The sequence below is a fragment of the Micromonospora xinjiangensis genome (genome assembly GCF_056150165.1).
The window spans coordinates 358388-468588 of sequence record NZ_JAXCFO010000003.1 but is presented as its reverse complement, the minus strand read 5'-3'; the positions used below and the strand labels follow the sequence as shown (position 1 = coordinate 468588).

Annotated in this window: 112 protein-coding genes, 4 tRNA genes, 1 pseudogene and 1 riboswitch (2 of these 118 running past the window's edge); of the genes and pseudogenes, 57 read left to right on the top strand and 60 right to left on the bottom strand. The window is 73.0% G+C overall.

Annotation, left to right across the window (positions count from 1 at the left end; all coding sequences use genetic code 11):
• Window positions 1-855, bottom strand: partial view of an MFS transporter gene (locus SM573_RS14115; RefSeq protein ID WP_474616254.1) — the 5' portion only. Its footprint begins 435 nt before the window's first position; the window shows 855 of its 1290 coding nt (coding positions 1-855); its start codon is at window positions 853-855; its stop codon lies off the left edge, out of view.
• 50 nt (window positions 856-905) lie between these two features.
• Between SM573_RS14115 and SM573_RS14110 the strand changes: the two genes are divergently transcribed.
• From SM573_RS14110 to SM573_RS14095, 4 genes are all read left to right on the top strand, one after another.
• Window positions 906-1586, top strand: a complete 681-nt coding sequence (locus SM573_RS14110; protein WP_474612623.1) for a FadR/GntR family transcriptional regulator — start codon at window positions 906-908, stop codon at window positions 1584-1586.
• A gap of 39 nt (window positions 1587-1625) precedes the next feature.
• Complete coding sequence (mscL, locus tag SM573_RS14105; protein WP_474616253.1) at window positions 1626-2084, top strand: large conductance mechanosensitive channel protein MscL; 459 nt, start codon at window positions 1626-1628, stop codon at window positions 2082-2084.
• Between the two features lie 81 nt (window positions 2085-2165).
• Complete coding sequence (locus SM573_RS14100) at window positions 2166-2417, top strand: hypothetical protein (RefSeq protein WP_474612621.1); 252 nt, start codon at window positions 2166-2168, stop codon at window positions 2415-2417.
• Between the two features lie 202 nt (window positions 2418-2619).
• Window positions 2620-2988 (top strand): hypothetical protein, encoded by a 369-nt coding sequence (locus tag SM573_RS14095; protein ID WP_474612620.1) that lies wholly within the window; start codon window positions 2620-2622, stop codon window positions 2986-2988.
• 436 nt (window positions 2989-3424) lie between these two features.
• Here SM573_RS14095 and SM573_RS14090 read toward each other — a convergent pair whose 3' ends face one another.
• Window positions 3425-4747, bottom strand: a complete 1323-nt coding sequence (locus SM573_RS14090; RefSeq protein WP_474616252.1) for a benzoate/H(+) symporter BenE family transporter — start codon at window positions 4745-4747, stop codon at window positions 3425-3427.
• Window positions 4748-4804: 57 nt separating this feature from the next.
• Here SM573_RS14090 and SM573_RS14085 point away from each other — a divergent pair, with 57 nt between their 5' ends.
• Window positions 4805-5362, top strand: coding sequence for a helix-turn-helix domain-containing protein (locus SM573_RS14085; protein WP_474612618.1), 558 nt, complete (start codon window positions 4805-4807; stop codon window positions 5360-5362).
• Window positions 5363-5434: 72 nt separating this feature from the next.
• Here SM573_RS14085 and SM573_RS14080 read toward each other — a convergent pair whose 3' ends face one another.
• Complete coding sequence (locus SM573_RS14080) at window positions 5435-6514, bottom strand: response regulator transcription factor (protein ID WP_474612617.1); 1080 nt, start codon at window positions 6512-6514, stop codon at window positions 5435-5437.
• A 62-nt stretch (window positions 6515-6576) separates the two neighbouring features.
• Between SM573_RS14080 and SM573_RS14075 the strand changes: the two genes are divergently transcribed.
• From SM573_RS14075 to SM573_RS14065, 3 genes are read left to right on the top strand one after another with little or no spacing between them, the layout of a single operon-like run.
• Window positions 6577-7299, top strand: coding sequence for a PP2C family protein-serine/threonine phosphatase (locus SM573_RS14075; RefSeq protein ID WP_474612616.1), 723 nt, complete (start codon window positions 6577-6579; stop codon window positions 7297-7299).
• Window positions 7299-8495, top strand: a complete 1197-nt coding sequence (locus tag SM573_RS14070; RefSeq protein ID WP_474616251.1) for a GNAT family N-acetyltransferase — start codon at window positions 7299-7301, stop codon at window positions 8493-8495. Before SM573_RS14075 ends, SM573_RS14070 begins: the two co-directional genes overlap by 1 nt.
• Window positions 8496-8513: 18 nt before the next feature.
• Window positions 8514-9692: a hypothetical protein gene (locus SM573_RS14065; protein WP_474616250.1), complete on the top strand. Its 1179-nt coding sequence runs from the start codon at window positions 8514-8516 to the stop codon at window positions 9690-9692.
• Window positions 9693-9706: 14 nt separating this feature from the next.
• Here SM573_RS14065 and SM573_RS14060 read toward each other — a convergent pair whose 3' ends face one another.
• Window positions 9707-10789 carry an NAD-dependent epimerase/dehydratase family protein gene (locus tag SM573_RS14060; RefSeq protein ID WP_474612613.1) on the bottom strand — a complete coding sequence of 361 codons (1083 nt, stop codon included), beginning with the start codon at window positions 10787-10789 and terminating at the stop codon, window positions 9707-9709.
• Window positions 10790-10879: 90 nt separating this feature from the next.
• Window positions 10880-11182 (bottom strand): hypothetical protein, encoded by a 303-nt coding sequence (locus SM573_RS14055; RefSeq protein ID WP_474616249.1) that lies wholly within the window; start codon window positions 11180-11182, stop codon window positions 10880-10882.
• 140 nt (window positions 11183-11322) lie between these two features.
• On the opposite strand from SM573_RS14055, the gene SM573_RS14050 reads away from it, so the two are divergent.
• The 3 genes from SM573_RS14050 to SM573_RS14040 all read left to right on the top strand — a co-directional run bounded on the left by SM573_RS14050 (window position 11323) and on the right by SM573_RS14040 (window position 12125).
• Entirely contained in the window at window positions 11323-11610 is a 288-nt protein-coding gene (locus SM573_RS14050) for a Scr1 family TA system antitoxin-like transcriptional regulator (protein WP_474616248.1), read from the top strand.
• A 133-nt stretch (window positions 11611-11743) separates the two neighbouring features.
• Window positions 11744-11935, top strand: coding sequence for a DUF397 domain-containing protein (locus tag SM573_RS14045; RefSeq protein WP_474616247.1), 192 nt, complete (start codon window positions 11744-11746; stop codon window positions 11933-11935).
• A gap of 118 nt (window positions 11936-12053) precedes the next feature.
• Window positions 12054-12125, top strand: a tRNA-Lys gene (locus SM573_RS14040).
• A 217-nt stretch (window positions 12126-12342) separates the two neighbouring features.
• Here SM573_RS14040 and SM573_RS14035 read toward each other — a convergent pair.
• The gene (locus SM573_RS14035) at window positions 12343-12711 is read right to left on the bottom strand and encodes a hypothetical protein (protein WP_474612602.1); all 369 of its coding nucleotides are present in this window, start codon (window positions 12709-12711) and stop codon (window positions 12343-12345) included.
• On the opposite strand from SM573_RS14035, the gene SM573_RS14030 reads away from it, so the two are divergent.
• Window positions 12712-13137: a DUF6924 domain-containing protein gene (locus SM573_RS14030; RefSeq protein ID WP_474616246.1), complete on the top strand. Its 426-nt coding sequence runs from the start codon at window positions 12712-12714 to the stop codon at window positions 13135-13137.
• A 477-nt stretch (window positions 13138-13614) separates the two neighbouring features.
• Entirely contained in the window at window positions 13615-13773 is a 159-nt protein-coding gene (locus SM573_RS14025; RefSeq protein ID WP_474616245.1) for a hypothetical protein, read from the top strand.
• Between the two features lie 271 nt (window positions 13774-14044).
• Here SM573_RS14025 and SM573_RS14020 read toward each other — a convergent pair whose 3' ends face one another.
• Window positions 14045-14668, bottom strand: a complete 624-nt coding sequence (locus tag SM573_RS14020) for a phosphotransferase family protein (RefSeq protein WP_474616244.1) — start codon at window positions 14666-14668, stop codon at window positions 14045-14047.
• A gap of 91 nt (window positions 14669-14759) precedes the next feature.
• Between SM573_RS14020 and SM573_RS14015 the strand changes: the two genes are divergently transcribed.
• Window positions 14760-15596: an SCO4651 family lipoprotein gene (locus SM573_RS14015; protein ID WP_474616243.1), complete on the top strand. Its 837-nt coding sequence runs from the start codon at window positions 14760-14762 to the stop codon at window positions 15594-15596.
• Window positions 15597-15663: 67 nt separating this feature from the next.
• On the opposite strand, the gene SM573_RS14010 is transcribed toward SM573_RS14015, so the two are convergent.
• From SM573_RS14010 to SM573_RS13940, 15 genes are all read right to left on the bottom strand, one after another.
• Complete coding sequence (locus tag SM573_RS14010; protein ID WP_474616242.1) at window positions 15664-16257, bottom strand: hypothetical protein; 594 nt, start codon at window positions 16255-16257, stop codon at window positions 15664-15666.
• A gap of 5 nt (window positions 16258-16262) precedes the next feature.
• A complete protein-coding gene (locus tag SM573_RS14005) occupies window positions 16263-17042 on the bottom strand; it encodes an EndoU domain-containing protein (protein ID WP_474612597.1) in 780 nt (259 codons plus the stop codon).
• Window positions 17043-17049: 7 nt separating this feature from the next.
• Window positions 17050-17751, bottom strand: a complete 702-nt coding sequence (locus tag SM573_RS14000) for a WXG100 family type VII secretion target (protein WP_474612596.1) — start codon at window positions 17749-17751, stop codon at window positions 17050-17052.
• Complete coding sequence (locus tag SM573_RS13995; protein ID WP_474612595.1) at window positions 17748-18077, bottom strand: type VII secretion target; 330 nt, start codon at window positions 18075-18077, stop codon at window positions 17748-17750. Before SM573_RS13995 ends, SM573_RS14000 begins: the two co-directional genes overlap by 4 nt.
• A 5-nt stretch (window positions 18078-18082) precedes the next feature.
• Window positions 18083-18520 (bottom strand): YbaB/EbfC family nucleoid-associated protein, encoded by a 438-nt coding sequence (locus SM573_RS13990; protein ID WP_474612594.1) that lies wholly within the window; start codon window positions 18518-18520, stop codon window positions 18083-18085.
• A gap of 68 nt (window positions 18521-18588) precedes the next feature.
• On the bottom strand, window positions 18589-19878 hold the full coding sequence (locus SM573_RS13985) for a low temperature requirement protein A (RefSeq protein WP_474616241.1): 1290 nt from the start codon (window positions 19876-19878) through the stop codon (window positions 18589-18591).
• Between the two features lie 131 nt (window positions 19879-20009).
• Window positions 20010-22079, bottom strand: coding sequence for an amylo-alpha-1,6-glucosidase (locus SM573_RS13980; RefSeq protein ID WP_474616240.1), 2070 nt, complete (start codon window positions 22077-22079; stop codon window positions 20010-20012).
• Window positions 22067-22465 carry an SCP2 sterol-binding domain-containing protein gene (locus SM573_RS13975; RefSeq protein ID WP_474616239.1) on the bottom strand — a complete coding sequence of 133 codons (399 nt, stop codon included), beginning with the start codon at window positions 22463-22465 and terminating at the stop codon, window positions 22067-22069. The genes SM573_RS13980 and SM573_RS13975 overlap by 13 nt, the downstream gene beginning before the upstream one ends.
• A gap of 55 nt (window positions 22466-22520) precedes the next feature.
• On the bottom strand, window positions 22521-23105 hold the full coding sequence (locus tag SM573_RS13970) for a hypothetical protein (RefSeq protein WP_474616238.1): 585 nt from the start codon (window positions 23103-23105) through the stop codon (window positions 22521-22523).
• A 63-nt stretch (window positions 23106-23168) separates the two neighbouring features.
• Entirely contained in the window at window positions 23169-24008 is an 840-nt protein-coding gene (locus tag SM573_RS13965) for an alpha/beta fold hydrolase (protein ID WP_474616237.1), read from the bottom strand.
• 92 nt (window positions 24009-24100) lie between these two features.
• Complete coding sequence (locus tag SM573_RS13960; RefSeq protein WP_474616236.1) at window positions 24101-24307, bottom strand: hypothetical protein; 207 nt, start codon at window positions 24305-24307, stop codon at window positions 24101-24103.
• 58 nt (window positions 24308-24365) lie between these two features.
• A complete protein-coding gene (locus tag SM573_RS13955; RefSeq protein WP_474612587.1) occupies window positions 24366-24530 on the bottom strand; it encodes a hypothetical protein in 165 nt (54 codons plus the stop codon).
• A 34-nt stretch (window positions 24531-24564) separates the two neighbouring features.
• Window positions 24565-24771, bottom strand: a complete 207-nt coding sequence (locus SM573_RS13950; protein WP_026874506.1) for a helix-turn-helix domain-containing protein — start codon at window positions 24769-24771, stop codon at window positions 24565-24567.
• A complete protein-coding gene (locus tag SM573_RS13945; RefSeq protein WP_474612586.1) occupies window positions 24771-25250 on the bottom strand; it encodes a DUF2975 domain-containing protein in 480 nt (159 codons plus the stop codon). The genes SM573_RS13950 and SM573_RS13945 overlap by 1 nt, the downstream gene beginning before the upstream one ends.
• 74 nt (window positions 25251-25324) lie before the next feature.
• Window positions 25325-25996, bottom strand: coding sequence for a type 1 periplasmic-binding domain-containing protein (locus SM573_RS13940; protein ID WP_474612585.1), 672 nt, complete (start codon window positions 25994-25996; stop codon window positions 25325-25327).
• A gap of 176 nt (window positions 25997-26172) precedes the next feature.
• Here SM573_RS13940 and SM573_RS13935 point away from each other — a divergent pair, with 176 nt between their 5' ends.
• From SM573_RS13935 to SM573_RS13925, 3 genes are all read left to right on the top strand, one after another.
• Complete coding sequence (locus tag SM573_RS13935) at window positions 26173-27390, top strand: HupE/UreJ family protein (protein ID WP_474612584.1); 1218 nt, start codon at window positions 26173-26175, stop codon at window positions 27388-27390.
• Window positions 27391-27514: 124 nt separating this feature from the next.
• Window positions 27515-29491, top strand: a complete 1977-nt coding sequence (locus SM573_RS13930; protein ID WP_474616235.1) for a purple acid phosphatase family protein — start codon at window positions 27515-27517, stop codon at window positions 29489-29491.
• Between the two features lie 91 nt (window positions 29492-29582).
• Entirely contained in the window at window positions 29583-30653 is a 1071-nt protein-coding gene (locus SM573_RS13925) for a WxL protein peptidoglycan domain-containing protein (protein WP_474616234.1), read from the top strand.
• A gap of 9 nt (window positions 30654-30662) precedes the next feature.
• Here SM573_RS13925 and SM573_RS13920 read toward each other — a convergent pair whose 3' ends face one another.
• A complete protein-coding gene (locus SM573_RS13920) occupies window positions 30663-31811 on the bottom strand; it encodes a low temperature requirement protein A (RefSeq protein ID WP_474612581.1) in 1149 nt (382 codons plus the stop codon).
• Window positions 31812-32127: 316 nt separating this feature from the next.
• On the opposite strand from SM573_RS13920, the gene SM573_RS13915 reads away from it, so the two are divergent.
• The gene (locus tag SM573_RS13915; protein ID WP_474612580.1) at window positions 32128-32592 is read left to right on the top strand and encodes a hypothetical protein; all 465 of its coding nucleotides are present in this window, start codon (window positions 32128-32130) and stop codon (window positions 32590-32592) included.
• A 3-nt stretch (window positions 32593-32595) separates the two neighbouring features.
• Here the strand turns inward: SM573_RS13915 and SM573_RS13910 are convergent, their stop codons facing one another.
• Entirely contained in the window at window positions 32596-34995 is a 2400-nt protein-coding gene (locus SM573_RS13910) for a glycoside hydrolase family 65 protein (RefSeq protein WP_474616233.1), read from the bottom strand.
• 168 nt (window positions 34996-35163) lie between these two features.
• Between SM573_RS13910 and SM573_RS13905 the strand changes: the two genes are divergently transcribed.
• Window positions 35164-35793 carry a phosphatase PAP2 family protein gene (locus SM573_RS13905; RefSeq protein ID WP_474612578.1) on the top strand — a complete coding sequence of 210 codons (630 nt, stop codon included), beginning with the start codon at window positions 35164-35166 and terminating at the stop codon, window positions 35791-35793.
• Window positions 35794-35817: 24 nt separating this feature from the next.
• Here SM573_RS13905 and SM573_RS13900 read toward each other — a convergent pair whose 3' ends face one another.
• A complete protein-coding gene (locus SM573_RS13900; RefSeq protein ID WP_474616232.1) occupies window positions 35818-36648 on the bottom strand; it encodes a prepilin peptidase in 831 nt (276 codons plus the stop codon).
• A gap of 590 nt (window positions 36649-37238) precedes the next feature.
• Here SM573_RS13900 and SM573_RS13895 point away from each other — a divergent pair.
• Genes SM573_RS13895 through SM573_RS13840 form a run of 12 tightly spaced genes read left to right on the top strand, consistent with a single transcriptional unit; the run spans window position 37239 to window position 46536 of the window.
• Window positions 37239-37805: a hypothetical protein gene (locus tag SM573_RS13895; RefSeq protein ID WP_474612576.1), complete on the top strand. Its 567-nt coding sequence runs from the start codon at window positions 37239-37241 to the stop codon at window positions 37803-37805.
• On the top strand, window positions 37799-38812 hold the full coding sequence (locus tag SM573_RS13890) for a hypothetical protein (protein WP_474616231.1): 1014 nt from the start codon (window positions 37799-37801) through the stop codon (window positions 38810-38812). Before SM573_RS13895 ends, SM573_RS13890 begins: the two co-directional genes overlap by 7 nt.
• 37 nt (window positions 38813-38849) lie before the next feature.
• Window positions 38850-39509 carry an SAF domain-containing protein gene (locus SM573_RS13885; protein ID WP_474616230.1) on the top strand — a complete coding sequence of 220 codons (660 nt, stop codon included), beginning with the start codon at window positions 38850-38852 and terminating at the stop codon, window positions 39507-39509.
• The gene (locus SM573_RS13880; RefSeq protein ID WP_474616229.1) at window positions 39509-40309 is read left to right on the top strand and encodes a CpaE/TadZ family protein; all 801 of its coding nucleotides are present in this window, start codon (window positions 39509-39511) and stop codon (window positions 40307-40309) included. The genes SM573_RS13885 and SM573_RS13880 overlap by 1 nt, the downstream gene beginning before the upstream one ends.
• Window positions 40299-41828, top strand: a complete 1530-nt coding sequence (locus SM573_RS13875) for a CpaF family protein (protein WP_474616228.1) — start codon at window positions 40299-40301, stop codon at window positions 41826-41828. Before SM573_RS13880 ends, SM573_RS13875 begins: the two co-directional genes overlap by 11 nt.
• 4 nt (window positions 41829-41832) lie before the next feature.
• On the top strand, window positions 41833-42735 hold the full coding sequence (locus SM573_RS13870) for a type II secretion system F family protein (protein ID WP_474612571.1): 903 nt from the start codon (window positions 41833-41835) through the stop codon (window positions 42733-42735).
• Window positions 42736-42781: 46 nt separating this feature from the next.
• Entirely contained in the window at window positions 42782-43657 is an 876-nt protein-coding gene (locus tag SM573_RS13865) for a type II secretion system F family protein (protein ID WP_474612892.1), read from the top strand.
• A 24-nt stretch (window positions 43658-43681) separates the two neighbouring features.
• On the top strand, window positions 43682-43885 hold the full coding sequence (locus tag SM573_RS13860) for a hypothetical protein (RefSeq protein ID WP_474616227.1): 204 nt from the start codon (window positions 43682-43684) through the stop codon (window positions 43883-43885).
• Window positions 43886-43889: 4 nt separating this feature from the next.
• The gene (locus tag SM573_RS13855) at window positions 43890-44447 is read left to right on the top strand and encodes a TadE/TadG family type IV pilus assembly protein (RefSeq protein WP_474616226.1); all 558 of its coding nucleotides are present in this window, start codon (window positions 43890-43892) and stop codon (window positions 44445-44447) included.
• Complete coding sequence (locus SM573_RS13850) at window positions 44432-44905, top strand: TadE/TadG family type IV pilus assembly protein (RefSeq protein WP_474612568.1); 474 nt, start codon at window positions 44432-44434, stop codon at window positions 44903-44905. The genes SM573_RS13855 and SM573_RS13850 overlap by 16 nt, the downstream gene beginning before the upstream one ends.
• Window positions 44902-45330 carry a pilus assembly protein TadG-related protein gene (locus SM573_RS13845; protein WP_474616225.1) on the top strand — a complete coding sequence of 143 codons (429 nt, stop codon included), beginning with the start codon at window positions 44902-44904 and terminating at the stop codon, window positions 45328-45330. The genes SM573_RS13850 and SM573_RS13845 overlap by 4 nt, the downstream gene beginning before the upstream one ends.
• Window positions 45331-45345: 15 nt before the next feature.
• Entirely contained in the window at window positions 45346-46536 is a 1191-nt protein-coding gene (locus tag SM573_RS13840; RefSeq protein WP_474616224.1) for a LysM peptidoglycan-binding domain-containing protein, read from the top strand.
• 6 nt (window positions 46537-46542) lie between these two features.
• On the opposite strand, the gene SM573_RS13835 is transcribed toward SM573_RS13840, so the two are convergent.
• Together SM573_RS13835 and bluB are read right to left on the bottom strand one after the other, a co-directional pair.
• Window positions 46543-47394, bottom strand: a complete 852-nt coding sequence (locus tag SM573_RS13835) for a Rieske (2Fe-2S) protein (RefSeq protein WP_474616223.1) — start codon at window positions 47392-47394, stop codon at window positions 46543-46545.
• Between the two features lie 100 nt (window positions 47395-47494).
• Window positions 47495-48130 (bottom strand): 5,6-dimethylbenzimidazole synthase, encoded by a 636-nt coding sequence (gene bluB / locus SM573_RS13830; protein WP_474616361.1) that lies wholly within the window; start codon window positions 48128-48130, stop codon window positions 47495-47497.
• Window positions 48131-48178: 48 nt separating this feature from the next.
• Window positions 48179-48345: riboswitch (cobalamin riboswitch) on the bottom strand.
• 64 nt (window positions 48346-48409) lie between these two features.
• On the opposite strand from bluB, the gene SM573_RS13825 reads away from it, so the two are divergent.
• Window positions 48410-49174, top strand: a complete 765-nt coding sequence (locus SM573_RS13825; RefSeq protein WP_474616222.1) for a crotonase/enoyl-CoA hydratase family protein — start codon at window positions 48410-48412, stop codon at window positions 49172-49174.
• Between the two features lie 75 nt (window positions 49175-49249).
• Here the strand turns inward: SM573_RS13825 and SM573_RS13820 are convergent, their stop codons facing one another.
• The 8 genes from SM573_RS13820 to SM573_RS13785 form a co-directional block, all read right to left on the bottom strand.
• Window positions 49250-53536: a galactose-binding domain-containing protein gene (locus SM573_RS13820; RefSeq protein WP_474616221.1), complete on the bottom strand. Its 4287-nt coding sequence runs from the start codon at window positions 53534-53536 to the stop codon at window positions 49250-49252.
• Between the two features lie 123 nt (window positions 53537-53659).
• Window positions 53660-56488 carry a discoidin domain-containing protein gene (locus SM573_RS13815; RefSeq protein ID WP_474616220.1) on the bottom strand — a complete coding sequence of 943 codons (2829 nt, stop codon included), beginning with the start codon at window positions 56486-56488 and terminating at the stop codon, window positions 53660-53662.
• Window positions 56489-56695: 207 nt separating this feature from the next.
• On the bottom strand, window positions 56696-58348 hold the full coding sequence (locus SM573_RS13810; protein ID WP_474612561.1) for a glycoside hydrolase family 13 protein: 1653 nt from the start codon (window positions 58346-58348) through the stop codon (window positions 56696-56698).
• 159 nt (window positions 58349-58507) lie between these two features.
• Window positions 58508-59395 carry a carbohydrate ABC transporter permease gene (locus tag SM573_RS13805; protein WP_474612560.1) on the bottom strand — a complete coding sequence of 296 codons (888 nt, stop codon included), beginning with the start codon at window positions 59393-59395 and terminating at the stop codon, window positions 58508-58510.
• Between the two features lie 12 nt (window positions 59396-59407).
• Window positions 59408-60358, bottom strand: coding sequence for a carbohydrate ABC transporter permease (locus SM573_RS13800; protein ID WP_474612559.1), 951 nt, complete (start codon window positions 60356-60358; stop codon window positions 59408-59410).
• Between the two features lie 79 nt (window positions 60359-60437).
• On the bottom strand, window positions 60438-61817 hold the full coding sequence (locus tag SM573_RS13795; protein ID WP_474616219.1) for an ABC transporter substrate-binding protein: 1380 nt from the start codon (window positions 61815-61817) through the stop codon (window positions 60438-60440).
• A 461-nt stretch (window positions 61818-62278) separates the two neighbouring features.
• The gene (locus tag SM573_RS13790) at window positions 62279-63280 is read right to left on the bottom strand and encodes a LacI family DNA-binding transcriptional regulator (protein WP_474612557.1); all 1002 of its coding nucleotides are present in this window, start codon (window positions 63278-63280) and stop codon (window positions 62279-62281) included.
• A gap of 71 nt (window positions 63281-63351) precedes the next feature.
• Window positions 63352-64827 (bottom strand): dihydrolipoyl dehydrogenase family protein, encoded by a 1476-nt coding sequence (locus SM573_RS13785; protein WP_474616218.1) that lies wholly within the window; start codon window positions 64825-64827, stop codon window positions 63352-63354.
• Between the two features lie 107 nt (window positions 64828-64934).
• Here SM573_RS13785 and SM573_RS13780 point away from each other — a divergent pair, with 107 nt between their 5' ends.
• Window positions 64935-66002, top strand: a complete 1068-nt coding sequence (locus SM573_RS13780; RefSeq protein ID WP_474616217.1) for a serine hydrolase domain-containing protein — start codon at window positions 64935-64937, stop codon at window positions 66000-66002.
• A 70-nt stretch (window positions 66003-66072) separates the two neighbouring features.
• Here the strand turns inward: SM573_RS13780 and SM573_RS13775 are convergent, their stop codons facing one another.
• Complete coding sequence (locus SM573_RS13775; protein ID WP_474616216.1) at window positions 66073-67029, bottom strand: phytoene/squalene synthase family protein; 957 nt, start codon at window positions 67027-67029, stop codon at window positions 66073-66075.
• 169 nt (window positions 67030-67198) lie between these two features.
• Between SM573_RS13775 and crtI the strand changes: the two genes are divergently transcribed.
• The 7 genes from crtI to SM573_RS13740 all read left to right on the top strand — a co-directional run bounded on the left by crtI (window position 67199) and on the right by SM573_RS13740 (window position 71796).
• The gene (gene crtI, locus SM573_RS13770; protein WP_474616215.1) at window positions 67199-68680 is read left to right on the top strand and encodes a phytoene desaturase family protein; all 1482 of its coding nucleotides are present in this window, start codon (window positions 67199-67201) and stop codon (window positions 68678-68680) included.
• A gap of 200 nt (window positions 68681-68880) precedes the next feature.
• Complete coding sequence (gene idi, locus SM573_RS13765; protein WP_474616214.1) at window positions 68881-69489, top strand: isopentenyl-diphosphate Delta-isomerase; 609 nt, start codon at window positions 68881-68883, stop codon at window positions 69487-69489.
• Window positions 69479-70420 carry a MerR family transcriptional regulator gene (locus tag SM573_RS13760; protein ID WP_474616213.1) on the top strand — a complete coding sequence of 314 codons (942 nt, stop codon included), beginning with the start codon at window positions 69479-69481 and terminating at the stop codon, window positions 70418-70420. The genes idi and SM573_RS13760 overlap by 11 nt, the downstream gene beginning before the upstream one ends.
• 77 nt (window positions 70421-70497) lie before the next feature.
• The gene (locus SM573_RS13755; protein ID WP_474612550.1) at window positions 70498-71289 is read left to right on the top strand and encodes a polysaccharide deacetylase family protein; all 792 of its coding nucleotides are present in this window, start codon (window positions 70498-70500) and stop codon (window positions 71287-71289) included.
• A 154-nt stretch (window positions 71290-71443) separates the two neighbouring features.
• Window positions 71444-71516: transfer RNA gene (locus tag SM573_RS13750), tRNA-Glu, on the top strand.
• Window positions 71517-71546: 30 nt separating this feature from the next.
• A tRNA-Asp gene (locus SM573_RS13745) sits at window positions 71547-71620 on the top strand.
• Between the two features lie 102 nt (window positions 71621-71722).
• Window positions 71723-71796: transfer RNA gene (locus SM573_RS13740), tRNA-Phe, on the top strand.
• A 179-nt stretch (window positions 71797-71975) separates the two neighbouring features.
• On the opposite strand, the gene SM573_RS13735 is transcribed toward SM573_RS13740, so the two are convergent.
• On the bottom strand, window positions 71976-72434 hold the full coding sequence (locus tag SM573_RS13735) for an ArsI/CadI family heavy metal resistance metalloenzyme (RefSeq protein WP_474612549.1): 459 nt from the start codon (window positions 72432-72434) through the stop codon (window positions 71976-71978).
• 20 nt (window positions 72435-72454) lie between these two features.
• Window positions 72455-72604, bottom strand: coding sequence for a hypothetical protein (locus SM573_RS13730; RefSeq protein ID WP_474616212.1), 150 nt, complete (start codon window positions 72602-72604; stop codon window positions 72455-72457).
• A 77-nt stretch (window positions 72605-72681) separates the two neighbouring features.
• On the opposite strand from SM573_RS13730, the gene SM573_RS13725 reads away from it, so the two are divergent.
• The 3 genes from SM573_RS13725 (at window position 72682) to SM573_RS13715 (ending at window position 74392) form a co-directional block, all read left to right on the top strand.
• Window positions 72682-73056, top strand: coding sequence for an ArsR/SmtB family transcription factor (locus SM573_RS13725; RefSeq protein WP_474612547.1), 375 nt, complete (start codon window positions 72682-72684; stop codon window positions 73054-73056).
• The gene (locus SM573_RS13720; protein WP_474616211.1) at window positions 73053-73784 is read left to right on the top strand and encodes an aquaporin; all 732 of its coding nucleotides are present in this window, start codon (window positions 73053-73055) and stop codon (window positions 73782-73784) included. The genes SM573_RS13725 and SM573_RS13720 overlap by 4 nt, the downstream gene beginning before the upstream one ends.
• A 200-nt stretch (window positions 73785-73984) precedes the next feature.
• A complete protein-coding gene (locus SM573_RS13715; RefSeq protein ID WP_474612890.1) occupies window positions 73985-74392 on the top strand; it encodes an arsenate reductase ArsC in 408 nt (135 codons plus the stop codon).
• A gap of 166 nt (window positions 74393-74558) precedes the next feature.
• Here the strand turns inward: SM573_RS13715 and SM573_RS13710 are convergent, their stop codons facing one another.
• A complete protein-coding gene (locus SM573_RS13710; RefSeq protein ID WP_474616210.1) occupies window positions 74559-74972 on the bottom strand; it encodes a VOC family protein in 414 nt (137 codons plus the stop codon).
• Window positions 74973-75128: 156 nt separating this feature from the next.
• Here SM573_RS13710 and SM573_RS13705 point away from each other — a divergent pair, with 156 nt between their 5' ends.
• Entirely contained in the window at window positions 75129-75791 is a 663-nt protein-coding gene (locus tag SM573_RS13705) for a LysE family translocator (protein ID WP_474616209.1), read from the top strand.
• A 70-nt stretch (window positions 75792-75861) separates the two neighbouring features.
• Here SM573_RS13705 and SM573_RS13700 read toward each other — a convergent pair whose 3' ends face one another.
• Entirely contained in the window at window positions 75862-76854 is a 993-nt protein-coding gene (locus SM573_RS13700; protein ID WP_474616208.1) for a hypothetical protein, read from the bottom strand.
• 239 nt (window positions 76855-77093) lie between these two features.
• Here SM573_RS13700 and SM573_RS13695 point away from each other — a divergent pair, with 239 nt between their 5' ends.
• On the top strand, window positions 77094-77615 hold the full coding sequence (locus tag SM573_RS13695; RefSeq protein ID WP_474616207.1) for an SRPBCC family protein: 522 nt from the start codon (window positions 77094-77096) through the stop codon (window positions 77613-77615).
• A gap of 95 nt (window positions 77616-77710) precedes the next feature.
• On the opposite strand, the gene SM573_RS13690 is transcribed toward SM573_RS13695, so the two are convergent.
• Window positions 77711-78418 (bottom strand): DUF2786 domain-containing protein, encoded by a 708-nt coding sequence (locus SM573_RS13690; protein WP_474612541.1) that lies wholly within the window; start codon window positions 78416-78418, stop codon window positions 77711-77713.
• 38 nt (window positions 78419-78456) lie between these two features.
• Entirely contained in the window at window positions 78457-78846 is a 390-nt protein-coding gene (locus SM573_RS13685; protein ID WP_474612540.1) for a hypothetical protein, read from the bottom strand.
• 166 nt (window positions 78847-79012) lie between these two features.
• On the opposite strand from SM573_RS13685, the gene SM573_RS13680 reads away from it, so the two are divergent.
• Window positions 79013-80347 carry an ABC transporter substrate-binding protein gene (locus tag SM573_RS13680; protein WP_474612539.1) on the top strand — a complete coding sequence of 445 codons (1335 nt, stop codon included), beginning with the start codon at window positions 79013-79015 and terminating at the stop codon, window positions 80345-80347.
• 94 nt (window positions 80348-80441) lie between these two features.
• On the opposite strand, the gene SM573_RS13675 is transcribed toward SM573_RS13680, so the two are convergent.
• Complete coding sequence (locus SM573_RS13675; protein WP_474612538.1) at window positions 80442-81185, bottom strand: enoyl-CoA hydratase/isomerase family protein; 744 nt, start codon at window positions 81183-81185, stop codon at window positions 80442-80444.
• A gap of 52 nt (window positions 81186-81237) precedes the next feature.
• Complete coding sequence (locus tag SM573_RS13670; RefSeq protein ID WP_474612537.1) at window positions 81238-82095, bottom strand: 3-hydroxyacyl-CoA dehydrogenase family protein; 858 nt, start codon at window positions 82093-82095, stop codon at window positions 81238-81240.
• Between the two features lie 166 nt (window positions 82096-82261).
• On the opposite strand from SM573_RS13670, the gene SM573_RS13665 reads away from it, so the two are divergent.
• The gene (locus SM573_RS13665; RefSeq protein WP_474612536.1) at window positions 82262-82558 is read left to right on the top strand and encodes a hypothetical protein; all 297 of its coding nucleotides are present in this window, start codon (window positions 82262-82264) and stop codon (window positions 82556-82558) included.
• 157 nt (window positions 82559-82715) lie between these two features.
• Complete coding sequence (locus tag SM573_RS13660) at window positions 82716-83099, top strand: PPOX class F420-dependent oxidoreductase (RefSeq protein ID WP_474616206.1); 384 nt, start codon at window positions 82716-82718, stop codon at window positions 83097-83099.
• A gap of 59 nt (window positions 83100-83158) precedes the next feature.
• Here SM573_RS13660 and SM573_RS13655 read toward each other — a convergent pair whose 3' ends face one another.
• Window positions 83159-83368: a BldC family transcriptional regulator gene (locus SM573_RS13655; protein WP_007073996.1), complete on the bottom strand. Its 210-nt coding sequence runs from the start codon at window positions 83366-83368 to the stop codon at window positions 83159-83161.
• A 251-nt stretch (window positions 83369-83619) separates the two neighbouring features.
• Complete coding sequence (locus tag SM573_RS13650) at window positions 83620-84459, bottom strand: DUF8083 family protein (protein WP_474612534.1); 840 nt, start codon at window positions 84457-84459, stop codon at window positions 83620-83622.
• Window positions 84460-84631: 172 nt separating this feature from the next.
• Here SM573_RS13650 and SM573_RS13645 point away from each other — a divergent pair, with 172 nt between their 5' ends.
• Window positions 84632-85714 carry a Glu/Leu/Phe/Val family dehydrogenase gene (locus SM573_RS13645; RefSeq protein ID WP_474612533.1) on the top strand — a complete coding sequence of 361 codons (1083 nt, stop codon included), beginning with the start codon at window positions 84632-84634 and terminating at the stop codon, window positions 85712-85714.
• A gap of 305 nt (window positions 85715-86019) precedes the next feature.
• A complete protein-coding gene (locus SM573_RS13640) occupies window positions 86020-86235 on the top strand; it encodes a DUF3073 domain-containing protein (RefSeq protein WP_474612532.1) in 216 nt (71 codons plus the stop codon).
• A 135-nt stretch (window positions 86236-86370) separates the two neighbouring features.
• Here SM573_RS13640 and amcA read toward each other — a convergent pair whose 3' ends face one another.
• The 5 genes from amcA to SM573_RS13615 form a co-directional block, all read right to left on the bottom strand.
• Window positions 86371-86607, bottom strand: a complete 237-nt coding sequence (gene amcA / locus SM573_RS13635) for a multiple cyclophane-containing RiPP AmcA (RefSeq protein ID WP_474612531.1) — start codon at window positions 86605-86607, stop codon at window positions 86371-86373.
• Window positions 86576-87679, bottom strand: coding sequence for a cyclophane-forming radical SAM peptide maturase AmcB (amcB, locus tag SM573_RS13630; protein ID WP_474612889.1), 1104 nt, complete (start codon window positions 87677-87679; stop codon window positions 86576-86578). Before amcB ends, amcA begins: the two co-directional genes overlap by 32 nt.
• 130 nt (window positions 87680-87809) lie before the next feature.
• On the bottom strand, window positions 87810-88964 hold the full coding sequence (purM, locus tag SM573_RS13625; protein ID WP_474612530.1) for a phosphoribosylformylglycinamidine cyclo-ligase: 1155 nt from the start codon (window positions 88962-88964) through the stop codon (window positions 87810-87812).
• A gap of 62 nt (window positions 88965-89026) precedes the next feature.
• The gene (gene purF, locus SM573_RS13620) at window positions 89027-90568 is read right to left on the bottom strand and encodes an amidophosphoribosyltransferase (RefSeq protein ID WP_474612888.1); all 1542 of its coding nucleotides are present in this window, start codon (window positions 90566-90568) and stop codon (window positions 89027-89029) included.
• Window positions 90569-90738: 170 nt separating this feature from the next.
• Window positions 90739-91062, bottom strand: a complete 324-nt coding sequence (locus tag SM573_RS13615; RefSeq protein ID WP_474616360.1) for a sterol carrier family protein — start codon at window positions 91060-91062, stop codon at window positions 90739-90741.
• Window positions 91063-91194: 132 nt separating this feature from the next.
• Here SM573_RS13615 and SM573_RS13610 point away from each other — a divergent pair.
• Window positions 91195-93202, top strand: a pseudogene (locus SM573_RS13610) (carboxypeptidase-like regulatory domain-containing protein).
• An 83-nt stretch (window positions 93203-93285) separates the two neighbouring features.
• Here the strand turns inward: SM573_RS13610 and SM573_RS13605 are convergent.
• The 4 genes from SM573_RS13605 to purS all read right to left on the bottom strand — a co-directional run bounded on the left by SM573_RS13605 (window position 93286) and on the right by purS (window position 97768).
• The gene (locus tag SM573_RS13605; RefSeq protein WP_474612529.1) at window positions 93286-94041 is read right to left on the bottom strand and encodes a 2-phosphosulfolactate phosphatase; all 756 of its coding nucleotides are present in this window, start codon (window positions 94039-94041) and stop codon (window positions 93286-93288) included.
• Window positions 94042-94045: 4 nt separating this feature from the next.
• On the bottom strand, window positions 94046-96754 hold the full coding sequence (gene purL / locus SM573_RS13600) for a phosphoribosylformylglycinamidine synthase subunit PurL (protein WP_474616205.1): 2709 nt from the start codon (window positions 96752-96754) through the stop codon (window positions 94046-94048).
• A gap of 70 nt (window positions 96755-96824) precedes the next feature.
• Window positions 96825-97508: a phosphoribosylformylglycinamidine synthase subunit PurQ gene (gene purQ, locus SM573_RS13595; RefSeq protein ID WP_474612527.1), complete on the bottom strand. Its 684-nt coding sequence runs from the start codon at window positions 97506-97508 to the stop codon at window positions 96825-96827.
• On the bottom strand, window positions 97505-97768 hold the full coding sequence (gene purS, locus SM573_RS13590; RefSeq protein ID WP_120779088.1) for a phosphoribosylformylglycinamidine synthase subunit PurS: 264 nt from the start codon (window positions 97766-97768) through the stop codon (window positions 97505-97507). Before purS ends, purQ begins: the two co-directional genes overlap by 4 nt.
• Before the next feature lie 367 nt (window positions 97769-98135).
• On the opposite strand from purS, the gene SM573_RS13585 reads away from it, so the two are divergent.
• Together SM573_RS13585 and SM573_RS13580 are read left to right on the top strand one after the other, a co-directional pair.
• Window positions 98136-98819, top strand: a complete 684-nt coding sequence (locus SM573_RS13585; protein ID WP_474612526.1) for a S1 family peptidase — start codon at window positions 98136-98138, stop codon at window positions 98817-98819.
• A gap of 24 nt (window positions 98820-98843) precedes the next feature.
• Window positions 98844-99410: a YbjQ family protein gene (locus SM573_RS13580; RefSeq protein WP_474612525.1), complete on the top strand. Its 567-nt coding sequence runs from the start codon at window positions 98844-98846 to the stop codon at window positions 99408-99410.
• 110 nt (window positions 99411-99520) lie between these two features.
• Here the strand turns inward: SM573_RS13580 and purB are convergent, their stop codons facing one another.
• Window positions 99521-100951 carry an adenylosuccinate lyase gene (purB, locus tag SM573_RS13575; RefSeq protein ID WP_474612524.1) on the bottom strand — a complete coding sequence of 477 codons (1431 nt, stop codon included), beginning with the start codon at window positions 100949-100951 and terminating at the stop codon, window positions 99521-99523.
• A 140-nt stretch (window positions 100952-101091) separates the two neighbouring features.
• Between purB and SM573_RS13570 the strand changes: the two genes are divergently transcribed.
• The gene (locus SM573_RS13570) at window positions 101092-103395 is read left to right on the top strand and encodes a right-handed parallel beta-helix repeat-containing protein (RefSeq protein WP_474612523.1); all 2304 of its coding nucleotides are present in this window, start codon (window positions 101092-101094) and stop codon (window positions 103393-103395) included.
• Window positions 103396-103987: 592 nt separating this feature from the next.
• On the opposite strand, the gene SM573_RS13565 is transcribed toward SM573_RS13570, so the two are convergent.
• Both SM573_RS13565 and SM573_RS13560 read right to left on the bottom strand, forming a co-directional pair.
• On the bottom strand, window positions 103988-104878 hold the full coding sequence (locus SM573_RS13565; protein ID WP_474612522.1) for an META domain-containing protein: 891 nt from the start codon (window positions 104876-104878) through the stop codon (window positions 103988-103990).
• Between the two features lie 88 nt (window positions 104879-104966).
• A complete protein-coding gene (locus SM573_RS13560) occupies window positions 104967-106259 on the bottom strand; it encodes an acetyl-CoA C-acetyltransferase (protein ID WP_474612521.1) in 1293 nt (430 codons plus the stop codon).
• Window positions 106260-106313: 54 nt separating this feature from the next.
• Here SM573_RS13560 and SM573_RS13555 point away from each other — a divergent pair, with 54 nt between their 5' ends.
• The 3 genes from SM573_RS13555 (at window position 106314) to SM573_RS13545 (ending at window position 109259) form a co-directional block, all read left to right on the top strand.
• Window positions 106314-107678 carry a 3-oxoacyl-ACP reductase gene (locus SM573_RS13555; RefSeq protein WP_474612520.1) on the top strand — a complete coding sequence of 455 codons (1365 nt, stop codon included), beginning with the start codon at window positions 106314-106316 and terminating at the stop codon, window positions 107676-107678.
• Window positions 107678-108586 carry a MaoC/PaaZ C-terminal domain-containing protein gene (locus SM573_RS13550; protein WP_474612519.1) on the top strand — a complete coding sequence of 303 codons (909 nt, stop codon included), beginning with the start codon at window positions 107678-107680 and terminating at the stop codon, window positions 108584-108586. The genes SM573_RS13555 and SM573_RS13550 overlap by 1 nt, the downstream gene beginning before the upstream one ends.
• Before the next feature lie 64 nt (window positions 108587-108650).
• The gene (locus SM573_RS13545) at window positions 108651-109259 is read left to right on the top strand and encodes a DedA family protein (RefSeq protein WP_474612518.1); all 609 of its coding nucleotides are present in this window, start codon (window positions 108651-108653) and stop codon (window positions 109257-109259) included.
• Between the two features lie 6 nt (window positions 109260-109265).
• Here SM573_RS13545 and SM573_RS13540 read toward each other — a convergent pair whose 3' ends face one another.
• The gene (locus tag SM573_RS13540; RefSeq protein ID WP_474612517.1) at window positions 109266-109907 is read right to left on the bottom strand and encodes a response regulator; all 642 of its coding nucleotides are present in this window, start codon (window positions 109905-109907) and stop codon (window positions 109266-109268) included.
• Window positions 109904-110201: the end of a sensor histidine kinase gene (locus SM573_RS13535; protein WP_474612516.1), read on the bottom strand. It continues 884 nt past the right edge of the window; 298 of the gene's 1182 nt are visible here — the last part of the coding sequence; the start codon falls outside the window, past its right edge — the gene reads right to left on this strand; it ends in the stop codon at window positions 109904-109906. The genes SM573_RS13540 and SM573_RS13535 overlap by 4 nt, the downstream gene beginning before the upstream one ends.

Genomic DNA, 110201 nt, shown 5'->3' with positions numbered 1-110201 from the left:
GAGCAGCAGCCCGGCCTCCTGCGGGTGGAAGCCGGCGTCGCGGAAGAGCTGGGCCAGCCAGCCCATGATCGCGTACGCGCTCAGCGACTGGGTGCCGAAGTAGATCGCCATGGCCCAGCCGAGCCGCGTGCGCCCCGGACGGATCCGCGCCCCGGCGGCTCCGGTCGCCGCCGCAGTCGTGGTGGCGGCCCGCCGGGCCGCGCGGTCCCGCAGTGCCAGCGGCAGCCACGGGAGTACGGCCAGCGCGGCCAGCCCGGCCCAGACGGCGAGCCCGGCCCGCCAGGAGCCGAGCAGGTGGGCGATCGGCACGGTCGTCGCGGCGGCGGTCGCCGCACCGGTGGTGAGCGTCATCGAGTACGCGCCGGTGACCAGCCCGATCCGGTGCGGGAAGTACTGCTTCACGAGCAGCGGCAGCAGCACGTTCGCCACCGCGACCCCGGCCAGGGCGAGGGCGCTGCCGATGAGGAAGACCGCCGTGGAGGCGGTGCCGACCCGGACCAGTTGCCCGGCGGCGAGCAGGCCCATCGCGGCGACGAGGAGCCGGGCGGGCGGGTGTCGCCGGACCAGCCGGGGGGTGAGCGCGCCGAAGACGCCGAAGGCGACGGCGGGCAGGGTGGTGACGACGCCGGCCATCGCCCCGGAGAGCCCCATGCCGTCGCGGACCTCGTCGAGCAGGGCGCCGAGGCTGGTGATCGCGGCGCGCAGGTTGAGCGCCACGAGCAGCATCCCGACCAGCACCAGGGCGGCGCCGGCGACCGGGCGGGTCGGGGCGGCCGGAGCCTCGCCGGGGCCGATCGCCGGGCTGGCGGCGGGAGCGAGGGTCGGGCCAGCGGTGCCCGTCGGTGGCGGAGTCATGCCCTCGAACCTACAATCATGGGATGAATTCTGGACCGGTGTTGTAACCAGTGCCACGGTCAGCAGATTCCCCGGCCGTGCCCCCGCGCGGGCAGCGGATCCGGGAGACGATCACCCAGCTCAGGGGGCGGATCCTCGCGGGTGAGTGGCCGGTCGGCAGCCGGATCCCCACCGAGCCGCAACTGGTCGCGGCGCTCGGCGTCGGCCGCAACACGGTCCGGGAGGCGGTCCGGGCGCTGCAGCACGCCGGGGTGCTGGAGTGCCGGCAGGGCTCCGGGACGTACGTGATCTCCACCGACGAGCTCGCCCCCGTGGTGGCCCGCCGGCTCACCGACGACCGCATGGCCGAGGTGATCGAGGTGCGCCGCGCCTTCGAGGTGGAGGCGGCCCGGCTCGCCGCGTTGAGGCGTACGCCCGCGGACCTGACGGCCCTCGACGGCGCGCTCGCCGACCGCGAGGCGGCGTGGCGGGGTGGCCGGTCCGAGGAGTTCGTGGAGGCCGACGCGGCGCTCCACACGACGATCGTGGCGGCGGCGCACAACGCGATGCTCGCCGAGCTGTACGCCTCGGTGGGCACCGCGATGCGCAGCGCCCTCGCGCAGGCGACGGAGGGGATGGCGCCGGAGCGCTACATCGACCACTCCCGACTCGTGGACGCGATCCGGGCAGGTGATCCGGAGCGGGCGGCCCGCGAGGCCGGGGCTTTTCTGGAGCTCCAGCCCGGGGCATAGGTTGTCCCGGACGGAAAACCGGACAGCACGGGAGTGCGAATGCTCAAGGGCTTCAAAGACTTCATCATGCGCGGCAACGTCGTCGACCTGGCGGTCGGCGTCGTCATCGGTGCCGCGTTCACGGGCGTGGTCACCGCTTTCACGAACTCGTTCCTCCAGCCGCTGATCAAGCTGGTCGGCGCAAGCCCGGCGGGCCCCGGCGCCCGGGTGAAGCTGGGCACGCAGAACTACATCGAGTGGGGGCAGTTCCTCAACGCCCTGATCACGTTCCTGCTGACTGCTGCGGTCCTCTACTTCCTCGTCGTCTACCCGATGAACAAGCTGGCCGAGCGGCGGCGCCGGGGCGAGGAGCCGCCGCCAGCGGCGCCCAGCGAGGAGGTCAAGCTGCTCACCGAGATCCGCGACGCGCTCGTGGCGGCGGGTCACCGGACGCCGGCGCAGCAGCGCGGCGCGCTCAACGACGTGCTCGGCCGGAACGAACCGCCCACCGCGCGCTGAACCCGGCACCGGCACATCGGCCCCTGTGGGAATCCCGCAGGGGCCGCACATTCTCGTACGTGTGTTCGATAGAGTCCGCGCATGGAGCAGCGGAAGCACTGGTGGAACGGGAAATGGGGGCGGCTTGCGCGGCGGGACGTGTTCCTCCGCGTGGACGGCGACCGGTGGCACGTCGAGCAGCGGGCCGGTGGCGCCGAGGGAATCTCCCGTTTCTACGAGTACGACAGTGTCGACGAGGCCGAGGACACGGTCCGGGCGCTGCTCGAGGGCACGGAGCGCTGGCGCGAGCTGTCGCCGCGACCGCCGAGCGCCTGGCGCCCGTCGGGCGAGTGACCATGCGCCTGGCGCCCCCGCCCGGCGAGTGACCGTGCCGCGGGCGCCCGCTGGGAGAGTGGCCGTGCGCGCGGCGCCCGCTGGGCGAGTGACCGTGCGGCGGGCGCCCGCCGGACGAGTGACCGTGCGGCGGGCGCCCGCTGGACGGGTGGTCCGGGGCGGGAGGCGTTTAGCGGCGCGCCGCCCCGGGAACCGCGACGGAATGAGTCACCAGGGCGGCCAGCAGACCATTTCGCGGATCACCACGGGGATGCCGGTGTTCGACGCCGACGGCATCGAGGTCGGCACGGTGGATCTCGTCCAGCGGGGTGACCCGAACGCCGTCACGGTCGAGGCGCCCAACGCCGATCCGGGCAGCAGCCTGGACGAGCTGATCGAGTCGACCGCCGTCGAGGAGCCGGACGTCCCGGCCGACCTGGCGGCCCGCCTGCTCCACTCCGGCTACCTGAAGGTCAGCACGGAGCTCACCGCCACCGGCGCGGTCTACGTGCCCGCCGACTGGATCGCCACCGTCACCGACGGCCGGGTACGCCTCGACGTGCCCGCCGCCGACCTGCCCTCGGAGGAGTAGGAGCGGCGCCGCACCCGTGTCGCGGAGGCCGTCGACCTGGCACTCAAAGGGCGGCGCCACACCCCTGTCCCGGATGCCGCCGACCTGCCCTCGGAGGAGTAGGAGCGGCACCGCACCCGTGTCGCGGAGACCGTCGACCGACCTGGCCCGCAAAGGGCGGCGCCACACCCTGTCGCAGAGGCCGTCGACCTGGCCCTCAGAAAGCGGCGCCACAGCCCTGGCGCGGAGGCTGTCGAGCTGCCCCAGAAATGGGGCGCTGCGACTCGCGGGACAGGCCGACTCGCGGGACAGGCCGCCGGGCGACCCGCACGCCCGCCCGGCACCGCAGGTCGGCGGATCAGCCCGCCCCAGATCTGGGGCAGCTCGACAGGGCCCACAGCACCATCCCAGACCGGCGCGGATGCCGGCGCAGCGCGGCGCCTGGGCCCCGGCCTCTTCACCGCGCCGGGTGCCGGACTGCGGCCGGCTCACGCCCAGGCTCGCGCGCCGGCCCGGGTTCCGGCTCGCGCGCCGGCTCGGGTTCCGGCTCGGGCTCCGGCTCACGCCCCGGCTCGCGCGCTGACGCGCCCAGAGGCCCCGAGTCCGGCGTCGGGGCGGGTGTGCCGCGCCGGCGCTGGCGCAGGAGCAGCAGCATCAGGCAGCCGGCGACCAGGCCCCAGAAGGCGCCGCCCACGCCCACCAGGGTGACGCCGGAGGCGGTGACCACGAACGTGACCACGGCGGCCTCACGGCCCTCGGGCTCGGCCACCGCCGAGCTGAGCGCCGTGGCCAGCGCGCCGAGCAACGCGAGCCCGGCGACCGCCTCGATCAGCACCGGCGGCGCGATCGCCACCAGCGCGGTGGCCGCTCCGGCGCCCAGCCCGAGCAGGGCGAGCCCCGCCCCGGCGGTCACCGAGGCGATCCACCGGCGCTCCGGATCGGGGTGGGCGTCCGGGCCGGCGGCCAGCGCCGCGGTGATCGCGGCGAGGTTCACCGCGTGCCCACCCGCCGGGGCGGCCAGCAGGCCGGCCATGCCGGTGGCCCGCAGCGCCGCGGTGAACGGCGGCCGGTAGCCGTAGCCGACGAGCACCGCCATCCCGGGCACGTTCTGCGCGGCCATGGTGACCAGGAAGAGGGGCAGCGCGAGTCCGATCAGGACCGACGCGTTCCAGCTCGGCGGCGTCAGCTCGAACACCGGACGCAGCCCCACCGTCCCGAGCCCGGCGCCGGCGGAGGTCGACGCGAGCGCCACCACCGCGACCACCAGCGCACCGGGCACCGCCCACGCGCGGGCGAACCGGTACAGCAGCAGCCAGGCGACCACCACCGGCCCGGCCAGCCGGGGCACCTCGACCAGGGCGCGCACCGGCGCGACGCAGAGCGGCAGCAGCACACCCGCGAGCATCGCGCCGGCGACCGGCTTCGGGATGGCCGCCACCGCCCGCCCCAGCGGCGGGACCAGACCGGCCGCCACGATCAGCAGCCCGGAGACGAGGAACGCGCCCACGGCCGCGGGCCAGCCTCCCGGCACCGGCCCCGTCGCCACCAGCAGCGCCGCCCCCGGGGTCGACCAGGCGACGCTCATCGGCAGCCGGTACCGCAACCCCAGCCAGGCGGCGGCGAGGCCCGACGCCACGCAGAGCGCGAGCAGCCCGGAGGCCGCCTGCGTCGGGTCGGCGCCGACCGCCCGCAGGCCGGCCAGCACCACCGTGAACGAACTGGCGAAGCCGACGAGCGCGGTCACCACACCCGCCAGCACCGGTTGGAGCCGTCCCGCCATGCCGAGCCTCCCGAGGTGTTCCGTTTACGGAACGATGGTCTGTAGCACCATAGCGGGGTGTCCCAGCCATCACCAGGCCGCCGCCCCCTCGACGCCGACCCGAGCGTGATCGGCGCCCGCGTCCGCGCGCTGCGCGAGGAGCGGGGCATCTCGCTCTCCGCCCTGGCCCGGCTCGCGAACGTCGGCAAGGCGACCCTCTCCGGCCTGGAGAACGGCACCCGCAACCCGACGCTGGAGACGCTCTACGCCGTCACCGCCCACCTCGGCGTGCCGCTGACCGCCGTGCTCGCCGAGCCGGCCGCGTCGCCCACCGTGCGCGGTGCCGCGGTGCGCGCCACCGTGCTCGAGGTGTTCACCGACTCCGACGCGACCTACGAGCTGTACCGGATGCGGGTCAGTCCCGGTCCGGGGCAGCTCTCACCGGCTCACCAGCCCGGCGTCACCGAGCACGTCACGGTCTTCTCGGGAGTGCTGCGCGCCGGCCCGGTGGACGCGCCGCTCACCGCCGCGGCCGGCGGTTACCTGCGCTGGGTCTCCGACGTGCCGCACAGCTACGCGGCGGTCGGCGACGAGGAGGTGACCGCCAGCCTGCTGCTGCGCTACCCGCGTCGCTGACCGACCCCATCAACCACCCGCACACGGCGCACCGCCCGGCGAACACACCCCGCGCGGCCGGACGCAGCCGTGTCAGCCCTCGACGGGGGCGGGCACGGGGAGCCGCTGCTGCACGGCCCAGAGCGCGACCTCGGTCCGGGACGCCGCCCCGGTCTTCCGCAGCAGGTTGGACACGTGCACGGTGACCGTACGCACCGAGATGCCGAGCGCCTTCGCGACCTGCTTGTTCGACATCCCCGCGACGAGGCAGCCGAGCACCTCGATCTCCCGGGCGGTCAGCTCCGCCTCGTCGGTGTTCGGCGGGCCCGCCGGGCGGGGTGCGCGGGAGGGACGACGGGACGCCGTGGCACGGGCCGGCAGGCGCGCACCGGGAGGCGCCGGCACCGGCCGCACCAGTGCCTCCGGCGGTTGGCCGGTGTGCGCGGCGAGCAGCTCGGTGAGCGCGAACGGGTTGCCGCCCGTACGCCGCCAGACGGCGGTCACGAGGCGGCCCGAAGGGCGCGACCCGGCGTACACCTGGGTCAGCACCTCGGCGACCTCGGCCGGCCGCAGCGGCCCGAGGTGCTGGCGGACCGCGCCGCGTACGCCGCAGAGCCGGGACAGCGCGCGGACCGCGAGGTCCGGCGCCAGCGCCTCCTCGGCGGGGCGGGTGGCCACCACCAGCAGGACGGGCAGCTCGGCGGCGGTGGCCAGCTCGCCGACCAGATTGAGGCTCGCCGGGTCGAGCGCGTGCAGGTCCTCCACCACGAGCACGGCGGGGCCGCCGCCGACCAGGAGGCGGACCGTCCGCACGGCGAGGCGCAGCAGGGCACCCGGCGCGTACCGCTCGCGCGGCGCGGTGGGGTGCTGGGCCAACCAGGCCAGCGCGTCGGGCGGCAGGTCGAGGTGGCTGGTGTCCCGATCGCTGAGCACCGCGGCGAGCCAGTCGTAGGGAGCGGGGCTGTGCACCCGGGCCGTGCCGGAGAGGACCACCGCCGGGCGCGGCGTGAAGGCGTCCAGGGCGGCGGAGACCAGCAGGCTCTTGCCCACGCCGGCGCCGCCGCTGATCACCACGACGCTCGGCGCCGCCCGCCGACCGCTCACCACGGTGGACCACGCCCGGTCGAGCTCCGCCAGCTCAGGGGCGCGCCCGACCATGGACACCGGCATCATTCTCCAACCCTACGCAGTAGTGCGTAGAGACGCGGGTGGGGTCTTCTTGGCAAGCTAAGGTCATGACGCTGATCCTCCGCTCGGCCATCCTCAACGACATCGGTCTGGTCCGGACCAACAACGAGGACTCCGCCCTCGCCGGTGACCGGCTCGTCGCCGTCGCGGACGGCATGGGCGGCCTGCCCGCGGGGGAGGTGGCGAGCGAGATCGTCATCCGGATCCTGGACGAGCTGGTGCCGCCGACCGAGCCGGAGGCCGCCGCGGACGCGCTGCGGGCCGTGGTGAGCACCGCCAACCAGCGCATCCACGCCGCCATCACCGTCGACCCGGCCCGCGACGGCATGGGTACGACGCTGACCGCCGCGCTGCTGGCCGGCGAGACGCTGGTGCTGGCCCAGGTCGGTGACTCACGCTGCTACCTGCTGCGCGACAACAAGCTGATGCAGCTCACCCGGGACGACACGTTCGTGCAGGCGCTGGTCGACCAGGGGGCGCTCTCCGCCGAGCAGGCCCGGCACCACCCGCAGCGGTCCCTGGTGACCCGGGCGGTGCAGGGCGGTGACAGCCAGCCGACGATCGGCACCCTCACCGTCCGCGCGGGCGACCGGCTGCTGTTGTGCAGCGACGGGCTCTCCGACTACGTGGAGGACGAGGCGATCGCGGTGGCGCTCGGCGCGTACGGCGATCGTCAGCTCTGCGGCGAGCAGCTCGTGAAGCTCGCCCACCAGGCCGGCGCCCCGGACAACGTGACCGTGGTGGTCTCCGACGTCACCCTGGTCGCCTGATGGCGACCGTCCGCCGGGTCAGCTCGGAGGAGCGCCTGACGACGAGCTTCGCGCTGGGTGCGTACGCCTTCGAGGCGTCGCCGCGCAGCGCGCGCCGGGCCGAGGAGTTCCGCGGCTACCTGCCGTACCACGAGGGCAACCGCACCCTGATCGTCGAGGAGGACGGTGAAGCCCTCGCCGCCGCCACGGCCATCCCGATGCAGCAGAACCTGCGGGGCCGGGTGCTGCCGATGGCCGGCGTGGCCGGGGTGTCCAGCCATCCGCTGGCCCGCCGGCAGGGGTACGTCCGGACGCTGCTGCACCAGCTCCTCGACGAGATGCGCGACGAGGGGCACCCGCTGACCGCGCTCTACCCGTTCCGGCCCAGCTTCTACGAGCGGTTCGGCTACGTGGGGCTACCGAAGCCGCGGACGGCCACCTTCTCCCCCGCCGACCTGCACGCGCTGCTCCGCGCCGAGCTGCCCGGGGAGGTGCGCTGGGAGCGCATCGGCGCCGGCTACCCGGCCTGGCGCGGGTTCACCGAGCGCTGCCTGCGCGAGCGGCACGGGTTCGCGATCTTCCCCGACTACCGGGACGTCGGGCTGCGCGACCGGGACGAGCGGTGGCTGCTCACCGCCCGGGTCGACGGGGTGGTGACCGGCGCGGTGACGTACCGGATCGACGACCACGGCGGCGAGCTGGCCGCCGACGACCTGCTGGTCACCGACCCGCACGCCCGGGCGCTGCTGTTGCAGTTCTTCGCCCGGCACGTCGACCAGGTGGAGCGGGTGAGCGTCCAGCTGGCCGCCGACGAGCTGCCCGAGCTGTGGCTCACCGACCTGGCCGTGCACGTCGAGGCGCGGGTGGCCCGGCCGGGCGCGTCGGCGCCGATGGCCCGCCTGCTCACGCTGGACGCGCTGGCGGGGCTGCCCGCCGGTCCGGGGCGCGTACGGGTCGAGCTGACCGGTGACCGCTGGCTGGCGGGGGCGCACCTGCTCGACGGCACGACCGGCTCGCTGGAGCTGCTGGACGGCGCGACCGCCGCACCGGTGCCGGCGGCCACCCTCACGGCGGCGGGGCTGTCCGCGCTGGCGTACGGGGTGCTGGACCCGGTGGAGGTGCAGCTGCGCGGGCTCGGGGAGGTGCCGGCGGACGCGGCGGCCGAGCTGCGGCGGATCTTCCCGCGGCGGGTGCCGTACCTCTTCGCGGACTTCTAGGGCGCCTAGCATGCGGGGGTGCGCGCCAAGCCTGCCCTCGTGCTCCTCGCCGCCTGCCTCGTCGCCCTGCCCGGCTGCGGCTCGTCCGAGCCGGGCACGGCGGCCTCCGCACCCGCGTCCGCGTCGGCGCTGCCCAGCGGGGCGGACCAGCCGGCACCGACGGCCCGGGCCGGGCTCGGTGGCCCGGGTGCGAGCCCGTCGCCGTCCCGCCGGCCGGTGACGCTGCGGGCCGGCAACCCGAAGGGTGACGCGCCGGTGCCCGCCGAGGCGCGGGCGGTCGACACCTCCCGGCCGACCCGCACGATCGGCACCGGCACCCCGGCGAGCTGCACGTCGGCCGCGGTGGTGAAGGCGGTGGCGGCGGGCGGTGTCATCACGTTCGACTGCGGGCCGGAGCCGGTGACGATCCGGATGGCCGCCACGGCGAAGGTGCGCAACGCGAACGGGCCGAAGGTGGTGCTGGACGGCGGCGGCAAGGTCACCCTGAGCGGGCAGGGCCGGCGGCGGATCCTCTACATGAACACGTGTGACGCCGCGCAGGGCTGGACGACCTCGCACTGCCAGAACCAGGACCACCCGCAGCTCACCGTCCAGAACATCACCTTCGCCGACGGCAACTCGACGGGTGAGGAGGCCGAGGGGGGCGGCGGTGGGGCGATCTTCGTACGGGGTGGGCGGGTGAAGGTGGTCAACGCCCGCTTCGTGGGCAACCGCTGCGACCGGACCGGCCCCGACCTGGGTGGCGCCGCGCTGCGGGTGCTGAGCCAGTACGAGAACAGGCCGGTGTACGTGGTGAACAGCACCTTCGAGAGCGGCTCCTGCGCGAACGGCGGCGCGTTGAGCAGCATCGGCGTGTCGTGGACGGTGCTCAACAGTGTCTTCACCGGCAACTCGGCGGTCGGCAGGGGCGCCAACCCGGCGAAGGCCGGCACGCCGGGCGGCGGCAGCGGCGGGGCGATCTACTGCGACGGCAACACGTTCACCGTCCGGATCGCGGGCACGGTGATCGAGGGGAACCGGGCCAACGAGGGCGGCGGAGCGATCTTCTTCGTCAGCAACGACCGGACGGGCACGATGACGATCGAGGATTCGACGCTGCGCCGCAACCCGAGCGGCCAGTTCGAGACGCGCGGCTTTCCGGGGATCTTCTTCCTCGGCGCCCGTGACCCGTCCACTCCCGGCTCCCGCCTGAGCTGACCGCCCGGTCGTGGTCAGTAGGGGTTGGGGTGGCCGGTGAGGCGGCCCTTGAGCAGGCCGGCGGGGCGGCCGGGGAGGTCGGCGGCGCCGGACAGGGGCGGGCTGTCGGTGTGGGCGCGCGCGGCCATCCCCTCGAACAGCTCCCGCAGCGCCGTGACGGCGTCCACCTTCGGCTGCCAGCCCAGCTCCGTCTCGGCGCGTTCACTCGACAGCAGCGGCACGCTCAGCGCCAGCTGCACCCATCCGGCGTCGACGGGTTGCAGGCGCGCGTACCAGGTGAGTTTCGCCGCGACGCGCAGCAGCGGGGCGGCGACGGGCACGGTCCAGCCGTGGAAGTGCCGGGCCACCAGCTCCGGGGTCAGCACCGGGTCCGCGGCCAGGTTGAAGGCGCCGCGCGCGTCGCCCAGGACCGCCCGGGCGTACGCCTCGGCGACGTCGTCGGTGTGCACGGCCTGCATCCGCAGCCGGGGGTGGGTGGGCACGAGCGGGATCCGGCCGTAGCGGAGGAGTTGGACGGGCACCAGCGGCCCGAGGAAGTAGCGGCTGATCTCGGTGGCGGCGGCGCGCTGGAAGTTCAGGCCGGGCCGCATCCGCACCACCCGCAGCTGCGGGTGTTCGCGTTCGGCCCGGTCGAGCAGCTCCTCCACCTCGGCCTTGTCCCGGCTGTACGACGACTCGGGCACCCCGGTCGCCGGCCAGCGCTCGCTCACGGGGTGGTCCTTGGGGCCGGCCGCGTACGTGCCGACGGACGACGCGTACACCAGGGCCGGCACCTTGGCCCGGACCACCGCGTCGATCACGGCGCGGCTGCCGCCGACGTTGGTGCGGTGCAGGACCCGCTGGTCGTGGCTGGGCTGGATCTGCCAGGCCAGGTGCACGACCGCCCCGGCGCCGGCGAAGACCTCGGCGAGCTGGTCGGCCGCGCCCGGCAGGCCGACGTCGCAGGAGTGCCACTCCACCTGGTCGTACGGCTCCCCCGCGTCCGGGCCGGGCAGCCGGCGGGCCACCCCGGCCAGCTCCACGCCCCGCTCGCGCCGCAGCCGGCGCAACAGGGCCGTTCCGGCGTTGCCGCTCGCCCCGACCACCACGATCCGCATGCCGTGCCCGTACCCGCCCAGACCGCCCCTATACGTGCCGCCGCGTCCGGGGCGCGTGGCGTGCGAGGGGGGCCGGTCGGGTGATCCGGGTCAGGGCCGCGGGGCGTGCCGCACCCAGCCGTGCTTCTCGTCGCGGCGCCGGCCCTGGGTGGCGGCGAGGCAGCGCGGGCAGATCCACCGGACCGGGTCGGCCTCGGTGAGCACGTCGGTCGAGGAGTAGTCGAACCGTACGTGCGGGAAGCGGCGCAGCCGGGTGCGGCTCAGTTGCAGCCCGCACACGGTCTGGTTCTGCCCGGGCAGCCAGGCGTGCACCTCGCCGCCGGGCTCCCGTACGCCGTCGGGGCCGGTCTCCTCGCCGGAGGCCGCGACCGCCGGTGTGCTGCTCGCCCGCATGCCGGACCAGTTCCCCGGGCCGGTCGGTCCATGCCTGGCCGTGGGACGGGGCCCGCCCCGGCGGCCACGGGGGAAGCCGGTCCGGGGCGGGCGGCCAGGGGCGACCGGCGCGGGCGTCACGGGTCGCTGGTCCGGGCGGGGTGGCCCCCCGCGCCCGGATCACGAGCGCACGCCTTGAACGTCAGAGGATCCTCGACGGCGAGCACCGGCCGCAGGTGGTGGCGGTCCTCGATGAACCGGCGCTCCGGCGAACGGGTGGCGGATTCAGCGGCATCACGGCCGAACAGGTCGGGCATCTGATCGCGATGGCGGAGCTGCCCACCGTTCACGTGCATGTGAATCCCGAGGCGACCGGGCTGCACATCGGCCTGTCCGGCACCTTCGCGCTGGCTCGCTCACCGACGGCGGATGCGTCGGGCACCTGGTGAATCAGCTGGGCGGAGTTGTCGTCGACAGCAAGGATGATGTGGCTAGTCTGCTCCCGAAGTGGGGAGGGTGTGGGGAACTAAGCGCTCCCGCGTCGGCAGTCCGTCGACCTGATGAAGGAAGTGCAGAGCCAGCATGGACCTCAGTAACGCCACGTGGCGCAAGTCGAGCCGCAGCGGGTCGAGCGGTGGCAACTGCGTCGAGGTGGCCGACAGCCTGCCCGGAATCGTGGCCGTACGCGACTCGAAGGACCCGTCCGGCCCGGCCCTCACCTTCCCCGCCGCGGCCTGGCGCGCGTTCGTGGCCCAGGTCGCCGACCGGCCGTAGCCCCTCGCTCGTCCCGCCCGATGCTCCGCCGCCGGCCGCTCGTCGGCGGGGCCGAGGACGGAGGGCGACGCGGAAGCCAGGAGCCGCGCCGGGGCGAGGTCCGGTAACCTGGGCGCGCGGGCCGCTAGCTCAATGGCAGAGCTGTGGACTTTTAATCCATAGGTTCAGGGTTCGAGTCCCTGGCGGCCCACTCTCACCGCCGATGAGCTGCGGCAACGCCGAGAAAAGGTCAACGGGCACAACCAGGGCACAAACTAGCGCTGAACTTCGCTCGCGGGAGTGCCGTGCCGCTTGTTGTCGGCCTGCCGGAGAAGGGCGCCCACCACGCCGCGCGTCCGGTCCTTCGTGGGCAATTAGTGGACGTAAATCTCCAGGGTGATCCACAGCTAGGCGTGCCGCAGCGCCTTCTACACGTCCCGGGGCTCGAAGCCGTTGCTCATGAGCGTCGTGGCGAAGAAGCGGCGCAGGGAGTGGAAGGTGCCTTCCTTCGGCCAGCCGGTGGCCTCGCGCCAGCCTGCCCACAGTTCCGCCCAGTAGCGATCGTTAAGCAGCTTCCCCGGCTGCGAGGTGACCAGGACCGCCACGGCACGGATCATCCGCTCGCCGGCGGTGATGTCCGGCAGCTCGAACTCGACGGGTCCGATGTCGTCGAGGTGGGCGGCCAGCTTGTCGGCGACGACCTGATCCAGGTCGACGGTGCCACCCGACCCGCTTTTCCGGGAACAATGCGCCCCTGTCGCGGTCGGAGTAACGTCAGGTCTCGCTACGCTGCGCACGTGGCTGATTTGCCAGAGACGTGGTGCGTTCCGGTCGTACGTGCGGACTTCAGCGATGACGGTGTGTGGGAGCAGCTCAAGGACGAGATTGTCAGCCCCACGGAAGAGGGCTTCGTGGCCGGTGTCGAGTTCGTCGAGGACCGAGCACTGGTTGGAATCAGCGAGACGGCAATCGCAGCTGGCTATCCTCGCGCCTACCCCCGTCGGTACCGGCACCCGGTCGTGTTCGTCGTCGACACCGCCGCAGTCTCGCTGCCGGAGCATCCCGTGCTCGTCGTCAATCTGAACGAAAGGGACGAGACAGGTCCGTTCAGGACCCTGCCACGGCAGGTCCAGGCGATCGAGAACAACCTGTCGATCGCGAATATGGACTTCTTTGAGTTCGCGCGGTCGGCAGGTCCGGACGGCGTCTTCCGGGGCTTCTAAGCGCAACGCAGGCCGGCATATCGCCCGCGCTCAAGAGCACTGATCTATCGCGAGTCGCGTGGTTGCCGGCTCGCGGGCATGTCTAGCGCCTTCCGAGGCCACGACGTCAAGCATCACCCGCCGCAGGACCCCGGCCGGCAGCCGGCGTGCCTGGTCTGAGTACCTGCGTGACACATCAGTCTCGGGACGTGGGTGACACTTCCGGCTAGACGATCTTGATTCTCTGCCCCTGTTGTTCGGTCTGACTCGTATAGATGCTGCTCAAGGTCGTGGAGATGTCGTAGAACTCGGTCTTTGGCCGGGTGGTGTTTCGGGTGCGCCTTTCCAGGTGACGTGGATGAGTGCCCACCGCCCGCCTGGAAGTTCGACGACGATGTCGTCCGAGGCCTCGGACTGCGATGCGACGGCGCCCAGCGTCGGGCGATCTCCGCGAGACGGGCGACCCCGCGGGGCTCACGCGGCGACTAATGTATCGACATGAACGAAGCGTCCGGGAGCGACGGGTACGAGGCCGAGGACAGGCCGGTGCGGCCCTGGCCGGAGGCGACCGTCGCGGGAGACTGGTCCGTCCTCGCCGCGATCGCGGCCGCTGTCGCAGGTCTGCTCATCTGGCGTCGACGGAGGCGACGCGGCTAGCAGCGGGACGGCGGCTTCCTTCCGAGAGGCCACCTGTCGGCCCCGATGTTGCGTACGCCGGCCCGTCACGGCGGGCGGGGAGAAGAGAAACCGTCCGCCCGGCCATGCCGCTTTCGCTGGAGAACCGGTATCCGCCTCGCGATGAGGACGCGCCCGTCCGGCTCGACCATCGGCCGTCGTCGGAGATGCCACGGGTCGACGACGCGTACCGGTGTTGACACCGACAGCCGAAGGCCGGGGTCGGCAGCGCCGGCGGCCGGAGTAACGGAGATCAGGGTGTGTAGCCGGGCGCGGCGACGGTCTCGGCGATGCGGGTCAGCCAGTGCAGGTCGTTGGCGCGGGATTCCGGACTGGCCTCGGGGTCGAGGATGCCGCCCAGGAACGCGGCCACGTCGTCGAGGTGCCACTCGCTGCGGTAGTAGCTCAGCAGGGCCTGGTCCGGTTCCGGCGGCCCGTAGCCGCGACGGAAGAGCGCGGCGCGGTGCGCGTCGATCGGGTGGTCGCCGAAGTCACGGCTGTAGACGAACATCAGGTCCCGCTCGCGCGGCGCGAGGATCGGCGCGTCCCAATCCACGACGTGCAGGGGGCCGTCGCCGTCGGCGATCAGGTTGCCGGGGTGGATGTCGGCGTGGCAGATGACGTGGGGCGCCTGCGTCACGCGGGAGGCGAGGTCGTCGACCGTCTCCGACAGCCGGTGCAGGGCGGCTCCGTACCTGCTCCAGAACGCGCCGAGCACGTCGCTCACCGCGGCCTGTCCGCCGAGGGTACGCAGCCGCGCGCCCGCGTTCGACCGGTAGGTCTCGAACCTGTGGCCGGCTCCCCCGTCCGGCGGGTCGATGGGCGCCCCCGGCGGGCCACGCGCGGGCCCGGCGGCGACGGGGCCTGGGGCGTGCACATCGCGTCCCCCTCGATTGCTCCTTTGGGATAGCGTGTCGTCCGCCTGTCTGGGGGCGGTCCCAGAGTCCTTCATGGAAAGAAGCTGTCGCGTGTCAGTTTGGAAGAGGACCACGATCGTGGCGGTCGGCGCGCTCACCGCGATCACGGTGAGCGCCTGCGGCTCCCAGCCCGGGTCGTCGCAGGAGCCGAAGCAGCCCACGGTGCTGGAGCTGCTCGCCAGCGACCTGAAGGGCTCGCTGCAGAAGACGGTCGACGCCACCGCCAGGAGCGAATCGGCGACCGTGGCGGTGCAGGGCACGACGGCCGGCCAGAAGCTCTCGATGCAGGGTGTGCTGGACCTGGGTGACCCGTTCAAGGCCGAGATGGCGGGCACCGGCCCAGGCGGCACCCCGATCACCATGCGGATCGTCGGCAGCGCCGTCTACGCGGAGATCCCGGAGGCGGACCGCGCCGGCGTCGGCGGCAAGCGCTGGATGAAGCTCGACCTGTCCACCGTCGGCGCGGCGGCGGGGATGGACTTCTCCAAGCAGTTCGAGGACGTCGACCCTGCCAAGCAGGTCAAGATGCTGCTCGACACCGAGGGGGTCCGGGTCGTCGGCGAGGAGACGGTCAACGGGGCGCCGACCGTGCACTACACGCTGACCACGCCCGTGCAGACCTACCTCGGGCAGGTCGACGCCGAGATGCGGGCCCAGGTCGAGCAGCAGCTGGCGAAGCAGGGCGTCACGGAGGTCACGATCGACCTGTGGGTCGACGAGCAGTACCGCCCGCGCCGCATGCACATGGTCATGGGCACGATGAGCGACCTGACGGTCGACTACACCGACTACGGCAAGGCGGTGACCATCGAGACCCCGCCCGCCGCGGAGACCGCCGACCTGGGCGAGATGTTGCAGGGCCTGGGGGATCTGACGGCAGGCGTCTGATCGGGGCCGTTCCCGCCCGGCCGGTGGCGCCCGCCGCCGGCCGGGCCGGGCTCCGGCGCACCCGCGGTCAGGCGGTCCACACCGGCTGGGCGGCGGCGAGCGCGGCGGCCTGGTAGGGCGTCAGCTCGGCGCCGTCGGCGACCACTTCCACCTGCCACTTCTCCCGCAGCGTGCTCCACAGCTTGGCGGTCAGGCCCGAGTGCGTCTTCAGCTCGTCCGCGCCCTCGGCGACGCGTACCACATACACCCAGGTCGGCCCGTCCGGCGCCCAGTCGAGCGGGCTTCGCCAGGCGCGGTGCAGGCGGTGGCCGCCGTGGCGCGGCGCCTCGCCGGCGAGCAGGCTGTCCGCCCGGCCGGGGTCGGGGGCGTCCGCCGGGCCGGTCCGGCTGAACTGGTACGCCGTGGCCGGCACCTCGTCGATGATGGGCACGTCGAGCAGGTCCGGGTTGTCCGGGTCGCTGAGGAAGGAGCGGATCAGCTCCTGCTCCTCGCGGGTGATGCCGACGTGCTGGAACGCCAGGCTGAGCAGGAGCGTGTCGTCGCCGATGGCCCACTCACCCGCGGCGTACTGGTCCCGCAGGGCGCTCAGCGGGTCGTCGGGCAGCCGCCCCGCGAGCCGGGCGCACACCTCGGTGATCGCCGCGTAGGTCTTCGCATCCATGACGCTCACTTCTTCTTGTAGTCGCCCAGCTCGGTCACCGTGACGTGCCCGTGCGCGTCCTGGACCACTCTGACGATCTTATTGCCCTTCGGACCCTCCCACGTCCAGCTGCCGTCGCCGCCGACGTCCGGGTGGCTGTAGCGGGGGGCGACGCCCACCGGCGTGCCCTTCGGGGCCGGGTTCGGCGCGGTCGGGTTGCTGATGACTCCCGGGTCGGACGGGTCGTTGGGGAAGGCGGTGCGGATCTCACCGTTGGCCAGCACGATCGTCTTGACCTCGACACCGTCGACCCGGCCCGTGTAGTCGTAGGCCCAGGTCGGATTGCCGTCGGCGTCCTTCGCCGGGTACGGGCCCTTCGCCGGCGGGCCCTGCTGGGTCACCTGGTGCGCGGCGTCGAGGATCTTCGCGTCGTCCCAGTCCTTCGGGAACTCCGTCTTCTTCGAGAAGCCGGTGCCCGCGCGGTGGCCGCCCTGTTTGCCGCCGTCGCCGTCGAGGATGTGCTCCCGGGACGCGTCGGTGTGGCGGATGTCGTCGGCCTTCGGCGGCGTCTTCGGGGCGCTGGACGGATCCAGCTTCTGGGGCTTCTTCGGGTTGGCGCTTCCCGGCCCGCCACCGCCGGGGCGGCCCTGTTGCGCCTGCGCCGCCACGGTCGCCTGGGCGGCACTGATGTTCGTCGGTACGTTGGTGGTGCCGCGCGGTCGCCCGGACGACCCGTTGCCGCCGTCACCGTCCCCGTGCGGGTGCGACGAGTTCCCGCCGCCGGGCGGGTTCTTGGGTTTCGCCATCGTCGGACTAGCCGTCCAGGAGTTTGGTGAGGTTGGTCAGGCTCGTGATCAGGGACATGACGTAGGTCAGGATGCGGCCGGCCCACTTCACGACGGCCGCGGCGATCTGTGCGGCGATCACCGGGATGGTGACCACGAAGATCGCCTCGACCGCCCACACGACGACGCGGGCGACCAGGTCGGCGATGAGGTCGCGCACGATGTCGCGGGTGAACATCACCAGGTTCCCGGCGGCCTGGGTGGCGGCGGCCATCGCGGCGGAGATCCCGCCGAGGCCGTTGATCGCCTCCACGTTGTGCTCCATGAGGCCGTGGTAGGCGTCCGCCGCCCGTCCCTGCCAGTGCGGCGTGTCCCCGTTGACGTACGACCGGAGGTCGGCGGCCATGCTCTGCAGCTCGACGGCCATGTTGTCCCAGGTGGCCGCGTGCGAGGCCACCACGTCCGGCATGCCGGTGAGCTCGTCGAGGATCTGTCGCAGCGGCTCGAAGTACTCCATGGCCCAGCCGAGCCCGTTGGCCAGCAGCGCGCTGAACGGATCCATCACGCTGGCCGCGGCCTCGACGCCGAAGGCGCCGCCCGCGATGAGGTCGTCGACCCAGCCCTCGCTGTGGATGGCGTCGACCAGGCCCTGGAAGCTGTCGGCCAGGGCCGCGCCGGTCCAGGGCTTGCGGGTCGACACGACGTCGGCGACCAGCGACGTGTCGGTCACGACGCTGCTCCCGCGAGCCCCCCGCCGGCCTTGCGGATCTCGGTGTCGGCGTCGGCGTCGGCGTTGTCGTAGTTGTCGGCGGTCGTCCGCAGCCCGGCGGCCACGAGCGACAGGTTCTCCTCCACGTACGCGATCAGCTCGTCCTGCCGCGTGTGCCGACCCTCCAGGATCGCGGGCATCCAGCTGCAGAGCAGCCCGTACGCCTCGTCGTTCCGGACGATGTGCGCGCTGGCGGCCTTGACCGCGTCGAACCGCCCCCGCAGGGCGTCGACGTTGCGGGCGTGCGCGCGGATCTGCTCCGCGTCGACCGCGAAACCGTCGGTCACCCGCGTCACCACCGGCCGTACTGGTCGTCGGAGCCGTCCCCGGCGGAGCCGGCGTCGCGCAGCTGCTGCCCGACACGCTCGGCGATCGCCCGTCCCGCGGCCGATTCGGTGCCCACCGTGTCGGCGATGATCTCCTGCGAGCGCTCGGCCAACTGCCGTTTCGCCTCGCGGATCGTCTCCATGATCGTCCTCGCCACGACGTCGGGCGCGAGCCGCTGGGTCCGCTGACTTAGCCGCAGGTCGACCAACCCGCCGGTGAAGTCGACCGTGACCTCCGCCAGCCCGTTGCCGTCGGCGACCGTGACGCGAAGCTCCTGGAGACGGTCGCTCATCGCCCTGGTGTCAGCCGCGAGCTGGTCGATCCGGCCCTTCCACGCCGCCAGACGGTCCACCGCGCCGTCCGGATCCAGCAAGCCTCCCGTGTCGGAAACGGCGGCCCCCATGTGTCCCCCGGTCGCTCACCATGATCATGCTCAGCCCGGGAAGACTAGCACCGCGTCCACGCCCACGACTACGCCCGACCGCCCCTCGGAGATCGACCGGGGCGAGTCTCGTCGGGCTCGACGCCCTGATCCCCGGATGAGCCGGCCCGCCGGGTCGCGCGTTCGTGACCCGCCACCAGCAGCAGGAACGCGGTGACCAGGCCGAGCGCGGCCAGGGCCGGCAGGAGGCGTCCCACCGGCAGCAGGAGCAGAGCGACGGCGACCGCGGCGAGCTGCGCCCGCGGCACCGATCGGACGGCGATCCAAAGGAAGAGCGGCCGGCCGGCCAGGTAGAGGGCGGCGCCGCCGTAGAGGGCGACCGTGGACACCCAGCTCAACGGTTCGCCGGCGAACCGGTCGGGCCCCTCGGCGGCCAGGTCCGCGACGACCTGTTCGACGCCGAGCGCCAGGTAGATGATGCCGACGATCAACAGCAGGTACGTCAGACCGTAGCCGTCGGAGGCGATCTGGTCGCGCTGTCGCGGCGCCGCCTGCTCGAAGGTACGGGCGGCGGCGGGCGCGACGTGCTCGAAGTACAGCCGCCAGAGGCACACCGTCGCGACGAACGCCAGCAGCGCCGCCACCAGCACCGGCGGGCGCGTGACCGCCGTCCCGGCGCCCACCCCCACGGAGATCAACGACTCGCCGAGGGCGATGATCAGCGCCAGGTTGTGCCGCTCGCTGAAGTGACTGGGGCTGCGCAGCCGCCAGCCACCGGCGAGGGCGAGCAGGGTCCGCTGGCCGCCGACGTCGACGATCAGCGACACCGTCCAGAGCAGGGTCTGCGTGTGCCCGCCGTACACCGCGCCGAGGACCAGCGGGATCCACGCGAGGACGATCGGTATCGCGAGCAGCCGCAGCCCGAGACGCACCTCCGGGTCGTGCCGGGCCACCCGGTAGTAGACGACGAGCTGCACCGCCCGCAGCACGATGTAGGCGGCGACCAGGATCAGCGGCGCCGCCATGGTGTCGGCGGGGGTGCGCCACGCGGCCGGGAGCACCAGCGCGGCCACGAAGAGTGCGGCCATCGCGAGCAGAGTGCCGCTGCGGACCAGCCCGACGTCGGCCCGCGCCTGGTTGCTCAACCAGGTGTACGACGCCCAGGCGAACCAGAGCAACAGGAGGAGGAGCAGACCTCGCCCCATGCTGGTGAACGTGGGCGGGTGCCCCATGAAGGCGATGATCCGGGTCAGCGCGAAGACGAAGACGAGATCGAAGAAGATCTCGAAGACGGTGGCGCGTTCGGTGCCGGCTCTGGTCGGTTCCGTCCGGGAGCGAAGGAAGCCCCGGACGGCCCGCCACCGGGGCGACGCCGACACCCGCGGATCCGGCGGTCAGGGGCAGCCGGCGGTGCCGGCCGCCGGGAGACGCTCGGTCATGGCCGTCGCCGTTCCCGCTCGACGGCGGGCCAAACCCGGCCCGGCCGGCACCGGCCCGGTGCTGCCGGTCCTCACGGTTGCGGGCCGTCGGCGCCCTGTTCCGTCCCGACGCGGTCCCGGCTGCGGCCGAGGGCGTCGATGGTGCCCCAGCGACCGGGGATGTCGAGCAGTTCGATGCGGCCCATCCCGGCCGGCACGTGGGGGTCGATGATGAGGTGCCCGTCGTGCGGTCGCAGCCCGAGCAGGACTCTGAGCAGCAGCAGGGGCGCCCCGGCCGACCACGCCTGGGGGCTGCACGCCGTGGGGTACTCGACGGGATAGTTGGTCTGGTCGCGCGGGAACCCGGCGAACGCCTCGGGGAGGCGGCCGTTGAAGTGCCGGGCGGCGGCGATGATCCCGGTCGCGATCCGGCCCGCCTCGTCGCGGAAGCCGTAGCGGGCCAACCCCCACGCGATGATGGAGTTGTCGAAGGGCCAGACGGTGCCGACGTGGTATCCGATCGGGTTGTACCTGCCCTCGGTGGTGGCGAGGGTGCGTACGCCCCAGCCGGAGAAGAGCGCCGGCCCCAGCAGGTGCCGCGCGACGGCGGGGGCGCGGGCCTCGTCGACTATGCCGCTCCACAGCAGGTGCCCGATGTTGGACGACAACGAGTCGACGTGGTTGCCGTCGCGGTCCAGGGCGAGGGCGTAGTACTCGTGCCGGGCTATCCAGAAGTCGCGGTTGAACCGTTCCTTCAGATCGGCGGCCTCGCGCTCCAGCCGGCCGGCGTAGCCGGGGTCCTGCCAGACCTGCCGGGCGAGCCGGGCGGCGCGCATCTTCGCGTCGTACGCGTAGCCCTGGAGTTCGCAGGTGGCCAGGGGATAACCGGGCAGCCGCCCGTCGTGGTAGGAGATGGCGTCGGGCGAGTCCTTCCAGCACTGGTTGAGCAGACCGGTCTTCGGGTTGCGCGTCTGGTAGTAGGTGTAGCCCGTGCCGAGCATGTTGCCGTAGATGTCGATCCAGTCGAGTGCCGCGCGGACCGGCACCTCCAGTTGCCGGACGAGGTCGACGTCGCCGGTCCAGCGTTCGTACTCGTCGAGCAGGATGACGAACAACGCGGTGGAGTCGGCGGAGCCGTAGTAGGGGGAGTGCGGTTGCTCCTCGAAACCGGCGAGCTCGCCGTAGCGCAGCTCGTGCAGGATCTTGCCGGGTTCCTCGTCGCGGAAGTCGTCCAACCGGCTGCCCTGGAGCGCGGCGAGCATCATGATGGTCGGCTTCACCACCCCCGGGATGAACGGCAGCGCCTGTAGGCAGGTGAAGATGCTGTCGCGGCCGAACAGCGTCATGAACCAGGGCAGGCCGGCGGCGACGAGCCGCATGCCCAGCGTGATCGACTCGTACCGGAGGGCCGCGAGGTCCCGGATGCCCTTCTGGTAGGCCAGGGACAGGGCTTCGCTGTCGCACCGCAGGCTGGGTGCCGAGGCCATGAACTGGCGTCGTTCGTCACGGATCTCCGGCACGGGCCGGTCGGGCCCGAGCGGCACGCTCTCGCGGAAGTCCCGGCCGTTGGCGCCGACGATCCGGGCCTTGGCCCGCAGCTGGGTCTGCCACTCGCCGTGCGGTTCGATGCGGACCGAGAACGCCATCCCCTCCTCGTCCACCTGGGCCTCGGCACTGGAGGTGATCACCACCTCGCGGAGGAACCGGTCGCGCCGGTAGCTGAAGCAGAGGGCTCCGCCGTCGGTGTCGACAGTCACGCCACCCCGCTTCCGCTGGGCGTTCTTGATCTCGAACAGGTCCGCGAAGTCGGCGCGCACCTCCACGCGTACGGTGATGTCGGCGGCTTCCGTGCTGTGGTTGAGCACGGTGAGGATCTCCTCGAAGCTGCCGTTGATGACCCGGTGCCGTTGGACGGAGATCTTCGCGTCCACGTAGTGGCTGGGCGCTCCCGGCACGAGGAAGTACGTCGTGCCGTAGGAACTCTCCTCGTCGACCGACAGGGCGTGCAACCGCTGCCCGTCGACGGTCAGGATCCAGGTGGAGAGGAAACGGGTGTCGAACGAGAACAACCCCATCGGGTATTCGAACGACTCCTCGATGTCGCCCCGGCCGTCGGAGACGACGAAGGTGTTCCCGTCCAGGATGCTGATCAGGTCCGGCACGGCCGGTCACTTCCGCCGTCGACCGATTCCCGGCCGACCGTGCGCGGGTCGCGAGCCCCCTCGGTGTCGGGGAAGAACCGCCGGAAGGCCAGGAACAACGCGACCTCGCCACTGACGGTCGCCTCGTTGCGCAGCACCGCCGCGATGCCCTGCGAGCGCCCGGCGACCAGGTCCACGAACAGGTCCAGATCGCTCTTCCACACGGCATCGGCTTCGGTGTTCTCCCGGGTGACCGCCACGGCTCCCGGCGCCATGGTCACGAGCCAGTGCTCGGTGGAGTGGCCGACGTCGAGGTCGATCCGCAGGGTGCCCCGCACCGGCCCGCGCAGGACCGTGGCGGCCTGGGACGGCAGCCGGTCGAAGAACCGGTCAATCGACTCGGACACAGGCAAATGGTATGTGTGCGAACCGCACCCTGGGCCGGAACCACCCGATGCGGCGTCAGGGCCCGTCGCAGGGCACACCCACACCCAGCCGCACCCGGGTCTCCTGACCGGACGACCGGATCACGAGCGGTACGCAGGCCGGCCGGGCCACCCAGGTGCCGCCCACGAACGAGCGCCAGGCGGTCCGCCCGACGTCCGACGGGCAGGCGTGCACCCGGGCGCGGACGGCCGGGGCGGCCGGGATGCCCCACCCGATGCGTGCCGCGTCCTCCGAGCCGGGTGCGACCCGGAGGTCCGCCACCACGCCGGCGCGCACGACCAGTCCCCACTTGGCGAAGAGGCGAGCCGCCGGGTCGGCCTCCCCGGACTCGGCCGCCTGGAGCACGGCGCGCGCCGGCACCGCCACGTCGTCGCCCGCGAGCCGGTAGCCGCTGGGCGGCTCCGGCAGCAGGTCGATGGACTGGGTGCACGGCGGTCGACCGTCGGTCGCGGGGGCCGAGGCGCCGTCGGCCGCCCGCGGCGAGGAGCCGGAGGGCGCGGGTGCGGCCGTTTCCCGCCCGCCGGAGCCGGGGGTGCAGGCCGACACGACGGCGAGGCAGACGATCAGCGGCGTCCACCGAAGGCTTCGAGCGTTCCGCACGTCGCACCTCCTGCCCCGGGGTCTCCGGACCGTAAGGGAGCGGCGGGCGAGGCGTCAATTGGCCTACGCCCGGCCGGCCCGGTCCGGCGACAGCGGGGCGGTGAGGAACGCGGCGATGGGGTCGACCAGTCGTGGGCGCGCGACGGCGATCGCGTCGTGGCGGCTGCGGGGGACCCGGAGCGTGCGGGCTCGGGGCAGGACGCGGACGAGCGCCTCGTTGTGCGCGGCGAAGTAGGGCGGAGCGTTGGCGCCGCAGGCCAGCAGGACCTCGGCGGTGACGTCGGCGTACTGCGCGGCCGGACCGTCGTGTGCCACGACCTGCCGTGTCTCGCACAACGTCATCGGCAGCAGGTCGCCCATCGTGCGCCCGATCGGCGTACGCAGGAACGCCCGGCAGACGGCGGTGCGCAGGCCGAGCGGAAGCCTCGCCGCCCGGGAGTGGCTGTTGACCCCGGCGCCCACGATCGCCAGCGCCCGGGCGATGTCACCCGCCCGGATCGCCTCGTCGGCGGCGTCGAGGTAGTCGAACGGGGGCGTGCCGTCGATGCGGAACGCCGCGTCGTAGAGGGCGAGCCGGTCGATCGGCAGGCGCCGCGCGGCGGCCCGCAGGGCGATGAAGCCCCCGTAGCTGTGGCCAATGACGTGGCGCGCGCCCGTGTGCGCCAGCACGGCGCCGAGATCCTCGATCTCCTGCTCGACGGTGTACGGCTCGCGCCGGGCGGGAGCGTCCGCCCGGCCGCGTCGGTTGTAGGCGTGGACGGTGAAGCGCCCGGCGAGCCGGGCGACGAGTCGGTGGTATTCGGCGAGGGTGATGCCGCCGCCGTGCACCAGGACCACGGCGGGGCCGGTGCCGGTGGTGTGCAGGACGATGTGGGCGCCGTCGGGTGCGGTGATCCGCTCCATGGCCGCTCTCCTCTGATCCACCTAAACCGCGAACGATGTTTGCAGTTTACCGGCGGACGTCGACGAGGGCCACGGTCGCAGGGGTCGGGTGTTCAGCCGTTCGGCGTCTGGCCCCGCCGCCACACCTCGCCCTGGACGGCGTGCCGCTCCGCCGCGTACCGCTCCTGGGTGGCCGCGGCGTCGCGGGCGGCGGCCGAGTCGTCGGGCGAGGACCCGCGCCTCCGGTCCCGCCACCCCACGAAGGCGGCGACCAGCAGGACAGCCACCACGATGAGGGACACCGCCAGCAGGGTCGTCATGCCGTCGACGGTACGGCCCGCCGGCCACCGTCCCCAGTGGTCGCACGGGCCGACGCCGCTACCTGCTCCGCCGGACGGCTCGTACGCCGAACACGATCGCGCCGACGACGAGGACCGCACCCAGGAGCTGGAGGCCCGGCGAGTCGTCGGCCTCTCCGTACACGACGCCGGCGACCCCGAGCGCGATGACGAGGACCGCGGCGACGGCGAGGACGTACTTCATCGGGACTCCTCCACTTCGGCGGCGACGGCGCGGGTCACTCGTCGACCCACTCGAGCAGGTCGCCGGGCTGGCAGTCGAGCACCCGGCACATGGCTTCCAGGGTGCTGAAGCGGACGGCCTTGGCCCGGCCGTTCTTCAGCACGGCGACGTTGGCCGGGGTGAGCCCGACCCGTTCGGCGAACTCACCGACGCTCATCTTGCGTTTGGCCAGCTCGACGTCGATGCGGACGACGATCGGCATCAGATCACCGCTTCCATGTCGGTGCGCAGCGTGGTGGCCTGCCGCAGCAGCGCGCGCATCACCACCATGAGCAGCCCCAGGACGGCGACACCGACCAGCAGCAGGAAGAGCAGCAGCGGCAGCCCGGGGTCGTCGGCGCGGAAACCGACGTAGAGGAACACGCCCAGCAGCACCACCCACGCGGCGACGATCGCCCACACGATCGCGTCGACCCAGCCCAGCGCGGCCTGGGTGAAGATCCGGTCACGTTTGACCAGGGTGAGCAGCTTCCAGGTCGCCACGATCACCACCTGGACGCAGAGCACCCAGAAGACCGTGACGGCGGTCAGCGGCCACCGGAGGTAGGCGGCGTCCGGGGACTCCTTGGCCATGTGCGCGAACTGACCGGGCAGCGACATGGTCTGGAAGACGACCAGGATCCCGAACAGCAGCACGAGGAAGACTCTGAGCGGGCCGACCGCTCGATGTTCGGCGAGCATGCATCGACTATCACTCGCTACCTATCGAAAGTCAATAGGTTCGGCGGGTTTGCCGGGGTCGGCCGGGTTCTCGGTCAGTGCTGGTCGAGCCAGACCACGATCCCGGTCAGGTCGTTGAGCACGGCCGCCACGCCCGCCCGGATCGCCGCCGCGCACCGCTCAGGTGTGAAGGACGCCGGGTCGTACGTCGACGACATGCCCAGCCCCTCGCCCCGGAACGACGCGCCGGACCAGTCGGCCGCCGTGACGTTGTGCGTGGGCTCGGCGAGTTCGGCGCCGACGACGAGGAACTGCTGCGAGAGGTGGCTCGCGGTCACCATCGCGAGCGGATCGATCAGGTCGTTGCCCGCGCTGACGATCAGGTCCGGTCGCATCCTGACGGCCCGGTCGATGCTGCCCACGTAGTCGTGCGCGTCCTTCGGCACCACCGTCCGGAGGTCGACGTCCTCCTCCTCGGCCCAGCCCTTCACCGCCGTCACGAGCGCCCTGGTCGGGGCGTCGTCGCCCGCGGTGATCAACACCACCCGGTAGTCCTCCGGCGGGTGGACCGCCGTCCACGACCCGGGCCGGGGCGTGACGGTCCCCTCGGGCTTGGGCGGGTCGGACGGGTCGACGAACCCTGGGCCGAGAGCGCCGACGGGACTCGGCTTGGGGCGCGGCTGCGACCAGTCGTCGCCGGAGCCACAGCCGGTGAGCAGGGCGGCGACCGCGGCCAGCGTCGCGACAGCCCGGAGGGCGGCACGCACGTGATGGTCCTCTCGAAGGCGTACGGAAAATGCGTGCTCCTTCCTATCCCACAGGCCCCCGGATACCCGCCGCCCGGCCCTTGACCTGGGCCTTTGTTTGCCAACGGTTCGTCGGTCGACCGGTTGCCGTTCATCCGCGACATGCACCGTGCACTCGGCCGACCAAAGGAAAGAGCATGTCGCAACGCATTCGCAGAAGCATCGCCGTCACCGTCGTCGGGCTCGCCGCGGCGGTGATCACCTTTCTGACCGCCGGGCCGGCCCTGGCCCACGGGTTCACGTCGACCGTCTACGGCGACGTCACCGCGGGCGACGACGGCCACGTACGGACGAAGCTGGAACTCGAGTACGACCTCTTCCTCGTCTCCGCCGCCGACGGCGAGGACGACGACCCGCTCTTCCAGCAGGGGCAACCCGCGTTCGAGGACCGCGACGGCGAGGCCATGGCCGCCGCCCTCAACGCCCATCAGCGCTCCGCGGTCGGGTATGTCACCAAGCGCTTCTCCGTCGCCTCCGGCGGCGCGGACTGCACGCCTTCGCAGGTCGGCCCGTTCACGATGGGCGTCCGGGAGGGGGTGCCGTACGCCACCCTGCTGCTCGACTGGAACTGCCCCGAGCGGGGCGACGCGCACGAGGTACGCAGCGGGCTGTTCCCGGACGACGAGGGTTACGTCAAGGGAACCAAGACGATCGTCACGTACGAGATCGACGGCACCTCGGGCAGCGCGGCCATCGACGCCGGGCACCCGTCGTTCTCCACGGCCCAGTCGTGGTACGAGCGGTTCTGGAAGTTCCTGCGGCTGGGCGCGGAGCACCTGCTGACCGGGCTCGACCACATCCTGTTCCTGCTCGCGCTCATCGCCGGCTCCCGTCGCCTGCGCGAGATCGTGCTCGCCGCGACGAGCTTCACGCTGGCCCACTCGGTGACGTTCATGCTGGCCGCGCTCGGCCTGGTCGAGGTGCCCGCGAGAATCGTGGAGCCGATCATCGCCCTCTCGATCGCCGTGGTGGCCGGCTGGCACCTGTGGCGGATCGGGCGTCGCGGCGACCACGCCACGGACCTGGAGACCGCCGGACGCGGACACTTCACTCTGGACCGTTCGGGCTGGATCCGGCTCGGCGTCGTGTTCTGCTTCGGGCTCGTGCACGGTCTGGGCTTCGCGGGCGCGCTGGGCATCGACGAGGCCTGGTCGTGGCAGCTGCTCTGGTCCCTGCTGGTCTTCAACGTCGGCATCGAGGTCGTTCAACTCGCCATCATCGCCGTCGTGTTCCCGCTGCTCGCGCTGCTGCGGCGGCGCTCGCCGACGGCCGGGCTCTGGGCCACCGGGGTGGTTTCCGGGGCCGTGACCGTTATGGGGCTGTTCTGGTTCGTGCAGCGGGTAACCGGATCTTGAGAAACCTGGGGTCTTCCTGGGAGCGATACCGCACCGCCGGGCCCAATTCATGATCGGTTCACCGACCGGGACCACGTTGAGGCTGCTCTCGCAAGAATTCTCATCCGGAAAAGGACGGAAATCGATGAGATTGAGCACCAAGGCGCAGGCCGCTCGGCTTGCGCGGCGTCGGCTGGCCACGGGGGCTGCCGCCGCCATCTTCGGCCTCGGCGTGGCCCTCAGCGGTGGTCTGACGACCGCCGCGAGCGCCGCCGAGACCTCCACCTACAGCGGCATCGTCCTCGGGGTGGGCGCCAACGAGACCCAGCGCATCGTGACCTGGTACTCGTCCGCCGACACCGCCCAGAAGGTCCAGCTCGCGCCGACGAGCTCGATCGTCAACGGCGAGTTCCCGGCCGACGCCCTCAGCTTCGACGCCGTCGGTGCGGCCAACACCTCCACCACCGGCTACAACCGGCACGCCACGATCGCCAACCTGAAGGAGAACACCGGGTACTCGTACCGGGTCGGCTCCGAGGGCAACTGGTCGCCGGCGTACGCCTTCAAGACGCAGGACTTCGAGGGCGACTACGACTTCCTGTTCTTCGGCGACCCGCAGATCGGCTCCTCCGGTGACATCGCCAAGGACCAGGCCGGCTGGGAGGAGACCCTGCGGTACGCCACCACGGCGAACCCGGACATCGAACTGCTGGTCTCCGGTGGTGACCACGTCGAGTCCGCCAACAACGAGGCGCAGTGGAGCGCGTTCCTCGCCCCCGACCAGCTGCGGCAGTACCCCGTCGCGGCCACCATCGGCAACCACGACGTCGGCGGCAAGTCCTGGGAGCAGCACCACTTCACCCCCAACACGGACCGGTCGAGCCAGTACTACAACGGTGACTCGGCGACCCGCTCCGGCGGCGACTTCTGGTACATCTACAAGGACGTGCTGTTCATCGACCTGAACAGCAACAGCTACGTCAACCCGGCCGACGGCTCGCTGGGCGGCGACGCGGCGCACGTCGCGTACGTCACCGACGTCATCAAGAAGCACGGCTCCGAGGCGAAGTGGAAGGTGCTGGTCTACCACCACGCCATCTACTCGCCGGCGAGCCACGCCACCGACGGCGACAACGTGCAGCGGCGCAAGGACTTCACGACCGCCTTCTCCGACCTCGGCGTCGACATGGTGCTGCAGGGGCACGACCACAGCTACTCCCGCAGCTACTCCATCAAGAACGGCGAGAAGGAGAACCCGGCCGAGCAGCCGGGCGCGACCGACGTCTTCCCCGGCCCCGGCGGCGTCATCTACGTGACGGCGAACTCGGCCTCCGGCTCGAAGTACTACGACATCAAGAAGCCGAACCCGGCCGAGGCGGGTAAGCCGCACGGCAACGGTCCGGACCCGCTGGACCCGGACAAGTACTGGTACAACTCGGTGCAGAACCAGGAGCACGTCCGCAGCTACGTCAAGGTCGGGGTCAAGGCCGACAAGCTCGTCGTGGAGAACATCCGCAGCGGCACCTGCGCGGCGCCGAACGCGGCGGTGGAGCTCAAGAAGGTCAACTGCACCAACACGCCGGAGGGCGAGCCGGTCGGCTCGATCGTCGACAAGGTGACGATCCACCCGTACCACGGCAACGGCCAGGACATCCAGGTCAACGTGCCCACCGCCGCCGGTGAGTTCGGCTGGACGATCGACGGCTACAACGGCCTCGTGAACCTGGGCACCGCCCAGGAGCGCGACGGCTGGTACTTCGAGGCGACCGGCAAGATCAACCCGATCGTCGTGTCGGACAGCCGCTTCTCGCTCGCCACGTGGTCGATCTCGGCCAACGTGAGCGACTTCAAGGACGGCGACAAGACCATCGCCGGCTCGTACCTCGGTTGGTCGCCGAAGGTCATCTCGGCCGGGGCCGGCGCCCAGGCCGGGTCGGCCGTGGCCTCCGGCTACGACGACCAGGGCCAGGGCCTCGCGGTCTCGCGCGGCCTCGGCGCCGCCGACCAGGGCCACGACCGTGGCAAGGCCACGCTCGGCGCCGACCTCGACCTCAAGTTCCCGAACGAGGTCGCGAAGGGCAGCTACCGCGCCACCCTCACGATCACCGCCCTGAGCAGCTGATCGCACGGTTCCACCGGGCGGGGTAGGCACCTTCGGGCGCCTACCCCGCCACCCGTTTCACGCCTCTCCAAGATCACACCAAGGACCAGAGATGCACGCGCCCACCACGCGCTGGACGACCCGGACCGCCACGCTCCTCCGTACGACCGCCCTGTCCCTGCTCGCCGCCGTCGCGGCCGCCGGCCTCGGTGCCGGCCCCGCCCTGGCAGCGGACGGCGACGTCGCCTGGACGGTCCGCACGGCCTCCAACAGCTACGGTGCGACCCGGTCCAGCTTCAGCTACAACGTCAATCCCGGCGGCACCCTCGAGGACGCCATGGTCGTGGCCAACCGCGGCCCGGTACCGCTGAACCTCACCGTGTACGCCGCCGACGGCTTCACGACCGGCGGCGGCCAGCTCGACCTGCTCACCCGCGACAAGAAGTCCGTCGCGGTCGGGGCGTGGGTGCACGCCGCCGCGGCCAGCATCGCGATCAAGCCGGGGAAGACCGCCACCGTCCCGTTCACGGTCAAGGTCCCCGACAACGCCACCCCCGGCGACTACGTCGGCGGCATCCTCACCTCCCTGACCCAGCCCGACCAGGCCGAGGGCATCAACGTGGACCGGCGCCTCGGCATCCGGATCAAGCTGCGGGTCGGCGGCGAGCTGAAGCCGAGCCTCGCGATCGAGGACCTCCACGTCGACTACGCCGGCACGGTCAATCCGTTCGGTCGGGGCGACGCCACCGTCACGTACAAGATCCACAACACCGGCAACGCCGCGCTGTCGAGCCAGCAGGCCGCCTCGGTCAGCGGCCCGTTCGGGTTGCTGCGGACCGGCGCCGGCACCCTTCCGAGGTCGCCGGAGCTGCTGCCCGGTGAGAGCTGGGACGTGACGGTGCCCGTCAAGGACGTGAGTCCCGCGTTCCTGCTCACCGCGACCGCCACCCTCACCCCGCTGCTCACCGACGCGTCCGGGTCGGTCACCCCGCTCCCGACGGTCACCGGGACGACCCACGGCTGGGTCGTCCCGTGGGCCCTGCTGGTGCTGGTCATCGTGCTGATCGCGGCGGTCTTCGTGGCGCTGCGCCTCACCCGTCGCCACCGCGCCCGGCGCAGGCAGCGCGAGGACGCCCGCGTGCAGGAGGCCGTCGAGCAGGCGCTGCGCGGGCAGCAGGCGTAGCCGGCCCGTTCAGACCGACTGGCGCGCGGTGAAGAGCCCCGCCCGGTCCACCACGGCCACCACGGCGAGGATCACCGTGGTGGCCGCGGTCGCGACGAGCAGGGGCAGGCCCGCGGTGACCACACCGACCACGGCCAGCACGGGCACCCCGGTCAGCCGGGGCCAGGAGACCCGGCGGTGGATGGCGGCGGAGAGCAGCAACCGCCCGGTGAGGAAGAGCGCCGGCCCGGCCACGACGAACGCCACGGCCCCCGCCTCGTCCGGGTGGGCGATGACCAGCTCGGCACCGGCGGCCGTGGCCACCACCCCGCCGATGATCACGAGGTGCAGGTACGCGGAGGTCGCGCCGAGCCGCGTCGGGTCGGCACGTTCGATGGCCGGGGCGAGCTGCCGCCCGGCCGGCGTCACGTAGAGCAGACCCAGCAGCACCGCCATGGCGAAGACCAGCAGGAACGCGACGGTGTGGGCCAGCCCGGTGCCGGCACGGCTGTAGACCAGACCGGCCGTCAGGATCAGCTCGCCGAGCGAGATGACGAAGACCTGCTGGAAGCGTTCGGCGAGGTGACCGCCGGTGAGGCGGAGCTCCTCGGCGGTGGCGCGGCCGAGCCCGGGCACCGGCCAGCCCAGGCTCGGCCCGGTGTAGTCGACCGCCAGCGCGAGCACCCAGAGCGGAACGCGCGCCGCCGGCACGAGGACCCCGGCCGTCCACAGCGCGCCGCTCACGACGAACCAGCACAGGATCCGCAGGGTGCGCCGGCGGCGCGGATGGTTGCGCAGCACCAGCAGGCCGAGCAGGGCCCGGCCCAGTTCGGTCACGACCAGGGCGCCGGCGAAGAGCTCGGCCCGCTCACCCAGGGCGGCCGGCGCGGCCGCCCCCATGAGCAGGCCACCCAGCGCGGCGCCGACCAGGACCACCCGCAGGATCAGCGTTCCCGGGGCGTACCAGTCGGCCGACCAGGCGGTCGTCACCCACAGCCACCAGAGCGCGGCGAGCAGGAGAGTGGTGCGCAACGCCGCCGCGACGCCCACGTCGGCCAGCAGGACGGTGGTCAGCTGGTTGAGCGCGAACACGAACGCGAGGTCGAAGAAGAGCTCCAGGAAGGTGGCGCTCACCGGGTCCTCGCGGTGCCGCAGCAGCCGCTCCGGCCTGCTCACCATCTGCGCTCCTCCGGCCGCCTCCCGCTGCTGTCGTACCACCGGTCGGGCGGCCGGCGTGGCGAAAGCGGGGAGACGGCCGCCCGGTCCGCGTCCGTCCCCGCCGCGCCCGCACACGTCGGCCTCGGCCCGCGCCGCCAGGCGACACCCGTGCAGAACGCGCACCCCGTGGTCACGGTGACGTCGGCCGCCGCCGGGCCTCCCGAGCGACGGTCGACGGTGCGGGGGCGACCCGGCGGGACGTCCTGTCGTTGATCCGGCTGCACCCCACGGCCCGCGCCGACCACGGTGGGGGCACCGACCGTCGAGGAGGACGCCGATGACCAGCCAGCGGGAGACCGTCCAGGTCGAACCGGACCTGTTCCGAGCCGTCTACGACTCGCCCGCCGCGCTGCCCGGCCGGCATCGCTGGACGACCCCGGAGGCGGACGTACGCCGGCTGGAGAAGCTGCTCGGCATCCCGCCGCGCAGCATCGGCGCTCCGCTCTGGGTCAGCGGCGACGAACCGGACTGCCCGAAGTGCGGCCGGCGGCTGACCTGGTACGACATCGTCTCCTCCGCGCTCGACGGCGTCCACGACCGGATGATGATCGCCACGGTGATCCTCGGCGACCGCAAGTACGTCAACACCGAGGTGCCCGACGCCATCCCCGGCGTGCGCTGCGCCGACTGCCACACCGCCATCGACGGGCTGCGCAGCTTCAAGTGCCACAACTGGGCGTACGCCTTTGAGGCGCTGGAGAAGGTCCGGGAGCGGATGACCGGCGGGCTCGTGGCCGAGTGAGCCTCAGCCGGCGGCGCGGCGCGGCGGTCGCCGACCGGGCGGGCAGGGCGGCTCCGGCCCCGGGTCGGGCACCGGCGGCATCGGCCGGCTGACCGGGGCGTCCGCGCCCACGCGGAGCCGCTCGCCGTGGTGCCACACCTCGATGACGGCGTCCGGGCCGGCGTCGGGCAGCTCGTAACGCGCCTCGCCCGGCGTGAGCGTGACCCGCAGCCGGTGACCGTGCCAGAGCAGGTGGAACGCCAACCGCTCGATCCGCCCGGGCAGCCGGGGATCGAAGGAGAGCACGCCCCGGTCGTCGCGCAGCCCGCCGAAGCCCTGCACCAGCGCGAGCCACGCCCCGGCCAGCGAGGCGAGGTGCAGCCCGTCGGCGGTCTTGTCGCCCAGGTCGGCCAGGTCCTGGAGGGCCGACTCGGCGAACAGGTCGTACGCCAGGTCGAGGTGCCCGACCTCGGCGGCGAGCACCGCCTGCGGCGCGGCCGACAGCGACGAGTCGCGGACCGTGCGGGGCTGGTAGTACGCCAGGTTGCGCGCCTTCTGCTCCGCCGTGAACTCGCCCGGGCAGCACAGCATGGCCAGCACCAGGTCGGCCTGCTTGACCACCTGCCGGCGGTAGAGCTCCAGGTAGGGGTGGTGCAACAGGAGTGGGTAGTCGTCCCCGTAGGTGCCGGCGAAGTCCCACTCGGGGCGGCTGGTGAAGCCGGCCGACTGCTGGTGCACCCCGCGCTCGTGGTCGTACGGGACGGCCATCGCGTCCGCCGCGGCCCGCCAGCGCGCCACCTCGGCCGCGTCGACACCGAGCCGCTCCGCCTGCTCGGGGAGGCGCTCGGCGGCGTCCGCCGCGCCGTACAGGTTGCGCCGGGCCATCAGGTTCGTGAAGACGTTGTCGTCGACGAGCGCGCTGTACTCGTCGGGGCCGGTCACGCCGTACAGGTGGAAGGCGCCGTCGTCGCCGTGGTGGCCGAAGCCGTGCCAGAGCCGCGCCGTCCCGACCAGCAGCTCCAGCCCCGACTCGCGCAGGAAGCCGCCATCGCCGGTGGCCGCCACGTAGCGCAGCACCGCGTCGGCGATGTCGGCGTTCACGTGTAAACCGGCGGTGCCGGCCGGCCAGTAACCGCTGCACTCGCGACCGCCGATGGTCCGCCACGGGAAGGTGACGCCCGGCAGCCGCAGCTCCTCGGCCCGCTCCCGGGCCTCCGGCAGGTGCGCGTGACGCCAGCGCAGCGCGTTGCGGGCCACGGCCGGGGCGAGGTAGGTGAGCACCGGCAGCACGTAGCTCTCGGTGTCCCAGAGCACGTGCCCGTCGTAGCCGTTGCCGGTCAGCCCCTTCGCCGGGATCGTCCGGTCGCCGTCCGGACGGCCGGCCTGGAGCAGGTGGAACATCGCGAACCGGACGGCCTGCTGGAGCTCCGGATCGCCCTCCAGCTCCACGTCGGCGGTGCGCCACGCGGCGTCCCACGCGGCCCGCTGCCCGGCGAGCAGCGTGTCGAAGCCGTCGGCGCGCGCCGCCTCGGCCTCGGCGACCACCAGGTCGGCCAGCTCGTCCGGAGGCGTGCCGTCCGCCGGCTCGCACTCGTATGCGGCGAACTTGGTCAGCCGCAGCCGCTCGCCGGGGGCGAGCGGACCGGTGAGGGTGACCCGCAGGCGGTCCGGGGTGCAGTCGCTCTCCGCCGCGACGGTCTGCGGCGCGTCCACCAGGTGGGCGACCGCCACCGCGACCCGCTGCGCGCTGCGATCGGTGCGGTGCACCAGCACGCCGTCCAGGCCGCTCGCGCGGCGGGCCTCCGCGGTCAGCGGATCGGTCACCACGGCGGCGGCGCGCGGGTCGTCGGAGCGTTCGGGCACCCGCTCGTTGGCCAGCAGATCCGAGCAGACGCGCACCTCGACGGTCGCGTCGAGCGGCTCCACCTCGTAGCGGACGGCGGCGATCGGCCGCCGGGGCAGGGAGACCAGGCGGGTGCTGCGGATCCGCACGCCGTGACCGCCCGGCGAGATCCACTCGGTCTCCCGGCGCAGCACCCCGGCCCGCAGGTCGAGGACCCGCTCGTGGGTACGCAGGGTGCCGGTGCGGATGTCCAGCGGCTCGCCGTTGACCCAGAGCCGGATCAGGGCGGCGTTCGGCGCGCTGACCACGGTGTCACTGAGCTGCGGAAACCCGTAGCCGTCCTCCGGGTAGTCGACCTTGCGCGCCTCGTAGAAGCCGTTGAGGTAGCTGCCCGGCATCCCGTACGGCTCGCCCTCGTCGAGGGTGCCCCGCCAGCCGACCCAGCCGTTGGCCAACGCGAAGATCGATTCGGTCTCGGCGAGCCGGTCGAGGTCGGCCGCCGTACGCCGGATCCGCCAGCTCCCGTCGTCCTCACCCGACGCGCGCGCCACCGGTTCGGCGGTGGTGGCGGTGCTGTGCACGGAGCCTCCCGTGGTCGCGTCGTTCCCGGATCGTGCCGGACCCGGCTGTGAGGTCCCTGAGACGAAGGTCAGATCCCTGCCCTGGCCTTGGTTCACTGCGGTGAACTGTTGGTTATCCGTACCTTTCTCCAAGGTGAACGGGGTATGAACGAGACCGTGAGGTGAGTCATGGTGCAGACCGGCATGACCGACGTACCGGAAATCAGCGCGGACTGGTACCAGGACATCGTCGACGCGGCGGCCGACACCCCGCAACCCGTGCAGTGGTTCGCCGGGCACTTCACCGAGGCGTCGATCGTGCTGCTCGGCCTCCTGCTGCTGGCCGCGGCGCTCACCCGCCTCGGTGGCAGCCCACGGGAACGCGCGCTCGCCCTGGTGGCGCCGGTCCCGGTCGTCCTGGCGTACGGGTGCAGCGAGTGGCTCAAGACGATCGTGGACGAGGACCGTCCGTGCCGGGCGATGACCCGGGCGATCATCGCCGGCACCTGCCCACCACCGGGCGACTGGTCGTTCCCGAGCAATCACAGCACGATCGCCGGCGCGCTGGCCGTCGCCACGCTGCTGCTCTCCCGCCGGATCGGTCTGGTGGCGCTGCCCCTGGCCGCGCTCGCCGCGTTCTCCCGGACCTTCGTCGGGGTCCACTACCCGCACGACGTGGCCGCCGGGGTGCTGCTGGGCGCCGTCGTCGTGCTGGCGCTCGTCCCGTTGCTGGTCCGCCCGGTCGCCCGGGTGCTCCGCCGCCGGTCGACCGCGGAGGCGCCGGTGGCCGACACGGTGGGCGGCCCCACCCGCCGCTGAGAGCGCCGGGCCACGCGGCGACCCCTACACGGCCGTCAGCAGCAGCGCGGCCACCGTGCCGAGCACCAGGAACGGCCCGAACGGGACGTGACTGGACCAGCGGGCCCGGCGGGCCAGCAGCAGGCCGAGGCTGACCAGCGCGGAGAGCCCGAGGGCGAGCAGCAGCCCGGCCACCACGACGGGCCAGCCGTGCCAGCCGAGCAGCGCGCCGACGCCGAGCGCCAGCTTGGCGTCACCCAGCCCGAAACCGCGCGCGCCGAGCAGCAGGGTGGTGGTGGCGAAGAAGAGCGCGAGCCCGGCCCCGGCCAGCCCGGCGCGGAGAAAGGCGCCCGCGCCGGGCCCGGTCAAAGCGGCCAGCCCGAGCAGCGCCCAGACCCCGGCCGCGGCGGGCCAGGTGAGCCGGTCCGGGAGGCGGTGCACCGCCACGTCGACGAAGCAGAGCGGCACCGCCCAGCCGAGCCACCAGGCCACGGCCGCCAGCGCCGCCGCGCCGGCCAGCCCGGCCGAGGGTGGGCCGAGCAGCGCCACCACAGCCGCCGCCGCGAGCGCCGTGACCTCGATGGTGGCCGGTGGCGGCCCGACCCGGGCCCGGCAGCGCGCGCAGCGGGCGACCGGGCCCAGCGCCGGCCAGGGACGCCGCAGGTCGATCGGGCCGCCGCACGCCGGGCAGCCGGCCCGGTGCGCCGCCCCCGGGGGTACGGCGTGCCGCAGCACCGCCAGCCGCAGCAGTGGGGTGAGCGCGAGTGCGGCCGGCGCGGCGCGGCCGGTGCGCGGCCGGACGGTGGTGTCGGGTCCGGACGCGACGGCCGCCTCGCCGGCCTCCGGCGGGATGGGCGGACGGCCGCTCAGCGCCATGACCGCTCCCCGACCCCGTCACGGCGACCGCCGAACGCGAACACGCAGCGTAACTTAACGATCGCTTTGGTGTGGCGGATGGCGCGGAAAGCGACCCGGCGAGGGGGCCGCGCGAGGTCGCACCGGGCCCGGCGGGCCGCGACGACGCGGCGGTCCGGTCCGGGCCGGCGACGGGGGGACGGATCGGGCGAGATGCCGCGAGCGGGTCGACTCCTCTCCACCGTCCGGCCGGCGCGACCCCCGACCGCCGTCGGCGGGCGCCGCCGTTCGGCGCCCTTCCCGCCCCGCCCGCACCCGATCGCGCCGAATGCCCTGGCCGCCACCCGCCACCACCACCTGTCATCACACAGAGTATTCGCTTGAATTGCCTCTGTTGCATCGGCGGACGTCAGCCTATGCTCGCCCCTTGGGTGTGACGCAAGCCTCACCGACACGATGGGACGGCATCGAACTTCGCTTTTGTAAAAGATCTGTAACGGTAAATGCGGCAGCGAATTCCACGGCCCTGGATGCCAGCATTCGGGCGCGCTTCCGCATGCCCGGGGGCGACGAGGACGTCGCCACCGGGTCGCCACCGAGGAGGCACGGCGGTGCGAGGACGGCAGCTCAGCCGAGCGGCAATCTGCCTGATCACGGTCACGGTGACGACCTCCGTCACGGCCTGCGGAGCCGGGCGGGAGGCGGCCGTGCGGCCACCGGAGGCCCCGGCCGCGCAGGCCGCGGCGGCTGCGGACACCAGTGAACAGGCCGCGAGAAAAGCCGCACTCGACGCGTATTCCGGCTATCTCGACGCGTCTCGCACGGCGAGTCGACGAAGCGATCCGCACGCGCCGGAACTGTCCCGGTTCCTCGCGGATCCGCTGTTGACCCGGGTCCGATTGGCAATTCGCGAGGCGAAGGAGCACGGCGCGATGCGTACCGGAACGTTGAAGTCCGACCCCACCGTGACGGCGGTCAGTCTGGACTCCGTACCGGCCACCGTGGAGATCCAGGACTGTCTCGACGCGACCGGATACCGGCTGGTCTACGTCAAGGACCGTCGCACGGTGCCGGGCAGCGGCGGGAAGCGGTACCTGGCCACCGCCACCGCCACCCGGTACCCCGACGGCCGCTGGCTAATCAGCTCCGGCGCCGCCCACCAGGACCAGCCGTGCTGACCTGGGGAGGAAGGGGCGCCCCGGCCCGACCCCCGCGGGCCGGGGCACCCCGCCGGGCGCGGACGCTCCGGCGTACCGCCGCCCGGGTCGCGGGTCTCGGCCTGGCGGCCGCGCTGGCGGCCGGCGGCATGGGGCCGGCGACCGCCGCCCAGCGCGCCGACCCGGGCGTCGACTGCCCGCCGGAGCAGCACGACTGCAGCGTCTGGGACGACGACCCGGGCACGCCCGGCGGTGGCGGGGACGGCGGCGACAGCGGCGGGGGCGGCGACTCGGGCGGAGGCGGCGGAGCCGGCAAGTGCCAGTGGAACGGCCGCACCGTGAAGTGCTACGACGACGTCCTCGGCTGGTTCAACAACGCCGACGGCTGCTACTACAAGCTGGAGAGCCCACAGCGCCCCGGCACGCCCGAGGGCAAGCAGTGGTACCTGCTCACCTGCAACGGCGGTGACCAGGGCGCCCAGCGCGCGGAGCTGCTCGACGGCCCCCCACCCGGCTTCGGCGCCCCGCCCGACCCGGAGGAGCTGGCCCGCCGGGCGCTCGCCTCGATCCGGCTGCTGCCACCCCGCATCGGGGTCGCACCGCGCCGCGCCAACGGGCCGGGCCTGGTCGGTCTGCCCGTCTGGATGTGGGCCCAGCGCGACCCGGCCGGCGGCGAGAAGCACTTCTTCGGCCCCCTCCGCGCCTCGGCCAGCGATCGCGGGCTCACCGTCTCCATCGAGGCGACGGTGGACCGCGTCGTGTGGGACATGGACAACGGCGAGCGGATCACCTGCACCGGGCCGGGGACGCCGTACACGGTGACCGGCCGGTACGCCGGCCGCCCGTCACCCGACTGCGGCTACGACAGCGGATACCCGAAGGCCGGCACCTACGACGTCAGCGCCACCACGCACTGGACGGTGCGGTGGTGGACCGACGGCGGGGTCGAGGGCGATCCGATCACGCAGACCCGGACCAGCGGCACGGCCTCGATCCGGATCAACGAACTCCAGGTGGTGACGCGATGAGCGAGAACGATGAGCCGACCGGAACGGCGGTGCCCCGGTGAGTCTGGCGACCCGCAACGGAACCGACCCGGTCGAGGCCCCGGTCAACCCGCCCCGGGTGGTCCGGCAGCGCCGGATACGCCCCGGGCTGCTCGGCCTCGCCGTGCTGCTCATCGCCCTCGGCGGCCTGGGCGCCGCGTTCGCGGTGACCTCCGTACGCGCCACCGGCAGCTACCTGGCGGTGGCCCGACCGGTGGAGGTGGGCCGGCAGCTCAGCGCGGACGACCTCAGGCCGGTGCAGGTGGCGGGCGGTCAGGGGCTCGACCCCGTGCCCGCCGACCGGCTCGACGAGGTGATCGGAAAGCGGGCCGCGGTGTCGCTGACCCCGGGCACCCTGCTGAGCCCGGCGCAGCTGACCGACGACCCGCTGCTCGGGCCCGGTCAGCAGCAGATCGCGCTGGGCCTCGACCCCGCCGAGGTGCCCGCCCGCCAACTGCACCCGGGAGACAAGGTGCTGCTGGTCAGCACGCCGGACGACGACGCGGCCGGCACGGCCGCCGCCGGCACCCGCTTCCCGGCCACCGTCATCGACACCCGCGCCTCGGACACCGACGACGAGATCGTGGTCTACCTGGCGCTCACCGTGCGGGACGTCCCGGCCGTGGTGGCGCTCAACGCGCAGGAGCGGATCGCGGTCGTGCTCACCGAGGCGGCCTGATGGCGATCATCGCGCTGGTCTCCGCCAAGGGCTCGCCGGGCGTCACCACCTCGGCGCTGGCCGCCGCGCTGACCTGGCACCGCCGCCTGGTCCTCGCCGAGTGCGACCCGGCCGGCGGCTCGATCCTCGCCGGCTTCCTGGGCGGCGCGCTCGACGGCCCACGCGGGATCGGTGAGCTGGCCGTCGGTGAACTGCGCGACGGCAACCTGGAGACCGCCTTCTGGTCGCAACTCGTCGACCTGGACGCACCCCGGCGGGAGCGGCTCCTCCTGCCCGGCGTCGTCGACCCGGCCCAGTCCGGCAGCGTCACCCCGCTGTGGCAGCGCTTCGCCGACTTCTTCACCGGCCTGGAGCGCGGCACACCCCCGTACGACGTGCTGGTCGACTGCGGTCGGCTGCACGTGGCCAACCCGCCCTGGCCGCTGCTGCGGGCCGCCTCGGTGGTGCTCGTGGTGGCCCGGGCCGAGCTACCCGACCTCTCCGGAGCCCAGGCCATGGTCAGGGCGATCGAGCGGGACTTCGCCGAACACCGGGTGCCGCCGGGCAACCTGCGGCTGTTGCTGGTGGGCGACGGGCACGGGCGCGCCGAGATCAGCCGGGCGCTGCGCCTGCCGGTGATCGCCCGGCTCCCGCACGACCCGCGTACCGCCCGGGTGCTCACCCTCGGCGGGACGGTACGGGCCGCACGGCCCCTGATGCGCGCGGCGGCCGCCCTGGAGGTGCCGGTCGGGGCGCTTCTCGACCGGCGCCGGGCGCGGCTCGGCTGGCCCGTCCAGCAGGGGGTGCCGGGTGCGCTTTGAACCGGTCTCCGCCGACCCCCGGCAGCACCCGCCGACGGCCACCTCGACCGCGCCGCCGCTCGCCCCGCCGAACGGCCGCCATCAGGCGCCGCCGCGCCCGACGGCCGGGGACGCGCCGACCCCGCCACCGCCGCGACCGCGGGTGGACTTCCCGGTGGTCCGGGAGCTGCGCCGGCAGCTCACCGAACGGCTCACGCTGTGGCAGCGCGGGCGGGAGTTCAGCCCCGACGAGGAGGACACCGAACGGGCCCGGCTCGCCGTGGCGGTGGTCGCCGAGTACGCCGACTCGGTCCGCCGGGCGGGCACACCGATGCCCGCCGACGAGGAGCGGCTCCTGCTCGACCAGGTGACCGCGGAGCTGGTCGGCCTCGGCCGACTGCAGACCCTCCTGGTCGACGAGACGATCGAGGAGGTGCACATCCTCGGCTGCGACCAGGTGCGCATCACCCGACACGGCGGCGGCGTCGACTGGGGCGAACCCATCGCCGACAGCGACGCGGAGTTCGTGGAGATCCTCCAGGCGGCGGCCCGCCGGGCCGGAGCGACCGAACGCTCCCTCTCCACCTCGAAACCCACCCTCGACCTGCAACTGCCCGACGGCAGCCGCCTCGCCGCGGTCTTCCTGGTCACCCACCGCCCGTACGCGGTGATCCGCAAGCACAACACGCTCGACGTGAGCCTCGACGACATCGCCGGTTCCCGGCCGGGTCTCGACGAGATGATCGACCCGCTGCTGCGGGACTTCCTCCGCGCGTCCATGCGCGCCGGGCTCAACATCATGATCGCGGGGCTCGCCGGCGCCGGGAAGACCACAGTCGTCCGGGCGCTGATGAACGAGATCCCGCCCGACGAGCCGTACGTGCTGCTCGAGGAGAGCCGGGAGCTGCTCCCGGCCCGCCGGCAGCAGCGGCACCGGGCGGTGATGAGCTTCGAGGCCCGCGAGGGGCACGGCGAACGGGGGCTGGACGGGCGGCCGGCCGGCGAGGTGACCATCGCCGACCTGATCCCCGTCTCGCTGCGGATGGGGGTGCTGCGGATCATCGTGGGCGAGGTCCGGTCCCGGGAGATCGTCCCCATGCTTCAGGCGATGACGACCAGCCGGGGCTCGATGTGCACCATCCACGCCCGTACGCCCGCCGGCGTCGGTGAGCGGATCGTCGAGCTGGCGCTGGCGCACGGCCGGGAGATGACCGTCGACCAGGCCCGCCGGATGGCCGGCAACGCGCTCGACCTGATCGTCTACGTGACGGTCGAGGACGAGACCGCGATCGGTGGGCGCAAGCACCGGTTCGTCTCGCACGTCGAGGAGGTGATCGGCGCCGGGGACAGCGGGCGGATCACCACCACGACGGTGTTCGGCCCCGGGCCGGACGGCCGGGCGGTGCCCCGACACCTGCCGGAACGCGTCCGCGACCAGCTGCTCCGGGTCGGCTACGACGCCCGGCTGCTCAGCCGATGGATCGAGGCCGGCACCGGTGCGTGGCGGCGGCCCCGGCAGACCCGACTGGCCCGGCGGTGACGGCGTGCGTGACGACATCGAGCTGATCGCGGTGGTCTCCGGGGCCGCCTGCGTGGCCGGCCTCGTGCTGGCGGTCGTCGCCCTGGTCGGCACCCGCCGGCCACCCGGCCCCACGCCCGGCGCCGGGCCCGGCCTGACTCGCCTCTGGTACGGCTCCGGCAACACGCCCCGCGAGCGCCGCAACCACCAGACCCTGCTGGTCGGCGCGCTCGTGGCCGGGGCGGTGGCCTTCCTGCTCACCGGCCTGCCGGTGGTCGGCCTGCTGGTCGCGGCGGCGGTCCCCGGCACCCCCTGGCTGTTCACCGTGGGGCGGGCCGAGCAGCGGGCGATCGCCCGGATCGAGGCGGTCGGCGAGTGGACCCGCCGGCTCAAGGACGTCTCCGCCACCGGGCAGGGGCTCCAGCAGGCGATCATCCACACCGTCGGCACCGCACCGGAGGAGATCGAGGAGGAGGTGCGGCTGCTCGCCGCCCGGCTCCAGGCCGGCTGGCTCGCCCGCTCCGCCCTGCTCGCGTTCGCCGACGAGATCGGCGACCCGGTCTGCGACCAGGTGGTGGCCGCGCTGATCCTGCACCTGACCGACCGGGGCGACCGCCTCGGCGACGTGCTCGGCGCGATCGCCGCCGCCGCGGCCGCCGAGGTCGCCACCCGGCGGGAGGTCGAGGCGAAGCGCACCCAGCCCCGGTTCGCGGTGCGCTTCCTCACCGGGATGACCCTCGCCACCCTCGTCTACGGGCTGCTCAACACCGAGTACATCCGCCCGTACGGCACGCCGTTCGGGCAGCTCGTGATGGCGACCCTGGGTGTCGCGTTCATCGGCCTGCTGGCCTGGGTGCGGTCGATGAGCCAGCCCCGGCGACCGGCCCGCTTCCTCCCCGCCCCCGACCCGGAGGAGGCGATCGCGTGAGCGAGCACGTGAGCCCCGGCGGCATCCGGAAGGGGTGGCGGCGGTGATCCCGTACCTCAACTGGCAGCTCGGGATCGCGGTCGGCGGCGGCGCGGCCGTCGGCCTCGGCCTCTACCTGGTGGTCCGCGAGCTGGTGCCGGCGACGCCCGCGCTCGGGCCGGCGCTGCGCCGGCTGCACCAGCCGGCGGGCACCAGCCCGCTCGGCGCCCCGGCCGGGCGACGCCTGGAGTGGCTCACCGGGCTCTCCCGGTGGCTGCGCCCGCCGCACCGGCAGCTCGCGCTGATCGACCAGACCCCGGAGCAGTACGCCCTGTCGGTGCTGCTCTCCGCGCTCATCGGGCTGGCCATGCCGACCCTGCTCGGGGTGGCCTGCTTCGTGCTGGGCATCTCACTGCCGCTGGCCGTGCCGGTGCTGGGCGGTCTCGGGGCGGCCCTGGTCGCCGCGCTGATCGCCCACCGGTCCGTACTGGCCCGGGCCGCGAAGGCCCGCGACGAGTTCCGCCAGGCGGTCTGCACCTATCTGGACCTGGTGGCGTTGCAGCTCTCCGCGGCACACGGGCCGGTGCAGTCCCTGGAGCGGGCGGCGGCGGTCTGCGACGGCTGGGTCTTCGACCGGATCGCCGAGGCGTTGCGGATCGCCCAGATGCAGATGCACTCGCCCTGGGACGAGCTGCGCGACCTGGCCGACCGTATCGGCATCCCCGAGCTGGGCGACGTCGGCGCCATCATGCGCTCCTCCGGCAGCGAGGGCGCGCAGGTGCACGAGACGCTGCGCAGCCGCGCCGACTCGCTGCGCGACCAGATTCGCACCGACAACCTCGCCCGGGCCGAGGGGGTGACCAGTCGCCTCGACATCCCGGGCGCGCTGCTCGTCTTCGTCCTGCTCGGCTTCGTCGTCTACCCGTTCATCGCCCGCGTGTGACCCCGACCCCCGAAGGAGCGCCTGATGTCCGTCCTCACCTACCTGCACGTCGCGCTGACGACACGCCTGGCCGAACTGCGCCGCGCCGGCGAGCGCGGTGACAGCCCCGTGCCGACCGCGGTGATCATCTTCGGCCTGGTCTTCGTGGCGACGATCGTGACCGGCCTGGCCCTCACCAAGGCCCGGGACTGGATGAACGCGATCCCGAACCACACCAACCCGAAGTAGTCGCATGCGTCGCGCCGCCGCCCGCCGGGTGCGCCGGACGGTCCACACCGTCCGGCGACCCCGCGTGCCCGCCGCCGCCCGGGCCGGCGGCGGCACCGGCCGCCGGGTCGCCGGCCCTCTCGTGGTGCGGCCGGCGGCGTGGCGCCTCGCCCGCGCGGCCGCACGACGCCTGGCGGCCGGCGGCCGCGACCGCGGCGCCAACCCGGTGGAGCTGGCCGTGGTGATGCCGCTGATCCTCGTGCTGCTCTTCGCGTCCGTGCAGGTCGCCGTCTGGTTCGTGGCCCGCTCGACCGCCCTGAACGCGGCGCAGAGCGCGGTCAACGCGCAGCGGGTGCACGAGGCGCCCCCGAACGCCGGCGCGCAGCGGGCCATCCGCTTCCTCCGCGCCTCCGGCGACTGGCTCGTCGGCTGGGAACAGCCCGGGCCGGCCTGCCAGACCAACGCCGCGGACACCGAGGTCACGTGCACGGTGCGCGGCCGTTCCCTGTCGGTGATCCCGCTGGTCAGCTTCCCGGTGGCGCAGAGCGCGCACGGGACGGTGGAACAGTGGACCACGCCGTGAGGCGGGACGCGGGTTCGGTCTCCATCGAGGTCGCGGTGCTCGCCCCCGCCTTCATCGCGTTGATCGTGCTCGCCGGGGTGGCGGGGCGGGCGGCGGTCGCGGCCGAGGCCCTGGACGCCGCGGCGCACGACGCGGCCCGGGCCGCCTCGATCTCCCGGAACGCCGCGACCGCGAGCAGCGCCGCCCGCAACGCCGCCGTCGCGCAGCTGGGCTGGCGGGGGCTGGCCTGCACCGACGCCCCCGCGCTCTCCTTCTCCGGCTCGGTCGGCGGCCGGCCGACCGACTTCGAGGCGGCCTTCCAGAGCCCGCCCGGGCAGGATGCCTCGGTCACCGTGGAGATCACCTGCACCGTGTCCTACCGGGACCTGCACCTGTCCGTCCTGCCCGGGATGCCGGACGGCAACCGGGTCACGGCGAGCTTCACCTCTCCGGTGGACCGGTACCGGAGTCGCGGATGAGCGCCGCTAGGCACCGGGACTCGGGTCGGGTGAGCGTCTTCCTCGCGGTCGCGATGGTCGGGGTGCTCGCGATCATCGGGCTCTCGTACGACGGCGCGGGCCAGCTGCGCACCCGGCAACGCGCCGACAACCTCGCGGCCGAGGCCGCCCGGGCGGGCGGACAGGCGATCGACCGGGCCACCGCGATCGCCGGGGGGCCGAAGCGGATCGACAAGGGGCAGGCCCGTACGACGGTCGCCGACTACCTGACCGCCGCCGAGGCCGCCGGCCACTCGGTGGACTTCCCGGTGGTCGACGGCGAGACGCTGATCCGGGTGCGGGTCACCGTCCGGTACGACCGCACGATGCTCGGCTTCTTCGGCTTCGACGACACCGTCACCGTCACCGGTGAGGCGACCGCCCGCGCCCTCACCGGGGGACCGTAGGGAAGGGAATCGGCAATGGTTCGTTCCGCCGTACGCCGGACCGGACGCGTCCTCACCGGGCTGGGCGCGCTGATCGTGCTCTGTTCCGTGGTGGTCGGCGCTCCGGTGGCGCTGCTCGCCCTCGCCGGTAACCCGCTCCCCGACCACGTGCCCACCCTGGCCGAGGTCGGCACCGCGTTGACCAGCCGCGACGACGGGCGACTCTTCCTGCGGGCGTTGGCGCTCGTGGGGTGGTTCGGCTGGGCCACGTTCACGCTCTCGGTGCTCGTCGAACTCGCCGCGCAGGCACTGCGCCGCCCGGCGCCCCGGCTGCCCGGCATGAGCCGGCAGCAGCGGGCCGCCGCGGCCCTCGTCGGCTCGGTCGCGCTGATCGTCGCCGCCGCACCGGCGGCCAGCGCCGCCGCGGTGAGCACGCAGGCGTACGCCGGCCCGGCCGCGACGGTCACGACGGCCAGCGCACCGCACCAACCGACCCCGCCGGCGGTCGCCGTGCTTGCGGCACCGGGCTCGCCCACCTCCGGGCCGGTCCCGGCGGCGGCTCCGACCGTCCGCGACGCCCCGGCCCGCGACCTGCCCGTCTATCGCGTCGCGAAGGGCGACTACCTCGGCGCGGTCGCCCAGCGCTACCTCGACGACTTCGCCGACTACCGGGAGGTGGCCCGGCTCAACCGGCTCGCCGACCCGGACCGGATCCGTCCCGGCCAGTTGCTGAAGCTCCCGGAGCAGGCCACCGACCGGGGTGTCCGTCCACACGCCACCGGTCGCCTCGTCGCACGCCCGGCACCGGTCCGTCCCGCGCCGGAGCCGGAGCGGGTCGCGCCGGCGCACGGCACCCGCGAGCTGCCCACCGAGAAGGCGGGCGGGGCGTCCGGCGGCGAGGCGCCCGCGATGGCCGTCGGCGCGGCCCGGGCAGGTGCGCCGGACCGGGTGAACCGCCCGCTGGCGGTCTCCGCCGTGCTCGCCGTGGCCAGCATCGTCGGCGCGCAGATCGGCGCCGTGCTCGGCCTGCGGCGCCGCCCGGCCGCCGTCGGCGCGCGGTCCGGGCGGGGTGGTGCGGCGGCGGGCGGCCGGACGCGATCGGCCGGCGCGGGACGGGCGACGTCGTCCGCGGCGGCCCCTCCGCTCCGGGCACTGCCCAGCGGCCAGGCCGGCGCGCACGCGCGGGCGGCCGGGGAGCTTCCGGTCGGGCGACACCGGAGGGACTGACCGCCCTCAGGGCAGCCGGGCCTCCAGCACGCCGTTGCGGATCCGGGTCGGCAGCACCTGCCCGTCGTTGCCGGACGGGCCGTGCACCACCTCGCCGCCGTTGAGCCGGAAGGTACTGCCGTGCCAGGGGCACACCACGCAGTCGTGCCCGTCGACCTGCTGCACCTCGCCCTGGCCCAGCGGGCCGCTCTGGTGCGGGCAGCGCTCCAGCATGACGGTGACGTCGTCGCCGTGCCGGTAGAGGATCACCGACACGTCGTCGATCTCCCGGGTGATCAGCTCCCGCTGCGGCAGGCTCGCCATGTCGCCCAGCTGATGCCAGCCCTGGCTGATCAGGTGCATCTCCGAGATGCTCTGGTTGACCTGCGCCCCCTGCTTGTACGCGAGGTGCCCGCCGATGTAGGCGCCCATGCTGGCGGCGCTGAGGCCCGCCATGCCGAGCGCACGCCCGAGGCGGTGCCGGCCGGAGAAGCGCGCGACCAGCGACCCCGTGTAGCAGGCCAGCGCGACGCTGTTGGCGGCGGCGTGCACGAGGCCGACCCGGCGCTGGTCGGGTGCCAGCGCGGCCCAGTCGTTCAGCCCGGCCACCGCGGCGGGCACGGCGCTCACCGTGCCGACCGCGGTCAGCGTCGTGGCCGCCCGTTGCTGGCCCGGCATCACGTCGAGGATCGCGGCGCTGATCCAGGACCCGACCGGCACCTGCACCATCGCCGGGTGCAGGGGGTGGCCCAGCGGGACGCCGTGCAGCAGGTCCCGGACCCGCTGCGGCCGCAGGACCGTCTGGACGGCCCGCTGCAACCGGTCACCCACCCGGTCCAGCCCGGTGTTCTGCTCGATCTTCGTCAAGAGTGCTCGCACGGGTACCGACTTCCCGGCGCTCGCGGTCGTAAACCGGTCGCGGGGAACATATGTCGCGGTGCGTGACGACACCCTGACCGAGGGGTGAACGGTGCTCGCGTCAGGCCCGCCGCGGCCGCCACCGGTCCGGGTGGATCGCCTCGGCCAGCGGCCGCTTCTGCCGCCAGCCGTGCCGGGCGAGGTCGGGCACGGCCTCCAGGCGGGTCACGGGCCCGACGCAGAGCCAGGCCACCGGGCGGATGCCGGCCGGGATGCCGAGCAGGTCGGCCACCCACGGCTCCCGGTAGAAGGAGACCCAGCCGACGCCGAGCCCCTCGGCGGTGGCCGCCAGCCAGAGGTTCTGGATGGCGAGGCAGACCGAGTAGAGCCCGGTGTCGGCGATCGCGTGCCGGCCGAGCACGGCGGGCCCGCCCCGGGCCGGGTCGTAGGTGACGACGATCGACAGGCTGGACTCGCGTACGCCATCGATCTTGATGCGCGCGAACCGCTCGGCCGCCTCCCCCGTCAGGGTGGCGGCGAAGGTGTCCCGCTCGGCGGTGACGTGGGCGTGGAAGCGGTGCCGGGTCTCCGGGTCCCGGACCACGATGAAGTCCCAGGGCTGGGAGTATCCGACGCTCGGCGCGGCGTGTGCCGCGGCGAGGATCCGGTGCAGCGTGTCGTCGGGCACCGGCGCCCCGGTGAACTGGGCGCGCACGTCCCGGCGGCGGTGGATGACGTCGTACAGGTCGGTGTTCAGGGCAGGCTCCCGCTGCGCTCGGCCCACGACGGCGCGTGGGCACCGTGGCGAGGCCGGTCTTCGGACTCCCGGATCGACGCCTGGCCGTCCGCCTTCCCGGCCGTTCGGCCAGTGGCTGCGCGTGCGCGTGGACGGTGGCTCCCCGGTCACCGCGGCGGGCCCGTGCCGGATTTCCACCGGCTTCCCGATTCTCCCCGCTCGCGCGGGGCACCTCGCGTGATCGTGCCGCCGGCATGGTAGCCCCTGGCGTGCCGGCGGCGTCGAGGGCATGCTGTGCCGATGGGCGTACGGATCGAGCGGGCGGGGCCGGTGACCACGGTGATCCTGGACCGGCCGGCCGCGCGCAACGCCGTGGACGGGCCGACCGCCCGGGCACTCGCCGACGCGTTCCGGGCCTTCGACGCCGACCCGGAGGCCTCGGTCGCCGTGCTCTGGGGCGCCGGCGGCACGTTCTGCGCCGGCGCCGACCTGAAGGCGATCGGCACGCCGAGCGGCAACCGGGTCGAGCCGGACGGCGACGGCCCCATGGGCCCGACCCGGATGACCCTGGCCAAGCCGGTGATCGCGGCGATCTCCGGCTACGCGGTCGCGGGCGGCCTGGAGCTGGCGCTCTGGTGTGACCTGCGGGTCGCCGAGTCCGATGCCGTGCTCGGTGTCTTCTGCCGTCGGTGGGGTGTGCCGTTGATCGACGGGGGCACCGTCCGGCTGCCCCGGCTGATCGGGGAGAGCCGGGCCATGGACCTGATCCTCACCGGCCGGCCGGTGCCGGCGCGGGAGGCGTACGCCATGGGTCTGGTCAACCGGCTGGTCGAGCCGGGCACGGCGCGGGCGGTGGCCGAGGGGCTGGCGGCGGAGCTGGCGCGCCACCCGCAGACCTGCCTGCGCAACGACCGGGCGGCGGTGCTCGCCGGCGCCGGGCTGCCCGAGGCGGCGGCCATGGCGACCGAGCTGGCGTACGGGACGGAGTCGCTGGCCGTGGACGCGGCGGCCGGCGCGGCACGGTTCGCGGCCGGGGCGGGCCGGCACGGCGCCCCGGCCACCTGACCCGGCCGCGGCCCGCCGCGACGGCGGACGCCGCCGGGAGGGTGGGTCCTCCCGACGGCGTCCGGGTGCGGAGGGTCAGTTGCGGATGATGGTGAAGGTCGAGGTCGTGTTCCTGATGTCGACGTCGTTGTCGGTCAGGCGGAGGTTGTTGAAGGTCGCCGACCCGACGGCCGGGCCCTGACCCGGCTCGGGCATCTCGTTCACCCAGATGGCGAAGCCGGACTTGTGGTCGAAGGCGTCACCGCTGCGCCGCGCCCCGGAGATCGAGACGTTGGTGAAGACGGTGTCGGTGACCGGGTTCTCCGGCTGGCTGCCGTTGTACTTGGTCTGGAACATGATCCCGGAGTACGTCGGGTCCACGATGTCCACGTCCGAGACGCGGATGCCGCGGAACTCCTTCGACGCCGAGAAGACCCAGATCGCCGGGAAGGTCTGCGCGCCCCAGAAGTGGCCGCCGGACCGGATCAGCGAGATGTTCTCGAACCGGGTCGGCGGGCTGGCGCCGAACCCGATGAACGGGTAGCCGAAGTCCAGCGAGCTGATCGTGATGCCGGAGTACGTCAACTGGTCCGCGATGTAGAGGTTGCGGAACACGTTGTCGTAGCCGCCGTACACGGCGATGCCCGCCGCCCGCCAGGTCAGCGTGGCGGTCAGGTTCTCGAACACGTTGCCGTGGTTGCCGGTCGACGCGCCCTGGTCGGTCGCGGAGAAGAGCGCGAACGCGTCGTCACCGTTGGAGCGCCCCTCCGAGTTGGCGACCCGGTTGTCGGTGCTGCCGTTGGTCATGTTGACCGCGTCGGCGAAGGTGTTGCGGAACCGGCTGTTCGTGATGGTGAGGCCGCTGACGCTGACGCCCCAGTACGCGCAGACGGTGTGCTCGACCCAGACGTTGTCCAGGGTCATGTTGTCGACGTCCTTCAGCTCACCCCAGACCTTCCCCGGCCCGTCGATCCGGTTGGTGTAGTTGCCGAAGAAGGCGAGGTGCTCGAAGGAGGAGCCGCTGGCCGAGGGCTCGACGCGGAAGCCCGCGTCGGTGTTCTGCTGGGAGGCCGGCGTCTGGAAGCGGGTGTACCACATGCCCGCGCCGACCACCTTGACCGCCTTGCCGTAGACCTGGAACTTCTGGGAGGTCTCGTACGTGCCGGCCGGCAGGTACACGCCGATCAGGTTGCCCGTGGTGTCCATCCGGACGGCGTCCAGGGCGTTCTGCACGTCGGCGTGGCTGAACCCGTTCGGCACCCGGTAGCGGGCCGGGTCCGGGTTGGCCCGCGGCGCCACCTGCTCCAGGTTGATGAAGTCGATGGCGTACGTGGTGCTGTTGGCCGGGTCCTTCTGGAGCCGGATCCGGCTGCCCGCCGGGATCGTGGAGTCCAGCAGGACGTTCGCCTCGTCGTAGATGTGCCGGGGCGGGCCCGCGCTCGGCGAGTCGCTCGGGGCGGCCTCCGCGCCGTACAGCCAGATGTGCTTGGAGGTGAGGCTGATCGGCTTGTGCAGGACGCCGTTGACGTAGATGTTCAGCGTCGAGTTGATGCCCCCGCCGCCCGGCGCGTCCGGGATGGAGAAGCGGGTCACGAGGGCGTTGGCCGGGGCCTTGGTGGTCCACTCGACGTACGCGCCGTTGGTGTTGAGGGTGACCGCCCGCCGGCCGGACGCCTCACCGGCCAGGTCGCCGATGGTCCGGTTGGGCCCGACGACCTGCGCCCCGCCGCCGACCGAGCCCTCCTCGGCCTCGTACATGTCGTAGGGCAGGTTCGCCCCACGGCCGACGAAGAGGGGCCGCTCGCTGGTGTTGTTCTGCCGCTTGACCGGCAGCTCGTTGGCGTCGTCGGCGAGCACCACCCGGACGGTGTACCGGCCGTTGGCCGCCGTCCAGCTGCCGAGGTTGACCGGCCCGGCGGTCGCCCCGGCGGCGATGGTGCCGGTGTACGAGCCGGTGAGCGTGCGCACCACGGCACCGGTGTCGTTGACGACGGTCAGCGTGATCCCGTGCGCGCCGCCCGCCGAGGCCACCGTGCCCTGGTTGCGGAGGGTCACCGCGAAGGTGACGGTGGCGCCCGCGCTCGGCGTGCCCGGCGACCAGGTCACCGCCGAGGCCACCAGGTCGGAGCTGGCCACCGGGCTGACGGTCAGCGCCGTCGGGCTGGTGTAGGTGTTGTTGCCCTCGTTCTGCTCGATCACCGTGTTCGCCTCGTCGACCTTGGCGACCAGCTCGTAGCTGCCGGCGTCGCGCGGGCCGATGTTCGCCGACACGGTGGTGGAGGCGCCGGCGGCCAGCGCGCCGACGTTCGCCGTGCCCACCTTCGTCGTACCCAGGTAGAGGCCGACGGCGGTGGCCGCGGAGCCGGCGGTGCCGGCGTTGCGGACCGTGGCGGAGAGGGTGATCGCGTCGGTCTCCACCGGCGACGCGGGCGACGCGGTGAGGCCGGTGACGGTGAGGTCCGGGTTCGGGGCCGGTACCCCGATCACCTGGAGTTCGGCGACCTGCCCGTTGGACGAGCCGGAGTTCGCCGTGAACTGGAGCCGGACGTCGGCGGCGGTCGCCGAGACCGGGATGGTCACCGTGTTGCCGCTCGCGGGGCTGAACGAGTAGGTCGCCGACCCGACCAGCGTGGTGAACCCGGAGGCGGACTGCTCCCGGCCGAGCACCTGGAACGTCTGCGTACGCGGCCCCCAGACCGGGTCGGGGTTGAGCTTCACCACCAGCGAGCTGATGGTCGCGTTCGCGCCCAGCGCCACGGTCAGCGTGCTCGGGTACGCCCCGGGCGCGCCCTCCCAGTAGGTGGTGACGTCGTCGTCGTTGGCGTTGACCGCGTTGAAGATGTGGACCACCGACGAGGCGGTGATCGGCTTGTCGACGGCCAGGTTCGTGCCGCCCGGCGTGCTGCCGGTACGGGTCACCGTGTTGCTGTTCGCCGACACGTTGCCCGCCGCGTCCCGCGCCCGGACGAAGTAGGAGACGGTCGCCGAGGCCGGCTGGGTGTCGGTGTAGGTGAGGGTGGACCCGTTCACGCTGCCGCGCAGCGCGCCGTTGGCGTAGACGTCGTAGCCGGTGACGCCCACGTTGTCGGTCGACGCCGTCCACGTCAACCGGATCTGCCCGGTCGTCGGTTGGGTGTAGGCGAGGTTGCCGGGCGCGGTCGGCGCCGCGGTGTCACCGGTGTTGCCGGCGCGGGTCACCGAGTTGCTGTTGCCCGACACGTTGCCCGCGGCGTCCCGTGCCCGGACGAAGTAGGTCACCGTCGCGCCGGCCGGCTGGGTGTCGGTGTAGGTGAGCGTCGAGCCGCCGACGCTGGTGCGGAGCACGCCGTTGGCGTAGACGTCGTAGCCGGTGACCCCCACGTTGTCGCTCGACGCCGCCCAGGTCAACCGGACCTGGTCGGGCGCCGGCTCGGTGAAGGCGAGGTTGCCGGGCGCCGAGGGCGCCTGGGTGTCACCGGTGGCGGGGCCGTAGACCTCCAGCTCGGAGAGCTGCCCGGCCGGCCAGCCGGTGTTCGCGGTGAAGAGCAGCCGGAGGTACCGGGTGGCGGTGCTGGGCACCGTGACGGTGACCGAGTTGCCGGAGCCGGGGTTGAAGGCGTACGACGCCGAGGCGACCAGCGTGCTGAAGCTCGACCCGTTGGTGCTGCCCTGCACGGTGAGCGTCTGGTTGCGCGCACCCCACCCGCCGGGGAGCTTGAGCACCAGCCGATTCACGGTGACGGTGGCCGCCAGGTCGACCTGGATCCACTGCGGGAAGGCGTTGTTGGGGCTCTCCCAGTAGGTGGCCGCGTTGCCGTCGTTGGCGTTGGCGGCGCCGTAGACGTCGGCGTGGCCGCTCTCCGCCATCGCCTTGCCGAGCGCCAGGTTGGCCGACGAGGTGGCCGCGCCGTACACCTCCAGCTCGGCGAGCTGGGCGGCCGGCCAGCCGGTGTTCGCGGTGACGGCGACGCGGACGAACCGGGTGCTGGTGGCCGGGAAGTTGATGGTCACGGCGTTGCCGGAGGCCGGGCTGAACGACCGGCCGGCGGAGGACACGATCGTGGTGAAGCCGCTGCCGTCGGCGCTGCCCTGCACGGAGAGCGTCTGGGTGCGCGCCTCCCAGCTGCCGGGGAGCTTCAGGACCACCTGGTCGATCGACTGGCTGGAGCCGAGGTCGACCTGGGCCCACTGTGGGAGGGCGCCGCTGCTCTCCCAGTAGCTGCCCTGGTTGCCGTCGGTGAGGTTGGCGGCGGCGTACGGGCCGTTGACGCTGCTGGCCGAGGCGCTCCGGCCGGCGGCGAGGTTCGGGCCGCCGGCCGCGGCGGCCGGCGGCGCCGGGGCCGCGGTGACGGCCAGGCCGATCGCGGCGAGCACCGCGATCAGTCGGGTACGGAATCTGGACATGGTTGCGGACACCTTCTTCCCGGGGGACGTGGAGAGGCGTGTGCGGTGGTGCGGTGTGGTGCGGGGGGTGTTGCGGGTGCGCCGGTGGGGCCCATGTCGGCGGTAGGGCCCCACCGGCGCACGTCAGGTGGCGTAGACCTCGAACTCGGCGAGCTGGCCCGCCGGCCAGCCCGTGTTGCCGGTGAAGGTCAGCCGTACGAACCGGCGGTCGCCGGCCGGGAGGGGGATCGAGACGGTGTTGCCGGTGGCGGGGTTGAACGTGTAGCCGGCCGAGGCCTTCAGCGTGCCGAAGGAGGAACCATCGGTGGAGCCGAGCACGGTCAGCGTCTGCGTACGCGTCTGCCAGGCGGCCGCCGGCGGCAGCTTGAGGACGAGCCGGGCCACCGGACGGGCGCTGCCCAGGTCGACGGTCAGCGACTGGGGGAAGGCGTTGTTGGCGCTCTCCCAGTAGGTGTTCGCGGTGCCGTCGACGGTGTTGCCGGCCACGTACACGTCCGCGTGGCTGGTCGCTGTGACCGGCCGCCCGGCCGCCAGGTTCCCGCTCGGCGGCGGGGTGGTGGGCGGCGGGTCGGTCGGGGGCGGGGTGCCGCCGTCGCCGTACACCTCGAATTCGGCGAGCTGGCCCGCCGGCCACCCGGTGTTGGCCGTGAAGGCCAGCCGGACGAACCGGCGGTCACCGGCCGGCACGGCGATCGACACGCTGTTGCCGGCGGCCGGGTCGAACGTGCGGCCGGCCGAGCCGGCGAGCGTGCTCCACGACGACCCGTCGGTCGACCCGAGCACCGACAGCGTCTGCGTACGCCGTTCCCAGCCGGCCGGCAGCTTCAGCACCACCCGGCCGACGGCCCGCGCCGCGCCCAGGTCGACGGTGAGCGACTGGGGGAAGCTGTTGTTGGCGCTCTCCCAGTAGCTGCCGGCGTTGCCGTCCACGGCGTTGGCCGCCACGTAGCTCTGGGTGGTGCTGGTCGCGGTGACCGGGCGGCCCAGGGCCAGGTTTCCGCCGGTGGGCGGCGGGTCGGTGGGCGGCGGGTCGGTCGGCGGTGGGTCGGTGGGGCCGCCGCCCCACTGCGGCTCCGGCCACGGGCCGCAGTACGGCGTGGGCGTGTACCAGCCGGAGTTGCCGGGCCCCTGGGTGATCTGGAAACCGCTGCCGACGCAGTTGTGGATCGGGTTGGCCTGCGCGATGCCCGTGGCGCGGACGTTGGTGAACGAGACCTGGCTGGGTGCCTGCACCTGGAGGGCGTAGGTGCCGGCGCCCTCGATACGGACGTTGGTGAAGCTGATCCCGCTGGTGGCGCCCTCGATCCAGTGCAGCGCCGCGTAGGAGCTGTCGAGGATGTCGGTGTCGGTGACGGTGATCGCCGCGTTCTGGATCGGCTCGTTGAGGGCGGAGAACCAGATCGCGCCGACCCCGAACCGCCAGTTGTAGTCGGAGTTGCCGTTGCGGATCAGCGTGTTCCGGGCCACGGTGATCGTCCCGGAGACGGCGGTGGCCCCGTTCACGCCCGGATAGCGGTTGGCGACGTGGATGCCACCACCGTTGGTGACCGAGTCGGCGGTCACGTTGTCGGTGATCCTGATGTCCCGCCCGCCGTACGTGACCAGGTGGTTGGCGAGGATCGTCACGCCGATGGTGTTGAACGTGAACGAGTTGCCGACGTTCGGCACGTTCTGCGCCCACATGGCCAGCGCGTCGTCACCGGTGTTCCGGACGAACGTGTTGGTCACCGTGGAGTTGGTGACCCCCCAGTGGAAGTTCACGCCGTCGGCCGTCTGGTCCAGGATCCGGCTGTTGCGGATCGTGAAGTTGTTCATCGGGCCGTCCATCCAGGCCCCGACCTTGGTGTGCTGCATCCAGACGTTGTCCACCACCGAGTCGGACATGGCGCCGCCGATGGCGTTGACCTGGTGCTCGTCCACCCGCTCGCGGATGTCGCCGATGATGGCGAAGTCCCGCAGGGTCACGTTGCGGCTCGGGCCGCCCGCCTCGTGCGGGCGGATCTCGCCGCTGTAGCCGCCGCCCGGGACGTACTTGCCGTAGATGCCGGCGGCGCGTTTGCGGTCGGTGGGGTGCCGGCCGCCCAGCACCGAGTACCAGGGCCCGGCGCCACGCAGGGTCACCCCGTCCACGACCACGTGGTCCCAGAGGGTGAAGGTGCCGGACGGGATCCACACGGCCCGTCCCTGCGCCCGGCCCGCGTCCACCGCAGCCTGGAACTTCGCGGTCGAGTCGGTCGCCCCGGTCGGGTCGGCACCGAAGTCGGCGACCACGTCCAGCACACCGGCGGGCTTGTTGATCGGCGGGCCGACCAGCTCGAAGTCGGCCAGGTCGATGGTGAAGCTGGGCGACTGCGCGGTCGAGGAGACCTGGAGGCGGATCTTCGTGCCGGCCGGGTAGGTGGTCCCGAACATCGTCCGGGTCTCGTCGTAGAAGTGGTGCGGGTTGGTGTCGCCCGGGTTGTTGTTGAACGGGTAGCCGCCGTAGTACCAGCCGTACCGCGAGGTGACCGGGACGGCCTTGACCAGGGTGCCGTTGGCCCGCAGGTCGATGCTCGCATCCCGGCCGGTGCCGGCGGCGTTGTCGGGGATGCTGTAGCGGAAGGTGACCGCGTTGGCCGGCGCGGTCAGGGTGAACTCGACGTACTCGCCGACCGCGTCCAGGGTCACCGCCTCGCGGCCGGACGCCTCGGACGGCAGCGTGCCGTAGTGCCGGTCGGGTCCGATCTTCGTGCCGGTGTGCGCGACCTCCTCCGCCTCGTGCTCGACGAAGGGGACCGTGGCACCCCGACCCGGGATGTCGAACGGGGACAGGCCGGCCGCCCGGGCGGGCGTGGCGGTGCTGGTCACGGCGATGACGGTGAGCGAGGTCGCGGTGAGGGCGACGCCGGCGAGGGCGGCCAGCCCCGCGCGGGTCCGGGCTCTTCGGGGTGGGGTGGTGGCGTGGTCGGGCATGAGCGGAGCTCTCCCTCTCGTCGGTGGTCCGGATCCCCCCGTACGTTGCGGTTCCCCCGTGCTCTGTGCTCCCCCCGGCGTTCGTGCTGGGCGGGTACCTCCGTCTCGGTCTCGGGGCCGGCGGGGCCGGCGGCGGGTGCGGGACCCGGGCGTCGCCGCCGGGTCGGGTGCGGTGCCGGCGGCGGGACGGCCGCCGGCACCGCGTGGTCAGGCCCGGTCGGGGGCGGTCGGGGTCTCCTCGGCGGTACGCAGCCAGACGGCGGTGTCCGGCGGCAGCAGGTCGTCCTCGAGTGGGCCGCTGGCGAGCAGCCGCTCGGTGTGCGGCGGTAGCGGCACCGGGGTGCCGGAGAGGTTGACCAGGCAGACGAAGCTCGGCGAGCGGCGGTAGGCGAGCACGTCGTCCGGGGCCGGCAGCCAGCTCATCTCGCCGTCACCGAGCGCGGGTTCGGCCCGGCGCACGGCGATGGCCGACCGGTACAGCTCCAGCATCGAGCGCTCGTCACCCGCCTGCGCCTCGGCCGTACGGTCCTTCCAGTCGGCCGGCTGCGGCAGCCAGGGCGCTCCGCTCGCGTTCTCCGGGCTGAAACCGAACGGCGGTGTCTCGCCGGACCAGGGCAGCGGCACGCGGCAGCCGTCCCGGCCGGGGTCGACACCGCCGGACCGGAAGTGCATCGGGTCCTGGCGCAGCTCCCGAGGGATGTCCTCGACCTCCCACAGGCCCAGCTCCTCACCCTGGTAGACGTAGGCGGCACCGGGCAGGGAGAGGGAGAGCAGCGCCGCCGCCCGGGCCCGGCGGGTGCCGAGTTCCAGGTCGCTCGGGACCCCCTCACGCTTGGCCGCGAAGCTGAACGTGGTGTCCTCCCGGCCGTACCGGGTGACGTGCCGGGTGACGTCGTGGTTGGAGAGCACCCAGGTCGCCGGGGCGTCGACCGGGGCGTGCGCGGCCAGCGTGGTGTCGATGCAGGTGCGCAGCGCCGCCGCGTCCCAGGCGCAGCCGAGGAAGTCGAAGTTGAACGCCGCGTGCAGCTCGTCCGGGCGCAGGTAGTTGGCGAACCGCTGGTGGTCGGGGAGCCAGACCTCGCCGATCAGGGCCCGGCCACCCGGGTACTGGTCGGCGACGCGCCGCCAGCTCCGGTAGATCTCGTGCACCGCGTCCAGGTCGATGAAGGGGCTCGGACCGTCCGGCGGCGCCTCCGGCAGCGCCGGGTCCTTCGCGAGCATCGCCGCCGAGTCGATGCGGATGCCGTCCACGCCCCGGTCGAGCCAGAACCGCAGGATGTCCTCGAATTCGGCCCGCACCCGCGGGTGGTCCCAGTTGAAGTCCGGCTGCTCGGGCGCGAAGAGGTGCAGGTACCAGTCGCCCGGCGTGCCGTCGGGGTTGGTGGTGCGCGTCCAGGTGTCGCCGCCGAACGGGGAGACCCAGTCGGTGGGCTTCCGCGAGCCGTCCGGCCCGCGCCCGGGGTGGAACCAGAACAGCTCCCGCTCCGGGGCGTCCGGGCTGGCCAGCGCGGCCTGGAACCACGGGTGGGCGTCCGAACAGTGGTTCGGCACCACGTCGATGATCACCCGGAGGCCCAGCCGGTGCGCCTCGGCGATCAGGGCCTCGGCCTCCGCGAGCGTGCCGAAGACGGGGTCGATGTCCCGGTAGTCGGAGACGTCGTAGCCGGCGTCGGCCATCGGCGACGGGTACCAGGGGCTGAACCAGATGGCGTCGACGCCGAGGTCGGCGAGGTATGCCAGGCGCTGCCGGATACCCGCGAGGTCACCGATCCCGTCGCCGTTGGCGTCGGCGAAGCTGCGCGGGTAGATCTGGTAGATCAGCGCGCTGCGCCACCACCGCGGGTCGTCTGCTGTGGACACGGACACCTGCTTTCTGCGTCGGTACGTCGGCGGGTTCGCCGGACCTGAGGGTGGATCGGGCGAACGGTCGTTGTTCGCCGCGGGGTGCGCGGGTGGTGTGCCGGTGCGGTCGGCCCCGCCGGCCCCGCGAGTGCGTCGCGCGGCCGGGCCGTCGTCGGGCTATCCCTTGAGGCTGCCTGTGGTCAGGCCGGACATGATGTTCCGTTGGAAGATCAGGAAGATGATGACGGTCGGGATCGCGGCGATGACCGACGCGGCGACCACCACGTTCATGGGCGTCCCGCCCGAGAAGGCGTAGATGCCGACGCTGACCGTCCGCGTCTCCGGGTGCGGCATGACCAGCTTCGGCCAGAGGAAGTCCTTCCAGACCGCGGTCACCGCGAAGATCGAGACCACGCCGAGGATGGGGCGCGACATCGGCAGGATGATCGACCAGAGCGTCCGCAGCGGTGTGGCCCCGTCGACGAGGGCCGCGGCCATCAGGTCCTCCGGGATGGAGTCGAAGAACCGCTTCAGCAGGAAGATGTTGAACGCGTTCGCGACGAGGGGGAGCCAGATCGCGAACGGCGAGTCGAGCAGGTTGACGTGCAGGATCGGCAGGTCGATCACCGTCACGTACTGCGGGACGATGAGGACCATCGTCGGGATCATGAGCGTCGCCAGCATCAGACCGAGGATCACGTTGCCGAGGACGGGGCGCAGCTTCGACAGGGAGTACGCCGCGGCGGTGTCGAGGACCAGTTGGAACAGCACCGCGCCGGCCGCGTAGTAGAAGGTGTTGAAGAGCAGCTTGGCGAGGTCCAGGTTGTTCCACGCGTCGATGTAGTTCTGCGGCTGGGGATCCTTCGGAAACAGCGTCGGTGGGGTCTGCGCGATCTCCTGGCCGGACTTGAGCGCGCCGGTGACCATCCAGTAGAGCGGCCCGAGGAAGACGAGCGTGAACACCACGACGACGACGGTCAGCAGCGTCCAGTAGACGAGCCTGCCGCGCCCCCGCCGGAGCTGGGCGTGGGAGATGAGGGTCCGGGTCCCGCTGTCCTGTGCCATTTCTCGTCCGTCCTAGTCCTGCTTCGCCGTCAACCGCGCGTAGACGGCGGAGAAGCCGGCGAGCACCACGAGCATGATCACGCCGAGTGCCGCGGCGCCGTTGAGGTCGTTCTGGAAGAACCCGTGCTGGTAGATGAGGTACGCGACCGAGGTCGCCGAGTCCTCGGCACCCGCGCCGTTGGCGAGGATCAGTGGTTCGATGAAGAGCTGCATCGTGGCGACGATCTGCATCATCGCCAGGAGCAGGAGGATGAGCCGGGTCTGCGGGATGGTCACGTTGACGATCCGCCGCCAGATCCCGGCCCCGTCGAGCTCGGCCGCCTCGTAGAGCTCGCCGGGGATGTTCTGCAACGCCGCCAGGTAGATCAGTACCGCGCTGCCCATGTTCATCCAGGTCGACGCGAGCACCATGGCCGGCATCGTCATCTCGGGGGACTGCATCCACTGCGAGGTCGGTAGGTGCAGCGCCTTGAGGATCGCGTTGAACAGTCCCGCGTCGCTGGGGTCGTACGCGTAGAACTTGAACAGGAAGAGCGCCGAGGCCGGCGGGAGCATCACCGGCAGGTAGACGAGGATCCGCAGATAGCCCTTGGCGTGGCGGAACTCGTTGAGCACGACCGCCACGAAGAACGGCACCGCGTAGCCGACGACGAGAGCCAGCACCGTGAAGTAGAGGGTGTTCTTCCAGGCGGTCCAGAAGCTCGGGTCGTCGAGGATCCGGATGTAGTTGTCCCAGCCCACCCAGGTCGTCTCGCCGCGCCGGGTGCGCTGGAAGCTCATCACGATGCCGCGGAGCATCGGGTACCAGGAGAAGACGGCGAAGCAGAGCAGGGCGCCGATCAGGAACGCGTGCCCGGTGAGATTGTCCCGTACCTTCCGGCCGAGGCCCGTACGCCGGGGCGCCGCGGGGGACGTGGGGCGCGGTGCTTCTCGGACGCTCCCCGGGGCGGTGGTGATCGCCAAGGCAACTCCTGGTGGGTGGGTGACCGGACGGCGGGGCGGAGGGGGTGGGGGCCGGCGGGCCGGCCCCCACCCGAGCGGGTCAGCTCTCCGCGGCGAGGATCTGGTTGACCTTCTCCTCGGCGGTCTTGAGCAGCGCGTCGATGTTGGCGTTCGGGTTCGTCAGCACACCGGACATCGCCGCGTCGAGCACCGCGTAGATCGCCTGGGCGTTCCGCGGCTCGCCCTTGATCGGGACCGGGTTCGCCTCGAAGAGCGCGAAGTTCGCCGTGTCGACGTTCGCGTTCGCCTTGCGCAGCTCCAGCTCCTGCTTCTGCGCGTCGCTGCCGTTGGCGAAGAGCAGCGGCTGCGGCAGGCCGACCGGGTAGTTCTGCGGCTTGGCCCGCACGTAGTCGAACTGCCCCTTGCCCGGCGTCAGCTTCTGGTAGGCGATCCACTTGAGACCGGCCTTGACCTGCTCCGGAGTGAGGCCCTTCTTGAAGAAGTAGCCCTCACCGCCGCCGAGGGTCCCCTTGGCCGGGCCGTCCTGGCCGGGCAGCGGGCCCATCGCCCAGTCCTGGAACTTGCCCTGGAACTGGCTGACGATCGCCTGGGTGGTGTCGGGCGCCCCGATGAACATGCCGACCTTGCCGGCTGCCGCGTTGGTGAGCAGGTCACCCCACTGGAGCAGCTGGCGACTGCCCATGCTGTTGTCGCCGTACCGCATGTCCTTGAGGTTCTGGAGGACCTGCTTACCCATCGCGTTGTTGAAGTCGGCCTTCTTGCCGTCCGGCGTCAGCACCTGGCCGCCCTGCGAGTAGAGCAGCGAGGTGAAGTGCCAGCCGCCCGTGTTGCCGGCGCTGTACTCGGCGTAGCCGGCGATGCCGTTGCCGAGCGCGGCGATCTTCTTTGCGGCCTCCCGGACCTCGGGCCACGTCTTCGGGGGGTTGTTGACGTCGAGCCCCGCCTGCTGGAACAGGACCTTGTTGTAGACGAGGCCCATCGAGTAGTTCTTCACCGGGACGGCGTAGAGCTTGCCCCCGTCGCTGAAGACCTCCTTGAGCGCCGGGTCGACGCTGTCCCAGGTCGGGATCGTGTCCTTGTTGGCGTACTCGGTGATGTCCATCGCCTGACCGGAGTCCAGCACCTGCTGGAGGTCGGTCATGTATCCGTAGAACACGTCGGTCACCGTGCCGCCGGCCAGGCGGGCGGTGAAGTCCGGCGGGTTGTTGCACTGCTCGCCGACGCTCACGCTCTTGATGATGATGTCCGGGTTCTGCCGCTGGAACTCGGCGACATCGGCGTTCCAGTTCTGCAACAGCTCCTTCTGGGAGCCGACCGGCTGACAGTCGACCGTGATGGTGACCTTGCCGCCTGCGTTCGATTCGTCGTCGTCGCTCTTCGTGGAGCATGCCGTGAGGCTGAGCCCGAGGCCGGCCACGAGCGCTAGCGCCGCAGCCTTCCGGTACTGCGGTACGGACATCTGTCCATCCCTTCGGGAACGGGAGTCTCCATGACCTTCGTCGACCTGCGGTGATCGGTCACCGCGGCGATGCCCTGCTGAGGTGTGTTCCGCCTACGACCTGACCCGCGGTAGCCGGACCAGGGCCAGGTGTGAGTGGAGTCACTGTAACGAGGGGTACACATTTCAGCAAGGTGTCGATCCAGTTTTGAAAAGACACGACTTGGTGACGAGAGATCTCGACAGGATCTTGAAAGACGATCGGAATGCGGGCTTCCGTCCCGTTTTAACCCTCCAAGCGAGCCGCGTCGGCGCGACCAGGGATCCCACCTGGAGGACGCAACAACGAAACGGCCGCCGACCGCGGTGAGCGGTCGACGGCCGGAAGCGTCGGTGAGCGTCCCGGGTCGTGGCCCGGGGCCGGGCGGGTGGTGGGTGGGGGCAGCGCGTCGGCGGCGACGGAAGGCGGTGGACGGGCCGGGTCAGCGGCCCGGCACGGGCGCGGTGGAGCCGCGGACCACCAGCTCGGGCTCGAACAGCAGCTCGTCGTGGAGCACGCCCGCGCCCTCGATCTGGGTGACCAACAGGTCCACCGCCGCCTGCCCCATCGTCTCGATCGGCTGACGCACGGTCGTGAGCGGCGGGTCGGTGCAGGTCATGAACGCCGAGTCGTCGTAGCCCACGACCGACACGTCGCCCGGCACCGAGAGGCCGAGCCGGCGTACGGCCCGGATCGCGCCCAGCGCGAGCACGTCGCTCGCGCAGATCACCCCGGTCACGCCCCGGTCCACCAGCTTGCTGGCGGCGACCCGGGCGCCCTCCATGGAGAAGCTGGAACGCTCGACCCACTCGGCCGGGTCGATCCAGCCGGCGATCCGTGCCACCGCGGCGAGCTTGCGCCGGGACGGGACATGCCCCTCGGGCCCCAACACCATCCCGATCCGCTCGTGCCCGAGCGAACGCAGGTGCCCGTACGCCTGCTCGACCGCGACCGCGTCGTCGGTGGAGACGCGGGGGAAGCCCAGCTCGTCGACGCCCGCGTTCACCAGCACCACCGGCAGCCCGCGATCGGTCAACCGCCGGTAGTGGTCGTGCGGCGCGTCGGTCAGCGCGTACGACCCACCGGCGAAGATCACGCCCGAGACCTGGTGGTCGAGCAGCATCTCGACGTAGTCCGCCTCGGAGACGCCCCCGATCGTGCGGGCGCAGAGGGCGGGCGTGAACCCCCGTTGCGCCAGCGAGCCGGTCACCACCTCGGCGAGCGCCGGGAAGATCGGGTTCTGCAGCTCGGGGAGGACCAGGCCGACCAGCCGGGCGCGTTCGCCCCGCAGCTTGGTCGGCCGCTCGTAGCCGAGCACGTCGAGTGCGGTGAGGACGGCGGTGCGGGTCGACTCGGAGACACCACCGCGTCCGTTGAGCACCCGGCTCACGGTGGCCTCGCTGACGCCCGCCTTCCGCGCTACCTCGGTCAGCCGTTTCGTCACGGCCGCAATCCTATGTCAGGCCGTTGCAAGAATTGAACAGCCGGATGCCGTCAAGCGTCAGGAGGCGACAGTCACCGGAGGTTGCGCAGCGCGTCCTCGATGGCACGGTGGAACGTCGGGTACGCGTAGATCATGTGCCGGAGCTGGCTGACCGGCACCGCCGCGTGGATCGCGACCACGAGACCGGAGAGCACCTCGCCGCCGGCCGGCCCCGCGGAGGTCGCCCCGATCAGCACACCCTGGTCAGCGTCCGCGACCACCTTGATGAAGCCCTCGTCGCCGACCCGGTGGATCCAGCCGCGCGTCGAGTTGCCCAGCTTGCTGAAGCCCACCTGCACGTTGATGCCCCGGGCCCGCGCCTGCTGCTCGGTCAGGCCGACCGCGCCGATCTCGGGATCGGTGAAGGTGACCCGGGGCAGCGCCCGGTAGTCGGCGCGGGGCACCGTGCCGGCCGACCCGCTGGACCCACTGGCGCCGAGCGCGCTAGCCGCGCCCATCGCACCCCCGACCACGCTCGCCGTGCCGCTGGGATCGGCGCCGGCGCGGGCGTGCCGGGCACGGTCGAGCAGGTCCGCGATCACGATCGCCGCCTGGTACATCGCGATGTGGGTGAACGCGCCCTCGCCGGTCACGTCGCCAACCGCCCAGATGCCGTCGGTGACCTGCATCCGGTCGTCGACGGGCAGGAAGCGCCGCCCGGCGTCCACGCCCACGGTGTCCAACCCCAGCTCCTCCAGGTGAGCGCGACGGCCGGTGACGACCAGCAGCCGCTCTGCCGTGAACTCGGCCCCACCCGTGGCGCGCAGCGTGAACCGCTCGCCGTCGTGCTCCACCCGCTCGGCCCGTACGCCGGTGTGGATCTGGACGCCGTCCGCGCGCAGCGCGGACTCGGCCACCTCGGACGCCTCCGGCTCCTCCACGGCGAGCACCCGGTCCAGCGCCTCGATCACGGTGACCCGGACCCCGAACCGGGCGAAGACCTGGGACAGCTCCAGCCCGATGGCCCCGCCGCCGAGGACCAGCAGCGAGCCCGGAAGCTCCTCGACCTCGATGGCCTGGTGGTTCGTCCAGTAGGGCGTGTCGGCCAGCCCGTCGATCGGGGGGATCGCGGGACGCGTCCCGGTGCCGACCACGACGCCGTACCGGGCCTGGAACACCTGGTCGCCGACCCGCACCCGGCCCGGCCCGGCCAGCCGGCCACTGCCCCGGACGAACCGGCCGCCCCGACCGACGAACCGCTCGACCGCCGCCCGGTCGTCCCAGGTGTCGGTCGCCTCCTCGCGGATCCGCTTCGCCACCGGCGCCCAGTCCGGCCGCACGTCGGCGCTGCCCGCCAGCCCGTCGACACGACGCGCCTCGGCGAGCGCGTTCGCCGCCCGGATCATCATCTTGCTCGGGATGCAGCCCCAGTACGGGCACTCCCCGCCGACCAGGTCGCGCTCGATGCCGACGACGTTCAGGCCGGCCTCGGCGAGCCGCCCGGCCACCTCCTCGCCGCCGACGCCCAGCCCGACCACGACCACGTCCACCTGCTCCGGCTCCCCCACCCGGACAGCATCCCCCAGCCGGTCGCCCCGGTCCACCGGGCTGCGACAAAGTCACGCCCGGGCCCCGGTCACCGCACGGGGCGGCGTCCAGGGCCTACCGTGACCCGATGCACGACGCACGCTTCGCCGCCGTCCACGACTGCTTCCGGGACCTCCTCGCGCGGGGGCGGGAGACCGGCGCCGGCCTCGCCGTCTGGTACGACGGCGCACCCGTCGTCGACGTCGTGGGTGGCGAGCGGTCGCCGGGCCGGCCGTGGACGCCGGACACGCTGGTGAACGTCTACTCGGTGGGCAAGCCCGTCGTGGCGCTCTGCCTGCTGCTGCTCGTCGACCGCGGCCGGCTCGACCTGGACGACCCGGTCGCCGACCACTGGCCCGGGTTCCGCGCCCCGGCCACCGTCCGGCAGGTGCTCGCCCACACGGCCGGGCTGCCGGCGTTCCCGGTGCCCCGCCCGGCGAGCGCGATCGCCGACTGGGACCTGCTCTGCGCGGACCTGGCCGCCGCCGAGCCGGAATGGACGCCGGGCACCCTCGCCGGCGAGCACGCCTGGACGTACGGGCACCTGGTGGGCGAACTGGTCCGGCGGCTGGACGGCCGGCCGGTGGGCCGGTTCCTGGCCGAGGAGATCGCCGGTCCGTGGCGGCTCGACCTGGGCTTCGGTCTCGACGCGCCGGACCAGCGGCGCTGCGCGGACCTGTCCTACGGCGATCCGGCCTGGCCGGTCCGCACGGCGGGTGAGCCCGGGTCGCTGCGCCACCGCGCGGTCACCAACCCGGCGGGTGGGCTCGACCTCGCGGTGCTCAACAGCCCGCTCTGGCGCGGCGCCGAGGTGCCGGCGGTGAATCTGCACGCCACCGCGGCCGGCCTGGCCCGGCTCTACGCCGGGCTGCTCGCCGGCGGCACGCTGGACGGCGTTCGCCTGTTCAACCCGGACCTGATCGCCGAGGCGACGCGGGTCCAGCACGACGGCGAGGACCTGCTGCTCGCCCGCCGCACCCGGTGGACGTTGGGGATGCAGTGGGAGGAGGACGGGAGCTGGGGCATGGGTGGCCTCGGCGGCAGCTCCGCCTGGGCCGACCCGGAGCGCGGCTACACCTTCGCGTACGCCACGTCCCACCTCGCCGACCACGACCGGGTCGACGACCTGGTCGAGGTGCTGCACGACTGCCTCTGAGCGGCCCGCCCGCTCGCGGCGCGGCGACCGCCCGGTGCGCCGCTCAGGGCGCGACGGCCCGGTCCGCCGCTCAGGGTGCGGTGGGCCGGGCCAGCGAAGGCGCGGTCGGCGCGGCGCGGGGCACCGGCGGCCCGGGCACGACCACCGGCGTGCCGGTCGGGGTGAGCAGGGACCGGGCCGCCACGGCGAGGCGTCGCCGCCGTGGCACCACCGCCCGGCGGGCGAAGACGTCGAAGTCCTGCGCGGCGACCTCGTCGAGGATGCCCCCGTAGAGGGCGTACGCCGTGCGCATGCAGGCCTGCGAGGCCGGGGCGAGCAGGGTGATGCCCGGCGCCGCGGCGGCGTAGTGCGCCTGCGCCCGGGTCACCTCGTACGCGACGAGGGCCCGGATGGGCGGTGTGGCCCGGCCGGCCGCGCGGGCCTCGACCAGGTCGTGGCGGGTGACCCCGAAGCGGTTCAGGTCCTCGTCGGGGAGGTAGGTCCGCCCCCGGTCCAGGTCCTCGGCCACGTCGCGGACGAAGTTGGTGAGCTGGAAGGCCAGGCCGAGCTGCCGGGCCGGCTCCCGGGCCGCGACCGGGTCGGAGCTCTCCAGGATCGGCAGCATCATCGTGCCGATGACCGCGGCCGAGCCCTCCATGTAGTCGAGCAGGTGCTGGTAGCTGGGGTACGAGCTGACGGTCAGGTCCATCGCCATGCTCTTGAGGAACGCCGCGAAGTCCTCGCGGTCGAGGTCGAAGACGGCGATGGTGTGCAGCACGGCGGGCAGCAGCGGGTCGTCGACCTTCTCACCGTGCAGGCCGGCGAGGAAGCGGCCGGCCCAGTCGTCGAGCCGGGCGGCGCGTTCGGCGGCGGGGAGGGCGTCCGTGCGGTCGACGATCTCGTCCGCGTACCGGGTGAAGCCGTAGAGGGCGTGCACGTGTCGCCGTTTCCACGCGGGAAGCAGCCGAGTGGCGAGATAGTAGGTGCGGCCGTGGCGTCTGTGCAGCTCACGACATCGGTCGTAGGCAGCGGCGAGATCCGTGTCCACCGGCCCTCCTCCGTTTATCGACGCAGCAATCGACGCAACTCGTAACTCTAGGGTACCCTCGGCCGCAGGGCCAACCGCAGCGGTTCCGATCCCGCAGGGGCGTCGGCACGGGCCGTGGCCGGGCCGGACGGCAGGCATGATGGACGCTCGCGCACGAGGAGGTGGTGCGGTGCGGACGGTGAAGGGGCGCACCGATCGGGTGGTCGTCGTCGGCGCCGGCCTCGGCGGCCTGGCCTGCGCGCTGCACCTGGCCGGCAGCGGGCGGCAGGTGACCGTCCTGGAGCGCGATCCGGCGCCCGGCGGCCGGGCGGGTCGTCTCGGCGTCGACGGCTACGAGTTCGACACCGGCCCGACCGTGCTCACCATGCCGGAGCTGATCGCCGAGGCGCTCGCCGCGGTCGGCGAGGAGCTGGACGACTGGCTCGACCTGACCCCGCTCGACCCGGCCTACCGGGCCTACTACCCCGACGGCTCCACGCTCGACGTGATCACCGACACCACCCGGATGGCGGCCGAGGTCGCCCGCGTCTGCGGCCCCCGCGAGGCCGACGGCTACCTGCGTTTCGTCGACTACGCCCGCCGGCTCTGGCAGCTCGAACGCGCCGACTTCATCGAGCGCAACCTGGACGCGCCGACCGACCTGCTCACCGGCAACCTGCTGCGGCTGCTGGCCGGCGGCGCCTTCCGCCGGCTCCACACCAAGATCGGGCAGTTCTTCCGCGACCCGCGCACCCAGCGGATCTTCTCCTTCCAGGCCATGTACGCCGGGCTCGCCCCGCACGACGCCCTGGCCATCTACACGGTCATCGCGTACCTCGACTCGGTCGCCGGGGTGTGGTTCCCGCGCGGCGGCGTGCACAGCGTCGCCCGGGCGATGGCCGGCGCGGCCGAGAAACACGGCGTGCAGATCCGCTACGACACCACGGTGAGCCGGGTGGAGGCCGTGAACGGCCGGGCCACCGGGGTGCTGACCGCCGACGGGGAGCGCGTCCCCGCCGACGTGGTGGTGCTCAACCCCGACCTGCCGGTCGCCTACCGCGACCTCCTGCCCACCACCCCCCGGCGCCGGCTGACCTACTCGCCGTCCTGCGTCGTGCTGCACATCGGTTCGAAACAGGAATATCGGAAGATCGCCCACCACAACGTCCACTTCGGGCGGTCATGGAAGGGCACCTTCGACGAGGTCATCCGACGGGGCGAGCTGATGTCCGACCCGTCCCTGCTGGTCACCAACCCGAGCCGGACCGACCCGTCGGTGGCGCCCCCCGGCCGGCACACGTACTACGTGCTCGCGCCGGCACCCAACCTCGACCGCGCTCCCCTCGACTGGCGGGGCGGCCTCGCCGACCGGTACGCCGACCAGCTCGTCGCCACCCTGGAGGAGCGCGGCTACGTCGGGTTCGGCGCGGGCGTGGAGGTGCGGCGCACTGTCACTCCCGTCGACTGGGCCGCGCAGGGCATGGCCTCCGGCACCCCGTTCGCGGCCGCCCACACCTTCCTCCAGACCGGGCCGTTCCGCCCGACCAACCTGCACCGGACGCTCTCCAACGTGGTCTTCGTCGGCTCCGGCACCCAGCCCGGAGTCGGGGTGCCGATGGTGCTGATCTCCGGCAAGCTCGCCGCCGGCCGTGTCACGGGAGGCATCGCATGAGCGACCGCAGGGAGCGAATCGTCGGCCACAGCGTGGTGGAGCCTCATGACGGCGCCGACCGCAGGGAGGTGCCGGCATGAGCGACCGCAGGGAGCGAATCGTCGGCCACAGCGCGGTGGAGCCTCATGACGGCGCCGACCGCAGGGAGGTGCCGGCATGAGCGACCGCAGGGAGCGAATCGTCGAGGAGAGGGTGCCGGCATGAGCGAGCGTGAGGCGCACCTGGTGGAGCTGGTCGACGAGGACGGGCGGGCCAGCGGCGAGATGACGGTCGCAGCCGCCCACCAGCCACCCGGCCGGCTGCACCGGGCCTTCTCCGTCATGCTGGTGGCGCCGGACGGCCAGGTGCTGCTCCAGCGCCGCGCCGCCGTCAAGACCCGCTTCCCGATGCGCTGGGCCAACTCGTGCTGCGGGCATCCCCTGCCCGGGGAGTCGCTCGCGGAGGCCGCCAACCGGCGGCTCCGCGAGGAGTTGGGCGCCGGGCCGGTCGAGCTGACCGAGGTCGGCGTCTACCTCTACCGCGCCGACGACCCCGCCACCGGGCGGGTCGAGTTCGAGTACGACCACGTCCTGCGGGGCGAGTTCCTTCCCGGCGCGCCGCTGCTGCCCGACCCGGCCGAGGTCGCCGAGCTGCGCTGGGTGGAGCCGACCGCGCTGGAGAACGACCTCGCCGCCGACCCCCGGGCGTACGCTCCCTGGCTCGGCGGCGTGGTGAGCCGGCTGCTCCGTCCCGCCGACCCCGCCGGCCCCGCCGCCGTGCCGTCGGGCGCAGCGCGCGACGAGGCGCCGGAGCGGCCGGGTGGTCGATGAGGCGCTGAGCGCGGGGGCCGTCGCCCGCCGGCTCGGGGTCGCGGTGACCACGCTGCGCACCTGGCACCAGCGTTACGGGCTCGGGCCCAGCCAGCACACACCGGGCCAGCACCGCCGCTACACGACGGCGGATCTGGCCCGGCTCGAGGTCATGCGGCGGCTCACCGCCGAGGGGGTCAGCCCCGCGGAGGCGGCCCGTTGGGCACGCCGGGCCCCTGAGACGGTACGCGTCGAGGAGCTGGCCCACGCCCGCCGGAGCGGCCGCGACGGAGGCGGCCAGACGATCCCGGTGGGCCGCGCCGGGCCGGCCGCCCGGGGGCTGGCCCGCGCCGCCATGCGGTTGGACTCGGTGGCGATCGGCGCGGCGATCAGCCGGAGCCTGGCCCGCGACGGTGTGGTCGCCACCTGGGACAAGCTGCTCCGGCCGGTGCTGGCCGGCATCGGTGAGCGGCACGCGGCCACGTCCGCCCTGGTCGAGGTGGAGCACCTGATGTCCCGCTGCGTCTCCGAGACGCTCGCCGCCGTCAGCCGGTCGGCGGCGCCGGACGGGCCGCAGCCCGTGCTGCTCTCCTGCGCCGACGAGGAGCAGCACACGTTACCGCTGGAGGCGCTCGCCGCCGCGCTCGCGGAGGCCAGGGTCGGCTACCGGATGCTCGGCGCCCGGGTGCCCCTGGGCGCGCTGCTGGAAGTGGTCGACCGGACCGGGCCGGCCGCCGTGGTCCTCTGGTCACACACCCCCGCCACCGCCGACCCGGCCCAGCTCACCGCAGTGCTCGCGGCGCACCAGAGGCCCCTGCTGGTGCTGGCCGCCGGCCCCGGCTGGTCGGCGGAGACACTGCCCGCCGGAGTGGTGCGCCCCACCGGGCTCGCCGAGGCGCTCGCGCTGGTCGTGGCGGTGCGGGACGCGCTGGGGCCGCCGGCCGGCCACTGATCCGGGGTGTCACCGGCGCAACTCGTCCACTAGCGTCGGGTGGTCCGCGAACCCCGACCCCCTGCGGGAGCGAACAGATGCAAGCCCGTGCCGTGCTCGCGTGCGCCCTGGGCCTGGTGCTGGCCCTCACCGGGTGCGCCCAGGCCGGCGATCACACCGCCGGCGGACCCACCCCGGCCGCCTCGACCGCCCCTACGCCGAGCCCCGAGCCCACGGTCGCGCCGAAGCCGAGCCGAACCGCCCCGACCAAGCGCCCGCTCCGGCCGCGGCCGACCACGCTGCCGGCTGGCCTGCGCCGCACCACCGGCGTACGTCCCGTGGCGCTGACCTTCGATGACGGCCCGAGCCCGGCGTGGACGCCGAAGATCCTCGAGCGGCTCCGGGCGGCCAAGGTCACCGCCACCTTCTGCCTGGTGGGGCGGGAGGTCCAGCGGCACCCGGAGCTGGTCCGCCGTATCGTCCGCGAGGGACACCAGCTCTGCAACCACAGCTGGCGGCACGACATCGACCTCGGCCGGCGACCCGTCGCGGAGATCCGGGCCGACCTGGAGCGCACGAACAAGGCCATCCGGGCGGCCGTACCCGACGCCAAGATCGCCTTCTACCGGCAGCCCGGCGGGGCGTGGACCCCGGAGGTGGTGGCGGTGGCCAAGCAGCTCGGCATGCGTCCGCTGCACTGGAGCGTCGACCCGCAGGACTGGCGGAAGCAGCCGGCGAAGTCGATCAGCAAGCGGGTCCTGGGCGCGGTGCGGCCCGGTTCCATCGTGCTGCTGCACGACGGGGGCGGAAATCGGGCCGCCACGTTCGCCGCCTGCTCCGGCGTGATCAGCGAGCTGAAGCGGCGCTACGGGATCACCCGCCTCAAATAGAAGCCTCCTGACCTGCGGTTTCTCGCGCGGGCACGGATAGAGCCATACCGGTTTGGCCGAGCGCCGGGGCATCACGTATGCTTTCCAAGCCTCCGGCGGGGCCGGATGGGAGCAAGTCCGCTTGACGTTGCGAATGTGCAATGATGGCGGGGCCGCCCTCATCGTCTAGCGGCCCAGGACGCCGCCCTTTCAAGGCGGTAGCACGGGTTCGAATCCCGTTGGGGGCACGACCGGCGCAAGCCGGTGCAACAGAGCTAGGTCCTGTGGAGCAGTCGGAGTGCTCGCCGCCCTGTCAAGGCGGAGGTCGCGGGTTCAAGTCCCGTCAGGACCGCAGCGCTGACGCCGCGCGAATTCTGCGCGGCGTTCTGCGTATCGGACCGGGTGCCCTACCGGCGGTTGATCCGCCATCCGGGTAGCATGGTCCGAGCGACCGGGCCAGGTAGCTCAGTTGGTACGAGCGTCCGACTGAAAATCGGAAGGTCGGCGGTTCGACCCCGCCCCTGGCCACAAAGCCTTTCGCCGGGCTTACAAGATCCCCACCAGCGGACACGCCGGTGGGGATCTTGCTGTGTGGGCCTCGTTCGCTACCGCCGCTGAGCCTTCGACGCCGTGATCACCGTCCTGCGTCGCACGCCCCCACGCCGACGCGCCCGCCCTTCGTCGAGGACGGGCGCGTAGCTCACCGGTCAGCAGCAGCGTCCGGCCGCGCCGACCGTGGCCGACTCCTTCTCGATGGCCGGAGTGCAGCAGGCGCTCTCGCTGCCCTTCTCCAACTGCGGCGAGTCGGCCTTGACGGTGTAGACCTCCCAGGGCTCGCCGCCCGGGCCGCGGACCCAGACCTTGTCCTGGAGGGCGTAGCAGCACTCGGTGTTGTTCTCCTCGAGCGTGATGAGACCGGAGTCGGTGAGTCGCTTGGTCGCGGCGGTGACCTCGTCCGTGCTGAACACCTCGACGCCCAGGTGGTCCATGACGGTGGGCTGGTCGGCCGCACCCTCCAGGAGCACGAGCTTCAGCGGTGGGTTCTCGATGGCGAAGTTGGCGTAGCCGGGGCGGCGCTTCGCCGGCTCCGCACCGAACAGCTTCGAGTAGAAGGCCACGGAGCCTTCGAGGTCGGACACGCGCAGGGCGAGCTGGATGCGGGACATGGTCGTTCCTCCTGTCGGGTTCAGCGGACGTGATGGGTGAGCGCGGCGGTGCGGTGGTGCTCGTAGCGCGCGTCGGCGCGGCACGCCGGGGTGCACACCTGACCGCAGGGCTCACAGAACGTCACAGCCTGGCTGTGGGCGCTACGGCGGGTGCGGAACTGCTTGAACATCGCCTCGTCCTTGTCTAGATGTTTTTCGAAGCAGGGCCTACGTTGCACCCTGTTTCGAGATCTGTCAAGCTAGAGATATGTCGAAACAACAGCTGCCGGTGGTGGACCTGAACGCGGTAGCCTGCTGCGCCCCGATCGCGGTCCGCCCCATGGACCCCGAGCAGGCGGCGGTGGTCGCCCCGCTCTTCAAGGCCCTGGGTGACCCGGTCCGGCTGCGGTTGATGTCGATGATCGCGTCGGTGCCGGAGATGTGCGTCTGCGACCTGACTCCAGCGTTCGACCTGTCCGGGCCGACCATCTCCCACCACCTGAAGGTGCTGCGGGAAGCGGGCCTGGTCGACTCCGAGCGTCGGGGCACCTGGGTCTGGTACCGGGTGAAGCCGGAGGCGTTCCGCCAGCTCGGCGCGCTCCTGGATGTCTCCGCCGCCCCGGCCGCCAGCACCGCGGCGTGAGCCTCGCCCTGACCCGGCGGGCATCGGCGGAGTTCGCCGGCACCGCCCTGCTGGTCACCGCCGTGGTCGGCTCCGGGATCGCCGCGGCTCGGCTCTCCCCCACCGACGTCGGTCTCCAGCTGCTGGAGAACGCGATCGCCACGGCCCTGGCCCTGGGCGCGCTGATCCTGACCTTCGGCCCGGTGTCCGGGGCGCACTTCAACCCGGTCGTCTCGGCTGTCGACTGGTGGCTCGGCCGCCGCGCGGGCACCGGCCTGACCGCCCGGCACCTCGCTGCATACACCGCCGCCCAGACCGGTGGGGCCATCACGGGCGCGGTGCTCGCCAACCTGATGTTCGACCTTCCGGCTGTCGCCTGGTCCCAGACCGAACGGACCGGGGCGAACCTGTGGCTGGCTGAGGTGTTCGCCACCGCCGGCCTGGTCGTTCTGGTCTTCGCCCTCGCCCGCTCCGGCCGCACCGCCGCTGCTCCGGCCGCCGTGGGCGCCTACATCGGCGCGGCGTACTGGTTCACCTCGTCGACCTCGTTCGCGAATCCCGCCGTCACCATCGGCCGGGCCTTCACCCACACCTTCGCCGGCATCGCGCCCTCGTCGGTTCCGGGCTTCGTCGCCGCCCAGCTCGTCGGCGGCCTGGTCGCCGTCGCCGCCGTCGCCGCCTGGTACCCGCACGCCGCCGACACTGCTGACGCGGTGGTCGTGCCCCCGCTTGCAGAGGAGCACCGGTGACCGCCGCCACCGGCGGCGTCACCATCACCGCCATGGACGAGCGGCACGCCGACGCCGTGTCCGACACCTACCGGCTCGGCATGCCTGCGGATTCGGCACCACCGGCACCCGCGAACGCGTCGGCCGCCACCACGGCACCCGGCGGGACGTCACCCTCATCGCACGCCGCAGCCCCTCCATCACCTGACAGGAACCCCCCGATGAGCGACAAGCCAACCGTCCTGTTCGTATGCGTCCACAACGCCGGCCGCTCCCAGATGGCCGCCGGCTGGCTGCGCCACCTCGCCGGCGACACCATCGAAGTCCGCTCCGCCGGCTCCGAACCCGCCGACCAGATCAACCCCGTGGCCGTCGAAGCCATGCGCGAGGTCGGCATCGACATCACCGGCCAGACCCCCGCCAGGCTCACCTGGGACGCGGCCGAAGCCAGCGACGTCATCGTCACCATGGGCTGCGGCGACGCCTGCCCCGTCTTCCCCGGCAAACGCTACGAGGACTGGAAACTCACCGACCCCGCCGGCCAGACCATCGACGTCGTCCGCCAGGTCCGGGACGACATCAAGCAGCGTGTGGTCGATCTGCTCGCCGAGCTTGAACGGGCCGCCTGACCGTGTCAGCGGAGCGGGTTCCGTCCTTCTGCCGAGTGCCGAATCCGCGAGCCAGATGAACGTGCCAGATTCCGTGGTACGCGGCTGGCCGGGCCACGATCCCGGCCAGCCGGTGCCCGTCGGTTGATTTCGCCGCCGAGCACGGAGCCCCGGCGACGTGGACGGGCTACTCCGCGTACGGCTGGTCGGTGCCGTGTCCGCTGTAGCCGAGACTCCAGATGTAGCCGTCGGGGTCGGCGAAGGAGCCACCGTACCCGCCCCACGGCAGGGCGCCGGCGGGCTTGAGGATCGTGGCCCCGGCCTTCGCGGCCTCCGCCATGATCTCGTCGACCCGTGCCTCGCTGCGCACGACGTAGGTGAGGACCAGGCCGCTGAACCCGCTGCCCTCCGGGCTCGTGCCCACCTGGTCGGCGAGGCCTTCGCGGCCGTAGAAGCCGACGAGCGAGCCGCCCTCCGACTCGAAGAACACGGAGACGCCGTAGTCGTCCTTGACCTTCCAGCCGAGCCCGTCGACGTAGAACCGCCGGGACCGGGCCAGGTCTCGGACGCCGAGGAGGATGGAGCTGACGTGGGCCTTCATGGCTTGTCTCCCTTGTGCGTGAGGAATGATGCACACGAGAGGCACGCTACGAACGGCCCCCGACCCGGCGCTTCTCGATTCGTGACCGGTTGTCCGTCCGGCCTGCGGGCGGACTATTCGGTTGAGGCCCGAGCGGTCGCGGTGCGACCCTGCGGCATGCGTGTCGTCGACCAGCTCCTGATCTTCCTGCCGGCCGCGTTGCTCGTCTCGCTGTCGCCCGGGCCCAACAACCTGCTCGCGTTCCGCAACGGCATGCGGACGCGGACCCGCAGCGCGGTCGCGGCCGTCGCCGGCCGCCTGCTCGCCTTCGCGGGCATGCTCACCCTCGTGGTCGTCGGGCTCAGCGCCGTCCTCACCACCTCGCGGGTCGTCTTCGAGATCCTGAAGTGGGCCGGCGCGGCCTACCTCGTCGGCATCGGGCTGCACACGATCTGGACCAACCGCCGCACCGCGCACGCGACGGCGGCCGGCCCCGGACGCGACGCCGGGGCGGCCGTCGGGGCACGCCGGCTGGCGACGCACGAGTTCGTCACCGCCGCCGCCAACCCCAAGGCGCTGCTCGTCTTCACCGCGTTCCTGCCGCAGTTCGTGGACCCCGGCGCCGGGCACACGCCCGCCCAACTCGCCGCCCTGGGCGTGATCTACCTCGCCGTCGAGACCGCGGCGGCGACCGTGTGGATCGTCGGTGGCCGTTGGCTGGCCCGCCGCAGCCTCGGCCGCGACGCCATGCGTCGCGTCAACCTCGGCTTCGGCGCGGTCTTCCTCGCTCTCGGCGGCGGCCTGGCCCTGTCCACCCCCGAGCCGGCCGGCGCCCGGTAGCGGAGCGACCAGCCGTCGTCAGCGCCGGCGCCCAGAGCCCTGCGGAGGCACGCGGGGCCGGGACGGCCGCTCAGCCCTTGGACTCGGGCGGGTGCTGGGCCATCCCGGCCCGGATCGCGTCCCAGACACTGCGCCCCACCTGTCGCAGCGCCTCGCCCGCCTGCCCCGCGAGGTCACCGGCCTGCCCGGCGATGTCACCCGGGCCAGGCGCCGGGCGCCCACCCCCAGCGGGCCCCTCACCCGGCCGCTCGGCTCCGCCCGCCGGCTTCGCCGCGCCGCCCGGCCCGGCGGGTCGCGGCCGCTCCCCACCCTGGGCCGGCCGCTCCCGGCCACCGCTCGGCTGCCCCTGCCCGGCCTGGCCCAGCCCGCCCGGGCCGGGCTGCCGCTCACGCGGCTCCCCGCCCGCACCGGCGGTGCCGGGTCGGCCCGCCTGCCCACCCCGGGACGGCTGGCCCCCCTCGGTGCCCGGCTGGGCGACCTCCCGGGCGACCGGTCCTTCCCCGGTCCACTCGGCCCGCGCGGTGATGGAGCCGATCTCGCGCCCGAGCCGGTCCGTCACCTTGTCGAGCTTCTCGGTGCTGCCGGACATCTGCCGGGCGGCCCGGCCGGCGTCGTCGAGGGCCGCGTGCGCGGACTTCGCCACCGCCTCGATGAGCTGCGGGTTGCGGTCGAGCGTGGTGAGCGCCCGGTCGAGGATCTCCATGAGCCGCTCCAGCCGCACCTTGAGCAGCACCTCGGCCCGCACGTCCTTGATGTCCAGCTCCACCGCGTCCAGGCGCACCCGCACACCGGCGTCCAGCTGGAGGAGGTTGGCCAGACGCGCCCGGAGGGACAGGTCCGCGTCCAGCCCGTCGACGGCGAGACACAGCTCACCGACCCGCAGCTCCGGCACGTCCAGCAGGACGTCCGGCTCCCCGTACCGGCCGGTCCGCCGCCCCTCCTCGCCCGGCCAGTTCCCCTCCCGTACGTGCCGCTCCGGCGTGCCCTGCGCCGAACCACCCTGGTCCTGCCCCGGCTGCGTCAGACCCTGCTCGGCCTGGCCGTGCTCGCTCCCGCTGCCCATTCGTCCCGCTCCCGACTAGGGCCGGCCCGGCACGCGTCCGGGCCCCGACCGGCCGGGCTTACCCACTTGGCCCCGCACCATCCCTGGCCGCCACGCATCGGGCGGCGGCCCGCGTCCCGCGCTGGGCCGGCGAGCGGCCCGACGACCGTGCCGTACCGGCGGTGTGCGCGGAAGCTGTCCGCAACCAGGCAGCTCCGCTCCGCTGCACTCCCGGGCATCAGCCGGTATGGTCCGGGCCTATGGGACAGGAGATGGCGGACCCGGCCGACATCCAACAGGAGGTGGACCGGTTCTCGCTGCGGTGCGGTTTCCTGGTGGCCGCCTCCGCGGAGCGGGCCTTCACCATCTTCACCGGCGCGCTGACCGAATGGTGGGTCGTCGAATACACCTGGTCCGGGCCGGAGGCGCTCGCCGAGCTGGGGATGGAGCCACGGGCGGGCGGCATGCTCTACGAGATCGGTCCCTACGGCTTCCGCGCCGACTGGGGCCGGGTCCTCACCTGGGATCCGCCCCGCCGGCTGGTCTTCACGTGGCAGCTCGGGCCGGACCGCGTGCCCGTGCCGGATCCGGCCCGGGCGAGCGAGGTGGAGGTCGTCTTCCACGCCGAGGCGCCCGAGCAGACCCGGGTGGAGCTCGAACACCGCAACTTCGACCGGCACGGCGAGGCGGCCGAGGGCTACCGGCAGGCGCTCACGGCCGGCTGGCACGAGCTGCTCTCCCGCTACGTCGCCGCGGTCGGCGGCCAGCGCCCGCCGCACTGACCCGAGCGGGTGTCGCGCGGCCACCGACCCGAGCGGGGGTCGCAGGGGGCACCGACCGGCGCCGCTGCCGCCCGCAGCCGCTCGCCGCGCGCGGCTCACCGACCCAGGCGCCGCTCCGGTCCGGGGCCGGTGACCACCTCCCGGCCGCCCAGGTCGGCCCGCCGCCCGGCGTCCGCTCCGGAAGCGAACCCGGAGCCGGCCAATCGTCGCCGGGGGGCCGTGCGTAGGCGCGGATACACCTCGGCGATCCGCCGTTGCACCCGGTCGGAGCGGTCGGCCAGCACCAGCGCGACGCCGGGCACGCCCGAGCCGCTCGCCGCCTCCGCCTCGGCCACCCGCAGGCGGGCGCCGATCACCTGCGCGAACCCGGCGAGCCACGAGCGGCGGAACGCGGCCACCTGCTCACCCGGCGGAACGGGGGTGCCGGCCAGCCCGTGCGCGGCCTGCACCAGCAGCGAGGTGAACAGCAGCTCGACGCGTTCCAGGTCGCTGGCGAAGCCGAACAGGTGCATCGCGAAGCCGCTGCCGTGCCGGCGGCGCACGCAGCGGCAGCGCAGCGGGTCCGCGACCGCCGCGAGCAGACCGGCCTTGTCCCGGGCGTACGGGGCGACCACCTCGACCACCCGGTCACCGACCGGGTCGGTGGCCGGGTCGCGTGCGGCGAGCAGCGCCCGGTCGACGCCGTAGCGGGCGATCAGCTCCGTCGCCTTGGCCATGAAGGCCGCCGACTCGGCCGGGGTGCAGGCCGGGTCCTCGGCCTGGGCGAGCAGCTTGCGGACCTTGCTGAGCATGGCGTCGGGCATGCCCCAGAGCTATCACACGTGACCTTCGAGCGGCCGTGTCAGCGGTCCCGGCTGCGCAGTGTGGCCACGGTCGAGCCGGCGAGGGTGAGCAGGCAGTCCGGTAGTAGCCCGTCGGCCATCGCCGCCCCGAAGAGCGCCTGCCCGGTGTCGGCGTCGCGGTTGGCGTACGCGCTCACGAAGCGCGCCACCCACCGCGTGTCGTAGCCGGCCTCGTCGATACCGGGGAAGTCCAGGGCGCACGAGCCTGCCGGGCCCGGATCGCCCACCATCGTGGCGGCGAGGCACCACGCCACCCCGTACGCCCCGGCGAGGCCGGACCGGTCGACGACGTCGTCGAACGCGCACACGACGGCGTCACCGTCCCCGGCCAGGGCCGAGCGGAGCACGGCGGTGGCATCGTCGAGCGTCTGCTGTGGCAGGTCCGTCACGCAGGGCACAGTAGGCGGCCGGGTCAAGGAGCGACGGCGAGCCCCGTCGATCGCTACTCTCCGTGTCCGGCGCGGGCGACCTGCGGTAAGACCGCCCTCCACGGTCCCGCCTCCGGCATCGGCACGCTAATGTGCGCAGCGGACCTTCGCCGATGGAAGGACGACCATGCTCGTATCGCGCGGCTCGCGGATGGCCACACTGGCTGCCTGCGCCACGTTCCTGCTCGCCACCAGCGCCTGCGGGACTGACAAGCCCGAGGAGGCGACGACCCACCAGGCGCGCCTCTACGGGACCGACGGCAACATGCTCAACTCCTTCCCGGCGGAGTTGAAGGATCGCGCCGACCTCGTCGACGGCATGAAGGGCACCACGCCGCTGACGCCGCTCCCCGAAGACTTCAAGAATCGGCTACGGTCCGTCGATCCGAAGTTGACCGACTACCTCTACTCCGCGGAGACGTACGACGCGGTCATGATCAGCGCGCTCGCCGCGCAGCTGGCCGGCAGCACGGACCCCGCGCAGATCGCCCAGCAGATCGTCGGCGTGACCAACGGCGGGCAGCGCTGCGAGGACGCGGCCACCTGCCTGGAACTGGCCCGGAAGGGGCAGGACATCGAGTACCGCAGCGTCTCGCTGACCCGCGCGGGCTTCACCGACGCCGGTGAGCCGTCCACCGCGAGCTACGCCACGCTGCACTTCGACGGTCAGCAGATCAACGACGCCAAGACGGAGTTCGTGGGCGCCGGGGACGAGTCGGGGGCCAGCACCAAGGCGCCGCCGAAGGCGAAGAAGCAGCGCGAGGGCGCCAAGGGCGACCCGCTGCTCATCGGCGGCCTGCTGCCCAAGACCGGTGACCTGGCCCTGGCCTACCCGCCGATGGCCGCGGGCGCCGCGCTCGCCATCCGTGAGATCAACGCTGCCGGCGGCGTGCTCGGCGAGGACGTCACGTGGGTCGACGGCGACGACGGCACCAGCCCCGCGGTGGCGAAGGCCACGGTGGCGAAGCACGTCCAGGCGGGCGTGCCCGTCATCATCGGCGCCGGTGGCTCGGGCATCTCGCTGGAGGTGCTGCCGGACGTGGTGAACGCCGGCCGGATCCTCTTCTCCCCGTCGAACACCGACGCTGGGCTGACCACCGCCGAGGACAAGGGGCTCTACTTCCGTACCGCCCCCTCCGACAGCCTCCAGGGCCGGGCGCTCGCCGACGTGATCCTCCGTGACGGCTCCCAGCGGATCGCGATCGTCGCCCGTAAGGACTCCTACGGCGAGGGCCTCCAGACCGTGGTGAAGACGGAGTTGGAGAGCGCCGGCATCACGGCCGACCGGCTCAAGCTGCTGACGTACGAGCCGCCCGCCGCCGCGTCGGACCCGGTGGACTTCGGCGCCGGGGCGACGGAGGTCAAGGACTTCGGCGCGGACGCGGTGCTGGTGATCGGCTTCGGTGAGTCGGCTCAGGTGATCCGGGCGTTGGCCGACGCCGGCGTGCAGATCCGCCACTGAGCACGGTCCGCGACGGGGAACGGCCGCACCGGGACATTCCGGTGCGGCCGTTCCATGTCCGGCCTCTTCCGGCGGCCGGTCGGCGCGTCGAGCGTCAGCGGGCGCGCCGCCGCTCCAGGAACTCCGTCATGCGGCGGTGCTTCTCCTCGTCCTCGAAGAGCACCGCCTGACTCACCAGGTCCAGCTGCGGGTGGGCGGCGGCCGGCGCGTCCACGGCGAGCTTGGTCAGCCGCAGGGCCAGCGCGGAGCCCTTGGCCATCTCGTCGAGCAGGCCGTGCGCGACCGGCAGCAGCTCGTCGGGTTCGGTCACCACCCGGTTGACCAGGCCGATCCGCAGCGCCTCCGCCGCGTCCACGCGGCGCCCGGTGAAGAGCAGTTCCTTCGCCCGTGCCTCGCCGACCAGCGCGGGGAGCCGGTGGGTCGCGCCGGCACCGGCCAGGATGCCCAGCCGCACCTCGGGCTGGCCGAACACCGCGCGCTCGGTGCAGACCCGCAGGTCACAGGCGTACGCCAGCTCGGCGCCGCCGCCCAGCGCGGGCCCGTCCACGGCGGCGACGGTGGGCATGGGCAGCGCCCGGATCCGGGCGAAGGCGGCCGAGTTGATCGCGGCGAGGGCGTCCAGCCGCCCCCGCTCGCGCAGCTGGCCGATGTCGGCGCCGCCCGCGAAGATGCCCTCCGTCCCGCCCGTGAGCAGCAGCAGTCGGGGGCGGACCTCCAGCTCCGCGCAGACCGCGTGCAGCTCGGCGATGAGGTCGGCGTCGATGGCGTTGCGCTTCTCCGGCCGGTCCAGCGTCACCACCAGCCGGTCCGGGTGCTCCTCGATGCGCAGCCCACTCATCGCGTCGGCCTTCCGCTCGCGCCTGCGGGGCTCGCACCCTCACTCCTCGCGCTCACCGCTTCACGCCGCCTTCCCAGGTGTAGAAGCCCTGCCCCGACTTCTTGCCCAGCCGACCGGCGGCCACCATCTCCTCCAGCAGCGGGGGCGGCGCGAAGCGGTCCCCGTAGGCGGCCTGGAGGGTCCGGGCGATGTCGAGCCGGACGTCCAGCCCGACCAGGTCGGTGAGCTCCAGCGGCCCCACCGGGTGCCGGTAGCCGAGCACCATGGCCTTGTCGATGTCGGCGGGGCTGGCCACCCCGTCGGCGACCATCCGGATCGCCTCCAAGCCCAGCGCGACGCCGAGCCGCGATGTGGCGAATCCCGGCATGTCGCGTACGACGACGGGGTCCTTCCCCAACCGTCCGGCGAGCGCGACCGCCGCCGTGGTGCTCTCCTCGGAGGTGGCCGGGCCAACCACGATCTCGAGCAGTGGCATCGCCCAGACCGGGTTGAAGAAGTGCAGCCCGAGGAAGCGCTCCGGCCGTGCCAGCCCGGCGGCCAGCTCGCCGATGGCGATGCTTGACGTGTTGCTGCCGAGCAGCGCCGGGCGCAGCGCCTCGGCGTCGCGCAGCACGTCACGCTTCAGGTGGAGCCGCTCCGGCACCGCCTCCACCACCACGTCCGGCTCCTCGGCGACCTCCGCGAGGGCGGCGCGGAGAGTGACCCGCGCCCGGCCCGCCGCCGACTCGTCGACGGTCATCCTGCCCCGCTGCACGGCCCGTTCCCACAGCTCGCCGAGCCGGGCCACCGCCGCCGCGCCCCGGTCGGGGTCGACCTCCACCAGCTCCACGGCGTGCCCGGCGCCCGCCGCCACGTACGCGATGCCGAGCCCCATCGTGCCGGCCCCGACCACCACGAACCGATCGCTCACCACGCCTCCCCGCTGCGGCCGGCGGCGACGCGGGGATCGCCCACGGCCGACGGCTCGCTCCACTCGCTCATGGTGCGACCCTAAAGAGCCCCGACCGCGACGCCCCGCGTGGGGGCGCGGCGGATCGGGTACGACAGGGCCGTCAACTTCACGGAAGGACCAGCCGATGACTGAGGCAACGGAGGACGTCGCGGGTACGGAGGCCGCCGGCACGGTGGAGACCCGCGGGGACGAGCGGGTGGACCTGCTGCGCGCGGACACCAACAACGACGGCCGGACCGACGTGTGGGTGGCGGACACCGACGGCGACGGCAAGGCCGACCTGTTCCAGTTCGACACCGACCACGATGGCGCGGTGGACATCACCATGGTGGATCTCGACGAGGACGGCACGCCCGACGAGGTGGTCGACGGTGACGGGGGGCTACCGCCGGAGCAGCTGCCCCCGACCGTCCAGGTCTGAGTCGCGAGGCAGGACTCCCGGAGGACGGGTCGTCCACATCGGCCGACCGCCGGGAGTCCCGCCGCAGCTCAGCGGCCATGCGCCGGCGGGCGGCACGCCGTCACGCGGTTCGCGCTATCCGGCCGGTCAGTCAGCCGTGCGGCCGTATTCTTTCGGCGTGGACACCCTGGACCGCCTGTCGGCGGAGAAGTACATCCTGCTGACGACCTTCCGCAAGGACGGTCGGGCGGTGCCGACGCCGGTCTGGTCGGTCCGGGACGGCGACGGGCTCGCGGTGTGGACGGCCGCCGACTCCGGCAAGGTGAAGCGGATCCGCAACAACGGCGCGGTCACCGTCGCCCCGTGCGACGTGCGGGGCCGGCCGCACGGCGGAGCCGTGCCGGCGCACGCCGCGCTCTACGACCCGGCCGGAAGCCGGCGGATCCGTGGGCTGATCAAACAGAAGTACCGGCTGCTCGGGCGACTCACGCTGCTCGGGAGCCGGCTGCGCCGGGGTGAGGGCGGCACGGTGGGCATCCGCATCACCCTCACCGAGGGGTGAACACGGATCAGGGCGGCGGACCGGAGTCCACCGCCCTGATCCACGTACGTGGTGCCGGCTCAGTCGCCCTGACGCTGCTGAGGAATCTGCCCCTGCAGCAGGGCCCTGACCTCCGACTCGCGGTACCGACGGTGACCGCCGAGGGTACGGATGGCGGAGAGCTTGCCCGCCTTGGCCCACCGGGTCACGGTCTTCGGGTCGACACGGAACATCGACGCCACCTCGGCCGGCGTGAGTAGCGGCTCTGGTTCGTGCGTTCGCGATGCCATCGGTCACTCCTCCACATGTATAGACATCGGCCGGGGTCCCGCCGGCCGACGCGTCTCCCATGGTCCGGCTAGTCCCCGATGTCCGACATGGGCCGAACGGCCGAACGTCCCTAGACGGACGGATGAACCATGCCCGATTTATGCGACTTTTATGCGGCAGAAAGTACCTTATTCGGACTCATGATCACGGTTCGTGATGCGTCAACTACGAGCACCCCTCGACTTGGGAGCGCTCACTGGGCGGAATGTCCCTAGTTGCACCGCTCCAGCAGCTGCACCGCCCGCCAGCGGGCCACGAGCTTGTCGTACGCCGCGGAGGCCTCCTCCGCCTCGCCCCGGGAGAGCCCCGCGAGACCGGCCGCCACCAGCTCGGGCGAGTCGTCGGCCGCGAGCGTCTCGTCCGGCAGCAGCTCGACCAGGCCGCCGTAGTCGAGCTCGACGACCGACCGCGGGTGGAACTCCTCCAGCCAGCGGGCTGCCTCCTCGACCGCCTCGGTGATCGGCGCCTCACCCACCGACTTGCGCAGCACCGACAGCGCCCGGGACGACCGCCGCCGGGCCTTGGAGATCTCCGTGCGGTAGCGCAGCGCCCGCCGCTGCGACCCGGTGACCAGGTGCCGCTCCTCCGGATCGAAGAGCACGAACCAGCGCAGCGGCACACCCCAGGTGGCGATCTGCTCGTGCACCCGCGGCACCCCGTGCTCCAGCACCCGGGCGCCGCTGCGCCAGTCCTCCACGACCGCCTTGGCCTGGCCGGCGAGCACCGGGGGCACGAACGCGTCGGCGAGCACCGAGGGCACTCCGTCCCGGGCGCTCAGCGCCGCCTCGGCGACCCGGATCCGCAGGTTCCAGGGGCAGACCAGCAGCGTGTCCTCGACCTCCAGGACGTACGCCTCCTCGGGCAGATCCGGCAGGCGCGTCCAGCCGGCGCCGAGCGCCTCGATCACCGCCGTCCGCTGTCTGCCCGGCCCCTCCACGGGGGCGACCGCCCGCCCCTCGGACACGTAACGCCGCCAGTACGACTGGCGCTCGCGGTCGAAGGCGGTCAACGGCTCGTACACGCGCAGGTAAGAAGCGAAGAGCGACGGCACGGCGCGATCCTCCCACGAACCCCGCCCGGTCCGCCGCCAGCGCCCGCCAGGACACGTGCCGCGGTCTCCGGCGCGGCGGCGGGCGCTATTAGGCTCAACTCACCGGCAGCATCCCCGCCGGCGTCCGTCAGGTCCACGTCCCACAAGGACACACCGACACCAGGAGCCAGTCATGGGCGTATTCGCCAGCACCGACGACCCGGTATCGACCGGCCACGAACAAGTGGTCTTCTGCCAGGACAAGCAGACCGGCCTCAAGGCGATCATCGGGATCTACTCCACCGCGCTGGGGCCCGCGCTCGGCGGCACCCGCTTCTACCCGTACGACAGCGAGGAGTCGGCCCTCGCCGACGTGCTCGACCTGTCCCGCGGCATGGCGTACAAGAACGCGCTGGCCGGGCTGGACCTGGGCGGCGGCAAGGCGGTCATCTGGGGCGACCCGGAGCAGATCAAGACCGAGGCCCTCCTGCGGGCGTACGGCCGCTTCGTGGAGTCGCTGGGTGGCCGCTACTACACGGCCTGCGACGTCGGCACCTACGTCGCCGACATGGACGTGGTGGCCCGGGAGACCCGCTACGTCACGGGGCGCAGCGTGGAGCACGGTGGCGCCGGCGACTCCTCGATCCTGACCGCGTGGGGCGTCTTCCAGGGGATGCGGGCCGCCGCCGAGCACGTCTGGGGCGTCCCGACGCTGCACGGCAAGCGGGTCGGCGTGGCCGGCCTCGGCAAGGTCGGCAAGTACCTCGTGGGGCACCTGCTCGACGACGGCGCCGAGGTGGTGGCCACCGACGTCAACCCGCGGGCGCTGGAGTGGGCCCGGACGACCCACCCGCAGGTCACCCTGGTGGACGACGTCGCGCTCCTGGTCGGTGCGGACATCGACGTGTACGCCCCGTGCGCCCTCGGCGGCGCGCTCAACGACGAGACCGTGCCCGCGCTGCGGGCGAAGGTCGTCGCCGGCGCGGCCAACAACCAGCTCGCCCACTCCGGCATCGAGAAGCTGCTCGCCGATCGCGGCATCCTCTACGCGCCGGACTACGTGGTCAACGCCGGCGGTGTGATCCAGGTCGCCGACGAGATCGAGGGCTTCAACTTCGACCGGGCCAAGCTGCGGGCCACCCGGATCTACGACACCACCCGCGAGATCCTCCAGCTCGCCGACGCCGAGGGCGTGCCGCCGGCGGTGGCGGCGGACCGGCTCGCCGAACGGCGGATGGCCGAGGTGGGCCGCCTGCGCACGATCCACCTGCCCTGACGCGCTGCTCCGGGAGCGGATCGCGCGGATCCGCTCCCGGGCCCGGCGCCGGGCCCGGTGGACCGTTAAGCTGGATGTGGGGGCAATTCGTGCCGTTCTGTCCGGTGTCACGGGCGCTCACCGCAGCGGTCCTTACCGGGTACACTGGGTGACGGCCGGATAACCGCGACGCGCAGTGCCGGCTGACGGTAACCCGAGGTGCCGAACGGTGGCATCCCCATGTACCGTAAGAGCCACGAGAGATGCCTGACGTCATCGGGGCCCGCCTTCGGGCTGCCCCGCATTCTGTGCGAGGGGGTCGAGCCATGGGGCGCGGCCGTGCTAAGGCCAAGCAGACAAAGGTGGCCCGGGAGTTGAAGTACCACTCCCCGAACACCGACCTCGCCGCCTTGCAGCGAGAACTCGGCGGCAGCGGCAAGTCGAACCGCGACTTCGACGACGACTACAAAGAGTATGTCGACGACGATGACGAGGACCACGCGGACGACGACCCCGACACCTGGGTCCGTCCGACCCGCTGACCCCCGGTCACATCTGAGCACGCGGTGAGCCCCGCGTGCTCACGCATGTGCTCCCTGGAAGCGGCGTGCCGACGATGATCAGGGGCCTGCCGAGCGCGATGCGCAGGACGGGCCCCTGATCCCGGTGCCGTGCCCTCAGCGCGGCCGGTTGTTCCAGTTGTAGAACGTCGGGATGTTCTCGAAGTGGTTCCAGGCGCAGACGGCGCCCTCGCCACTCGTGCCCGCCACCTCCGCCCGCAGCCGGCGCGCGGCTTCGGCCTCGCGGAGCAGAGCGACGAGGCCGGGGGCGGCATCCCGCACCCGCTCGGCGACCCCGGTCGGGGCCACACCCGCCGCACCATCAAGCTGCCGGTGACTGGTGGTCTCGGGCATGCTCCAACACTCCCTCCAGTAGGCGGATCTTGCTGTTACGGCAGTGGTCGGTCTCCGTGCCGTCAAAACGCCCCAGCTCGAAGTAGCGGTTCGCGGCGTGGCCGCCGCCACAGAAGCCGAAGTAGGGGCACGTGGAGCGGCACGCCTCCACGCCCGCGAGGAACTCACCGACCCACGGCGTGCGCTCCGCGCCCGCCAGGATCTCGGCCAGCGGGGTCTCCAGGACGTTGCCGCTGCTGAAGTCGCCGTACCTCGGGTCGGTGAAGCCCGCCAGCTCCGGCGAGAGCACGATGACCGAGCCGTCGTGCCCGACCGTGGGAATCGGGTCCAGCTGCCGGGGTAGCACGTCGTCCGCCACGCCGTCCAGGACCGCGGCGGCGTACCGCAGCGACCACTCGACCTCGCGCAGGTGGATCCGGGGGTCCCGGCGCCACGCGGCCACCAGCTCCGCCCAGAAGGCGGTCACAGCCGCCCTGTCGTGGGCGTTGCCGCGGGTGTTGACCCCCTCGGTCTCCTCGATGTTGACGCCGAGAACGTCGCAGCCGAGGTCGAGGAAGTAGCCGTACAGCTCGGTGGCGAGCCCCGGGTCCGGCCGGGAGACGACGGCGAGCGCGGAGAACGGCAGCCCGTGCCGACGCAGCGCCTCCACACCGCGCACGATCCGGTCGTACGCCGGCCGCCCGCCCCGGGTGACCCGGTCGCCGTTGCGCTCCCGCGGCCCGTCGACGCTCACGCTGACCCGCATCCCGTGGGTGGCGAAGAACTCGCACCAGGCGTCGTCGATGAGCGTGGCGTTGGTCTGCACATGGTGCTCGACCTCGGACCCGAACGGCGCGAGCAGGGCGGCCAGGTGCTCCCGGCCGGCGGCCAGGGGCTCGCCGCCGTGCCACACCACCGAGAACCGGCCGGCCGCCGCCCACGGGTTGACCGAGTCGGCCACCGCCGCGGCGACCGACACCGGCATCCGCCGGTCGGCGGCGCGGAACGGGAGATAGCAGTACGCGCAGTCCAGGTTGCAGAGGGTGGTCGGCTGCATCACGACGTACGACGGAACGGCGGCCACACCACGCATTCCGCTGAACGACTGTCCCCGAGCAGCCATCGCCCTCCCTTGCCTGGCCTGAGGGTGCCCTTCAGGCTAGGCGGCGATGGCTACTCGGGTGAACCCCTGATCAGGTGCTCGTATGATCAGCGGAGCGTGATCAGCCGCGGGTGTGCTGCCCGATCATCTGAACGTTCCCGGAACCCTCGATGATCTCGCCGGCCTGCCACGCCTCGACCCCACGGCCGGTGAGCGTGGCCAGCGCGCGGTCCGCGTCCTCGGCCGAGACGATGGCGAACATGCCGACGCCCATGTTGAACGTCGCCTCCATCTCCGGGTCCTCGATCCGACCCTTCGACTGGATCAGGTCGAAGACCGGCTGCGGCCGCCAGGTGGAGCGGTTGACCACCGCGTCCACGTTCTCCGGCAGGACGCGGACGAGGTTACCCGGGATCCCACCGCCGGTGACGTGGGCCAGCGCCCGCACCTCGGCCTCGGCGATCAGCTTCAGGCAGTCCTGAGCGTAGATCTTGGTGGGGGTGAGCAGCTCCTCGCCGAGGGTCCGCTGGCGGCCGAAGTCGTCGATCACCACGTCGAGCCGCATCCGGCCCGCGCCGAGCAGCACGTGCCGCACCAGTGAGTAGCCGTTGGAGTGCAGACCCGAGGAGCGCATGGCGATGACGACGTCGCCGACCTCGACCCGCTCCGAGCTGAGGATCTCGCTCTCCTCGACGACGCCGACGCCCGTGGCGGAGATGTCGTACTCGTCGGGACGCAGCACGCCCGGGTGCTCGGCCGTCTCACCGCCGAGCAGGGCGCAGCCGGCGTACCGGCAGCCGTCCGCGATGCCGGCGCCGATCTCGGCCACCTTGTCGGGCACGACCTCGCCGGTCGCGATGTAGTCCAGCAGGAAGAGCGGCTCCGCGCCGCAGGCCACCAGGTCGTCGACGACCATCGCGACGAGGTCGATGCCGACCGTGTCGTGGATGTCCATCTGCTGGGCGATCACCAGCTTGGTGCCGACGCCGTCGGTCGACGAGGCGAGGATCGGGTTCTTGTACTTCTTGGTGTCCAGCCGGAACAGGCCGGCGAAGCCACCCAGGTCGCCGAGCACCTCCGGCCGGCGGGTCTGCCGCACCTTCGACTTCAGCAGTTCGACCGCGCGGTCGCCCGCCTCGATCGACACACCGGCGTCGGCGTACGAGACCGAGCGTTTGCGCGCCTGGCGACCGGTGCCGCCCGTCCAGGGCTGGCGGTCGCCGCCGGCGCCGGTCGGGCTGGTTCCTGCGCCGCTGCGCTCGGACACGTGCGTCACGGTTCTCCCCTTTGTGGTTCTCGGGTGCGGCGCCGGAGGTGGCCGGGCCGCCCCGGACGGTGCTACGGGCGGTGGACGGTTGCGCCGCCCGGAGTGGCGACGAGCGGAGGGGTGGTGTGCTCGGGGGCGTCCGGGGTGCTCGCGGCCACCCGCCGACCCACCCCCTCGAGCACGTGCTTGCCGATCAGGTTGCCCGCCGGCAGCTCGATGGGGTACTCCCCATCGAAGCACGCCCGGCAGAGTCGGGTCTTCGGCTGCTCGGTCGCCGCGATCAGGCCGGCCAGCGAGACGTACCCCAGCGTGTCGGCGCCGATCGAGCGCCGGATGCCCTCGTTGTCCAGCCCGTTGGCGAGCAGCTCCGCCCGCGTGGCGAAGTCGATGCCGTAGAAGCACGGCCACCGCACCGGCGGCGAGGAGATCCGCACGTGCACCTCCAGCGCGCCCGCCTCGCGCAGCATCCGCACGATGGCCCGCTGGGTGTTGCCGCGCACGATCGAGTCGTCGACCACGACGATCCGCTTGCCCCGCACGTTCTCGCGCAGCGGGTTGAGCTTGAGCCGGATGCCGAGCTGACGCAGGGTCTGCGACGGCTGGATGAACGTCCGCCCCACGTACGGGTTCTTCATCAGGCCCTGGCCGTAGGTGATCCCGGACTCCTCCGCGTAGCCGATCGCGGCCGGCGTGCCGGACTCGGGCACCGGGATGACCAGGTCCGCCTCGACGGGGTGCTCCTTGGCCAGCTGGCGGCCGATCTGCACCCGGGCGGAGTGGACGTTCCGCCCCGCGATGGTGGCGTCCGGGCGGGCGACGTAGACGTACTCGAAGAGGCAGCCCTTCGGCTCCGGCACCGCGAACCGGGTGGAGCGCAGGCCGTCCTCGTCGATCGCGATCAGCTCGCCCGGCTCGACCTCGCGGACCACGCTCGCACCCACGATGTCGAGCGCGGCGGTCTCGCTGGCCACCACCCAGCCGCGCTCCAACCTGCCGAGCACCAGCGGGCGGACGCCGTGCGGGTCGCGGGCCGCGTAGAGCGTCGACTCGTCCATGAAGACGAAGCTGAACGCGCCGCGCAGCTGCGGCAGCACCTCCAGCGCGGCCGCCTCGACCGAGAGATCCGGCCGGCTGGCCAGCAGCATGGTCACGAGGGACGTGTCGTTGGTCGAGCCGTCGGCGGAGAGACCGCGGTCGGCGACCTCGCGCTGCAGCTCGGCCGTGTTGACCAGGTTGCCGTTGTGGGCGAGCGCGATGGTGGTGCCGGCGCTCGTCGACCGCAGGGTCGGCTGGGCGTTCTCCCAGGTCGAACCGCCGGTGGTGGAGTAGCGGGCGTGCCCGATGGCGACGTGCCCGCGCAGGCTGGCGAGAGTGGGCTCGTCGAAGACCTGGGCGACCAGGCCGAGGTCCTTGTAGACCACCACGCCCGAGCCGTCGCTCACCGCGATGCCGGCCGCCTCCTGGCCGCGGTGCTGGAGGGCGTAGAGCCCGAAGTAGGTCAGGTTGGCGACCTCCTCCCCCGGGGCCCAGACCCCGAAGACGCCGCACGCGTCCTGGGGGCCGGGTCGCTGGGGGTCAAGGTCGTGGCTCAGCCGGCCGTCGCCTCGGGGCACCTGCCGCTCCCTCATGCTGGGTCTGTGCGGGCCTGGCGGGATCACGGGATCTGATCCGCACTCCTCGGCCGGGACCACTGGTGTCGCCTGACAGTGTACGCGAATCGCCGTCAATACAGAAAGTCACGATCCGCGTGCGGGTAGTTACCCGGATCTGGACAGGCGCGCAGCTAGAGCGGCAGGTGGGCGGAGAGGTCGGCGCGAGTCCCACTCACGTGCACACGACCCAGAGTGACCGCCTCCGCCCAGTCCAGGCGGCCCGTGGCCACCGACAACCAGGTCTCCGGATCCATCTCCACCACGTTCGGCGGCGTGCCGCGGGTGTGTCGGGGACCGGGTAGGCACTGGATCGCACCGTATGGTGGGACACGCACCTCCACCGATCGGCCGGGCGCACGCTCCGCAAGGGCGGCCAACAGGGCCCGGACCGCGTCCCGGAGGACGGGCCGTTCGGCGGTACGCCCCTCGTCGAGCGCCGACAACGCCGCCGCCACAGCGGCGGACTTAATGTGCGGAGAGGACACGACGGGACGATACGACCCGAGCCGGCGAGAGTCGACGCTGGCCCTGGGTCGCGCCGGGACAGCCAGACAAGGCATAGTGGCCGACGGCGTATTCGAACCGTGATGTTCCCGGCCCGGCGCCCGCCGGTCGGGGAAGTCAGTCCGGAAGGCGGTGGACGTGTCAACACACCGACGTGCCTGGAAGCAGCGGGCCGGTGTGGTCGCAGCGCTGGTTGCCGGCGCCCTGCTCGCCCTCCCCGCCACACCAGCCCTGGCCGCGAAGATCACTTCGGCGGGCGACTCGGTCACCATCGACGCGGGCCGTAGCGGCTCCGTGCAGGTCGAGGTCACGCCCGACGGTAACGAAGAGAGCGCGCAGATCAGCGTCACCGGGCTTCCGCAGGGAGTCAGCTGCACCGGAGGCTGCGGCAGCATCGAGTTCGAGGGCGGCCTGGGCGGCGCGAGGCCGGAGCGGGTCACGTTGACCCTCACGGCGGCCGGCAACGCCCCGGCGGCGAACGGCACGCAGGCGACGATCCGGGTGGAGGGCAGCTCCTCCGACTCCAGGAACCTTCGGGTGACCGTCAAGGCGGCCGCTCCGCCGGAGGTGCAGACGGTCCGTTCGGTCGCCGGCAAGGTGGTCATCCAGGCCAACGGCAACCCGGTGCCGAGCGCGTACGTGATCCTCCAGGACAGCGGCGGCCACAGCTACGAGACGACCACCGACGGCAACGGCAACTTCCGCTTCACCGGCACCAGCTCGAAGCCGATCACCCCCGGCCGGATCGACATCGGGGCCAGCTTCGACGACGTCCGGCAGTTCAAGAGCCTCACCGCCAGCGCCGGACAGGCGATCACCGGTCAGCGGATCAACCTGCCGATCAAGGTGGAGGTGACCCCGAGCGCGACGCCGTCGGCCACCGCCGAGCCGACCGAGGCGCCGACCGAAGAGGTCACCGAGGAAGCCACCGAGGAGACTCCGGAGGCGACCGAGGGCGCGACCGCGAACGCCGCCAACGAGGACTCGGGCGGTGGCTTCGGCTCGTACCTCGTCATCCTGCTCGGCGGCCTGCTCGTGGCCGCCGGCGTCGGCACGATCGTGCTGCTCTGGATGAAGCGCAAGGAGAACCCGGACACCGACGACGACGCTCCGGCCGGTGCCGGCGCGGCCGGGGCCGTGCCCGCGGCGCGTGGCGCGTTCCGCGGCGCCGACGACCAGACCCGCGTGGTGAACCGGGTCGGCGGCGGCGGACCCGACCCGACGATGGTCGCCGGTGGCGCCGCGCTGAGCGAGGCGCCGACGATGATGCACCGCCCGGTGGTCGACGACGTTCCGCCGGACCCGTACGGCGCGCCCCCCGCGCAGCCCTACGGCGGCGCCGGCGGCCCGGGCTGGGCCGGTGGTGGCTACGGCGACGAGCCCGCCGGTTACGGCGCCGGCGGTTACGGTGCCGGTGCCGACGGGGGCTACGGCAACGCCCCGGGCTCTGGCGGCGGCTACGGCGCCGGCGATGGCGCCTACGGCAACGCCCCCTCCTCCGGTGAGGGCTACGGCGCACCTTCGTCGGGCGGCGGCTACGGCAGCCGTGACTACGGTGGCCCATCCGGTACGGCGGCCTTCCCGCCCGCGCCGGGCGGGGCCGGCTACGGCGAGCAGCGCTACGACGAACCGACCGGCCGCTACACGGGCGAGAGCACCCAGTACCCGGCCCCGGCGGACCCGTACGCCACCGGCCTGTACGAGCAGGGGCAGGGCTACGGCCAACCGGAGCCCGCGCCCTACGGCCGGGGTGCGGAGCCGGCCGGGGGCTACGACCAGCGCGGCGGCTACGACGACCGGGGCGGCTACGACCAGGGCGGATACGGCCAGGGCGGCGGCTACGGCCAGGAGCCCCCGACCCAGCGCGGCGGCTACGACGACCGCGGTGGCTACGACCAGGGCGGATACGGCCAGGGCGGCGGCTACGGCCAGGAGCCCCCGACCCAGCGCGGCGGCTACGACGACCGTGGTGGCTACGACCAGGGCGGGTACGGCCAGGGCGGCGGCTACGGCGACCAGGGCGGCCAGGGCGGCCGGGGCCGTGACGGCGCCGACCGGGGTGGTCGCCGGCTGGACTGGCTGGACGACTGACCGAGGGGCCACCGGCCCGGCAGTGCGGGAAACGACAGGGGCCGCCCGGATGTGATCCGGGCGGCCCCTACGCGTGAACGGGTTCAGGCGGCGGAGAAGACACCCTGGCGGAGCACCGGCACGACGTCCGACACGTCGACCTGCACGGCGACCTCCACATCTCCGGCGAAGCCGCTCTCGGCGAGTTCCCGGCCGGAGACGCAACCACGGACCGCCGCCGGGACATCCGGGGTGCTGGCCAGCGCGGCGAGCGCCATGGCCGCCTCGACGGAGAGCCCACCCGGTACGCCGGAGAGCGCGTCCAGCACGCTCGCCGCACCGAGCTGGTCCTCCACGCCGGGGCGCAACGAGCCGTCCGGCCAGCGCTCGCCCGCGGCGATCACCCCGATCGGGGCGTCCGCCGTGCCGTACCCCTGGCGGCGCAGCCAACCACCGACAGCGCGGGCGTTACGCAGGCAGGCCGCCACCACCGGCAGGCCGGTGGCGCTGGCCGCCGCGCTGATCGCCGAGCCGTTGGGCGAGGGCAGCACCAGGTCGGCGACGGCCGGGGCGGCGCTGAGCGCCGCGGGCGACAGCGACCACGGCTGCTCCGGGGTGACCTGCCGGCGGCCCACCGCCACGGTGGCCCCGACCCGGCGCGCGTACTCGGCGGCCTGCTCGCCCCAGGGGAACGGGTGCACCCGCGTCCCCCGGGCGACGGCCACCTCGACGGCGGTGGTGAACGAGAGGACGTCCACCACCACCAGCGCGGCGCAGACCCGGCTCAACTCCGCCGCGCCCGCCAGGCCCCACTCGAAGCGGGCGCCGGCACCGGGCTGGGCGAAGACCGCCAGGGCCATCGCCTCAGCGCTCGTCAGGCGTCGGCGGCTGCTCGGTGTCACCGGTGTCGGACCCGGCGTCGCCGCCGTCGCTCGACGCGTCCGCCGTGGCCGACTCCGTCGGAGCCGGGGACACGTCCGCCACCGGGGCGACCGGGCCGGCCGAGGCGATCGGCTCCGACTCGACGCTCTCCGGGTCCACGGGCGCGACCTCGGCGGCCGGGTCGGTGACGGGCAGCGGAACCGCCTCCACGGCACCGGCCACGCCGGTCGCGGGCGCCGGCACCTCGACCAGCTCCGCGCCGCCGAAGAGCCGCGGCAGGGTGGCGGTGTGCGCGGCGCGCAGCTCGTCCAGGCCGATCCGGAACTGGCCGTGCACCTCCAGCGCACCACCGGCCGTGTCGGTGACACCGATCAGTTCGACGGGCACGCCGTGCTCCGCGCAGAGCGCGGTGAACGCCTTCTCGTGCCCCCGCGGCACGGACACCAGCGCCCGGCCGGCGGACTCGCTGAACAGGTAGACGAACGGCATCGAACCGCCCGCGAACTGCTCCGGGACGGCGATCCGCGCGCCGACGCCGCGTCGCAGGCAGGACTCGACCAGGCTCTGCGCGAGACCACCGTCGGAGAGGTCGTGCGCCGAGCTGAGGTGACCGACCCGGGCCGCTGCCGCCAGCAGGTCGGCCAGCGCCTTCTCCCGCGCGAGGTCGACCTGCGGCGGGATGCCGCCGAGGTGCTCGTGGGTCACCCAGGCCCACTCCGAACCGGAGAGCTCGACGTGCGTCTCACCGAGCAGGAAGAGCTGGTCGTGGTCACCGCCGGGACGCGGCACGAAGCCCATCGGCACCCGGTCGGCCACGTTCTCCAGCACGCCCAGCACGCCGACCACCGGGGTCGGGTGGATCGCCGCGGCACCGGTCTGGTTGTAGAAGCTGACGTTGCCGCCGGTCACCGGAATGCCGAGTTCGGCGCAGCCGTCCGCCAGGCCGCGCACGGCCTCGGCGAACTGCCACATCACCGCCGGGTCCTCCGGGGAGCCGAAGTTCAGGCAGTTGGTCACGGCGATCGGGGTCGCACCGGTCACGGCGACGTTCCGGTACGCCTCGGCCAGGGCGAGCTTCGTGCCGTGGTAGGGGTCGAGCCGCGCGTAGCGGCCGTTGCCGTCCACGGACAGCGCCACGCCGAGCCCGGTCCGCTCGTCGATCCGAATGACGCCCGAGTCCTCCGGCTGGGCGAGCACCGTGTTGCCCAGCACGTACCGGTCGTACTGCTCGGTGACCCAGGTCTTGTCGGCGAGGTTCGGCGACGCGATCATGCGCAGCACGGTCTCCCGCAGCGCCTCCGGGTCGGCCGGGCGGGCCAGGGTCTCCGCGCGGTCGGCCTGGAGCAGGATCAGGTCGGCCGGCTCCCGCATCGGGCGGGCGTAGACCGGGCCGTCGTCGACCAGCGAGCCGGGCGGCACGTCGACCACGAGGTGGTCCCGCCAGGTGATCACGAGGCGGCCGGGCTGGCCGTCCTGCGCCGGGGCGGTGACCTCGCCGATCGCGGTGGCGAGCACACCCCACTTCTCGGCGGTCTTGAGCACCGCCTCGAGCTTGTCCGGGGCGACGACCAGCAGCATCCGCTCCTGCGACTCGCTGGCCAGGATCTCGTGCGGCTCCATCGAAGGCTCGCGCAGCGGCACCCGCTCCAGCCAGACCCGCATGCCGGTGCCGGCCGCGGCGGCGGTCTCGGTGAGCGCGCAGGTCAGACCGGCTCCGCCGAGGTCCTGGATGCCGACGACCAGCTCGGCGTCGTACAGCTCGAGGCAGGCTTCGATGAGCAGCTTCTCGGTGAACGGGTCGCCCACCTGCACCGACGGGCGGCGCTGCTCGCTGCCCTCGTCGAAGGTGGCGCTGGCCAGCACCGACACACCGCCGATGCCGTCCCGGCCCGTCTTGGCGCCCATCAGCACCACGACGTTGCCGGGGCCGGCGGCCTCCTTCTTCTGCAGCCGGTCGACCGGCAGCACACCGAGGCACAGGGCGTTGACCAGGGGGTTGCCCTGGTAGGTGGGGTCGAAGACGACCTCGCCACCGATGTTCGGCAGGCCGAGGCAGTTGCCGTAGCCACCGACGCCGGCCACCACGCCGGGCAGCACCCGGGCGGTGTCGGGGTGGTCCGCGGCGCCGAAACGCAGCGGGTCCATGACCGCGACCGGGCGGGCGCCCATGGCGAGGATGTCCCGGACGATGCCGCCGACGCCGGTCGCCGCGCCCTGGTAGGGCTCGACGAAGCTCGGGTGGTTGTGCGACTCGACCTTGAAGGTCACCGCCAACTCGTCGGAGACCTGCACCACGCCCGCGTTCTCGCCGATGCCGGCGAGCAGCCGGTCGCTCGGCGGCGCCTTCTCGCCGAACTGGCGCAGGTGGACCTTGCTCGACTTGTAGGAGCAGTGCTCGCTCCACATGATCGAGTACATGGCCAGCTCGGCCTGGGTGGGGCGGCGGCCGAGGATCTGCCGGATCCGGTCGTACTCGTCGTCCTTGAGACCGAGTTCGGCGTACGGCTGGAGCTCGGCCGGCGTGCCGCTCGCGCGCGGCACGGTGTCCACGCCGTCGGTCCACGCCTCGGGGGCCGGGTGGGCCGGAGCGGCCGGCGGCACGACGGCGGCCGAGCCCGGCTCCGCCGCCTGCGGCGGAGCGGCCGGGAAGGCCTCCGGTGTCTCCCGTACCGGGTCCGGGTGGGTGGTCATGACCTCTCCTCGCTGCGCTCGTGGCCGCCCGCCGGGCGGATGAGCTGACCGATGATCCTGCCGCCGGCGGTCACGCCGGCGCCCCTACCAGGTGCTTGAGGACCGACGTGAAGAAGCCGAGGCCGTCCAGCGAGGGGCCGGTGAGCTCCTCCACCGCGTGCTCGGGGTGGGGCATGATGCCGACCACGTTCCCGGCCTCGTTGCTGATCGCGGCGATGTCACGCTGCGAGCCGTTCGGGTTGCCGCCGATGTAGCGGGCCACCACACGCCCCTCGGCCTCCAGCTGGTCCAGCGTCGCGGGGTCGGCGACGTAGCAGCCCTCGCCGTTCTTGACCGGGATCAGCACCTCCTGGCCGGGCTGGAACGCGTTGGTCCAGGCCGTGCCGGCCGTCTCGATGCGCAGGAACTGGTCCCGGTTGCGGAAGTGCAGGTGCTGGTTGCGGGTGAGCGCGCCGGGCAGGAGGTGCGCCTCGCAGAGGATCTGGAAACCGTTGCAGATGCCGAGCACGGGCAGGCCACCGCTTGCGGCGTCGACGATCGACTCCATCACCGGAGCGAACCGGGCGATGGCCCCGCAGCGCAGGTAGTCGCCGTAGGAGAAGCCGCCGGGGAGGACGACCGCGTCCACCCCGTGCAGCGCCGGGTCACCGTGCCAGAGACGGACGGGCTCGGCGCCGGCGATCCGCACGGCCCGGGCGGCGTCCCCGTCGTCGAGCGAGCCGGGGAACGTGACGACTCCGACCCGCGCGGTCACGACCGGGCGCCCGCGGTCTCGTCGGCCTCGACCAGGCGGACGGTGAAGTCCTCGATGACCGGGTTGGCGAGCAGCTTGTCGGCGATCTCCCGGGCCCGGTCCAGGTCCGGTTCACCGGTGAACTCGATCTCGATCCGCCTGCCGATCCGGACCGAGGCGACGTCACTGACGCCGAGCCGCGGCAGCGCGTTTGCGACGGCCTGGCCCTGCGGATCGAGGATCTCGGGCTTGAGCATGACGTCGACGACGACGCGAGGCACTGGGCACTCCTGACTGTGTACGCAGTTGGGTGCCGACCCACAACGGGCGAGCGCAGCCAGCCTACCTGGCAGATGGCACCACGCCCGCACCGGCCGGCGCCCGGCCCGGCAACGAAACGGACAACCTTCCGTCGACCGGGCCGGTGACCCTTGCGAATGGGGTGACATGGCCCGCCACCAGCGCAAACAACGCGCAGGCGTAGGCCGAATCGTTACGGTACGGAATCCCAAAGGAAATCTTGAAAATGTGCGCGGCTGCCCCTAGCCTACATCGACAGAGTTCGATGACCCGGCGATGGGTGACCCTCGTCGCCGGGTGCCCCCGCCCGGCGACCCCGGGCACCACCACCCTCAAGGAGTCCAGCCCATGCGCATCCGCTCCCTGCTCGTGGCGATCAGCACCGCCATGATCGGCGTCGTCGGCGCCGCCTCCGGGGCCACCGCGGCCCCCGCCGGCCCGCAGCCGATCATCGGCGGCGGCACCGTCTCCTCCGCCCCGTGGGCCGCCGCGGTGTTCAGCAACGGCTCGTTCACCTGCTCCGGCAGCGTGATCGCCTCGCAGTGGGTGCTCACCGCCCGGCACTGCATCAGCGGCACGATGTCGGTGCGGATCGGCAGCGTCAACCGCACCTCGGGCGGCGTGACCCGCACCGTCTCCGCCACCTACACCCGCTACGACCTGGCGCTCATGCGCCTCTCCAGCGCGGTGACCACCTCCACGGTGACGCTGGCCACCAGCAACCCGCCGATCGGCTCCACCAACTCGATCTACGGCTGGGGCATGACCTGCTACAGCGGCTGCTCCGCGTCGACCACGCTGAAGACCGCGAACGTCCAGGTCACCAGCAACAGCGCCACCGACGCGTACGGCGGCCAGGCGATCCGCAGCACCCGGATCAACGGCAACGCGTGGCGGGGCGACTCGGGCGGCCCGCAGTTCTACAACGGCCGGCAGGTCGGGGTGGCCTCGACGGCCGACGGCGTCAACATCCAGAACTACGGCAGCGTCGCGTACAACCGGGCCTGGATCACCTCGGTGGCCGGTGTCTGACGGTTAGCGCCCGCAGCGGCGCGGATGGTCGGCCGAGCGCCGGGCGTCCGCGCCGCGCGGTTTTTCAGCATCCGATCAGGTGAACAATGCTCACGATCGGGTGCCGCCCACCCTGACAGCATCGGAACCGTGCTGGTCGTGACGACGGACGAACTGCCCGGCTACGAGATCCGCCAGATCCTCGGCGAGGTGGTCTCCTCGATGGCCAGGACGAGAAACCCGTACCGCGAGGGCGTCAAGAACCTTCGCGGTGGGGCGTACGACCCGATGGCCCCGGACAACCTCACCCGGTGGCGTACCGACTCGGTGGCCCGGCTCGGCGAGGAGGCCCGCCGCCTCGGCGCGAACGCGGTGATCGGCATGCGCTTCGACAGCCGCGACTGCGGCGAGATGTGGATGGAGATCTGCGCGTACGGCACGGCGGTGATCGTCGTACCCAAGGTGCCGGACGTCATGCCGCCCGACCAGCCGCTGGTCGCCGCGGAGACCGCCCACGACGCGGAGATCGCGTCGGCCCCCAGCGGCATCGCCGAGCCGGCCAGCGCACCGAACCTCCGCACCGCCGCCGAAACCCCCACCCGGGAAGGCTGACCCCTCCCCGCCCCCGCCCGCCCTCGTGATCAAGAGGTGCGCGTCACGTTCGATCGCCACCGTGACGCAGCCCTCATGATCACCCGCGAGAGGCCGGGAGCGGGAGGGGATCAGAGGATCGGGGGCGGGCTGTAGGCGGCGGCGTCGGGGTGGGTCTCCACGACCTTCGCGATGCGGCGGGTGACCGCCTGGACCTGGGCGGGCGCCGCGCCCACGAAGGCGGCCCGGTCGGCCACCAACTCGTCGATCTCGGCCCGGCTGAGGCCCAACCGGCCGTCGGCGGCGAGCCGGTCGAAGAGGTCGTTCTCCAACGCGCCCTTCTCCCGCATGCCGAGCGCCACGGCCACCGCGTGCTCCTTGATCACCTCGTGCGCGACCTCGCGGCCGACACCCCGGCGAACCGCCGCCACCAGGATCTTCGTGGTGGCGAGGAACGGCAGGAAGCGCTCCAGCTCCCGGCTGATCACCGCCGGGTACGCCCCGAACTCGTCGAGCACGGTGAGGAACGTCTGGAACAGCCCGTCGGCGGCGAAGAACGCGTCGGGCAGGGCCACCCGGCGCACCACGGAGCAGGAGACGTCCCCCTCGTTCCACTGGTCGCCGGCCAGCTCGCCGACCATCGACAGGTAACCCCGGATGATCACCGCGAAGCCGTTCACCCGCTCGCTGGAGCGGGTGTTCATCTTGTGCGGCATCGCGCTGGAGCCCACCTGACCGGGCTTGAAGCCCTCGGTCACCAGTTCCTGGCCGACCATCAACCGGATCGTGGTGGCCAGCGAGGAGGGCCCGGCGGCGACCTGGGCCAGCGCGGAGAGCACGTCGAAGTCGAGCGAGCGCGGGTAGACCTGGCCGACGCTGTCCAGCACCCGCGAGAAGCCCAGGTGCCCCGCCACCCGCCGCTCCAGCTCCGCCACCTTCTCCGCGTCGCCGTCGAAGAGGTCGAGCTGGTCGGCCGCGGTGCCGACCGGCCCCTTGATCCCGCGCAGCGGGTAGCGGGCGATCAGCTCCTCCAGCCGCTCGTACGCGATGAGCAGCTCCTCCGCCGCCGACGCGAACCGCTTGCCCAGCGTGGTGGCCTGCGCCGCCACGTTGTGCGAGCGGCCGGCCATCACGACGCCGGAATATTCGTGGGCGTGCCACGCCAGCCGGACCAGCGTGGCGACCACGCGATCTCGGATCAGCTCCAGCGAGCGGCGCACCTGCAACTGTTCGATGTTCTCGGTCAGGTCCCGGGAGGTCATCCCCTTGTGCACGTGCTCGTGCCCGGCGAGCGCACTGAACTCCTCGATCCGGGCCTTCACATCGTGGCGGGTGACCCGCTCCCGCGCCGCGATCGACGCCAGGTCGACGTCGTCCACCACCCGCTCGTACGCCTCGACGACCCCGTCCGGGACCGGCACCCCGAGGTCGCGCTGCGCCCGCAGCACGGCGATCCAGAGCCGCCGCTCCATGCGGATCTTCTCCTCCGGGGACCAGAGGGCGACCAGTTCGGGAGAGGCGTACCGGTTGGCGAGCACGTTCGGGATCGTCACGGAGCTCATTCTCGCGTACGCGGTGTCCGTCCCCTGCGGGGGTCTGCCCGTTATGTCGCCGGGGGCGGTGGGATATCAGCGGTTCGGGGAGGATGATCTTCATCTGACCTCCGGCCATGGCCGGACTTCCTCCTCGCCTGAGGACACGAATGCGAACAATCCCCCTCGCCACCGTCACCGTGCTCACGGTCACGGCCGGCGCCCTGCTCGGCGTCCCGGCCCAGGCCGCGGCGCCCGACACCCTCTACGTCAGGAACGGCTCGGCCGCCTGCTCGGACGCCGGCCCCGGAACCCTGGAAGAGCCCTTCTGCACCATCGGCAAGGCCGCCGCAGTGGCCACCGCGGGTCAGACGGTCGATTTCCAGGGCTTGTACCAGGAGCGGGTCAGCGTGGCGAACTCCGGCACCCCGGAACAGCCGATCACCTTCCGCGGCAGCGACAATTCCCTGCTCTCCGGGCCGACAGCCGGCTTCGTCATCGACGGCCAGCACGACGTCGTCCTCGAGAATCTGAACGTGAGTCTAGTGACCGCGGCGCCCGCCCTGGAGCTCCGCGACGCCTCGGCCATCGCGGTGAAGTGGGCTCAGATCTCCCCGGGGTCCGGCGCGACGTCGCCCGCCGTACGGCTCGCCGGGGTCACCCGATCACACCTCGACGGCCTCAACCTCACCGGATCAGGGGTCGCCGGGCTGACCATGGACGCCGCGACCCACGACGTACTCGTCTCGTCGGCGCGACTGGAGAGCCAGGTCTCGGCCAAGGCGGGCGAACCGGGCGCCGGCATCCGGGTCGAGGGGCCCGGCAACCGCATCGTCGCCAACTACGTCCGAGGCTTCAACGGCCCGGCCATCGCCGTCGGGCCAGGCGCAGCCGACGTGGTGGTGGCGAACAACGACATCACCGCCGGCCCGGGTCTCGGCATCCACGTCCGCGGCGCCTCCGACACGGCGATCACCAACAACACCGTCGCGGGGCGCTGCGGGGAGGGCATCCGGGTAGACGGCGCCTCGTCCGGCGTGTCCGTGCAGAACAACGTGCTGACTCGCAACGGCGAAAGCGGCACCTCCTGCTACGGGTCACCCGTCGGAGGCGTCGAGATCGGCGTCTACGACGGCGCGACCGGGAACACCGTCGTCGACTACAACAACACGTACCACTCCGACTCGCCGTCGCCGCGGAGCTACGCCTGGGGCGGGGCTGGGATGACCCTCGCCGCGTTCCGGACCGCCTCCGGTCAGGCCGCTCACGACCAGGAGGCCCTCTACCCGGCGGGCGTCTACGACTCGGCGAACTCGGCCGCGCCGGGCTACCAGATCACCGACCGATTCGGACGGCCACGCGTCGACGACCCGGGAGTGGCCAACACCGGCGCCGGCCCGGTCACCCACGCCGACCGGGGCGCCCGCGAGACCATTCGCAACCCCGTGGCCCGCTCCGACGTCAAGCTGGATCTACGCGCGACTTCCGTGACGGTGGACGCCTCGGCGTCCGTGCCCGGCACCTTCCCCATCGCCCGCTACGAGTTCGACTTCGGGGACGGCACGTTAGTGAACCAGTCGTCGCCGATCGCCTCCCACCGCTACGAGAAGCCGGGGCAGTACAGCGTGACGATCAAGGTCATCGGTACCGACAACGGGTCCGGCAGCCAGCGGAAGTACGTCAACGTGCTCCGGTGGACCGGAACTGTCGGCCTCCTCTCGCTGCACAACCTGCGTTACCTCGGTCCGGCTTCCGGCAACACGATCGGGGCGAACCAGACCAGCGTGGCGGCCTCCGCGCAGTTCGACCTCGCCGACGCGGGCTTCGGGGGCATCGCCCTCGTCCGCCGTGCCACCGGCAAGTACGTCTCGGCCCTCGATCCGAAGGGTCCGCTGACTACGACGCGCGTCGACGCCAGCGTGCGGGAGCGGTTCACCCTCGTGCGCAACGCCGATGGCAGCATCAGCCTTCGGTCGGCCTTCAACGAACGCTACGTCGGCGCCCAGTCGAGCACGTCCCCGACCCTGACCGCGAACCACGACAGCATCGGGCCGTCCCAGAAGTTCCACCAGGTGACGGTCGCCGATGCCGGCCGGTCCATCAAGGCCCAGGCCAACGGGCGGTACGTCACCGCCGAGAGCGCCGGCGCCCAAGCCCTGATCGCCAAGCGCACCACGGTCGGCGGCTGGGAACGATTCGACGTGGTCGACCTCGGCAACGGACAGGTGGCCCTATTCGCACACGCGAACAAGCAGTTCGTCGCCGCGGACCGGGCCGGCGCCCTACCGCTGATCGCCAAGCGGAGCGCTGTCGGCCTCTGGGAACGCTTCACCCTCGAACGCAACAGCGACGGCACGGTGAGCTTCACGTCCGCCGCCAACGGCCGCTACGTCACCGCGGAGAGCGCCGGAGCGAAACCGCTCATCGCCAACCGCACGGCGATTGGCCCGTGGGAGAAGTTCACCCTCGGCTGAGCCACGCGTCCGGCGCCTGCCGGAAGTTCCACCTGTCGGGCGCCGGACGCACGAGGGTGACGGGACCGGGCTGGTGCCGGCGGGTTCCCGCCGGCACCGACGAGCCGACTACCTGTCGGTCCTACCGGACGGGACCGACCGCCATGCGTTTAGGTCCACGAGTACCACCGTCTCGCCCCCGCGGCCCGCCCAGGTGCGGCAGGCGCGGGCGTGGGACTCGCAGTCACCGGGGCCCGTCGTCCCACCGGGCTTGGGGCGGCCGACGTTGATGGAGAGGTAGGAGCGGACGTCGGCGCTGGCGGCGACGTCCGCTCCTACCTCTCCATCCGTCCGACTCCGCCCAGGCGTACGGCGCCACGGACCACTCCAGGGCCGCCGTGGTGGGGGCGTCACTGGTCGCCGTTCCGTCACGTCCTGGCCAGGGGACGGAGCGCAAGGCGTCCGAGGTTGCCCGACGCGCGCACCGGGCGGGCCCGTCCGTTCGCCGGGCCGGCCGCTCCGTTCGTCAAGAGAACGCGGGAGGAGCCGGGTGTCGCGGCCACCACCGGATCGGACGGTGGAAGAACGCGGGCGTCGCCCGGCGGCGCGACGGTCAGCGGGCCCTCGCCAGTCGGCCCGTCTCCGCGCCTTCGGCGTCGAGGAGCACCAGCACGTCGCCGTCCAGCCCGGCCCGGGACGCCCGGGACAGCCACACCGCCAGCGGCACGTTCTCGCAGCCGATCAGGGTGCTGGGCCCGGCGGTGGCGAGCAGCGCGCCCTCCGGTCCGGCGACCCACCGCCCGCGCTGGCCGTTGCAGCCGTCAGAGCCCCGCCATTCGCCGTCGGCGAGTAGCTCCACGTACGCCTGCCTCACCCCGGCCCACCGGCCGACGGCGGGCACCCACCGGCCGAGCAGGGTGTCCCGCCGCGCGGGTGTCAGGCCCGCCGGCAGTGGCGCCGCCGGCGCGAGGGCCTGCCGCACCTCCGCGGTGACCACGGGCGGATCGGCCAGCGACGGCAGCAGGTCCGGCCCGGGGGTGGGCTTCGCACCGGGCAGCAGCCGGGCGACCTGCCGCCCCTGCTGGTCGAGCAGCACCCGACTGTCGCGCTCGACCCGGAAGCCGGCCGCCCGGTGCAGCCAGGTGGGGCTGGGCCGGCACTCCGGGGAGTCGGCGTTCGAGCGTTCCGAGACGTCGGCGGTGAACAGGCCGTTGGTGTCGGCACGCCACGACCCCATCGACGCCCCGCAGCGGCCGAACCACAGCAGGCCACCCTGGTCCGCGGGCGCCAGCCGCAGGATTCCGGCCGGGCCGGCCTCGACCTCCGTCACCGCCCAGGAACCGATGAGGTCGACCGGGTCCTCGGGCTCTAGCACCGCGGCGGTCGGGCCGACGCCCGCCGGTGGCGAACCGGTGGGGGCCACTCCGACACCTGCCGCGTCGGCGCAGCCCGCCAGCAGCGCACCCACCGCGACCACCGCCACGAGGTAACCGTTCCGCCTCATCGCCGCTCCCCGTCCACCGGCCCGACCCTTCGCCGTCAGGCGTACGGGAGGTTGGACGGCACCGTGCCGGAGATGGTTCCGTCTCCGGTCAGCGCTCCAGGATCGCCGTCACGCCCTGGCCGCCAGCGGCGCAGATCGAGATCAACCCGCGACCGCTGCCCTTCTCGGCGAGCAGCTTCGCCAGCGTCGCCACGATCCGGCCGCCGGTCGCCGCGAACGGGTGCCCCGCGGCCAGCGAGGAGCCGTTGACGTTGAGCTTCTCCCGGTCGATGGCGCCGAGCGGGGCGTCCAGGCCGAGCCGGTCCTTGCAGAACTCGGGCGACTCCCAGGCGGCGAGGGTGGCCAGCACCTGCGAGGCGAACGCCTCGTGGATCTCGTAGTAGTCGAAGTCCTGAAGGGTCAGCCCGGCGCGGGACAGCATCCGGGGCACCGCGTACGCGGGGGCCATGAGCAGCCCCTCGTCGCCGTGCACGAAGTCCACGGCGGCCGTCTCCGACCAGGTGAACCAGGCGAGCACCGGCAGGCTGTGCTCGCGTGCCCACTCCTCGGAGGCGAGCAGCACGGTGGACGCGCCGTCGGTGAGCGGCGAGGAGTTCCCGGCGGTCATGGTGGCCTGGTCGGCGTCCGGGCCCTTGGCACCGAAGACCGGCTTCAGCGAACCCAGCTTCTCCAGGCTGGTGTCCGGGCGCAGGTTCTGGTCCCGGGTCAGCCCGAGGTAGGGGGTCATCAGGTCGTCGAAGAAGCCCCGGTCGTACGCGCCGGCGAGCCGCTGGTGCGAGCGGAGCGCCAGCTCGTCCTGGGACCGTCGGTCGATGTTCCAGCGCAGCGCGGTGCGGGCCGCGTGCTCCCCCATCGACAGGCCGGTGCGCGGCTCGGCGTTGCGCGGGATCTCCGGCTTGAACGGCTGGAGCGGGCGTAGCTTCGCCGCCACCTTGAGCCGCTCGCCGAGGGTGCGCGCGCTGTTGAGCCGCAGCAGCGTGCGGCGCAGATCCTCGTTGACGGCCAGTGGCGCGTCGGAGGTGGTGTCGACCCCGCCGGCGATGCCGACGTCGATCTGGCCGAGGGCGACCTTGTTGGCGACCAGGATCGCGGCCTCCAGGCCGGTGCCGCACGCCTGCTGGATGTCGTACGCGGGGGTGCGCGGGTCGAGGCGGGAACCGAGCACCACCTCGCGCGTGAGGTTGAAGTCCCGGGAGTGCTTCAGGACCGCCCCGGCGACCACCTCGCCCACCCGCTGGCCGGAGAGGCCGTAGCGGGCCACGAGGCCGTCCAGCGCGGCGCCGAGCATGTCCGCGTTGGACGCGCTCGCGTAGCGCGAGTTGGAGCGGGCGAAGGGGATGCGGTTGCCGCCGATGACCGCCACCCGCCGGATGCTCTGCACGATCCGCCTCCTCTGGAGTGTTGCCCCTACCCTACTCGCCAGTAGGCTACGCCTATGACCGACAGGTACGCGAGCTTCGTCCAATCGGGGGCCGGCCGCGCGCTGGTCAAGCGCCTCGGGCTGCCCGACCCGCCGCGACTGCGCCGGCACCGCCCCGGCGATCCGCTCCTCTCCGGGCCCGCCCTGCTCGGCGCGGCCACCGGCGGCCGGCTCGTCGAGCCGGTCGGCAAGCTGCTCACCGCCGCCGGGGTCGAGTTGCGCGACCCGGCCACCGCCACCGCCGGGGACGGCGCCGGGCGGTACGGCGCGCTCGTCTACGACGCCACCGGCATCACCGACTCGACCGGGCTGCGGCAGCTCTACGACTTCTTCCACCCGCCGGCCCGCTCGGTGGCGCCGAGCGGACGGGTGATCGTGCTGGGCACTCCGCCGGACGAGTGCGACTCGCCCCGCGAGGCCACCGCCCAGCGTGCCCTGGAGGGGCTGACCCGCAGCATTGGGAAGGAGTTCGGCCGGGGCGTCACCGCCCAGCTCGTGTACGTCACCCGCGAGGCCGACGAGGGCACCCCGGTCAGCCTCGAGGCCACCCTCCGCTTCCTCCTCTCCGGCCGGTCCGCGTACGTCTCCGGGCAGGTGGTCCGGGTCGGCGCGGGCCAGGCGGTCGCGCCGGCCGACTGGGACCGACCGCTCGACGGTCAGGTGGTCCTGGTCACCGGGGCGGCCCGGGGCATCGGCGCGGCGCTCGCCCGGGTGCTCGCCCGCGACGGCGCACAGGTGGTGGCGCTCGACGTGCCGGCCGCCGGTGACGCGCTGGCCGCCGTGGCGAACGAGATCGGCGGCAGCGCCGTCCAGCTCGACCTGACCGCGCCGGACGCCCCGACCCGGCTCGCCGAGCACCTGGCCGCCCGGCACGGCCGCGTCGACGTCGTGGTGCACAACGCCGGCATCACCCGGGACAAGACGCTCGGCCGGATGGACGCCGACCGGTGGGACCAGGTGATCGACGTGAACCTCTCCAGCCAGGAGCGGATCAACGACGTGCTCCTGGAGCGCGACCTGATCCCGGCCGGCGGCCGGATCGTCTCCGTCTCGTCGATCGCCGGTATCGCCGGCAACCGGGGCCAGACCAACTACGCCACCAGCAAGGCCGGGGTGATCGGCCTGGTGGACTCCCTCGCCCCGGCGCTGCGGCAGCGCGGGATCAGCGTGAACGCCGTCGCGCCCGGGTTCATCGAGACCCGGCTGACCGCCCGGATCCCGCTCGTCATCCGCGAGGCGGGCCGCCGGATGAACAGCATGGCCCAGGGCGGGCTCCCGGTGGACGTCGCCGAGACGATCGGCTGGCTCGCCTGGCCGGCCAGCGGCGCGGTCAGCGGCAACGTGGTCCGGGTCTGCGGCCAGAGCCTGCTGGGGGCGTGATGACCGGCCCCGAGGACGTGACCACGACCGAGCCGGGCGCCGGAGACGGGCGCACCACCGTCGAGCTGCCCCGGATGCCGGCGGCCGGAGCGCTCTACCGACGGGCGCTCGCCGGGGCGCTTCCCGGCCTCGGCGGCCGGCGGTCGGCGCAGCCACCGGCGGTCCGGCTCACCGTCGCCGGGGTGCGGGTCGACGTCGATCACCTGGCGGAGTACGACCGGGTCTGCGGGTTCCGGCTCACCGACCGGTTGCCGGCGACGTACCCGCACGTACTGGGTTTCCCGCTGGCGTTGCGGCTGATGACCTCGCCCGGCTTCCCGGTGCCGTTGACCGGCGTGGTGCACGTGGCGAACCGGATCACCGCGCACCGACCGATCCACGCCGGGGAGGCGCTGGACTTCGCGGCGTACGCGGAGAACCTGCGGCCGCACGACCGGGGGCGGCAGCTCGACGTGGTGCTCGTCGGGTCCGTCGGCGGCGAGGAGGTCTGGCGGGGCGTCTCGACGTACCTCAGCCGGGAGCGGCGCGCCGGCGGGGGCGAGCGGCGCGACCGGACCGCCCGGCCCGCCGCGCCGGCCGCCTCGGCGACCTGGCGGCTGGCCCCGCGCGTCGGCACCGACTACGCGCGGGTCTCCGGCGACCACAACCCCATCCACACCTCCCGGCTCGGGGCGCGGCTGTTCGGCTTCCCGCGCCCGATCGCGCACGGCATGTGGAGCAAGGCCCGCTGTCTCGCCGCACTGGACAACCGGCTGCCGGACGCGTTCACGGTGGCGGTCTCGTTCAAGCTGCCGGTGCCGCTGCCCGGCACGGTGGCGTTCCACGCCGCCGCGGCGGAGACGGGTTGGGACTTCGCCCTGCACGACGCGCGTACGCCCCGCCCCCACCTGAACGGGACGGTGCGCTGAACCGGTAAGGGCTTTTTGTCCGGGAAGAGGCACTTCGCCGCAGTCCGCCCAGCAGCATGAGGGCATGGACGCCGTGCTCGACCTGCTCCGGGAGACGGTCACCTCGCCGTGGGTCTACCTGCTGCTCTTCGGGGCGACCGCGGTCGACGCGTTCTTCCCCGTCGTGCCGGGTGAGGCCGCGGTGATCACCGCCGCGGTCCTGTCCGCCGCCGAACACCACCCCAACGTCGTCGTGGTGATCGTGGTGGCCGCCCTCGGCGCGCTGGTCGGCGACCACGTCTCGTACGCGATCGGGCGCGGCGGCGGGGGGCGCCGGCTGGCCCGCCTGCCCCAGAGCAGCCGGCGCCGGGCCGGGTCGGAGTGGGCCCGCCGTGCGCTGAGCCGGCGCGGCGGGCTGATCCTGACCACGGCCCGGTACATTCCCGGCGGCCGGACGGCGGTCACCCTCACCATGGGCGCGGTGCGCTACCCGCGCGGCCGCTTCCTCCTCTTCGACGCGATCGCGACCTCCACCTGGGCGCTCTACTGCGGCCTGCTCGGCTACTTCGGCGGGCTCGCCTTCGAACGCGACCCGATCAAGGGGGTCATCGCCGGGATCGCCGTCGCCCTCGCCATCACGTTCGCGCTGGAGGGGGTCCGCCGGCTGCGCCGCCGGGCGCAGCGCCGCCACTGACCGCCCTCACAGCAGGTCCGCGTCGTGCACCAGGATCGCCACCTGCACCCGGTTGGCCAGGTGGAGCTTCGCCAGGGCCCGGCTCACGTACGCCTTCACGGTCGCCTCACTCATCGCGAGCCGCCGGGCGATCTCCCCGTTGCCGTGACCCCGGGCCACCTCCCGGACGATCTCCAGCTCCCGGGCGGTGAGCAGGTCGAGCTGCCGCCGGGCGGCGTCCCGCCGTGTCGGGCCGCGTTCGGCGAAGGAGCTGATGAGGCGCCGGGTCACCGTCGGGGCGAGCATGGCGTTCCCCGCCGCCACCGTCCGGACCGCGGCGGCCAGCTCCCGGGGCGGGGTGTCCTTCAGCAGGAAACCGACCGCTCCCGCGCGCAGCGCCTGGTGCACGTACTCGTCGAGGTCGAACGTCGTCAGCATGATCAGCTTCGGCCCGGCGGCCACCACCTCCGGCGCGACGGTCAGCCCGTCGGCGCCCGGCATCCGCACGTCGAGCAGCACCACGTCGGGACGGAGCCGGCGCGTCTCCGCCAGCGCCGCGGCGCCGTCCGCCGCCTCGCCGACGACCGTGATGTCCGGCGCCGCCTCCAGGATGAGCCGCAGGCCCGAGCGCACGAGCTGCTCGTCGTCGACGACCAGGACGCGGATCATGGCGCCTCCGGCGCGGGAATCAGCGCCCGGACCAGGAAGCCGCCGTCGACCGGCCCCGCCTCCAGGCGCCCGCCGAGCAGCTCGACCCGCTCCCGCAGGCCGAGCAGGCCGAGGCCGGCACCGGGCATGCCCAGGCCCGGTCGGGACGGCTCCTCGGCGGCACCGCCGCTGTGCACGACCACCTCGATCCCGTCCGGCAGGTGCCGCAGGTGGACGGCCGTCTCCGCCTCCGGCGCGTGCTTGCGTACGTTGGTCAGCGCCTCCTGGACCACGCGGTGCACCGCACGGCCCACG

Bases quoted from the DNA above. Each gene is read 5' to 3' on its own strand.
- SM573_RS13880 (WP_474616229.1), top strand. From the start codon at position 39,509: ATGGCGATCATCGCGCTGGTCTCCGCCAAGGGCTCGCCGGGCGTCACC.
- SM573_RS13735 (WP_474612549.1), bottom strand. From the start codon at position 72,434: ATGTCCCGCATCCAGCTCGCCCTGCGCGTGTCCGACCTCGAAGGCTCC.
- SM573_RS13565 (WP_474612522.1), bottom strand. From the start codon at position 104,878: ATGAGGCGGAACGGTTACCTCGTGGCGGTGGTCGCGGTGGGTGCGCTG.
- SM573_RS13795 (WP_474616219.1), bottom strand. From the start codon at position 61,817: ATGTCCGTACCGCAGTACCGGAAGGCTGCGGCGCTAGCGCTCGTGGCC.
- SM573_RS13585 (WP_474612526.1), top strand. From the start codon at position 98,136: ATGCGCATCCGCTCCCTGCTCGTGGCGATCAGCACCGCCATGATCGGC.
- purB (WP_474612524.1), bottom strand. From the start codon at position 100,951: ATGAGCTCCGTGACGATCCCGAACGTGCTCGCCAACCGGTACGCCTCT.
- SM573_RS13905 (WP_474612578.1), top strand. From the start codon at position 35,164: ATGGTGCAGACCGGCATGACCGACGTACCGGAAATCAGCGCGGACTGG.
- purL (WP_474616205.1), bottom strand. From the start codon at position 96,754: ATGACCACCCACCCGGACCCGGTACGGGAGACACCGGAGGCCTTCCCG.
- SM573_RS13640 (WP_474612532.1), top strand. From the start codon at position 86,020: ATGGGGCGCGGCCGTGCTAAGGCCAAGCAGACAAAGGTGGCCCGGGAG.
- SM573_RS13855 (WP_474616226.1), top strand. From the start codon at position 43,890: ATGCGTCGCGCCGCCGCCCGCCGGGTGCGCCGGACGGTCCACACCGTC.
- SM573_RS13925 (WP_474616234.1), top strand. From the start codon at position 29,583: ATGCACGCGCCCACCACGCGCTGGACGACCCGGACCGCCACGCTCCTC.
- SM573_RS13950 (WP_026874506.1), bottom strand. From the start codon at position 24,771: ATGCCGATCGTCGTCCGCATCGACGTCGAGCTGGCCAAACGCAAGATG.
- SM573_RS14080 (WP_474612617.1), bottom strand. From the start codon at position 6,514: ATGATGCCGGTGTCCATGGTCGGGCGCGCCCCTGAGCTGGCGGAGCTC.
- SM573_RS14005 (WP_474612597.1), bottom strand. From the start codon at position 17,042: ATGGCGAAACCCAAGAACCCGCCCGGCGGCGGGAACTCGTCGCACCCG.
- SM573_RS13540 (WP_474612517.1), bottom strand. From the start codon at position 109,907: ATGATCCGCGTCCTGGTCGTCGACGACGAGCAGCTCGTGCGCTCGGGC.
- amcB (WP_474612889.1), bottom strand. From the start codon at position 87,679: ATGCGTGGTGTGGCCGCCGTTCCGTCGTACGTCGTGATGCAGCCGACC.
- SM573_RS13825 (WP_474616222.1), top strand. From the start codon at position 48,410: ATGGGCGTACGGATCGAGCGGGCGGGGCCGGTGACCACGGTGATCCTG.
- SM573_RS13690 (WP_474612541.1), bottom strand. From the start codon at position 78,418: ATGCCCGACGCCATGCTCAGCAAGGTCCGCAAGCTGCTCGCCCAGGCC.
- SM573_RS13665 (WP_474612536.1), top strand. From the start codon at position 82,262: ATGACTGAGGCAACGGAGGACGTCGCGGGTACGGAGGCCGCCGGCACG.
- SM573_RS13820 (WP_474616221.1), bottom strand. From the start codon at position 53,536: ATGTCCAGATTCCGTACCCGACTGATCGCGGTGCTCGCCGCGATCGGC.
- SM573_RS13955 (WP_474612587.1), bottom strand. From the start codon at position 24,530: ATGAAGTACGTCCTCGCCGTCGCCGCGGTCCTCGTCATCGCGCTCGGG.
- SM573_RS13840 (WP_474616224.1), top strand. From the start codon at position 45,346: ATGGTTCGTTCCGCCGTACGCCGGACCGGACGCGTCCTCACCGGGCTG.
- idi (WP_474616214.1), top strand. From the start codon at position 68,881: ATGAGCGAGCGTGAGGCGCACCTGGTGGAGCTGGTCGACGAGGACGGG.
- SM573_RS13550 (WP_474612519.1), top strand. From the start codon at position 107,678: ATGACCGGCCCCGAGGACGTGACCACGACCGAGCCGGGCGCCGGAGAC.
- SM573_RS13725 (WP_474612547.1), top strand. From the start codon at position 72,682: ATGTCGAAACAACAGCTGCCGGTGGTGGACCTGAACGCGGTAGCCTGC.
- SM573_RS13695 (WP_474616207.1), top strand. From the start codon at position 77,094: ATGGGACAGGAGATGGCGGACCCGGCCGACATCCAACAGGAGGTGGAC.
- SM573_RS13815 (WP_474616220.1), bottom strand. From the start codon at position 56,488: ATGCCCGACCACGCCACCACCCCACCCCGAAGAGCCCGGACCCGCGCG.
- SM573_RS13645 (WP_474612533.1), top strand. From the start codon at position 84,632: ATGGGCGTATTCGCCAGCACCGACGACCCGGTATCGACCGGCCACGAA.
- SM573_RS13780 (WP_474616217.1), top strand. From the start codon at position 64,935: ATGCACGACGCACGCTTCGCCGCCGTCCACGACTGCTTCCGGGACCTC.
- SM573_RS13605 (WP_474612529.1), bottom strand. From the start codon at position 94,041: ATGGCCCTGGCGGTCTTCGCCCAGCCCGGTGCCGGCGCCCGCTTCGAG.
- SM573_RS14025 (WP_474616245.1), top strand. From the start codon at position 13,615: ATGAACGAAGCGTCCGGGAGCGACGGGTACGAGGCCGAGGACAGGCCG.
- SM573_RS13860 (WP_474616227.1), top strand. From the start codon at position 43,682: ATGTCCGTCCTCACCTACCTGCACGTCGCGCTGACGACACGCCTGGCC.
- SM573_RS13555 (WP_474612520.1), top strand. From the start codon at position 106,314: ATGACCGACAGGTACGCGAGCTTCGTCCAATCGGGGGCCGGCCGCGCG.
- SM573_RS13710 (WP_474616210.1), bottom strand. From the start codon at position 74,972: ATGAAGGCCCACGTCAGCTCCATCCTCCTCGGCGTCCGAGACCTGGCC.
- SM573_RS14045 (WP_474616247.1), top strand. From the start codon at position 11,744: ATGGACCTCAGTAACGCCACGTGGCGCAAGTCGAGCCGCAGCGGGTCG.
- SM573_RS14090 (WP_474616252.1), bottom strand. From the start codon at position 4,747: ATGGCGGGACGGCTCCAACCGGTGCTGGCGGGTGTGGTGACCGCGCTC.
- SM573_RS13730 (WP_474616212.1), bottom strand. From the start codon at position 72,604: ATGTTCAAGCAGTTCCGCACCCGCCGTAGCGCCCACAGCCAGGCTGTG.
- SM573_RS13755 (WP_474612550.1), top strand. From the start codon at position 70,498: ATGCAAGCCCGTGCCGTGCTCGCGTGCGCCCTGGGCCTGGTGCTGGCC.
- SM573_RS13920 (WP_474612581.1), bottom strand. From the start codon at position 31,811: ATGGTGAGCAGGCCGGAGCGGCTGCTGCGGCACCGCGAGGACCCGGTG.
- SM573_RS14095 (WP_474612620.1), top strand. From the start codon at position 2,620: ATGAGTCACCAGGGCGGCCAGCAGACCATTTCGCGGATCACCACGGGG.
- amcA (WP_474612531.1), bottom strand. From the start codon at position 86,607: ATGCCCGAGACCACCAGTCACCGGCAGCTTGATGGTGCGGCGGGTGTG.
- SM573_RS13700 (WP_474616208.1), bottom strand. From the start codon at position 76,854: ATGGGCAGCGGGAGCGAGCACGGCCAGGCCGAGCAGGGTCTGACGCAG.
- SM573_RS14070 (WP_474616251.1), top strand. From the start codon at position 7,299: ATGGCGACCGTCCGCCGGGTCAGCTCGGAGGAGCGCCTGACGACGAGC.
- SM573_RS13930 (WP_474616235.1), top strand. From the start codon at position 27,515: ATGAGATTGAGCACCAAGGCGCAGGCCGCTCGGCTTGCGCGGCGTCGG.
- SM573_RS13935 (WP_474612584.1), top strand. From the start codon at position 26,173: ATGTCGCAACGCATTCGCAGAAGCATCGCCGTCACCGTCGTCGGGCTC.
- SM573_RS13655 (WP_007073996.1), bottom strand. From the start codon at position 83,368: ATGGCATCGCGAACGCACGAACCAGAGCCGCTACTCACGCCGGCCGAG.
- SM573_RS13545 (WP_474612518.1), top strand. From the start codon at position 108,651: ATGGACGCCGTGCTCGACCTGCTCCGGGAGACGGTCACCTCGCCGTGG.
- SM573_RS13845 (WP_474616225.1), top strand. From the start codon at position 44,902: ATGAGCGCCGCTAGGCACCGGGACTCGGGTCGGGTGAGCGTCTTCCTC.
- SM573_RS14075 (WP_474612616.1), top strand. From the start codon at position 6,577: ATGACGCTGATCCTCCGCTCGGCCATCCTCAACGACATCGGTCTGGTC.
- SM573_RS13715 (WP_474612890.1), top strand. From the start codon at position 73,985: ATGAGCGACAAGCCAACCGTCCTGTTCGTATGCGTCCACAACGCCGGC.
- SM573_RS13915 (WP_474612580.1), top strand. From the start codon at position 32,128: ATGACCAGCCAGCGGGAGACCGTCCAGGTCGAACCGGACCTGTTCCGA.
- SM573_RS14010 (WP_474616242.1), bottom strand. From the start codon at position 16,257: ATGGATGCGAAGACCTACGCGGCGATCACCGAGGTGTGCGCCCGGCTC.
- SM573_RS13945 (WP_474612586.1), bottom strand. From the start codon at position 25,250: ATGCTCGCCGAACATCGAGCGGTCGGCCCGCTCAGAGTCTTCCTCGTG.
- SM573_RS13580 (WP_474612525.1), top strand. From the start codon at position 98,844: ATGGTCGGCCGAGCGCCGGGCGTCCGCGCCGCGCGGTTTTTCAGCATC.
- SM573_RS13675 (WP_474612538.1), bottom strand. From the start codon at position 81,185: ATGAGTGGGCTGCGCATCGAGGAGCACCCGGACCGGCTGGTGGTGACG.
- SM573_RS13705 (WP_474616209.1), top strand. From the start codon at position 75,129: ATGCGTGTCGTCGACCAGCTCCTGATCTTCCTGCCGGCCGCGTTGCTC.
- SM573_RS13960 (WP_474616236.1), bottom strand. From the start codon at position 24,307: ATGACGACCCTGCTGGCGGTGTCCCTCATCGTGGTGGCTGTCCTGCTG.
- SM573_RS14060 (WP_474612613.1), bottom strand. From the start codon at position 10,789: ATGCGGATCGTGGTGGTCGGGGCGAGCGGCAACGCCGGAACGGCCCTG.
- SM573_RS13805 (WP_474612560.1), bottom strand. From the start codon at position 59,395: ATGGCACAGGACAGCGGGACCCGGACCCTCATCTCCCACGCCCAGCTC.
- SM573_RS13680 (WP_474612539.1), top strand. From the start codon at position 79,013: ATGCTCGTATCGCGCGGCTCGCGGATGGCCACACTGGCTGCCTGCGCC.
- SM573_RS13900 (WP_474616232.1), bottom strand. From the start codon at position 36,648: ATGGCGCTGAGCGGCCGTCCGCCCATCCCGCCGGAGGCCGGCGAGGCG.
- mscL (WP_474616253.1), top strand. From the start codon at position 1,626: ATGCTCAAGGGCTTCAAAGACTTCATCATGCGCGGCAACGTCGTCGAC.
- SM573_RS13570 (WP_474612523.1), top strand. From the start codon at position 101,092: ATGCGAACAATCCCCCTCGCCACCGTCACCGTGCTCACGGTCACGGCC.
- SM573_RS13965 (WP_474616237.1), bottom strand. From the start codon at position 24,008: ATGGAGCGGATCACCGCACCCGACGGCGCCCACATCGTCCTGCACACC.
- SM573_RS14055 (WP_474616249.1), bottom strand. From the start codon at position 11,182: ATGCGGGCGAGCAGCACACCGGCGGTCGCGGCCTCCGGCGAGGAGACC.
- SM573_RS13990 (WP_474612594.1), bottom strand. From the start codon at position 18,520: ATGGGGGCCGCCGTTTCCGACACGGGAGGCTTGCTGGATCCGGACGGC.
- SM573_RS14100 (WP_474612621.1), top strand. From the start codon at position 2,166: ATGGAGCAGCGGAAGCACTGGTGGAACGGGAAATGGGGGCGGCTTGCG.